92 protein-coding genes, 1 tRNA gene and 3 pseudogenes (1 of these 96 cut by a window edge) are annotated in these 100,473 nt (G+C 56.0%); 40 read left to right on the top strand and 56 right to left on the bottom strand.

The window, feature by feature from the left end; translation table 11 throughout:
* Nucleotides 1-324: pseudogene (locus INF58_RS15135) on the top strand (DGQHR domain-containing protein); the annotation flags it as partial.
* Nucleotides 325-412: 88 nt separating this feature from the next.
* Here the strand turns inward: INF58_RS15135 and dndE are convergent.
* The 8 genes from dndE to rraB all read right to left on the bottom strand — a co-directional run bounded on the left by dndE (nt 413) and on the right by rraB (nt 7,990).
* Nucleotides 413-766 (bottom strand): DNA sulfur modification protein DndE, encoded by a 354-nt coding sequence (gene dndE / locus INF58_RS15130; RefSeq protein ID WP_193528007.1) that lies wholly within the window; start codon nt 764-766, stop codon nt 413-415.
* A complete protein-coding gene (dndD, locus tag INF58_RS15125; RefSeq protein WP_193528006.1) occupies nt 766-2,766 on the bottom strand; it encodes a DNA sulfur modification protein DndD in 2,001 nt (666 codons plus the stop codon). The genes dndE and dndD overlap by 1 nt, the downstream gene beginning before the upstream one ends.
* 1 nt (nt 2,767) lies before the next feature.
* Nucleotides 2,768-4,390: a DNA phosphorothioation system sulfurtransferase DndC gene (gene dndC / locus INF58_RS15120; RefSeq protein WP_193528005.1), complete on the bottom strand. Its 1,623-nt coding sequence runs from the start codon at nt 4,388-4,390 to the stop codon at nt 2,768-2,770.
* A complete protein-coding gene (gene dndB, locus INF58_RS15115; RefSeq protein WP_193528004.1) occupies nt 4,387-5,472 on the bottom strand; it encodes a DNA sulfur modification protein DndB in 1,086 nt (361 codons plus the stop codon). The genes dndC and dndB overlap by 4 nt, the downstream gene beginning before the upstream one ends.
* A gap of 342 nt (nt 5,473-5,814) precedes the next feature.
* Nucleotides 5,815-5,899 (bottom strand) — tRNA-Leu (locus INF58_RS15110).
* A gap of 106 nt (nt 5,900-6,005) precedes the next feature.
* Complete coding sequence (locus tag INF58_RS15105) at nt 6,006-6,728, bottom strand: topoisomerase II (RefSeq protein ID WP_193528003.1); 723 nt, start codon at nt 6,726-6,728, stop codon at nt 6,006-6,008.
* A gap of 30 nt (nt 6,729-6,758) precedes the next feature.
* Nucleotides 6,759-7,517, bottom strand: coding sequence for a tRNA isopentenyl-2-thiomethyl-A-37 hydroxylase MiaE (gene miaE / locus INF58_RS15100; RefSeq protein ID WP_193528002.1), 759 nt, complete (start codon nt 7,515-7,517; stop codon nt 6,759-6,761).
* 47 nt (nt 7,518-7,564) lie between these two features.
* Nucleotides 7,565-7,990: a ribonuclease E inhibitor RraB gene (gene rraB / locus INF58_RS15095; RefSeq protein WP_017694625.1), complete on the bottom strand. Its 426-nt coding sequence runs from the start codon at nt 7,988-7,990 to the stop codon at nt 7,565-7,567.
* Nucleotides 7,991-8,089: 99 nt separating this feature from the next.
* Between rraB and INF58_RS20975 the strand changes: the two genes are divergently transcribed.
* From INF58_RS20975 to xynR, 5 genes and pseudogenes are all read left to right on the top strand, one after another.
* Nucleotides 8,090-8,185 (top strand): hypothetical protein, encoded by a 96-nt coding sequence (locus tag INF58_RS20975; RefSeq protein ID WP_226848185.1) that lies wholly within the window; start codon nt 8,090-8,092, stop codon nt 8,183-8,185.
* Entirely contained in the window at nt 8,155-9,159 is a 1,005-nt protein-coding gene (gene argF, locus INF58_RS15090) for an ornithine carbamoyltransferase (protein WP_193528001.1), read from the top strand. The genes INF58_RS20975 and argF (INF58_RS15090) overlap by 31 nt, the downstream gene beginning before the upstream one ends.
* Nucleotides 9,160-9,418: 259 nt before the next feature.
* Nucleotides 9,419-9,780, top strand: a pseudogene (locus tag INF58_RS20970) (CHAP domain-containing protein).
* On the top strand, nt 9,662-10,216 hold the full coding sequence (locus INF58_RS15085; protein ID WP_227415104.1) for a DUF3828 domain-containing protein: 555 nt from the start codon (nt 9,662-9,664) through the stop codon (nt 10,214-10,216). The pseudogene INF58_RS20970 and the gene INF58_RS15085 overlap by 119 nt, the downstream one beginning before the upstream one ends.
* 209 nt (nt 10,217-10,425) lie before the next feature.
* Nucleotides 10,426-11,187, top strand: coding sequence for a DNA-binding transcriptional repressor XynR (gene xynR / locus INF58_RS15080; protein ID WP_193528000.1), 762 nt, complete (start codon nt 10,426-10,428; stop codon nt 11,185-11,187).
* Here the strand turns inward: xynR and INF58_RS15075 are convergent.
* The 5 genes from INF58_RS15075 to INF58_RS15055 form a co-directional block, all read right to left on the bottom strand.
* A complete protein-coding gene (locus INF58_RS15075; RefSeq protein WP_193527999.1) occupies nt 11,172-12,782 on the bottom strand; it encodes a glycoside hydrolase family 43 protein in 1,611 nt (536 codons plus the stop codon). The two genes, xynR and INF58_RS15075, sit on opposite strands and share 16 nt — an antisense overlap.
* A gap of 11 nt (nt 12,783-12,793) precedes the next feature.
* Nucleotides 12,794-14,176, bottom strand: a complete 1,383-nt coding sequence (locus tag INF58_RS15070; protein WP_048960117.1) for an MFS transporter — start codon at nt 14,174-14,176, stop codon at nt 12,794-12,796.
* A 226-nt stretch (nt 14,177-14,402) separates the two neighbouring features.
* Nucleotides 14,403-16,370, bottom strand: a complete 1,968-nt coding sequence (gene yagF, locus INF58_RS15065; protein ID WP_193527998.1) for a xylonate dehydratase YagF — start codon at nt 16,368-16,370, stop codon at nt 14,403-14,405.
* 14 nt (nt 16,371-16,384) lie between these two features.
* Complete coding sequence (gene yagE, locus INF58_RS15060) at nt 16,385-17,293, bottom strand: 2-keto-3-deoxygluconate aldolase (protein ID WP_193527997.1); 909 nt, start codon at nt 17,291-17,293, stop codon at nt 16,385-16,387.
* A gap of 204 nt (nt 17,294-17,497) precedes the next feature.
* On the bottom strand, nt 17,498-17,950 hold the full coding sequence (locus tag INF58_RS15055; RefSeq protein WP_193527996.1) for a YhcH/YjgK/YiaL family protein: 453 nt from the start codon (nt 17,948-17,950) through the stop codon (nt 17,498-17,500).
* A gap of 675 nt (nt 17,951-18,625) precedes the next feature.
* Here INF58_RS15055 and arcA point away from each other — a divergent pair.
* The 5 genes from arcA to INF58_RS15030 all read left to right on the top strand — a co-directional run bounded on the left by arcA (nt 18,626) and on the right by INF58_RS15030 (nt 23,808).
* Nucleotides 18,626-19,846, top strand: coding sequence for an arginine deiminase (gene arcA, locus INF58_RS15050; protein ID WP_008501384.1), 1,221 nt, complete (start codon nt 18,626-18,628; stop codon nt 19,844-19,846).
* Nucleotides 19,847-19,855: 9 nt separating this feature from the next.
* A complete protein-coding gene (gene arcC, locus INF58_RS15045; protein WP_193527995.1) occupies nt 19,856-20,767 on the top strand; it encodes a carbamate kinase in 912 nt (303 codons plus the stop codon).
* Between the two features lie 25 nt (nt 20,768-20,792).
* Entirely contained in the window at nt 20,793-21,797 is a 1,005-nt protein-coding gene (gene argF / locus INF58_RS15040; RefSeq protein WP_193527994.1) for an ornithine carbamoyltransferase, read from the top strand.
* Nucleotides 21,798-21,844: 47 nt separating this feature from the next.
* On the top strand, nt 21,845-23,248 hold the full coding sequence (locus tag INF58_RS15035) for a YfcC family protein (protein WP_193527993.1): 1,404 nt from the start codon (nt 21,845-21,847) through the stop codon (nt 23,246-23,248).
* An 80-nt stretch (nt 23,249-23,328) separates the two neighbouring features.
* Nucleotides 23,329-23,808, top strand: a complete 480-nt coding sequence (locus INF58_RS15030; RefSeq protein ID WP_193528008.1) for an arginine repressor — start codon at nt 23,329-23,331, stop codon at nt 23,806-23,808.
* 3 nt (nt 23,809-23,811) lie between these two features.
* Here INF58_RS15030 and INF58_RS15025 read toward each other — a convergent pair.
* Nucleotides 23,812-23,929: pseudogene (locus tag INF58_RS15025) on the bottom strand (hypothetical protein).
* Here INF58_RS15025 and INF58_RS15020 point away from each other — a divergent pair.
* The 5 genes from INF58_RS15020 to gbpA all read left to right on the top strand — a co-directional run bounded on the left by INF58_RS15020 (nt 23,909) and on the right by gbpA (nt 27,505).
* The gene (locus INF58_RS15020; RefSeq protein WP_022646880.1) at nt 23,909-24,013 is read left to right on the top strand and encodes a pyrBI operon leader peptide; all 105 of its coding nucleotides are present in this window, start codon (nt 23,909-23,911) and stop codon (nt 24,011-24,013) included. The pseudogene INF58_RS15025 and the gene INF58_RS15020 sit on opposite strands and share 21 nt — an antisense overlap.
* Nucleotides 24,014-24,047: 34 nt before the next feature.
* Nucleotides 24,048-24,980 carry an aspartate carbamoyltransferase gene (gene pyrB, locus INF58_RS15015; protein ID WP_193527992.1) on the top strand — a complete coding sequence of 311 codons (933 nt, stop codon included), beginning with the start codon at nt 24,048-24,050 and terminating at the stop codon, nt 24,978-24,980.
* A gap of 12 nt (nt 24,981-24,992) precedes the next feature.
* A complete protein-coding gene (gene pyrI / locus INF58_RS15010; protein ID WP_010427352.1) occupies nt 24,993-25,454 on the top strand; it encodes an aspartate carbamoyltransferase regulatory subunit in 462 nt (153 codons plus the stop codon).
* 73 nt (nt 25,455-25,527) lie between these two features.
* The gene (gene ridA / locus INF58_RS15005) at nt 25,528-25,914 is read left to right on the top strand and encodes a 2-iminobutanoate/2-iminopropanoate deaminase (protein WP_058671165.1); all 387 of its coding nucleotides are present in this window, start codon (nt 25,528-25,530) and stop codon (nt 25,912-25,914) included.
* A 139-nt stretch (nt 25,915-26,053) separates the two neighbouring features.
* Nucleotides 26,054-27,505, top strand: coding sequence for an N-acetylglucosamine-binding protein GbpA (gene gbpA / locus INF58_RS15000; RefSeq protein ID WP_193527991.1), 1,452 nt, complete (start codon nt 26,054-26,056; stop codon nt 27,503-27,505).
* 60 nt (nt 27,506-27,565) lie between these two features.
* On the opposite strand, the gene INF58_RS14995 is transcribed toward gbpA, so the two are convergent.
* Both INF58_RS14995 and mgtA read right to left on the bottom strand, forming a co-directional pair.
* On the bottom strand, nt 27,566-29,950 hold the full coding sequence (locus INF58_RS14995; RefSeq protein ID WP_193527990.1) for a beta-N-acetylhexosaminidase: 2,385 nt from the start codon (nt 29,948-29,950) through the stop codon (nt 27,566-27,568).
* 178 nt (nt 29,951-30,128) lie between these two features.
* Nucleotides 30,129-32,837: a magnesium-translocating P-type ATPase gene (mgtA, locus tag INF58_RS14990; protein ID WP_193527989.1), complete on the bottom strand. Its 2,709-nt coding sequence runs from the start codon at nt 32,835-32,837 to the stop codon at nt 30,129-30,131.
* Between the two features lie 386 nt (nt 32,838-33,223).
* On the opposite strand from mgtA, the gene treR reads away from it, so the two are divergent.
* The 4 genes from treR to INF58_RS14970 all read left to right on the top strand — a co-directional run bounded on the left by treR (nt 33,224) and on the right by INF58_RS14970 (nt 38,303).
* Nucleotides 33,224-34,171, top strand: a complete 948-nt coding sequence (gene treR, locus INF58_RS14985; protein ID WP_193527988.1) for a trehalose operon repressor TreR — start codon at nt 33,224-33,226, stop codon at nt 34,169-34,171.
* Between the two features lie 125 nt (nt 34,172-34,296).
* On the top strand, nt 34,297-35,715 hold the full coding sequence (gene treB, locus INF58_RS14980) for a PTS trehalose transporter subunit IIBC (RefSeq protein WP_180979069.1): 1,419 nt from the start codon (nt 34,297-34,299) through the stop codon (nt 35,713-35,715).
* A gap of 51 nt (nt 35,716-35,766) precedes the next feature.
* Nucleotides 35,767-37,422, top strand: coding sequence for an alpha,alpha-phosphotrehalase (gene treC / locus INF58_RS14975; protein WP_063867222.1), 1,656 nt, complete (start codon nt 35,767-35,769; stop codon nt 37,420-37,422).
* Nucleotides 37,423-37,556: 134 nt separating this feature from the next.
* Nucleotides 37,557-38,303 (top strand): oligogalacturonate-specific porin KdgM family protein, encoded by a 747-nt coding sequence (locus INF58_RS14970; RefSeq protein ID WP_193527987.1) that lies wholly within the window; start codon nt 37,557-37,559, stop codon nt 38,301-38,303.
* Nucleotides 38,304-38,311: 8 nt separating this feature from the next.
* On the opposite strand, the gene INF58_RS14965 is transcribed toward INF58_RS14970, so the two are convergent.
* Nucleotides 38,312-38,971 (bottom strand): MurR/RpiR family transcriptional regulator, encoded by a 660-nt coding sequence (locus tag INF58_RS14965; protein WP_131638015.1) that lies wholly within the window; start codon nt 38,969-38,971, stop codon nt 38,312-38,314.
* 179 nt (nt 38,972-39,150) lie between these two features.
* Here INF58_RS14965 and INF58_RS14960 point away from each other — a divergent pair, with 179 nt between their 5' ends.
* From INF58_RS14960 to nrdG, 5 genes are all read left to right on the top strand, one after another.
* Nucleotides 39,151-40,554, top strand: a complete 1,404-nt coding sequence (locus INF58_RS14960; RefSeq protein ID WP_193527986.1) for a PTS fructose transporter subunit IIC — start codon at nt 39,151-39,153, stop codon at nt 40,552-40,554.
* Nucleotides 40,555-40,564: 10 nt separating this feature from the next.
* Nucleotides 40,565-43,162: a glycoside hydrolase family 38 C-terminal domain-containing protein gene (locus tag INF58_RS14955; RefSeq protein WP_193527985.1), complete on the top strand. Its 2,598-nt coding sequence runs from the start codon at nt 40,565-40,567 to the stop codon at nt 43,160-43,162.
* 1 nt (nt 43,163) lies between these two features.
* Nucleotides 43,164-43,736, top strand: a complete 573-nt coding sequence (locus INF58_RS14950) for a PTS sugar transporter subunit IIA (RefSeq protein ID WP_193527984.1) — start codon at nt 43,164-43,166, stop codon at nt 43,734-43,736.
* 368 nt (nt 43,737-44,104) lie between these two features.
* Nucleotides 44,105-46,243 carry an anaerobic ribonucleoside-triphosphate reductase gene (gene nrdD / locus INF58_RS14945; protein ID WP_063450878.1) on the top strand — a complete coding sequence of 713 codons (2,139 nt, stop codon included), beginning with the start codon at nt 44,105-44,107 and terminating at the stop codon, nt 46,241-46,243.
* A gap of 85 nt (nt 46,244-46,328) precedes the next feature.
* Nucleotides 46,329-46,793: an anaerobic ribonucleoside-triphosphate reductase-activating protein gene (nrdG, locus tag INF58_RS14940; protein ID WP_112792389.1), complete on the top strand. Its 465-nt coding sequence runs from the start codon at nt 46,329-46,331 to the stop codon at nt 46,791-46,793.
* Nucleotides 46,794-46,796: 3 nt separating this feature from the next.
* Here nrdG and INF58_RS14935 read toward each other — a convergent pair whose 3' ends face one another.
* The 14 genes from INF58_RS14935 to pmbA form a co-directional block, all read right to left on the bottom strand.
* Nucleotides 46,797-47,081, bottom strand: a complete 285-nt coding sequence (locus INF58_RS14935; protein WP_193527983.1) for a type II toxin-antitoxin system RelE/ParE family toxin — start codon at nt 47,079-47,081, stop codon at nt 46,797-46,799.
* Complete coding sequence (locus INF58_RS14930) at nt 47,071-47,313, bottom strand: type II toxin-antitoxin system RelB/DinJ family antitoxin (RefSeq protein ID WP_193527982.1); 243 nt, start codon at nt 47,311-47,313, stop codon at nt 47,071-47,073. The genes INF58_RS14935 and INF58_RS14930 overlap by 11 nt, the downstream gene beginning before the upstream one ends.
* 77 nt (nt 47,314-47,390) lie before the next feature.
* On the bottom strand, nt 47,391-49,301 hold the full coding sequence (locus tag INF58_RS14925) for a transcription antiterminator (protein WP_112792390.1): 1,911 nt from the start codon (nt 49,299-49,301) through the stop codon (nt 47,391-47,393).
* A 19-nt stretch (nt 49,302-49,320) separates the two neighbouring features.
* Nucleotides 49,321-50,457: a lactonase family protein gene (locus tag INF58_RS14920; protein ID WP_193527981.1), complete on the bottom strand. Its 1,137-nt coding sequence runs from the start codon at nt 50,455-50,457 to the stop codon at nt 49,321-49,323.
* Nucleotides 50,458-50,549: 92 nt separating this feature from the next.
* Entirely contained in the window at nt 50,550-51,290 is a 741-nt protein-coding gene (locus tag INF58_RS14915; RefSeq protein ID WP_193527980.1) for a KDGP aldolase family protein, read from the bottom strand.
* On the bottom strand, nt 51,287-52,405 hold the full coding sequence (locus tag INF58_RS14910) for a DgaE family pyridoxal phosphate-dependent ammonia lyase (RefSeq protein ID WP_193527979.1): 1,119 nt from the start codon (nt 52,403-52,405) through the stop codon (nt 51,287-51,289). The genes INF58_RS14915 and INF58_RS14910 overlap by 4 nt, the downstream gene beginning before the upstream one ends.
* Nucleotides 52,380-53,522: an amidohydrolase/deacetylase family metallohydrolase gene (locus INF58_RS14905; protein WP_193527978.1), complete on the bottom strand. Its 1,143-nt coding sequence runs from the start codon at nt 53,520-53,522 to the stop codon at nt 52,380-52,382. Before INF58_RS14905 ends, INF58_RS14910 begins: the two co-directional genes overlap by 26 nt.
* A 42-nt stretch (nt 53,523-53,564) precedes the next feature.
* Nucleotides 53,565-54,206 (bottom strand): DUF4310 family protein, encoded by a 642-nt coding sequence (locus tag INF58_RS14900; protein WP_003856081.1) that lies wholly within the window; start codon nt 54,204-54,206, stop codon nt 53,565-53,567.
* Between the two features lie 13 nt (nt 54,207-54,219).
* Nucleotides 54,220-54,996 (bottom strand): DUF4311 domain-containing protein, encoded by a 777-nt coding sequence (locus INF58_RS14895; protein ID WP_006810337.1) that lies wholly within the window; start codon nt 54,994-54,996, stop codon nt 54,220-54,222.
* Between the two features lie 22 nt (nt 54,997-55,018).
* Nucleotides 55,019-55,318 carry a DUF4312 family protein gene (locus INF58_RS14890; protein ID WP_006810338.1) on the bottom strand — a complete coding sequence of 100 codons (300 nt, stop codon included), beginning with the start codon at nt 55,316-55,318 and terminating at the stop codon, nt 55,019-55,021.
* Between the two features lie 2 nt (nt 55,319-55,320).
* Nucleotides 55,321-55,683: an SFCGS family glycine-rich protein gene (locus INF58_RS14885; RefSeq protein ID WP_193527977.1), complete on the bottom strand. Its 363-nt coding sequence runs from the start codon at nt 55,681-55,683 to the stop codon at nt 55,321-55,323.
* Nucleotides 55,684-55,693: 10 nt separating this feature from the next.
* Nucleotides 55,694-56,032, bottom strand: coding sequence for a PRD domain-containing protein (locus INF58_RS14880; RefSeq protein ID WP_102750472.1), 339 nt, complete (start codon nt 56,030-56,032; stop codon nt 55,694-55,696).
* A 385-nt stretch (nt 56,033-56,417) separates the two neighbouring features.
* Complete coding sequence (gene cybC, locus INF58_RS14875; RefSeq protein WP_063867201.1) at nt 56,418-56,804, bottom strand: cytochrome b562; 387 nt, start codon at nt 56,802-56,804, stop codon at nt 56,418-56,420.
* Nucleotides 56,805-56,846: 42 nt separating this feature from the next.
* On the bottom strand, nt 56,847-58,199 hold the full coding sequence (gene pmbA, locus INF58_RS14870; RefSeq protein WP_107534531.1) for a metalloprotease PmbA: 1,353 nt from the start codon (nt 58,197-58,199) through the stop codon (nt 56,847-56,849).
* Nucleotides 58,200-58,294: 95 nt separating this feature from the next.
* Between pmbA and yjgA the strand changes: the two genes are divergently transcribed.
* On the top strand, nt 58,295-58,846 hold the full coding sequence (gene yjgA, locus INF58_RS14865; protein ID WP_063450888.1) for a ribosome biogenesis factor YjgA: 552 nt from the start codon (nt 58,295-58,297) through the stop codon (nt 58,844-58,846).
* A 105-nt stretch (nt 58,847-58,951) separates the two neighbouring features.
* Here the strand turns inward: yjgA and mpl are convergent, their stop codons facing one another.
* Nucleotides 58,952-60,325, bottom strand: coding sequence for a UDP-N-acetylmuramate:L-alanyl-gamma-D-glutamyl-meso-diaminopimelate ligase (mpl, locus tag INF58_RS14860; protein WP_102750474.1), 1,374 nt, complete (start codon nt 60,323-60,325; stop codon nt 58,952-58,954).
* Nucleotides 60,326-60,504: 179 nt separating this feature from the next.
* Between mpl and fbp the strand changes: the two genes are divergently transcribed.
* A complete protein-coding gene (gene fbp / locus INF58_RS14855) occupies nt 60,505-61,503 on the top strand; it encodes a class 1 fructose-bisphosphatase (protein ID WP_063450890.1) in 999 nt (332 codons plus the stop codon).
* Between the two features lie 38 nt (nt 61,504-61,541).
* Here fbp and INF58_RS14850 read toward each other — a convergent pair whose 3' ends face one another.
* The 5 genes from INF58_RS14850 to ytfQ form a co-directional block, all read right to left on the bottom strand.
* The gene (locus tag INF58_RS14850) at nt 61,542-63,110 is read right to left on the bottom strand and encodes a methyl-accepting chemotaxis protein (protein ID WP_193527976.1); all 1,569 of its coding nucleotides are present in this window, start codon (nt 63,108-63,110) and stop codon (nt 61,542-61,544) included.
* Between the two features lie 93 nt (nt 63,111-63,203).
* Nucleotides 63,204-64,205: a galactofuranose ABC transporter, permease protein YjfF gene (gene yjfF / locus INF58_RS14845; protein WP_193036933.1), complete on the bottom strand. Its 1,002-nt coding sequence runs from the start codon at nt 64,203-64,205 to the stop codon at nt 63,204-63,206.
* Nucleotides 64,192-65,217: a galactofuranose ABC transporter, ATP-binding protein YtfT gene (gene ytfT, locus INF58_RS14840; RefSeq protein ID WP_193527975.1), complete on the bottom strand. Its 1,026-nt coding sequence runs from the start codon at nt 65,215-65,217 to the stop codon at nt 64,192-64,194. Before ytfT ends, yjfF begins: the two co-directional genes overlap by 14 nt.
* 10 nt (nt 65,218-65,227) lie before the next feature.
* Nucleotides 65,228-66,730, bottom strand: a complete 1,503-nt coding sequence (gene ytfR, locus INF58_RS14835; RefSeq protein WP_193527974.1) for a galactofuranose ABC transporter, ATP-binding protein YtfR — start codon at nt 66,728-66,730, stop codon at nt 65,228-65,230.
* A gap of 102 nt (nt 66,731-66,832) precedes the next feature.
* The gene (gene ytfQ / locus INF58_RS14830; protein WP_112792401.1) at nt 66,833-67,789 is read right to left on the bottom strand and encodes a galactofuranose ABC transporter substrate-binding protein YtfQ; all 957 of its coding nucleotides are present in this window, start codon (nt 67,787-67,789) and stop codon (nt 66,833-66,835) included.
* 309 nt (nt 67,790-68,098) lie between these two features.
* Between ytfQ and ppa the strand changes: the two genes are divergently transcribed.
* A complete protein-coding gene (gene ppa, locus INF58_RS14825) occupies nt 68,099-68,629 on the top strand; it encodes an inorganic diphosphatase (RefSeq protein WP_006810347.1) in 531 nt (176 codons plus the stop codon).
* A gap of 185 nt (nt 68,630-68,814) precedes the next feature.
* Here ppa and INF58_RS14820 read toward each other — a convergent pair whose 3' ends face one another.
* The 3 genes from INF58_RS14820 to tamA are packed head-to-tail and all read right to left on the bottom strand — an operon-like array spanning nt 68,815 to nt 74,668.
* Nucleotides 68,815-69,159 carry a gamma-glutamylcyclotransferase gene (locus INF58_RS14820; RefSeq protein WP_063867186.1) on the bottom strand — a complete coding sequence of 115 codons (345 nt, stop codon included), beginning with the start codon at nt 69,157-69,159 and terminating at the stop codon, nt 68,815-68,817.
* 2 nt (nt 69,160-69,161) lie between these two features.
* Entirely contained in the window at nt 69,162-72,938 is a 3,777-nt protein-coding gene (tamB, locus tag INF58_RS14815) for an autotransporter assembly complex protein TamB (protein ID WP_107534524.1), read from the bottom strand.
* Nucleotides 72,935-74,668: an autotransporter assembly complex protein TamA gene (tamA, locus tag INF58_RS14810; protein WP_064910242.1), complete on the bottom strand. Its 1,734-nt coding sequence runs from the start codon at nt 74,666-74,668 to the stop codon at nt 72,935-72,937. The genes tamB and tamA overlap by 4 nt, the downstream gene beginning before the upstream one ends.
* Nucleotides 74,669-74,892: 224 nt before the next feature.
* Between tamA and msrA the strand changes: the two genes are divergently transcribed.
* Nucleotides 74,893-75,534, top strand: coding sequence for a peptide-methionine (S)-S-oxide reductase MsrA (msrA, locus tag INF58_RS14805; RefSeq protein WP_006810351.1), 642 nt, complete (start codon nt 74,893-74,895; stop codon nt 75,532-75,534).
* A 225-nt stretch (nt 75,535-75,759) separates the two neighbouring features.
* Nucleotides 75,760-77,097, top strand: coding sequence for a hemolysin family protein (locus tag INF58_RS14800; protein ID WP_006810357.1), 1,338 nt, complete (start codon nt 75,760-75,762; stop codon nt 77,095-77,097).
* A gap of 76 nt (nt 77,098-77,173) precedes the next feature.
* Here the strand turns inward: INF58_RS14800 and INF58_RS14795 are convergent, their stop codons facing one another.
* Nucleotides 77,174-77,380, bottom strand: a complete 207-nt coding sequence (locus tag INF58_RS14795; protein ID WP_003856054.1) for a DUF1107 domain-containing protein — start codon at nt 77,378-77,380, stop codon at nt 77,174-77,176.
* A gap of 324 nt (nt 77,381-77,704) precedes the next feature.
* On the opposite strand from INF58_RS14795, the gene INF58_RS14790 reads away from it, so the two are divergent.
* Nucleotides 77,705-78,262 (top strand): YtfJ family protein, encoded by a 558-nt coding sequence (locus tag INF58_RS14790; protein ID WP_063867176.1) that lies wholly within the window; start codon nt 77,705-77,707, stop codon nt 78,260-78,262.
* On the opposite strand, the gene cysQ is transcribed toward INF58_RS14790, so the two are convergent.
* Nucleotides 78,256-78,996, bottom strand: coding sequence for a 3'(2'),5'-bisphosphate nucleotidase CysQ (cysQ, locus tag INF58_RS14785; RefSeq protein ID WP_015572488.1), 741 nt, complete (start codon nt 78,994-78,996; stop codon nt 78,256-78,258). The genes INF58_RS14790 and cysQ overlap by 7 nt on opposite strands.
* Nucleotides 78,997-79,186: 190 nt before the next feature.
* Here cysQ and INF58_RS14780 point away from each other — a divergent pair, with 190 nt between their 5' ends.
* A complete protein-coding gene (locus INF58_RS14780; protein ID WP_193527973.1) occupies nt 79,187-81,130 on the top strand; it encodes a bifunctional 2',3'-cyclic-nucleotide 2'-phosphodiesterase/3'-nucleotidase in 1,944 nt (647 codons plus the stop codon).
* Between the two features lie 40 nt (nt 81,131-81,170).
* Here the strand turns inward: INF58_RS14780 and INF58_RS14775 are convergent, their stop codons facing one another.
* Nucleotides 81,171-81,557, bottom strand: a complete 387-nt coding sequence (locus INF58_RS14775) for a helix-turn-helix domain-containing protein (RefSeq protein ID WP_063867172.1) — start codon at nt 81,555-81,557, stop codon at nt 81,171-81,173.
* 84 nt (nt 81,558-81,641) lie between these two features.
* On the opposite strand from INF58_RS14775, the gene INF58_RS14770 reads away from it, so the two are divergent.
* Both INF58_RS14770 and INF58_RS14765 read left to right on the top strand, forming a co-directional pair.
* The gene (locus INF58_RS14770) at nt 81,642-82,490 is read left to right on the top strand and encodes an SDR family oxidoreductase (protein WP_193034161.1); all 849 of its coding nucleotides are present in this window, start codon (nt 81,642-81,644) and stop codon (nt 82,488-82,490) included.
* 81 nt (nt 82,491-82,571) lie between these two features.
* On the top strand, nt 82,572-83,423 hold the full coding sequence (locus tag INF58_RS14765) for an AraC family transcriptional regulator (RefSeq protein ID WP_193527972.1): 852 nt from the start codon (nt 82,572-82,574) through the stop codon (nt 83,421-83,423).
* Nucleotides 83,424-83,441: 18 nt separating this feature from the next.
* Here the strand turns inward: INF58_RS14765 and INF58_RS14760 are convergent, their stop codons facing one another.
* The 3 genes from INF58_RS14760 to INF58_RS14750 all read right to left on the bottom strand — a co-directional run bounded on the left by INF58_RS14760 (nt 83,442) and on the right by INF58_RS14750 (nt 84,394).
* Nucleotides 83,442-83,804 (bottom strand): DUF4156 domain-containing protein, encoded by a 363-nt coding sequence (locus INF58_RS14760; protein WP_193527971.1) that lies wholly within the window; start codon nt 83,802-83,804, stop codon nt 83,442-83,444.
* Between the two features lie 123 nt (nt 83,805-83,927).
* Complete coding sequence (locus INF58_RS14755; RefSeq protein ID WP_193527970.1) at nt 83,928-84,134, bottom strand: hypothetical protein; 207 nt, start codon at nt 84,132-84,134, stop codon at nt 83,928-83,930.
* Nucleotides 84,135-84,217: 83 nt separating this feature from the next.
* Nucleotides 84,218-84,394, bottom strand: coding sequence for a hypothetical protein (locus tag INF58_RS14750; RefSeq protein ID WP_193527969.1), 177 nt, complete (start codon nt 84,392-84,394; stop codon nt 84,218-84,220).
* Nucleotides 84,395-84,827: 433 nt separating this feature from the next.
* Here INF58_RS14750 and INF58_RS14745 point away from each other — a divergent pair, with 433 nt between their 5' ends.
* Both INF58_RS14745 and INF58_RS14740 read left to right on the top strand, forming a co-directional pair.
* A complete protein-coding gene (locus INF58_RS14745) occupies nt 84,828-85,433 on the top strand; it encodes a response regulator transcription factor (protein ID WP_023305307.1) in 606 nt (201 codons plus the stop codon).
* Nucleotides 85,430-88,927, top strand: coding sequence for a transporter substrate-binding domain-containing protein (locus INF58_RS14740; RefSeq protein WP_193527968.1), 3,498 nt, complete (start codon nt 85,430-85,432; stop codon nt 88,925-88,927). Before INF58_RS14745 ends, INF58_RS14740 begins: the two co-directional genes overlap by 4 nt.
* Nucleotides 88,928-88,936: 9 nt before the next feature.
* Here the strand turns inward: INF58_RS14740 and INF58_RS14735 are convergent, their stop codons facing one another.
* Nucleotides 88,937-89,545: a hypothetical protein gene (locus INF58_RS14735; RefSeq protein ID WP_193527967.1), complete on the bottom strand. Its 609-nt coding sequence runs from the start codon at nt 89,543-89,545 to the stop codon at nt 88,937-88,939.
* A 297-nt stretch (nt 89,546-89,842) separates the two neighbouring features.
* Here INF58_RS14735 and INF58_RS14730 point away from each other — a divergent pair, with 297 nt between their 5' ends.
* Nucleotides 89,843-90,808 (top strand): DMT family transporter, encoded by a 966-nt coding sequence (locus INF58_RS14730; RefSeq protein WP_193527966.1) that lies wholly within the window; start codon nt 89,843-89,845, stop codon nt 90,806-90,808.
* Between the two features lie 87 nt (nt 90,809-90,895).
* Here INF58_RS14730 and INF58_RS14725 read toward each other — a convergent pair whose 3' ends face one another.
* Complete coding sequence (locus tag INF58_RS14725; RefSeq protein WP_063450907.1) at nt 90,896-92,545, bottom strand: methyl-accepting chemotaxis protein; 1,650 nt, start codon at nt 92,543-92,545, stop codon at nt 90,896-90,898.
* Nucleotides 92,546-92,790: 245 nt separating this feature from the next.
* Here INF58_RS14725 and ytfE point away from each other — a divergent pair, with 245 nt between their 5' ends.
* Nucleotides 92,791-93,453: an iron-sulfur cluster repair protein YtfE gene (gene ytfE, locus INF58_RS14720; protein WP_063867163.1), complete on the top strand. Its 663-nt coding sequence runs from the start codon at nt 92,791-92,793 to the stop codon at nt 93,451-93,453.
* Between the two features lie 85 nt (nt 93,454-93,538).
* Here ytfE and cycA read toward each other — a convergent pair whose 3' ends face one another.
* Complete coding sequence (gene cycA / locus INF58_RS14715) at nt 93,539-94,948, bottom strand: D-serine/D-alanine/glycine transporter (RefSeq protein WP_063450909.1); 1,410 nt, start codon at nt 94,946-94,948, stop codon at nt 93,539-93,541.
* A 314-nt stretch (nt 94,949-95,262) separates the two neighbouring features.
* The gene (fklB, locus tag INF58_RS14710; RefSeq protein ID WP_193527965.1) at nt 95,263-95,883 is read right to left on the bottom strand and encodes an FKBP-type peptidyl-prolyl cis-trans isomerase; all 621 of its coding nucleotides are present in this window, start codon (nt 95,881-95,883) and stop codon (nt 95,263-95,265) included.
* 231 nt (nt 95,884-96,114) lie between these two features.
* Here fklB and INF58_RS14705 point away from each other — a divergent pair, with 231 nt between their 5' ends.
* Nucleotides 96,115-96,753, top strand: coding sequence for a LysM-like peptidoglycan-binding domain-containing protein (locus tag INF58_RS14705; RefSeq protein ID WP_193527964.1), 639 nt, complete (start codon nt 96,115-96,117; stop codon nt 96,751-96,753).
* A gap of 47 nt (nt 96,754-96,800) precedes the next feature.
* On the opposite strand, the gene INF58_RS14700 is transcribed toward INF58_RS14705, so the two are convergent.
* From INF58_RS14700 to rpsF, 5 genes are all read right to left on the bottom strand, one after another.
* Nucleotides 96,801-97,730: a DMT family transporter gene (locus INF58_RS14700; RefSeq protein ID WP_193527963.1), complete on the bottom strand. Its 930-nt coding sequence runs from the start codon at nt 97,728-97,730 to the stop codon at nt 96,801-96,803.
* 152 nt (nt 97,731-97,882) lie between these two features.
* Nucleotides 97,883-98,332 (bottom strand): 50S ribosomal protein L9, encoded by a 450-nt coding sequence (rplI, locus tag INF58_RS14695; RefSeq protein ID WP_006810372.1) that lies wholly within the window; start codon nt 98,330-98,332, stop codon nt 97,883-97,885.
* A 41-nt stretch (nt 98,333-98,373) separates the two neighbouring features.
* Nucleotides 98,374-98,601: a 30S ribosomal protein S18 gene (rpsR, locus tag INF58_RS14690; RefSeq protein ID WP_000135199.1), complete on the bottom strand. Its 228-nt coding sequence runs from the start codon at nt 98,599-98,601 to the stop codon at nt 98,374-98,376.
* Between the two features lie 4 nt (nt 98,602-98,605).
* Complete coding sequence (priB, locus tag INF58_RS14685; protein ID WP_022646836.1) at nt 98,606-98,920, bottom strand: primosomal replication protein N; 315 nt, start codon at nt 98,918-98,920, stop codon at nt 98,606-98,608.
* 6 nt (nt 98,921-98,926) lie between these two features.
* On the bottom strand, nt 98,927-99,322 hold the full coding sequence (gene rpsF, locus INF58_RS14680) for a 30S ribosomal protein S6 (RefSeq protein ID WP_003856034.1): 396 nt from the start codon (nt 99,320-99,322) through the stop codon (nt 98,927-98,929).
* Between the two features lie 341 nt (nt 99,323-99,663).
* Between rpsF and yjfY the strand changes: the two genes are divergently transcribed.
* Nucleotides 99,664-99,939, top strand: coding sequence for a DUF1471 family protein YjfY (gene yjfY / locus INF58_RS14675; RefSeq protein ID WP_193527962.1), 276 nt, complete (start codon nt 99,664-99,666; stop codon nt 99,937-99,939).
* A 135-nt stretch (nt 99,940-100,074) separates the two neighbouring features.
* On the opposite strand, the gene INF58_RS14670 is transcribed toward yjfY, so the two are convergent.
* Nucleotides 100,075-100,473, bottom strand: partial view of an L-ribulose-5-phosphate 4-epimerase gene (locus tag INF58_RS14670; RefSeq protein ID WP_193527961.1) — the 3' portion only. Its footprint extends 288 nt past the window's final position; 399 of the gene's 687 nt are visible here — the last part of the coding sequence; its start codon lies off the right edge, out of view; the stop codon is at nt 100,075-100,077.

Raw genomic sequence — 100,473 nt, 5'->3', positions numbered from 1 at the left:
ATAATTAATAAATATTTTTCCAAATCTAAAGAATTATTATGGGACTATCAATCAGAAACAAGCTACTTACTTAAAACGATTGGTTTTCAAACACAATTTGAAATTCTTCGTCAATATTTGTTGGCTACATCTGATTATGAATTAAACAATATAGACGAAAAACTTACCTTGCTAAGGGAAATTGATTTTTCTGATATCTTTTTTACAGCTTCAGGTATTGGTGCCTCACGAATGAAAAATATAGCGTTGATTAAAATCGGTTTAAAGCCCCTTGCTGACTTGAAAGAACATAAAGACTATAACGATTATATGCGATTACTATAATAACATTTGAATTTAATAGAGTCTGAAAGTTATTGTCTTTTTCAGACTCTATTGCTATGAAATCAATTCATCTTTATTAACTCAGGAATTATAAAGCGTGGACTAAAGAATTTATACTCCGATAATTTCTCAAGGCCGCAATCCCATCCTCAACATGTGCAGCCCAGGCCTTAATCATCGCTTTCTGCTCTAATTGTGGATAAAGCATCTTCAAGACGAGTTCCGTAGCTTGCAGCGTTTCCCCTAACCACGTAATTTTATCCAACACCAGCGAGCCATCCAGCTTCTTAGTATCACGCTCAGGAGAATAACGAAACTCACTCTCTATCGAGCGAAAAAACGCCAGCCGGGCAGCAACATTCGGTGTAATTCCGGTATACCCTTTAAGCTTTTTAAGCTGATCTTCAGTCTGACGGCTAAGCGCCATTCGATTCGGGAGCATCAGATAGCCTCCTTAGTTAATTCCCAGAAATAACCAGGCTTCAGCGTTGACGATTTAGTATGGGCATTAAACACAATCTCATAAGCATGAGAGATATCATCACGCAACTGATCGACAAAATAACGCTCATCTACTTCAGTATCGGTAGATAGCAATACAACCTGATGACTGGCTTCCGGGAAGTAATGGTTAATCAATTTATCACGATGCTGAGAATCGAGACGTCCCAATGGCGTATCAATTATCACTGGTAAATCACGACCAGAGGTTTTCGCCAGCGCCTCAAGAATAGCAACTGCATAAATCTGCTTTTCACCAGCAGAAAGCAACTTACGGTTAATCACTGAGCCATTCTCATCAATTAATTCAACATCAAACGTTTGAGGGTTGATATGCGCACTAAGTTGTAAATCCTCTTTGCGAGCCAACTTACGGTAAGCAAGCTCGAAGTTTGTCGACAGCGTTTTTACCCGAGCCTGGGTTAATACATCGCTGTAGCGATCGAGTAAATTTATCGTTTCCTGAGCATTCTTAAACGCACTGCTATAACTGTGCTGATAACGAGCGGCGTCATGCGCTTTTTGAATCTGGCGAACACAATCCAGTTGCTGCTGTTTCGTGCGTTTAGCATCTTCCAGCAATGACCGATATTTCTGCAATTGGGCTTCGCGCTGCCTATCCAGGTCACGTAATTTCTCAAAGAGATCCATCAGCTGATCATCTTCAGGAGCACGGGCAATATTAGCAGCCGCTTGTTCTAACTGTTGTTCAATCTCAGATAACTGTGTGCGATAAAGCTCAAAACGCTGCCATGCTCTTTTACTATCTATCTCAATAGACTGTTGAAGCATACCAGCTTCACGCTCAGAGATGTCAAAGAGCAAATCACCTTTTGGTTTCGTTGCCATATAATCTTTTAGATTATCGGTAATCGCTTCAGCTGCTATTTTGCCAGTCCCCGCAGAACGAAATGCAATATCATTTCTGAGTTGCGTTAAAAACTGGCTCAGCTCTTTTTCAAAGCTTTTTGCCTGTTTAATCTGCGTTTCATCAGCAAGTTGTTGCAGCAAACGAGACAAAATAGTGGGCGCAAGCGCATAGGGTAGCGAGCCATCGCATTCTTGCCTCAATGCTTTTTCAAGGTGCTCTTTATCTTTTAGGAGTGTTTCAACTTTCTGCTTTTCCTGAGCTTTAGTCTGGGCAAAGGCGCCTCCCTGAGCATTTAGCAAGCCTTCAAAACGGGTTATATCTTTAGACAGAAACTCAATCCGCGATCTGGCAAAATCGGCGCTTTCCAGCAGTGCTTCTGTCTGGCAGGCTAATTCTTTACTCTGTTTTTCAAGCTCTGCAATCTGTTGTTGCTGAGAACTTGCTAGCTGGTTGGATTGCTGACGCTTAACAAAAATCATTAAATCGTTACGCAGTTTAGAGATGAGATCCAGCCCCAATAAGCGTCGTACGGCAGTACGTAAAATATTACCGGATTCGTCCTCAGCAAGTTCTGCTATTTTCTCGCCATCGAAAAAGAACAAATCAGCAATGCCATGCGGAATTAACTCATTTAGAAATCCCTGGCACTGATCGTAATCCAACTCACTGAGCAGTTCCCCATCCTGTTGCAGAGAAAGACGGTCTTTCTTCCCTTTTTCCCATGCTCGAGTAACTGTAAACTCCGCTTCATGACCTCCCTTATTGTAGGTAAAGGTTAGTTTAACAGAAGCTTCTTCCGGTTGCTCTATATAATAGGCTCCGTTGTGAATTAAGGAACTTAGTTGTTCAATATAGTCTTGTTGTTGCGTCGCAAGGCCAAATGCTAGTCGCCCATATAACGCTAAGCGGATCGCCGACAGGATAGACGTTTTACCTGCGCCGTTTAAACCGCCAAACAGCACAATAGGTCGTGGATTTAAATCGTGCGGACGCTTTCTGGGAGCCAGATCAATGGTATGAGTACCGTTAAATACCCGAAAATTATGTAATACCAACTGTTTAATGAGCACGTTATTTATCCTCCCCAATCAGTCCCGAGGATTCACTGGCATCAACAATTCGGTGCTGTAAAACCTTAAGTTCAGTTTCCAGTTTTGTGATTTCTTCCTGATGAATATCCCGTTCATTACGTTTTTGCAGTGTGACCTGTTGTTGCTCAATTTCTTCGAGAGTACCCCAGTCCTGCTTTAAAATCGTGCCGAGTTTGTCAAAAATACCCTGACGACGGCTTAATCCTTCCATTGAAACTTCCAGCTCAATGAGTTTCATCACCATTTCAGGCACAACGTCAAACCCCTGCGCTATCTGCACCAACAGATCTGCATCGCTTGCGTCAAAGCGCGACTGATCGTCCACTACCCAGTCTAAATCCTGCTGATACACTTCTCGGTAAATACCAGGCAGCGTGTCATACCAGTCTGGTTCATTAGGATCTTTCAACCACTCCTGACGAATCGCATGGAGTTCCGGTTTGGTAATTAACGTAATGGTATGGCCCTGAGCATTCAAATCGCGCTCAATCTCCAGCAATTCTTTGAGCCATTGCTGGCGATATTTTAGCCAGTAAGGACCCGGAACATGCTTACGCTCAGCGCCCGGCTCATCGCTTTCTTTAGCGTACTGATAGCTCACCTTACCAGTCCGGCGCTTATAGTTTCGAAACGTGTCTTTATTCACCGGATCGGTGGTAAACGCCAGCAGATCACGATATTTCAGCAGCGGAGACATCCATTCTTCACCGTTTTTGATCAGGCTTTCCATCGCCTTATCTTTTGTGACAACGGTACAGGTCCAACAGCCAAAACGCGAGTTGCCGCAGGAAGGGGTACTATCATCAATCACCAGCGGACATTCACCCTGTGCGGAAGAATCCATATACAACGTCCACAGTGGACGGTTGTTTCCACCCCACGGGCTTTCCCACTCGTCGATATCTTCAGGGGCATAGCGGAACGCGCCCCGCAGCAGCTTCCAGACATCTTCTACATCCCAGGTATCAATGGGGGTATAGATGAATGCATTTGCCAGCGTGGTATGCCGGGCAAGGCGTGATCCATCAATCTTGTGCTTTGCGATCACCTGCGCACGAGAAGCACTTTCACTACTGCGCGAACCAAGTACGACGATGACTTCATCAAACTGGCTGACCTTATCTTTAATAAAGTCACTCACCGGATTGATTTTCATGCGCTCAGTGCACCAACGGAAACTACGAGTTGGAGCCGGATAACCTTTCCCCAGCAAATTGACCCAGAAGGTTTCATTCGTTTTAGGCGTTACCGCGTGTTGAGTGATCGGCAAGCCGTTACGCTTCGCTCCCGCCTCAATCTGCAACATCGTTTTCTTAATCAGATCCACGACTACCGGCGTTTCGACCAGCGTATCGGACGACACCACAAAAACATCTTTGCTGCGCATTTCCGGGGGCAGGCCGAGCAAGGCCAGATACACCAGCGTGATCACAGCGGAAGAATCTTTCCCACCGCTGTAGCCAATCACCCACGGACGCTTATCCGCACAATAAATTCTTTGAACCTCAGCAACATATTCGGCCAGAGGAAGTCCGGCGAACTGTTCCTGATTAATAAAATCTTCGTATTCGGCCAAATCATAGGACTGAACTAATTTACTCATGAGACAACCATTTGAGCTTCAAGCTCCTGTTCTTCAGGAGTGAGGGGAATAGAGAGCGCGGTTTTTAGCGCATTGCAGGTGAGCTGGATTGCCGTACTGGTTTTACTCAGCTTACCGTGCTGCATCGCGCGCTTGATCAGATCAGGATTGTTTCTGCGCCAGTTAAAGGTCTTGAGTGCAGCGATTTTCTCAGGCCATTGCTCCGGGTAGTCTGTCAGCAGGGCATAACCCAATTGTCCGAGAGCCTGCAAACCAATACCGTGAGCATGAATATAATCCTGTCGTAGCTGAACTGGCGAAACCTCTTTTTTGGCCGCTAACTGCCAGTCCGGCATCACGTGAAAAATAGCCTGCCAGTAGCGGGTGGCTATTAACGTGCATTCTTCAAAATTGTTCTCTTTGGGATCTTTGCCCAACAACGCGCGGGTAGCCTGCTTGATACTACTTAAGGTAAACAGTTTATTCGATCGCTGGCTGATACCAGATTTTTCCAACTCCGTCATCCCAACAAATGGTTCTACGGACATAGCCAGATAACGTGCCAGATTTGAACAGGCATCACGATGGTCATATAAAGAGGCAAGCGATGGGCTGGGACGAATGGCGTATTTATTCAAATCTGCGAACATCTGCTGACTACGTTTTAGCCCCTCATCGACAAAAAATAGCACCGGTATATTATCCTGTCCCAGCTCGGGGCGTGCGTCTAAAGCGTCTTCAATCGCTTTACGGCGATGCTGACCGTCGTTGATGAGTATTTGAGCATCCATCGGCACGCATAACGTTCCAAGGTTATTAGAACCTTCAAATTCATCAAATTGGACATCAACGGCAATGGAGGCCGTTAGCGCTGAAAAAACATAATCTTTCGGATTTTCCAGTAGATATCGCACCATTTCGGGGATACGCGATTTGTTCAACGTGCGCTGCGCGCGTAACTCAGGCGGAACGTCATTTTCGTCAAAGCTGAATATTTTAGGGATGATGCGCATGGGGCACGTGGCGATGTAGAAAGGGCGACCAGCCTGTATGCCACGTATAGCTGGGAAAGAATAGCAGTAGTCTGCGTCAACATTAGCCATACCGTAATCCATCTCAATTCTTGTAAAGTGGTTACGCGATATTTTACGTAATGAGTGATAGGATTTATAGCTAAATTTACGTAATTTTTTGCGTAATCACTTCCAGAAAAAGCAATATGCTCATCACAGATTTGTTGTTTTTATTACTACAGCATCTAATAGCCGACCTGAATTCCAAACTGTCTAAATACCAATAGACAAAAACAACCAATGACAATAAAGCCCTTCATCTGCAAGAAAAAATCTCGCAAAACTGCTTCGTATTACAGTTAGATATCTAATGAATTCAGATAAAATGGACACAAAAAAAGCCGCCCTTAAGCGACTTTGATTTGCATCTTATGGTGCCGAAGGCCGGACTCGAACCGGCACGTATTTCTACGGTTGATTTTGAATCAACTGCGTCTACCGATTTCGCCACTTCGGCACTGAAGGGGATGCGGAAACGTTGTGGATTATACCTGTCGCGCGCCGCCATGCAAGCGACGACGCGCGAAACCCGCGCTAAGTGCCCAAAAAACCAGCTACCTACGTCACTCCAGCTCAGACACCGCCAGACGAATAACCCCTGCCGCCTTCTGCTCCGGCAGCGCCAGCACCTTCGCCCACATCGCCTGCACCATATCGCAGGAGAGCTTTTCCTTGCCTTCCGCCTTCTCCGGCATCTGCAACAGCTGGATGTCCTCGCCGTACTTATCGGCAAGCGCCTTCATAATCGGCCGCACGTCCTCGACAGCCGCCTCACGCTCGGCCTGGGTCACGGTGTGGCGGTTTTTGCCGTAGGCCGCGCGCATCATGTCGGCATCGGCCTGCATGCGCCGGGTCATCAGGTCTTTATCCAGCATGCGCATCGGGTTGATGCCGCCCTTCACCATCGGGTAGAGGAAGCGGAAGCAGGCGTCGTCGCTCACCTTCTGGATGGCGGCGGTCTGCTCCATGTTGATGGTCATGTAGTTCACCACGTTGGCGTCCGGGGCGTTTTGCAGGCGCGTCATCTGCAAATGGAGGATCTGCGGCTGGATGGTGTCGATAATGTGCTGCTCAGGCTCGCCGGCCTTTTGCAGGGCGGCCATCTGGTCGAGGATGCGCTGATGCAGCACAGGCTCTTGCTCCTTAATTACCTGCCAGGCGGGCATCGCGTTAAGGGCGGTATCAATTTGCGCGTCCGGAACGCGCTGCCTGTCGAAGAAGACCCAGAACGCCACGGCGGCAGCCGCGACAATAACAATGACCGTACTGATCCACGTTTTTTTCATCTCGCATCCTTATCCTTGCGTTATGCCGGTTTACACCGGCACGCCGCTGTGGAAGCGAAACTCGTGGTCCGGTGTCGAGATAAGTGTGGCTTCAATTTCGCCAAAATGCTGTATGCGCGGTGAGATATCGTCGTCGCTCACCTGCTGAGCCAGCGTCAGGTAATCCTGATAGTGTCGCGCTTCCGAGCGCAGCAGCGAGAGATAGAACTTCTGCAAATCCTCGTCGAGGAACGGGGCCAGCGCGGCGAAGCGTTCGCAGGAGCGGGCTTCGATGTAGGCGCCGCAGATGAGCTTGTCGATCAGCGTCAGCGGTTCGTGAGTGCGCACTTCCTTCAGCATCCCTTTGGCGTAGCGGCTGGCGGTGATTTTGACGTACGGAATGTCTCGCGCCAGCATCGCCTCGCGCACCTGCCAGAAGTGGTGCAGCTCCTCTTTAATCAGCAGCACCATGCTGTCGATGAGCGCCTGGCCCCACGGGTCGTCGGTTTTGGGCATTACGCTTTTGCCAATCTGCTTATGCAGGGCGATGAAGTCCGGCTCCGGGCCGTCGCGAAAGGTGAACTGTTCGTAGGGTTTGAGCCAGTCGAGCAGCGCGTCGGCACCGCTTTCGTCGGCGACGTATTTACGCACCAGCAGCAGCGCGGTCTGGGCGGCCTTGAGCTCGCACACCATGTGGTCGGTGAGCAGCAGCGGCAGGTTCGCCGGGTCGCGGGCTTTATCAATCCATGCTTGCGGGGTTGGGCACTGGAGGAAGTTGAGTACGGGGGCGAGTATCTGCGGGTAATCCATGGTTTTGCCTTGAAAAAAGCGGTGGCGCGCGCCACCGCCTGAAACGCTTAGTGACGCACGCCGTCGTCGTCTTCGTCGACGTAATCTTCGTCGTCGCCTTCCTCGCCGTCTTCACCGTTTGGATCTTCGAAGTAGGTTCCCCAGCCGTCGTATTCCACTTCAAACTTCTCAGCCAGGTTCATCAGCTGTTCTACCTGCGCGTCGATCAGCTCCGCCTTCAGCGCACCCTCGCTCAGGATGTCGCAGCAGATGACGGTGTCGCCCTCTTCCACTTCCAGCTCTTCCGGCTCGGTCACTTCGTAACCTAGCTTGAAGGCTTCCACGGCCATTTTTTCCAGCGCTTCAAAGTCGTCCGCAGAGAAATGGTGTTCGATGGTGTACAGCGCGTCCGGATCGCTACCGTCTTCCAGCAGTTCTTCAATAATCAGACGCGTCTCTTCGCGTTGCTCTTCCAGTAATTCCGGGTTTGCCATGGCTCAATCCTCTTTAAAGTGCGGCAGATACTTCTATTTTCACACACGGACGGGTTTGCCTCCACCTTTGTTGGAAAGATTTGTGAAACGGGGTTGCAAATGAATAATTACACATATAAAGTGAATTTTAATTCAATAAGCGGCGTTCGCCATGCGAGGATAAAATGGCCGATTTGTACAAGAAACACTTTCTGAAATTGCTCGACTTTACCCCTGCACAGTTCACTTCTCTGCTGACCCTTGCCGCACAGCTCAAGGCCGATAAAAAAAAGGGCAAGGAAGTACAGAAGCTTACCGGTAAAAACATCGCGCTCATCTTCGAAAAAGACTCGACCCGTACACGATGCTCTTTCGAAGTTGCCGCATTTGACCAGGGCGCACGCGTCACTTATTTAGGGCCGAGCGGCAGCCAGATTGGGCATAAAGAGTCAATTAAGGACACCGCGCGGGTGCTCGGGCGGATGTACGACGGCATTCAGTATCGCGGTCACGGCCAGGACGTGGTCGAAACGCTGGCGCAGTATGCGGGCGTGCCGGTGTGGAACGGGCTGACCAACGAATTCCACCCGACGCAGCTGCTGGCGGACCTGCTGACCATGCAGGAGCACCTGCCGGGCAAGGCGTTTAACGAGATGACGCTGGTCTACGCGGGCGACGCGCGCAACAACATGGGCAACTCGATGCTGGAAGCGGCGGCGCTGACCGGGCTGGACCTACGCCTGGTGGCCCCGAAAGCCTGCTGGCCGGAAGAGAGCCTGGTGGCGGAGTGCCGCGCGCTGGCGGAAAAGCACGGCGGCAAAATCACCCTGACGGAAGACGTGGCGGCGGGCGTGAAGGGCGCGGACTTTATCTATACCGACGTCTGGGTGTCGATGGGCGAAGCCAAAGAGAAGTGGGCGGAGCGGATTGCGCTGCTGCGGGGGTATCAGGTGAACGCGCAGATGATGGCGCTGACCGGCAACCCGAACGTGAAGTTCCTGCACTGTCTGCCGGCGTTCCACGACGACCAGACCACGCTGGGCAAGCAGATGGCGAAGGAGTTCGACCTGCACGGCGGGATGGAGGTAACGGACGAGGTGTTTGAGTCGGCGGCGAGCATCGTGTTTGACCAGGCGGAAAACCGGATGCATACGATTAAGGCGGTGATGGTGGCGACGCTTGGGGAGTGATCCTCTCTCCCATTTTGAGATGGTGATTATCTGCTGAATTATTTCTCAGCAGATAATCATTTCCAGTCTATTGGCATAAAAAATTCTTTTCCTGATACACCCCACAGATATCCATCAATCATAATATATATTTATAATTTTATTATCCATTATTTATTGAATAGATAATGGTTAATACTGGGACATTATCCATTACAAAACATTGTATATTTTCGGCGTAATATTCCTTATTGCTGCATTTCGTTAATAAGGATTTTTTATGTCATGGAATAAGCATGAAGCTGTGTCATACGCCCGTAGCCACGCACTAACCCATACAGGACACTATTGCGCTCGAGCAATCGCCGCCGCCATTCGAGCCGGAGGGCTTAAAATCGAAGGGGCAAACGCTAAGGATTTCTGGCGTTCTCTTGAAAAAGCAGGGTTCACAAAAGTCTATGGCCCCCCATAGAGGGGGATATCGCGGTGATTGATGCCTTGCCCGGCCCGAATCAGTACGGGCATGTCTGTATTTACGATGGCGCTGGAACCTGGTATTCAGATTTTAAACAGAGAACACTGTACCCGGGGCCAACCTATCGCCAACTCCAGCCAGCCGTCACCTTATACAGGCATTATTAATATGAATAAGCTCATCTTAATTGTATTATTCAGCACAGCAGCATTGGGGGCCGAAGATTTTCAGATACCAATGCAGCGCGCCCTTGAGTTCAATCGTTGGTACGTCAAACAAGTGAACAACGATCGTTATCCCATCCAACAGGGAAATGAAATCGATAAGTTCGTTACGGCCAGCACCATGAAAAAATTACGTCATGCAGCCGATCCCCGTTATGCCGACGCTGAATTTTACGAGGCCAATTTTTTTATGAAATCGCAGTATATCGGCGAGGACTGGGCTGAGAATGTGGCTATTGATTCTTATGATTCAGATCCAGTTTGTGTAAACGTGAATATCACCTTTGGCAAAAAGACTCAGCACACAGTCATTGATTGCATGGTTAAAGAAGATGGAATCTGGAAAATCCAGTCTGTGGCCGCACGGGACAACAATTGATGCCACCCATCAAAAATATAGCCGCCTTTCCCGCCGGGTGGCGCTGCGCTTACCCGGCCTACTTTGTGCTGCAATACCAATAAATTGCGCATTCCATTGTAGGCCCGTGCAAGCGAAGCGCCGCCGGGCAAACCGGCTCCCCTTCATTGATTTTTCACCCCGAAAAAGGTACGTTTTCGCCTTCATTCCAGCGTGGACATGCCAGCATTATGCCGATTATTCAGTCTGTTGAACGTGCGTTGCAGATCCTCGACCTGTTCAACGAGCAGGCCACCGAGCTTAAGATCACCGACATCAGCAAACTGATGGGGCTGAGCAAGAGTACCCTCCACTCGCTGCTGAAAACCCTCCAGCTTCACGGCTATATCGATCAGAATCCGGAGAATGGGAAATATCGCCTCGGCATGAAGCTGGTCGAGCGCGGTCATTTTGTCGTGGGCTCCATCGATATCCGCCAGAAGGCGAAAGGCTGGCTGACGGAGCTGTCACAGCGGACCGGACAGACCACCCATCTGGGGATCCTGGACGGGCATGAAGGGGTCTATATCGAGAAGATTGAAGGCAAGCTGGCCGCCATCGCCTATTCGCGCATCGGCCGCCGCCTGCCGGTTCACGCCACCGCCATCGGCAAGGTGTTGATTGCCTGGCTGGGTGAGGCCGAGCTGAACGCCCTGCTGGAGGGCTACCAGTACACCACCTTTACGCCTTCCACCCTCGCGTCTCGTGAAGCGTTAATGGCCGCCCTGGCGCAGACCCGCGAGCAGGGCTATGCCCTGGACAGCGAAGAGAACGAGCAGGGCGTGCGCTGCGTGGCTGTGCCGGTGTGGAACCACGAATCCCGCGTGATTGCCGCCCTGAGCCTGTCGACGCTCACCTCTCGCGTGGACGACGCCGAGCTGGCCCGCTTCCGCGAGCAGCTTCAGCAGGCCGGGCTCGAGCTGTCACGCGCGCTGGGCTATACCGGCTCGTAGGTGAAATAGTCGAAGTCCGCGTGACAGCCGTCGCCGCTGATGTCCTCGCAGTGCAGCCCCACAAACGCGCCGGTAAAGAAGCCGCGTCCGCCGATGTAGTCGTCCGACAGCTTCCACGCCTCATACGCCACCGGCACGGCGTGCCACGTCTCGCCGTCAAACGAGTAGCTGTAGCGGTAGACCAGCGTATCCACGTCCACCCGCAGCCAGACGCTCTCGGCATGTTCCGGCACCGGAATGGGCTGCTCGTGCAGCGGCCACGACGGCACGTTGTGGTCGAGCTGGATCACCTTGATGGTTCTCCCCTGCCCCTCCTCGTAGTCCACAAAGCAGTAGCTCCAGTTTTTGCTGTTGTAGTAGCAGGTCAGCCCCGCGCTCTGCTGGAAGTGAACCGGCGAGAACTGCATCCGCGTCTCGGCCCTGAAGGTGAAGTGCTGCCAGCGGCGCGCCACGGTCGACTGGGTAAAGGTCGAGTTGAGCGAGTCGTTGCCATAGAGCCGTAAGTGGCCCGGGCGGGCGGTGAGCGAGCCGAGGGTGTCGTCGAACGGAATGCGCAGGGTCTGTAGCTGCGGGTCAAGCGTACTGCCGTCGAAATCATCCCGCCAGTTACCCTGAGCGACTGCGGGCTGCTCCGCCACCTGCGGGCCGGGCACGGTCAACTGCGCGTGTTTGCCGCCTTCCACGTACGGCCAGCCGTCGCGCCACGCAATGCGTGCGATGCCGGTCTCGCGCCCCAGCGGGCAGTAGCCGCGCCCGCCAGAGGCCAGCAGCGGCACGCCGGGCAGGCGCAGCGGGCGGCTGGTGAGGTAGGCCATATACCATTCTCCCGTATGGGTTTGCAGCAGCGAGCCGTGGCCGCTCTTTTGCAGCGGGTTCTCCGGCAGGTGCCAGCTGGTCATCATCGTTACGTCCGGGTGCAGCTCGTACGGCCCGTCGATATTTTTGGAACGCAGTACCACGACCGCGTGCTCGTAGCTGGTGCCGCCTTCGGCAACCATCAGGTAGTACCAGCCCGCGTGGCGATAAAGATGTGCCCCTTCGGTGTAGCAGAGCGGCGTGCCGGTAAACAGGGTTTTGCGCTCGGGCGAGAGCGTTCCGGTCTGCGGATCAAACTCCTGCATCACAATGGTGTTGTGCGGGTTGCTGTGGTGACGCGGCCCCCACGGTCGGTAGAGGTAGTATTTACGCCCATCGTCGTCGTGGAACAGGGACGGATCGAACCCGCCGTTGCCCATCGGGATCGGCTCGCTCCACGGCCCCTCGATGGACGGCGCGGTGACGAGGAAGTTGCGGCCATTTTTCCACGGCGAGTCGACAATCTTCACGTCGGTATAGAGCAGCCAGAATTTGCCGTCGGCGTAGCTCAGGCACGGCGCCCAGATGCCGCCGGAGTCCGGGTTACCCTTCATGTCCAGCATCGACACGCGATCCAGCGGGGTGCTGACCAGCGACCAGTTTTTCAGGTCGCGGGAGTGGTAGATGCGCACGCCCGGGAACCACTCGAAGGTCGAGGTGGCGATGTAGTAGTCCTCGCCCTGACGGCACAGGGACGGGTCCGGGTTGAAGCCGGTCAGGATCGGGTTAGTAATTTCCATGTTGCCTCCGGTTAATGGGATGCGGCTGTCGCGGCGTCGGGAACGGCCTCGCCCTGCGCCGCGCGGTGTTTGATCAGCTGCTGGCTGATGGCCTCCACGCGGTCGTCGGTGAGCTTGTAGAACGACAGCATGATGAACATGCCCGCGTAGAGCACCACCGGCACCACGCAGAACAGAATTTTGATGGTGGTGAGCACCTCAACCGGCTGCACGCTGCTGCTGGCGGAGTAGTTCACCCAGGCCAGGATCCAGCCCACCACCGCCCCGCCAATCGCCAGGCCAATCTTCAGGCTGAACAGGTAGGTCGAGAACACCAGCCCGTCGAGGCGACGCCCGCTGCGGCTCTCCTCGTAATCCACCACGTCAGAGGCCATCAGCCACTGTAGCGGCGTGGTGGTGTTAAAGACGAACAGGAACAGGATGTTAAGGGCGAAAATCAGCGCGATGTGCTCGGCCGGGGTGAAGAAAATCAGCAGGCTGATGAGCGAGTAGGCGACGATGATCCACTTAAAGGCGGTGACCCGGTCGAAGCGGCCCAGCAGGCGTGAGGAGCAGAGCGAGCCGAACATGGTGGCGAGGCTGCCGTAGAGTAAAAACTGGGTCGCCATCTCCGGGTGATCCATCACGTATTTCACGAAGTAGAGCGTCGCCCCGCCGCGCACCACGTTGGAACAGGTCGCCATCATCTTGAACGCGCACATGATGCGCCACTGGCCGTTGCCCAGCAGCAGTTTGAGATCTTTCGCCACCGACGAGCCAGGCTGCACCTCAAAGGTGTAGCGCTCTTTGGTGGTGAAGAAGCAGACGTAGAGCAGCACCACGCCGGTCAGCCCCAGCACGCACATGGCGCCGAAATACCCCACCTGCTCGTCCCCCTTGCCGATGATGCTGACCAGCGGCAGCGCGATGCCGCTGATGGCAAGCGAGCCCGCCGCGGCGAGGAAGAAACGCCAGGACTGAAGAGCGTGACGCTCTTTCGGGTCGGCGGTGATCACCCCCGGCATGGCGCAGTACGGGACGTTAACGAAGGTGTAAACCAGGGTCAGGAGGATGTAGGTCGCGCAGGCGTAGATGATTTTGCCCTGCGCGGAGAAGTCCGGCGTGTAGAAGGTCAGCATGCAGACGATGCCAAACGGGATGGCGCCCCACAGCAGGAACGGGCGGAACTGGCCGTGCCGCGTGCGGGTGCGGTCTACCAGCAGCCCCATCAGCGGATCGGTCACGGCGTCGAGCACGCGGGAGACTAAAAACAGCGTGCCCATTATGCCCGCCGACAGGCCAAACACGTCGGTGTAGAAATAGGCCAGCAGGAACATCGTGGCCTGCCAGACGAAGCCGCAGGCGGTGTCACCCAGCCCGTAGCCAATTTTGTCTTTCATGGTTAATTGCGTCATCAGAATTACACCCTTTGGTAGTGTGCTGAATTACAACATCGTGTTAATGGAGTGTAATGAGCTGTTCAATTAACCAGCAATGGTCATATCTTATTTCTGAATTACGTTATTTTGCTTTTGTGACGCCAACGATATATCTCAAGCCGTTGTTTTAAATAATAAATTACAGACACGAAAAAGCCGTCCGCGGATTATTTTCCGCAGACGGTTTTATCTCACAAAATAATTAAAGTCCGAGCGCTTTTTTACCGGCGTTAATTACCTCGATGATTTTATCGGTGTCATAAATACAGCCTTTCCAGGTGCCGCCGCTCACTGACTGCAATGCCGCCCACAGCCGGGTATCGTCCGGCAAAAAGTCGTGGGCGTGCAGGTCCGGGTGCGTCTGCCGCAGCGCCAGCTCGCGTGCGCCCTCCTCAGGCGTCAGCGGGTTATCTGCGGTGCCGATAAAGTTCACGCTGCCTGTTAATGTCAGGCGGTCAACAGCAATCTCGATGATGTCGTTGTCGCGCAGCTTGCCAATCGGCCCGCCCGCCAGCGCCTCTGGCGACACGTGCCCGAAGCAGGCGCCCGTCGACACGCCCGAGAAGCGCGCATCGGTGATTAACGACACCGTCTTGCCCCACGAGATATGCTTCAGCGCGGAGGTGAGCTGGTAGGTCTCCTCCATGCCGGTGCCGGACGGCCCGCCGCCGATCACCACCATGATGTCGCCCTGCCGGATCTCTTCCCGCTTGATGGCCTTGATCGCCTGCGCTTCGGAAACAAACACCCGCACCCGGCCGGTGTGGCGGTAAACGCCATCGTCACCCACCACCGACGGGTCGATCGCCGTGGCCTTGATCACCGATCCTTCCGGCGCGATGTTGCCCGTCGGGAAGCAGACCGTCGAGGTCAGCCCTTTCGCTTTGGCCTTCTCCGGCGGCAGGATCACGTCATCCGGCTCCACGCCGTCCTGCTCGCGCAGGCACTGGCGGAAGCGCTTACGGCGCTTGGACGCCTGCCACCAGTCGAGGTTCTCGCCCACCGTCTGGCCGGTGACGGTCATGGCGTCCAGGTGCAGCAGGCCAAGATCGCGCAGGTGGAGCATCACTTCCGGCACGCCGCCCGCGAGGAACGCCCGTACGGTCGGGTGGTAGTCCGGGCCGTTGGGCAGCACGCTCACCAGGCGCGGCACCCTGCGGTTGACGCGCGTCCAGTGCTCTACGTCCGGGATCGTACAACCCGCCGCGTGGGCGATGGCCGGAATGTGCAGCAGTAAGTTCGTGGAACCGCCGAATGCCGCGTGGATCACCATGGCATTTTCGATGGCTTTATCGGTGAGGATATCGCGCGTGGTGATACCGCGGTTATCCAGCTCGCTCACCGCACGCGCCGACTGGCGGGCGATCTCCAGCCACACCGCCTGCCCGGACGGCGCCAGCGCGGAGTGCGGCAGCGCCAGCCCCAGCGCTTCCGCCACCACCTGCGAGGTGCCCGCTGTGCCGAGGAACTGACACCCGCCGCCCGGCGACGCGCAGGCGCGACAGCCCAGCTCGGCGGCCTCCTGCAAGGAGAGCTCGTGGTTGGCAAAACGCGCGCCGATGGTCTGCACCTTACCCGCATCTTCCCCCACGGTCGGCGGCAGCGTCGCCCCGCCCGGCACCAGAATAGTTGGCAGGTCGTGCATCGAAGCCAGGGCGATCATTGTAGCGGGCAGCCCTTTATCGCAGGTGGCTACGCCGATCACCGCCCGGCGCGTGGGCAGGGAGCGGATCAGACGACGAAACACGATCGCCGCGTCGTTGCGGTACGGCAGAGAGTCGAACATGCCGTGCGTGCCCTGCGAGCGCCCGTCGCACGGATCGCTGACGAAGGCCGCAAACGGGATCCCGCCGTTGCGGGTGATCTCTTTCGCCGCCGCCTGCATCTGCATGCCGATCTCCCAGTGCCCGGTGTGGTAGCCCAGCGCAACCGGGCGCCCGTCCCCGGCGCGAATACCGCCCTGGGTACCGATAATCAGCACCTCTTTGCCGGTCAGCTTATTGGCGTCCCAGCCCATCCCGGCGTTCTGCGTCATGCCGAACAGGTTGCCGCTGGGGGATTCCATCAGCATCTGCGGGGTCAGCGGCAGCGCGCCCTGCGGCCCCGCCGCGTGGGTGATCACTGCATAAAACGCATCGTCCTGTGGGGTGAAAATTTTCTCAATGGTCATCGATATCGTCCGGCTCAGCAGAGCTTGAGCTGTTGTAACAGGGTTTTCAGCTGCGCCTTACGCGGCTCGTCCAGCGCTGACGCGGGCGGTAGCACGTGCGTGGAAATCGGGCGGCCGCAGAGCACAATCGCCTCTTTAATGACGTTCACAAACGGCGTATCCAGCTGATACATCTGCGGTATTTGCAGCAGGGTCTGATGATACTCAGCCGCTTTCGCCACGTCTTTATCCCACCAGGCTTTCAGAAGATTCACCGACACCTGCGGGGCAAAGTTGCCGCTGGCCGAAATCGCCCCGTCGCCGCCGAGCAGCAGGGTATTAAACAGATGATCGTCGTAGCCGCACAGCACGGTGAAGTGCGGATGAGCGGCTTTAACGGTGAGGATCATGCTGCGCAGGTGGGCGACGGAGTCGATGGTGTCTTTAATGCCGATAATATTGCTGCGCGAGTCGGCGAGGGTTTTCACCAGCGCCGGAGTCAGATCCTGCCCGGTCAGCGCCGGGAAGTTATAGAGCATCACCGGCAGCGTGACGCTGTCCGCCACCTGCTCGAAATAGCGGATCAGGTTCGCTTCCGACACTTTCCAGTAGTAGGGGTTGATCACCACGATGCCGTCCGCGCCCGCCTGCTGCGCGTGCTGGCTCAGTTCAATGGTTTCCCGGGCGTTGGTGCCGCCGGTGCCGATCAGCACCGGCACCCGGCGATCGACGTGATCGATAGCAAAGCGGGCAATGGTTTTACGCTCTTCGGCGCCGAGCTGGGAGAACTCGCCGCCGCTGCCCAGGAAGAACAGGCCGTCAACGCCCGCTGCGATCAGATCGTCGATCAGCGCGGCGGTGCCCTGCTTATCGAGCTGGCCGTCGGCGGTAAAGATGGTGGAGACAGGGGGAATGATTCCCGTGAACAACGCGGACTGCGGCATGAGATCTCCTTGCTGAATCATTTTGTTCTACATTATAGAACAGCGTTCATTAATTTAACGATCATACTATGACGCAGGAAAAGGAGAGGTAAATGGGAGATAAGGAGGGAGTGTGGGAAGTTTAAGCTGGATCACATATTGCCCGCTCGCCCCTCACCCGGCCCTCTCCCCAAAGGGGCGAGGGTTAGGGTGAGGGGTAAAGAATTACTCCACCAGCATTTTAACAACCACTTTTCTGATCTTAGCAGGCTCCCCCACCGCGCACAGCGGCTTATGCACTTCACCCGGCCAGAACACCACGAAATCCCCTTCGCTCAGCACCACGGTTTTCTCCTGCTCGCCTTCCGGCAGGAACGCGATGTCTTTGTCCGCCAGCCAGTCGGTGTCCGGCGTACCGTGCGGCAGGGTGCTGAACGTCATCCCTTCCTGACCCTTCAGCACAATCTGGATATCCAGATAGCGCGCGTGGTACTCGGCGCGGCGCTCGGCGAAAGGCTGGGTCATGTCTTCTGACACCAGATAAAACAGGCGGTCGCCGTTGATGTCGTGCTTGCCGGTCGGCGTCGCGTCGGTAATGTGCGCCTTAACGTGCTCAATGGCCTGGCGCAGTTCTTCCGGTAGCCAGGACTGGAGATGATGAATGTTGCCCACGATCATGGTATAGCCCTCAAATTAAAACACCGTTTCATTTCCATCTTTTATACGAAAATTGTTCTCCCCCCGCCAGCCCTTTTTAGGCAACTTTTGCGCAAGCGCATGTTTATCGGGAAATGTGTTAATTTGCTGTTAATTGCAGTCAGGCATTTATGCAGTGGTTATGCATAACCTCACCCGGCTCGCGCCACTGAATCAATATAACCAATTGAAACAACAGCCTAAAACACAAAACCTGCGGCCACGTCACACTTTACCACTCTGGTTATTTCCTTTATAACGCCATAATTATTTATTGATTTTTCTTAAGTCCAAAATAGTTAATTGCATTAATTGCATAGCCATTCTCAACTTGATATTTTATCGTTTAAAATCAATAATATAACTAAATATGTCCAAATATGTAATTCTACAATATAATAACAACCTCAAATAATGCCACCCGTTTCCGCTTAGCTATTCATCCTTCAATAATAACAATTTAATCATTATCTGATGCGAATCATGCAAATGAAAACAAACGCCTTAATATCGTTTTTCGCGTGAGCAATGTCACAATAACCGTTATTTAAGCGCCTACTATGAATCACGAAATCAATTGAGCTTAGCCGCCATGTAATTAAACACCTCACATGGCGCATGCCCTTTTTATTCTGAAAAACAGTTAAAGGAATAATTATGGAAAAGCATTACGTCGGTTCTGAAATTGGTCAATTGCGTAGCGTTATGCTGCACCGCCCTAATTTAAGCCTGAAGCGGTTAACCCCCTCAAACTGTCAGGAGCTGTTATTTGATGATGTACTGTCGGTTGAACGGGCGGGTGAAGAGCATGACATCTTCGCAAACACGCTGCGCGAACAGGGTGTGGAAGTCCTGCTGTTGACCGACCTGCTCACGCAAACGCTTGATATTGCAGAAGCGAAGGCCTGGCTTCTTGAAACGCAAATTTCCGACTATCGCCTCGGGCCAACCTTTGCCGGCGACGTGCGCGGCTGGCTGGCGGATATGCCGCACCGCGAACTGGCGCGGCGATTAAGCGGGGGATTAACCTACGGCGAAATTCCGGCAGCCATTAAAAATATGGTAGTGGATACCCACACGGCGAATGATTTTATTATGAAGCCGCTGCCGAACCATTTATTTACCCGCGATACCTCCTGCTGGATTTATAACGGCGTGTCCATTAACCCGATGGCGAAACCCGCCCGCCAGCGTGAAACCAATAATCTGCGCGCGATATATCGCTGGCACCCGGCATTTGCCGACGGCGATTTTATTAAGTATTTCGGCGACGAGAATATTAATTACGACCACGCCACCTTAGAAGGCGGCGACGTACTGGTGATTGGCCGCGGGGCGGTATTGATCGGCATGTCCGAGCGCACGACGCCGCAGGGCGTGGAGTTCCTCGCCAACAGCCTGTTCAAACACCGCCAGGCCGAGCGCGTGATTGCCGTTGAGCTGCCAAAACACCGCTCCTGCATGCACCTCGACACGGTGATGACCCACATCGACGTGGACACCTTCTCCGTCTATCCGGAAGTGGTGCGCAAAGACGCCCAGTGCTGGACGCTCACCCCGGACGGACGCGGCGGCCTGCTGCGCACGCAGGAAACCGACCTGCTGCACGCCATTGAGAAAGCCCTCGGCATTAACCAGGTCCGCCTGATCACCACCGGCGGCGACGCCTTCGAAGCCGAACGCGAGCAGTGGAACGACGCCAACAACGTCCTGACCATCCGCCCGGGCGTGGTGATCGGCTACGAGCGTAACGTCTGGACCAACGAGAAGTACGACAAAGCGGGCATCACCGTGCTGCCGATCCCCGGCGACGAGCTGGGACGCGGTCGCGGCGGCGCACGCTGCATGAGCTGCCCACTGGAACGCGACGGAATTTAAGGAGCCATCATGGAACGAAAACCCACTCTGGTTGTGGCCCTGGGCGGCAACGCGCTGCTCAAGCGCGGCGAGCCGCTGGAAGCGGATATTCAGCGTCAGAACATCGAGCAGGCCGCCCGCACCATCGCCGGATTAACAGAACAGTGGCGCGTGGTGCTGGTGCACGGCAACGGGCCGCAGGTCGGGCTGCTGGCATTGCAGAACAGCGCCTACGACAAAGTGACGCCCTACCCGCTGGACGTTCTCGGGGCGGAAAGCCAGGGGATGATCGGCTACATGCTCCAGCAGGCGCTGAAAAACAATCTGCCGCAGCGTGAGGTGAGCGTCCTGCTCACCCAGGTGGAGGTGGACGCCGCCGACCCGGCCTTCAGCAACCCGACCAAATACATCGGCCCGGTGTACAGCGAAGCGCAGGCGAAAGCGCTGGCCGCAGAAAAAGGCTGGACGTTCAGGGCCGACGGCGCCTATTTCCGCCGCGTGGTGCCCTCTCCACAGCCGAAGCGCATCGTCGAGAGCGACGCCATTACGGCGCTGATCCAGCGTGACCACCTGGTCATCTGCAACGGCGGCGGTGGCGTGCCGGTAGTGGAGAACGCCAACGGCTATCGCGGCGTTGAGGCGGTGATCGACAAAGACCTCTCCGCCGCCCTGCTGGCGCGCCAGATCGAGGCCGATGCCCTGCTGATCCTCACCGATGCCGACGCGGTGTACCTCGACTGGGGCAAGCCGACCCAGCGCCCGCTGGCGCAGGTGACGCCGGAACTGCTTAAAGACATGACGTTCGACGCCGGATCGATGAGGCCGAAGGTCGCCGCCTGCCGCGAATTTGTTGAGGCCTGCAACGGCATTGCCGGAATCGGCGCGCTGGCCGACGGTGCGGAGATCCTGGCGGGCGAGAAAGGCACGCTGATTCGTAACTGAGCACTCATTTAAAAAGGATTTACCCATGACCATCAACCTGAAAAACCGCAACTTCCTTAAACTGCTGGACTACACCCCGGCGGAAATCCAGTACCTGATCGACCTCGCCATCGAGCTGAAGGCGGCCAAAAAAGCCGGACGCGAAAAGCAGACGCTGGTCGGGAAAAACATCGCCCTGATCTTTGAAAAAACCTCCACCCGCACCCGCTGCGCCTTCGAAGTGGGCGCGTTTGACCAGGGCGCGCAGGTTACCTACCTCGGCCCAAGCGGGTCGCAGATCGGTCACAAAGAGTCGATGAAAGACACCGCCCGCGTGCTGGGCCGCATGTATGACGGCATCGAGTACCGCGGCTACGGCCAGGCCATCGTCGAGGAGCTGGGCGAATACGCGGGCGTGCCGGTGTGGAACGGCCTGACCGACGAGTTCCACCCGACGCAAATTCTGGCGGATCTGATGACCATGCTGGAGCACTCCCCGGGCAAAACCCTGCCGGAGCTGAGCTTTGCCTACCTGGGCGACGCGCGGAACAACATGGGCAACTCCCTGATGGTCGGCGCGGCCAAGATGGGGATGGATATCCGTCTTGTGGCGCCCAAATCCTTCTGGCCGGAGACGGGCCTGGTTGAGCAGTGCCGCGCCATCGCCAAAGAGACGGGCGCACGCATCACCCTCACCGACGACGTGGAAGAAGGCGTGCACGGCGCCGATTTCCTCTACACCGACGTGTGGGTCTCCATGGGCGAGCCGAAGGAGGCGTGGGCCGAGCGCGTCAGCCTGATGAAGCCGTATCAAATCAACGCGGACGTGATGAAGGCCACCGGCAACCCGAACGTCAAGTTCATGCACTGCCTGCCCGCGTTCCACAACGAGCACACCAAAGTGGGGCGCGAGATCGAGATGGCGTACGGCCTGAAGGGGCTGGAGGTGACGGAAGAGGTCTTTGAATCACCGAACTCCATCGTCTTTGACGAAGCAGAAAACCGCATGCACACCATTAAGGCGGTCATGGTGGCGACACTCGGCGACTAATCACCGCCCGGCGCGCCGCGGGGTGCGCCGGGTTTCAGGAGAACATCATGGGCAAGTTCAAGTTTCCCTCCGCTTACACCATTCTCTTTTTTCTGATTGCCGTGGTTGCCGTGCTGACGTGGATTGTTCCGGCCGGGCAGTACCATATGGCAATGAACGAGGCGCTCGGCAAAGAGGTGCCGGTCGCCGGCACCTATGCGCACGTGGCATCGCATCCGCAGGGGCTGGTGTCGGTGCTGATGGCCCCGATAGCCGGGCTGTACGATCCGGAGTCCGGCCAGGCCGGGGCGATCGACGTCGCGCTGTTTATTCTGATCATCGGGGGATTTCTCGGGATCGTCACCAAAACCGGGGCAATTGACGCCGGGATCGAGCGCGTCACCACTAAGCTGCGCGGACACGAAGAGTGGATGATCCCGATCCTGATGGCGCTGTTTGCCGCAGGCGGCACGATTTACGGCATGGCCGAAGAGTCGCTGCCCTTCTATACCTTACTGGTGCCGGTGATGCTGGCGGCGCGGTTCGATCCGGTGGTTGCCGCGTCTACCGTGCTGCTCGGTGCCGGGATCGGCACGCTCGGATCTACTATAAACCCGTTCGCTACGGTGATCGCCGCCAACGCCGCCGGGATCCCCTTCACCAACGGGATCATGCTGCGCATCGCGCTGCTGGTCATCGGCTGGATCATCTGCGTGGCGTGGGTGATGCGTTATGCCCGCAAGGTGCGCAAAGATCCGTCGCTGTCGATCGTGGCGGATAAACAGGAAGAGAACCGCGCCCATTTTCTCGGCAACAAGGGCGAGCAGTCGCTGGAATTTACCCCGGTGCGCAAACTCATCCTGGCGATCTTCGCCCTCGCCTTCGCGGTGATGATCTACGGCGTGGCGGTGCGGGGCTGGTGGATGGCGGAGATTTCGGCGGTGTTCCTCGCCAGCGCCATTATCGTTGGGCTTATCGCCCGCATGAGCGAAGAGGAGTTGACCTCAACCTTTATCAACGGCGCACGAGATTTGCTGGGCGTCGCGCTGATTATCGGCATCGCGCGCGGTATCGTAGTGATTATGGATAAGGGCATGATTACCCACACCATTTTGCACAGCGCCGAGGGGATGGTTACCGGATTATCGACGGTGGCATTCATTAACGTGATGTACTGGCTGGAGGTGGTGCTGTCGTTTCTTGTGCCTTCTTCGTCCGGCCTGGCCGTTCTGACGATGCCGATCATGGCGCCCCTTGCCGATTTCGCTAACGTCAACCGCGACCTGGTGGTTACGGCTTACCAGTCGGCGTCCGGCCTCGTTAACCTTGTCACCCCCACCTCTGCCGTTGTGATGGGCGGGCTGGCTATCGCCCGCGTGCCCTACGTGCGCTATCTGAAATGGGTCGCGCCGCTGCTGGGGATTTTGACGGTGGTGATTATGGTGGCGTTAAGCCTGGGCGCCTTGTTGTGATTTGCCGGATGGCGCTGCGCTCATCCGGCCTACGGATCGGTGCGGTGCCACCGGTTATTTCGGGAACTGATATGGGAACTATGATGGATTACGAAGAGTACTCTCCCAAAGAGCAACTACAGCTAACGGTCTGCCAGCGTCTGATCGCGGAAAAGAGCTATCTCTCTCAGGAAGAGATCCGCCGCGACTTGCAGGAGCGGGGTTTTGAGACCATCAGCCAGTCCACCGTTTCACGTCTGCTCAAGCTGCTCGGCGTCATAAAAATTCGCAATGCCAAAGGGCTAAAGATTTATTCGTTGAATCCCCAGATGCGCCCTGCCCCCGACGCCGCGCGCACCGTCTCCGAAATGGTGGTCAGCGTGGAACACAATAGCGAATTTATCCTTATTCATACCGTCGCCGGATATGGCCGCGCGGTGGCGCGTATTCTGGATTATCACCAGTTACCGGAAATTTTAGGCGTGGTGGCGGGAAGCAGTATCGTCTGGGTCGCGCCCCGGGTGGTGAAGCGTACCGCGCTGGTGCATAAGCAAATTAATTATTTACTCAGAATGCATTAATATTCATAAAGAACCGTTTGCATTGAGTAAAGCGTGCATTAAATCGCTTGATCCCAAAAACGAGCTGCGTATAATGCCCGACAATTTGCCGGGAGGAAGCATGGTCAAGCGTGTACGACATAACGTCTTACCGCGTCTGAAATCAGACGCTGGCCTGCCGTTTTTCTTCCCGTTGCTAAACCTATTCCCAGAGCCCCTCATTTGAGGGGCTTTTTTTTGCCCGGCGTCAGGAGATAAACATGAATCCGCTTTATCAAAAACACATCATTTCCATAAACGACCTCAGCCGCGAAGAGCTGGAACTGGTTCTGGAAACCGCGGCAAAACTGAAGGCCAATCCGCAGCCGGAGCTGCTGAAGCACAAGGTGATCGCGAGCTGTTTCTTTGAAGCGTCGACGCGCACCCGCCTCTCCTTTGAAACCTCCATGCACCGCCTGGGCGCGAGCGTGGTGGGCTTCTCGGACAGCAGCAACACGTCGCTGGGCAAAAAAGGCGAAACCCTGGCGGATACCATTTCAGTGATCAGCACCTACGTGGACGCGATTGTGATGCGCCACCCGCAGGAGGGCGCGGCGCGCCTGGCAACCGAGTTTTCCGACGGCATTCCGGTGCTGAACGCCGGTGACGGCGCTAACCAGCATCCGACGCAGACCCTGCTGGATCTGTTCACCATTCAGGAGACCCAGGGCACGCTTGAGAACCTGAACATCGCCATGGTCGGCGACCTGAAGTACGGTCGCACCGTCCACTCCCTGACCCAGGCGCTGGCGAAATTTAGCGGCAACCGCTTCTTCTTCATCGCCCCGGACGCGCTGGCGATGCCGCAGTACATCCTCGACATGCTGGACGAGAAAGGCATTGCGTGGAGCCTGCACGCCAGCATCGAAGAGGTGGTGGGCAACGTGGATATTCTCTATATGACCCGCGTGCAGAAAGAGCGTCTGGATCCGTCCGAATACGCCAACGTGAAGGCGCAGTTCGTGCTGCGCGCCAGCGACCTCGACGGCGCGCGCGACAACATGAAGGTGCTGCACCCGCTGCCGCGCATCGATGAGATTGCCACCGACGTGGATAAAACGCCGCACGCCTGGTACTTCCAGCAGGCCGGGAACGGCATCTTCGCTCGCCAGGCGTTACTGGCACTGGTTCTGAATCGCGAATTAGCTCTGTAAGGGGAGACGACCATGACACACGATAACAAACTCCAGGTTGAAGCCATCAAGCGTGGCACCGTGATTGACCACATCCCTGCGCAGGTGGGCTTTAAGCTGCTGACGCTGTTCAAACTGACCGAAACCGACCAGCGCATCACCATCGGCCTGAACCTGCCGTCCGGCGAAATGGGCCGTAAAGATCTGATCAAAATCGAAAACACCTTCCTGACCGACGAGCAGGTCAACCAGCTGTCGCTGTATGCGCCGGACGCCACGGTTAACCGCATCGACGATTACGACGTGGTGGGCAAATCCCGCCCGAGCCTGCCGGAGCGCATCGAAAGCGTGCTGGTCTGCCCGAACAGCAACTGCATCAGCCACGCCGAGCCGGTCTCCTCCAGCTTTGCAGTGAAAAAGCGCGCCAATGACATCGCGCTCAAATGCAAATACTGCGAAAAAGAGTTTTCCCATTATGTGGTGCTGGCCAACTAATTGAGGTTGGTAATGAAATCCCGGCTGTTATAATGGCCGGGAACATTCTTAACGCTGTAATTCTGGAGAAAAAATGAGCAAAGTACTCGCGACGGAAAATGCACCAGCGGCCATTGGCCCATACGTTCAGGGCGTTGATCTGGGCAGCATGATCATCACCTCTGGCCAGATCCCGGTAAACCCGAAAACCGGTGAAGTGCCGGTCGACGTGGCGGCACAGGCGCGTCAGTCGCTGGAAAACGTGCAGGCTATCGTTGAATCTGCGGGCCTGAAGGTGGGTGATATCGTCAAAACGACGGTGTTCGTGAAAGATCTGAACGACTTCGCCACCGTTAACGCCACGTACGAAGCGTTCTTCACCGAGCACAACGCCACCTTCCCGGCGCGCTCCTGCGTGGAAGTAGCGCGTCTGCCAAAAGACGTGAAAATTGAAATTGAAGCGATCGCCGTACGTCGCTAATTTATTTCAATAAATAAAAGGCAGCGCTCGCTGCCTTTATTATTGCGACCATTTTTACTCTCTGTACGAAATGACATATTACTTGTCCGATTATTAGAATCCCCCCCGCCTAGTAATATTCTCTTTTTATGGATGAGTAATGAAACTTTCAAAAATCGCACTTGCGCTCGCAACATTGACCGTTGCGTCTTCCGCATTTGCCCACGGATATATTGAATCTCCTGCCAGCCGCGCCTATATGTGTAAGCTGGGTCAAAATATTGATTGCGGCTCCGTACAGTATGAACCGCAGAGCGTAGAGAAAACCTCCGGCTTCCCGACCGGGGCAGAGCCAGCAGACGGACACCTCGCCAGCGCGGGTATCTCACAATATTCTCAGCTGGATAAGCAGAGCCTGAATGCGTGGACTAAAAACCCAATGGCCGCGGGCCCGCATGAATTTGTCTGGCACCATACTGCGCCGCACAAAACCACCAACTGGCGTTATTACATTACCAAACAAAACTGGGACCCAAATAAGCCGCTAACGCGCGATCAGTTTGAATTAACCCCGTTCTGTACAATTAACGGAAATAGCCAGGCGCCAGCCGTAACAAAATCCATGACCTGTAATGTTCCTGAGCGCACGGGCTATCAGGTCATTTACGGCGTATGGGAAATTGCAGATACTTCAAACAGCTTCTATCAGGCTATCGACGTTGATTTCGGCAATGGCGGCAACGTGACCCCGGACGAAACACCTGCGATCGTATCCGAGTGGAGCAAAACCCTGAGCGGCCAGATTGCCGGTAATAACCTGAACGTGGGTGATAAGGTTATCGCACGCTTCTTTGACGCCCACGGCGAAGTGACCGCCATGCGCACCGAGATGACCATCGGCTCTGCTGAGCAGGGCGACGCTAACCAGTGGTCCTACGATCTGGCGCAGAAGATCAACACCGCGCAGCACGACGTGCGCGTCGGCGTGAAGGATGAAGCCGGTGACATCAGCCCGGTTCACGGCGCTAACAGCGTCTTCGTGAAAGACGGCAGCACCTTACAGTCCGTTGCTATCTCTTATGAAGAGCAGAAAGCGCAGGTGAGCGAGACCATCGCCGTTACCGATCTGCAATACAGCAAAATCGAACATGGCAACGCGACCGTGACCTTCCACGTGAATACGCAGGGCGACGTGAATTTTGAAGCACACGTGATGAACCACCACGGTGCGGAAAAAGGCTACCTGAAGCAGGACATGAACAACAGCAATCAGGACGTCACCATGACCCTGACCGACGTGACCGCCGGCCACCACATGCTGAAATACTACGCGACCAATAAAGACGGCACGATGTTCGCGCAGGACGTGCTGAACCTGATGCTGGAAAGCGATGCAGCCGCGGACAGCACCGGTCACCACGACTTTACCTTCCCGGACAATATCGCGTCTTACAAGGCAGGTACCGTGGTGCTTCTGCCTAAAGACGGTAAGACCTACGAATGTAAGCCTTTCCCGTACAGCGGCTACTGCGTACAGTACAGCCCAACCGCAAACCAGTATGAGCCAGGCGTTGGCGCACACTGGAAAGAGGCGTGGGTTCTGAAGAACTGAGTAGCCTTTACGCCCGGCGGCACTTCGTTTGCCGGGCCTACACGCCACCGGGCATGTGTGTTACTGATTCCGCGTGGCGCGTAGCAGCGTCTCCAGCGGATAGACCGCTGCAATCACCACTTCGTCCTGAATCTTCGCCGCGCTGTCCAGCTCGCTCTGGATCGAGGCTATCTCTTTGTCGTCCAGCGTCCCCTGACGCGCCACCAGATCCGTCAGCCTCAGGCCAATCGAGGCCAGCTTATCCACCTCCTGAATCACCGGCTTAATGGCCTTCAGCTGATAGCTGTTTTCGCTCAAGGCCAGCACGTCGCTGGTGTTGTTCTGCCAGCGGTTAAAGACGTGGCGCAGCGCCTCGGCGCTTTCCGTGTCTTCCGCGTCGCTGACCAGACGGTCGGCCCATTTATTCATCTGACGCACGGTAGCACTTTCAGCGTTTAGCGCGTCCGCGAGCCGGTTAAGCGGCTCGAACTGATGATAGTTTCCAGCCTGGAACTTGAGATGCTGGCGGGTGTAATACTGCGCCGGCTCGAGCGCCTGGGCGAGGATTTGCAGCGGCAGGGTATCCGCATTATTTGCCAGCCGCGTGAACTGTACCTGCTGCTGGGTATGCTGCTGTAGCCCAACCGACACCGTGGACCAGCTGTCCATCGCCTGTAGCCGGGTATACATGTTGTCGACGTCGTTCACGTCCTTCGCCGACCATAGCCGCTCCGCCACCGCAAAGGCGCGCGGCCACAGGCGGATATCCAGCACCGGCGCGACCACGTTTTCCGCCCACAGCGCGGCTTCGCCGCCGAGCAGGTTGGCCTCGTTCGCCGGGTCCGGCACCACGGGCGGTATGCCTTTTGGCACCTCGTCCAGACGCGTTCCGTCAATCGGGTAGCGGGCGTTGCCCACCAGGAAATAACCGTTGAGCTTATCGTTCGCAACTGAAACGACCGGGCGCGTTTCACCCATCCAGGTGTCAACGGTAAACGTCACCTGGTTGTCGCCTCGCCACTGAATGTTATTCACCGCCCGACGCGATTTCCCGGCAAAATCAATAAATCCGCGCCATCCGGCGTCGCCTTTCACCAGCGTAAAGCTGCCTTCCACCGGCTTGCCCTTCAGGCGCGGCATGGAGAAAGTCCAGCTCTGTGCGCTGTCGGTGTCCGCTATCACATCCACGCCGTTTAAGCCCTGCGGCACAATTTCGTTGCGGTAGTGATAGGCGGTGGACTGCGGCTGGTCGAGATAGAAGCCGGTTGAGAGAATGCCCTTATAGCCGTTCTGCGCCACCTGCCCCAGTGCGTCCTGCCCCTGCCAGGACTGGATCAGAATGCTTTTCGGCAGATCGGGATGGTAGATCTCATCCCAGCCGACCATCTGCCGATGGTGCTTCTCAAGGATCGTCTCCAGCTTGCGGTTGAAATACGCCTGCAACGCGTGGCTGTCCGCCAGTTTGTTGTCGCGCATAAATCTCTGAATCGCCGCGTTCGCTTTCCACTGGCTGTCGTCCACTTCATCGCCGCCGATATGCAGATACGGATCGGGGAAGATCGCCGCCAGTTCGCTGACCATCGCGTCGGCAAAGGTGTAAGTCGCCTCTTTGGTGGGATCCAGCACCGGCTTCAGCACGCCCCAGTGGCGCTCCATGGCGTACGGCCCCGGCGCGCTCATCAGTTCCGGATAGGCGACGGCAATCGCTGAGGCGTGGCCCGGCATATCGATCTCCGGCACCACGCGTATGCCGCGTTCGGCAGCGTAACGCACAATCTCGCGCATCTGCTCAGGGGTGTAGAACAGCCCGTCGCTGGCAAGCTGGGTTAATTTTGGATAACGCTTCGAGGTAAAGCGCCAGCCCTGATCGTCAGTCAGATGCCAGTGCAGAACGTTGAGCTTAGCCGCGGCCATACCGTCGATCTGGCGTTTGATATCGGGTAACGGGATGAAATGGCGCGCCGAATCGAGCAGCAGCCCGCGCCACGGAAAGCGCGGCGAATCTTCGATGGTAACCCACGGAATCGAAGTGTTTTCGGCACCGTTCTGCATCAGCTGGAGCAAGGTTTCCATCGCGCGCAATGCGCCAAAGCGGGTGTTGGCGGAGATGTTCACGCCGTTGGCATCGACCTTCAGGGTATAGCTTTCATCGCTGTCCGGCAGCGGCTGCGGCTTCACCTTTCTGGCGATGGCGATGCGGATGGTCGGCTTGTCAGGTTTTTCGGCCTGCGGCTGTAGCGTCCAGCCGGTTTGCAGCGCAATGCGCTGGCGCAGGCGGTTGACCGCATCCCCCAGATCGTCGCCGCTGACGCTCACGGAGAGTTGATTGTTAAGCACCAGCGCGCCCTGAGTCGTCGGGCGTTCAACCTTCGCAGGCCAGGGCATCAGGGGAAGGTCGCCTGCCGGCGCGGCAAAAGCGGAGGCGCCGAGCATAAGCCCGGCGGTTAAGAGACTGTACCGTAACATGAATGTTCCTTATCTGACGGGCCAAATACAGGCAAAACATTCTGTTAACATGCGTACAAATTGTCGTCAAGCGAATGCGCCGACGGAGATCACAGGTTGTTGAATTTGGGAGGAAAGCCAGATGCCGGGTGGCGGCTTCGCCTTACCCGGCCTACGTCTGGATTGTGGCAAAATGAGCTTACTGCCACCCATATCGACGCGCATAGAATCCTTTCACCATCTGCGTCAGCACCATATAGCCCGCGAGGATCGCCACCAGCCACGGGAAGTAGCTCAGCGGCAGCGCCTGAAGTTGCAGGTAACCTGCAAGAGGCGAGAACGGCAGCGCGATCCCGAGCGCCATCACAATGCCCGTCATCACAATCAGCGGCCACGCGGCGCGGCTCTGGATAAACGGAATGCGGCGGGTGCGGATCATGTGCACAATCAGCGTCTGGGACAGCAGCCCTACCACGAACCAGCCGGACTGGAACAGTGTCTGGTGTTCCGGCGTGTTGGCGTGGAACACAAACCACATCAGGCAGAAGGTCAGAATGTCGAAGATGGAGCTGATCGGCCCAAAGAACAGCATAAAGCGCCCCAGATCGGCGGGGTTCCAGCGCTGCGGCTTCTGGATCTGCTCGTCGTCCACGTTATCAAACGGGATCGCTACCTGAGAGACATCGTACATCAGGTTCTGGATCAGCAGGTGCAGCGGCAGCATCGGCAGGAACGGCAGAAACGCGCTCGCCACCAGCACGCTGAAGACGTTACCGAAGTTGGAGCTGGCGGTCATTTTGATGTACTTCAGCATGTTGGCGAAGGTGCGACGCCCTTCGATGACGCCCTCCTCCAGCACCATCAGGCTCTTTTCCAGCAGGATGATATCCGCCGCCTCGCGGGCAATATCCACCGCGCCGTCCACGGAGATGCCGATATCCGCCGCACGCAGCGCCGGCGCATCGTTGATGCCGTCGCCCATAAAGCCCACCACGTGCCCTTCACGACGCAGCAGCGTCACGATGCGCTCTTTGTGCATCGGCGTCAGGCGGGCAAACAGCGTCGTGCGCTGGGCAAGCTGCGCCAGTTCGTCGTCAGAAAGCGTTTCGATGTCGCTCCCCACCACCACGTCGCCCGCGTCCAGCCCCACTTCGGAGCACACTTTGGCCGCCACCAGCTCGCTGTCGCCGGTCAGGATTTTGACGGTAATACCGCTCGCCTTCAGCGCCTTCAGCGCGGGGGCGGTGGTCTCTTTCGGCGGATCGAGGAAGGCGATGTAACCTTCGAGGATCAGGTCGGATTCGTCGATACGCTGATAGTCACCCTCGCGCGCGGGCAGGAATTTGCTCGCCACCGCCACCACGCGCAGCCCCTGACGGTTCAGGCTATCGGTGACGCGCTTGATGCGGCGCAGCATGGTGTCGTCCAGCGGCACGATCTCCCCGTTGTGGCGCACCTGCGTTGAAACGTTCAGGATCTCCTGCAACGCCCCCTTGCAGATCAGCTGATGCACGTCCGGCTGCTCGCTCACCACCACCGACATGCGGCGGCGCTCAAAGTCGAACGGGATTTCGTCCACCTTCTGCCAGCGGCCAGAGAGCATGCGGGCAGACTCTTCATCCACGCCTTCCAGCACCGCCACGTCGAGCAGGTTTTTCAGCCCGGTCTGGTAATGGCTGTTCAGCCACGCGCTGTACAGCACGCGCTCGCTGGTCTTCCCGGCAATATCGGTGTGATTCTCCAGCACGATTTTGTCCTGGGTCAGGGTGCCGGTTTTATCGGTGCAGAGAATGTCCATCGCGCCAAAGTTCTGGATAGCGTCGAGGTGTTTGACGATCACCTTTTGTTTAGAGAGTTTGACCGCCCCGCGCGCCAGCGTGGAGGTCACGATCATCGGCAGCATTTCCGGCGTCAGGCCGACGGCCACGGAGAGCGCGAACAGCGCCGCTTCCCACCAGTCGCCTTTGGTGTAGCCGTTGATCAGCAGGACAATCGGCGTCATGACCATCATAAAGCGGATCAGCAGCATGCTGACGCGGCCAATGCCTTTCTGGAACGCATTCGGCTCGCTCTCCTGCTCGCTGACGCGCCCGGCCAGCTGCCCAAACCAGGTGTTGCCGCCGGTGGCGGTGACAATCGCCTGCGCCGTGCCGCTGACCACCGTGGTGCCCATAAAGCACAGGGTGTCGCACTCGAGCGGGTTCATCTGCTGCGGGTCGCGGGTCCGCGCGACCTTCTCCACGGGCAGGGATTCACCGGTCAGTGAGGCCTGAGCGACGAACAGATCCCGCGCCTGGATGACGCGTAAATCCGCCGGGATCATGTCTCCCGCCGCCAGCTTCACCAGGTCGCCCGGTACCAGCTGGTCAATGGGCAGCTCAACCCAGGCGCTTTCGCCGAGATCGTTAATCACGCGCGAGACGGTCGCGGTATTGCTGACCATCGCCTTCAGGGCGTCTGCCGCTTTGGTGGAGCGCGCTTCCTGAATAAAGTTAAGCAGCGTGGAGATGCCCACCATCAGGGCGATCACGCCTGCGGCAAACAGATCTTCAGTGGCGTAAGAGATAATCCCGAGCACCGTCAGCAGCAGGTTGAACGGGTTGCGATAGCAGAGCCACAGGTGGACCCACCAGGGAGAGGGTTTCTGCGCCGGGATTTGGTTGTCGCCATGTTCCGCGCGGCTTTTTAACACTTCTTGCGCGTTCAGCCCTTCCGGGTGGCCGCCAAAGGCGCGCCAGACTTCGTTTTCATCCATCGCCGCCACGTTCAGGCAGCGCTCGGTCAGGGAGGCGGGAATCACCGCTCCCGCCATGGTGTTGGCATTTGGCAGCGGATCGCGCGCAATCAGGCGGCGTGGCAGATGGCGGCTCAGCTGCGTAAACAGCTGCCGGGTGATATTTTTCAGCATAGTCATTCCCCCGCATCCGCAAAGGCGGACGCAGTCTTTCCCGCAGGCGTGGCAAAGCCTTACCTGTCAGGCACTTAATTTAACAAGCAGGAACGTATGAACGTTGCTGCCTCACGCCGGTGAGACAGCAAAAGGCTGCCTTACCGGAAAGAAGGTTTTCTCCTGGTCAGGAGAGGTACGGGATCGGGATCCATGTGGCCTCCGGTGAGTAAAAGTAGGGTGTCGGCACGCAGTATAGAGATTTATCCATACCGTTTGTGGCTAATCGGGCGGTATTATAACGCTCTGCAAATAAACCAAACGTAAACCAGACTTTGCCCATAGCGAATTCGCAGGATAGCATTAGGCTCAATTGACTATTTTATCGTTGTTACAGGGAATACAGCATGCAGAACCGCCTTACGATTAAAGATATCGCGCGTTTAAGCGGCGTGGGGAAATCGACCGTCTCACGCGTGCTGAACAACGAAAGCGGTGTCAGCGAGCGCACCCGCGAGCGCGTCGAGGCGGTGATGAATCAGCACGGTTTTTCCCCTTCCCGCTCCGCGCGCGCCATGCGCGGGCAGAGCGATAAAGTGGTCGCCATTATTGTCTCGCGTCTGGATTCCCTCTCCGAAAACCTCGCCGTGCAGACCATGCTTCCCGCCTTTTACGAGCAGGGCTACGATCCGATCATGATGGAGAGCCAGTTCTCCGCGCAAATGGTGGAGGAGCATCTGGGTATGCTTCAGCGCCGCAACATTGACGGCGTGGTGTTGTTCGGGTTTACCGGCCTGAAAGAGGACGTGCTGAAGCCCTGGCAGCCGTCGCTGGTGCTGCTGGCGCGCGACGCCAGCGGGTTTGCCTCCGTTTGTTATGATGACGAAGGAGCGATAGTGATCCTGATGCAGCGCCTGTATGAACAGGGCCATCGGCATATCAGCTATCTCGGCGTGCCGCATGCCGACGTCACCACCGGCAAGCGTCGCCATGAAGCGTATCTGGCGTTTTGTAAAATAAACAACCTCCCTGCCGTGGCCGCGCTGCCGGGGCTGGGCATGAAGCAGGGATATGAGCAGGTCGCCAGCGTGCTAACCCCGCACACCACCGCCCTGGTGTGCGCCACGGATACCCTTGCATTAGGCGCGAGCAAATATTTGCAGGAGCAGCGCATCGGGGAGCTGCAATTAGCGAGCGTGGGAAACACGCCGCTGATGAAGTTCTTACACCCGGAGATTATCAGCGTTGATCCCGGCTACGGCGAGTCTGGCCGTCAGGCTGCCGCGCAGCTGATCGAGCAGATCAATGGTCGTGCAGAGCCACGTCAGATCGTTATTCCTGCCCACCTCTCATAACCTTCTTGAATGGATTATTGTGATCTCCGCCCGATTTCGGGAACGTTCCCATTTTCGCCGTCACGCTGAAAGAGTAGGCTTGCGCTCAGGTCATTACCCCTATCAACCGGTCATGAGGTTTCATGATGAGTAAAGTCAAACAAGCAGATATCGATCGGCTTATCGTCCTGGTCGGCGGACGCGAAAACATCGCCACCGTCAGCCACTGCATTACCCGCCTGCGCTTCGTGCTGAACGATCCGGCTAAGGCCGATCCGAAGGCCATTGAAGAGCTCAAGATGGTTAAAGGCTGCTTCACCAACGCCGGGCAATTCCAGGTGGTGATTGGTACCGAAGTGGGCGATTACTATCAGGCTCTGCTGGCGACTACCGGGCACGCTTCCGCCGATAAGGAGCAGGCGAAGAAGGCGGCGCGCCAGAATATGAAATGGCACGAGCAGTTGATTTCCCACTTCGCGGAGATCTTTTTCCCACTGCTGCCGGCGCTGATCAGCGGGGGCTTAATTCTCGGCTTCCGTAATGTCATCGGCGACGTGCCGATGAGCGACGGCAAAACCCTGGCGCAGATGTACCCGGCGCTGCAAAGCATCTATGACTTCCTGTGGCTGATTGGCGAGGCGATCTTCTTCTATCTGCCGGTCGGGATTTGCTGGTCGGCGGTGCGCAAGATGGGCGGCACGCCGATTCTGGGCATCGTGCTGGGCGTTACGCTGGTCTCTCCGCAGTTAATGAACGCTTACTTACTTGGTCAGCAGGTGCCGGAGGTGTGGAACTTTGGCCTGTTTAGCATCGCCAAGGTGGGCTATCAGGCGCAGGTGATCCCGGCCCTGCTGGCGGGCCTGGCGCTGGGCTTTATTGAAACGCGCCTGAAGCGCATCGTGCCGGATTACCTCTATCTGGTGGTGGTCCCGGTCTGCTCGCTGATCCTGGCAGTGTTCCTGGCGCATGCCTTTATCGGTCCGTTTGGCCGCATGATTGGCGACGGCGTGGCCTTCGCGGTCCGTCACCTGATGACCGGCAGCTTCGCGCCAATCGGTGCCGCGCTGTTCGGCTTCCTGTACGCTCCGCTGGTGATCACCGGCGTACACCAGACCACGCTGGCCATCGATATGCAGATGATTCAAAGCCTCGGCGGTACGCCGGTCTGGCCGATTATCGCCCTGTCTAATATCGCGCAGGCGTCTGCGGTCACCGGCATCATCATCGTCAGCCGCAAGCACAACGAGCGTGAGATTTCCGTTCCGGCGGCTATTTCCGCCTACCTCGGCGTCACCGAACCGGCGATGTACGGCATCAACCTGAAGTACCGCTTCCCGATGCTCTGCGCGATGATCGGCTCTGGTCTGGCGGGCCTGCTGTGCGGTCTGAATAGCGTGATGGCGAACGGAATTGGCGTCGGCGGCCTGCCGGGTATCCTCTCCATTCAGCCCGCTTTCTGGCAGGTATTTGCGCTGGCCATGGCGGTGGCGATTATCATCCCAATGGTGCTGACCACCGTGGTTTACCAGCGTAAGTTCCGTCAGGGCACGTTGCAGATTGTTTAATTCCCTCTTTCGGGGCGCAGTTGCGTCCCTTCGCATTTGCAGGAAAGCACTATGAATACCCTTCCTCACTGGTGGCAGAACGGCGTTATCTATCAGATTTACCCAAAGAGTTTTCAGGACACGACCGGCAGCGGCACGGGCGATCTGCGCGGCGTGACGCAGCGCCTGGACTACCTGAAAACCCTCGGCATTGACGCCATCTGGCTGACGCCGTTCTACATCTCCCCGCAGGTGGATAACGGTTACGACGTGGCGAACTACACCGCCATCGACCCGACCTACGGCACGCTGGACGACTTTGACGAGCTGGTTGCCGAGGCGCACGATCGCGGCATCCGCATCGTGCTGGATATGGTCTTTAACCATACCTCCACGCAGCACGCCTGGTTCCGCGAATCGCTGAACAAAGAGAGTCCGTACCGCCAGTTTTACATCTGGCGCGACGGCACGCCGGACGTGCTTCCCAACAACTGGCGCTCGAAATTTGGCGGCAACGCCTGGCGCTGGCACGCCGAAAGCGAGCAGTATTATCTGCATCTCTTCGCGCCGGAGCAGGCGGATCTCAACTGGGAAAACCCGGCGGTGCGTGCCGAGCTGAAAAAAGTGTGCGAGTTCTGGGCCGATCGCGGCGTGGACGGTTTGCGTCTCGACGTCATCAACCTGATTTCGAAAGATCAGACCTTCCCGGACGATCCCTTCGGCGATGGTCGTCGCTTCTACACCGACGGGCCGCGCATTCACGAATATCTTCAGGAGATGAGCCGCGACGTCTTTACCCCGCGCAACCTGATGACGGTGGGCGAGATGTCTTCCACCTCGCTGGAGAACTGCCAGCAGTACGCGGCGCTCGACGGGCGCGAGCTGTCGATGACCTTTAACTTCCACCACCTGAAGGTGGACTATCCCGGCGGCGAAAAGTGGACGCTGGCGAAGCCGGACTTCGTGGCGCTGAAAACCCTCTTCCACCACTGGCAGCAGGGAATGCACAACAAAGCCTGGAACGCGCTATTCTGGTGTAACCACGATCAGCCGCGCATCGTGTCGCGTTTTGGCGACGAAGGTGAACACCGCGTGGCGGCGGCGAAAATGCTCGGCATGGTGCTGCACGGCATGCAGGGCACGCCGTACATCTATCAGGGTGAAGAGCTGGGTATGACCAACCCGCACTTCAGCCGCATCACCGACTACCGCGACGTGGAGAGCCTGAACATGTTCGCCGAACAGCGGGCTAACGGCCGCGATACCGATGAACTCCTGGCGATTCTGGCGAGTAAATCCCGGGATAATGGCCGTACGCCGATGCAGTGGGATGCCTCGCACGGCGCGGGCTTTACCGCAGGCGAACCGTGGATTGGCGTCTGTGATAATTACGAAACGGTGAACGCCCGCGCGGCGCTGGACGACCCCGGTTCGGTGTTCTACACCTATCAGTCGCTGATTCGCCTGCGCAAATCTCTGTCGGTGCTGACGTGGGGGGATTATGAGGATCTCCTGCCTGAGCACCCTTCCCTGTGGTGCTATCGCCGCCAGTGGCAGGGGCAAACGCTGATGGTGGTGGCGAACCTGAGCCGCGAGCGCCAGCAGTGGCAGCCGGCCCCGGTAGAGGGAGCATGGCGGGTGGCGCTCAGTAACTATGAAGAGGTTCCCTCCCGACCCGATACGCTGCAACTGCGCCCGTTTGAAGCCATCTGGTGGGTGCAGGAATAAATATCAGGAGGGACAGCATGCTGTCTCTCTTTTTTTATGTTTAGCGATACGCTAAATGTACGACGATAGCTTTTACATCATGGCGTGCCAAAAATAAAAATAGCCCTGCTAATTAATAACCTCGGCAGGACATGATGAAAAAGACAATTATTAAAGCAACGTGTATTAGCGCATTATTATTGAGCACACAGGGATGGTGCGGAAATACGTCCGTCGACCTTCGCTTTGGCCATAATACGCGCTCTGACGTAAATGATTCACGTATTAAGGTTATGCATCAGGCGGATAACGGTTTTTACTTTTCCGTTGAAGCTGCACAAAACCACAACGATACCTTTTTTGGTGATACCGACCGAAATAACCCTGATGACAAAGGATTAACGGAGGCGGCACAGGAGATTGAAACGCGCTGGCGCTTCAATCTGGGCAATGGCTTTGCCGTTGCGCCTGGCATGGTGACGGTTTTCACCCCCAGTAATACCCACTATCGTCCCTTCATTCAGGGCTGGAAAGCGTTCGATAACGGTCTGAACCTCTCTGCCCGCTATCGTTATAACACCATCAATGACGCGCACAGCGACAAAGAACTCGACGGCAGCGGCTATACCCGCCGTCAGTCACACCAGTTCGACATTTGGTTCGCCTATAACATTGGCAAATTCGGTATGTCCTATAACCCACGCTTCCGCTGGCAGGATAACGTCGATCAGGGAACCGGGGATGACACCTACTGGGAGCATACCGTCGCGTTCAACTACAGCCTTGACGACGGCTGGACGCCTTACGTTGAGCTGGTGTCACTGGATAAAACCTATATCAACAATGACGGCAACCATGAAAATGATTATGCCGTACGTCTGGGGATAGTGAAGCAACTCTGACGGCCCGACTACACCGTATCGTGCTGTAGCAACCTACAGCCGATACGGTCCACGGCGCTTAACAGTTCAAGCTGTCCTTCCCGCTGATACAGCGATACCGCGTTAATGTCGATAACTAGCGGCCAGCATAGCGATGAGATCGCCGCCAGCGTCGACCCCTCGCGGGTAATCGCAATAATCTTTAACCCTTTTCGCAGCGCGTTACGCGCCATTTCAATCAGCGACTGCGTCTCCCCGGATTTACTGATCAGTACCAGCGTCCCCTTCGATACCCGTGTCAGCTGGTGCATATCATTCAAAATGAGGTGCGGCAGACTCGCCAGGGATAAAAAACGCGACAGGTAGTTGAGGCTGGTGAGTGAAGCACCGCGCGCGTACAGATAAATATGGCTGGAATGGGTAAGCAGCCTTGACACCTCCGCCACAATATCGTCCGCGTGCGGCCCAGCGTCGGGGGCGGCAGGCGCTGGGGTAAAATGATCGCGTAAAAAACGATACCGAAGCTCGGTATAGCTTTTATAGCCCATTTTTTTACACACTCGATTAACGGATGTTGTCGTTGTAAAGGTATCCCGGGCAATCTCTTTTGCCGATATATTAGAAATATTAGACGCATGATACTGAATGTATTCAAATATCAAACGTTCACTTCCCTGAAATGAATTCATATATTACACCCTGTTTAATCCCGGCATGATATTAACATAACAGAAAAATAGCCTCTGGAAGACGCTTCACATAATGCAGCGTCGCGTATCACGATACGTAATTAGTATTAGCAAACATTAAAAACTGTTTTAGGTTCTCTTTATACTTTCCCGGTTTTCACATCCAGGGAATTATGACAATGACGAAACAAAAAGTTGTCGCGGTGACGGCCTGCCCGACAGGTATCGCACACACCTTCATGGCGGCGAATAAAATTATTGCATGGGCTAAAGAACACAATATTGAGGTTAAGGTCGAAACGCAGGGCAGCGACGGCGTAAAAAATCGCTTAACAAAACAGGATATCGCCTCCGCCACGGCCATTATTCTGGCCACCGACGTTCCCATTCAGGATGCCGAGCGTTTTGAAAACATTCCCCATCTTCAGACCCGCACGCAAGCGCTGATCAAGCATACCGATCGCTATCTGCGTCAGGCGCTGGCCATGGAAAAAAACGTCACCGCCTCCTCCGTAGCAGACGACGACGAGCGCCAGCAGTCGGCTTACCAGATTTTTATCGGCCATATTATGGCGGCCATCAGCTATATGCTGCCGGTCGTGGTCATGGGCGGGCTGATGATGGCAACGGCCAAAATCACCGGCCAGTTTATCAACATCGATCATTCGCCGTTCAGCGTGCTGGATAAAGTGGGCTTTATGACCATTAAGTTCATGTATCCGGTTTTCGCCATGTACCTGGCATTTTCCATTGCCGGCAAACCGGCGCTGATCCCCGGACTTATCGGCGGCATCATGTCAGACGAGGTCTACAAACGCTTCTTTGATATCGAAGGCTTTATGCCGTCCGGCTTTTTCGGCGCGATCGGCATTGGCTTTTTTGTGGGCTATCTGGTGCGCTGGCTGAATGATTCCATTCACGTCCGCCAGCAGCTCACCACCATCAAGACCATGCTGGTCGTCCCGCTCATCACCGGCATTACGCTGGTGATGGTCATGGAATATTTGATTAACCCGATTTTTGGCTCGCTTAACCAGCTGATGGTGGTCTTTTTTACCTCGGCAGGTGACACCGGGCGCGGATTCTATTCCGCGATGATCGCCGCAGGCACCGCGTTCGACCTGGGCGGCCCGGTCAATAAGGCGGCGGGTTCAGTCGCGCTCGGCCTGAATGGCATGAGCGAGACGTTTGATTTAACCGCCCGCGAACTCTCCATCGTGATCCCCTCCATTGGCGTCGGCTTTGCCGCTTTTCTTAACGGCCGCTTTGGGCTACCGGATGTCTTTAGCCAGGAAGAGAAAACCGTTGGCAGCACCTCGTTATTGCTGGGCGTGATTGGGATCTCGGAAGGCGCTATCCCGTTCATCCTGAAAAACCCACGCCTGATCCCGGTGTTCATGACCGGTGCCGTCGCCGGCGCGCTGGTCGCCATCACCCTTGGCGTGAAGCAGACGCTGCCGCTGCCGGCCATCTGGGGCTGGCCGCTGGCGACTAATGTGGCGGGCTACCTGGCGAGCGTCTTTACTGGCGCACTGATTTGCGCTCTGGGCGTGCTCTATGTCAGCCCAAAGAACGCCAGCTAAGGGGAAGGTCATGAATCAGATCCACGTCATTGCCCATACGCACTGGGATCAGGAGTGGTATTTCACCCGTCAGGACAGCATGGTGCTGGCGTCATATAACTTTGCGGACGTCATCGACACGCTGGAGCAGGACCCCGCTTACAGCTGCTACCACCTTGACGGGCAGATGGCGGTAGTGGAGGATTTTCTCGCCATCAATCCCGATTATCGCGCCAGGCTGGAAAAACTGGTCAAAGAAAAAAGGATCTTTGTAGGGCCGTGGTATACCCAGACGGACACCTACAACGTGCATGGCGAATCCATTATTCGCAATCTCAAGTACGGCATCTTCGCCGCCCGTAAGCTGGGGCATGCCATGCAGGTTGGGTATCTTCCGGACACCTTCGGCCACAATGCGCAAATGCCCACGATTTTGCAGGGCTGCAATATCGACAACATCGTCTTCTGGCGCGGCATCGATCACGACAGACAGGCGAAAAGCAGCCAGTTCCTGTGGCGGGCGCCGTCAGGTGCGACCGTTATCGCCTGCGCGATGGCATTCGGTTACGGCGCGGCTAAAAACATCTCTTCAGAAGCGGGTCATTTGCAGGGAAAAATCTTCCCGATGGTCAATCTCCTGCGCTCGCGGGCCGGAATAAATGACCTGCTGCTGCCCTGTGGCGGCGATCAGGTCAGTATCGACCCGGCGCTGCCGAAAATCCTACAGATCGCCAGCGCACGCTCCCCCAATGAAGACCGGTACGTTATCAGTTCGCTGGAGCGCTACGTCGACATTCTGCGCGCGCAGCGTGAACAGTTTGAACGCTGGGAAGGAGAGCTGAAATCGCCGCGCTATACCCGCATCCATAAAACGATCGGCTCCGTGCGCTACGACATCAAAAAGAAAAATGATGATGTTGAGCAGTTCATCCTGCGACAGCTGGAGCCGACAATCGCCATGGCGCGTCATCAGGGGCTTCCGGTGAACCTCTCGGTGATCGATACGCTCTGGAAGAAGCTGTTGCGAAGCCATGCCCACGACTCTATCGGCGGCTGTAATAGCGATACCACCAACCGCGACATTCTGCATCGGCTGGAGCAAACCGAACAGCTGTGCCACAGCCTGTGGAACCTGGTGGTAAAAACCCTGAGCGTCACCTGCGCTCGGGAAGGCGATCTGCTGATTTTCAACCCGCTGGGCACCCCAACGCGACGCGTGGTGATAACCACACTCTATAGCCGGGCTGAAAATATCGCCCTGAAATATCAGGGGCAGTCTATCCCCTTCGACGTCCTCAAAAGAGACATTCTGCCAGGCGGAACGGCAGTCTCTCTTAACGCCGAAGGCGAATGTGAAACGCCCCTTCCCCCTTATTATCGCTGGCACGTTGCTGTGAAAACACCGGTTCTGCCGCCGGTCGGCTATCTCAGCATTAACGTTGAAGATGACCCGGCGCCTTTCCGGCAGCCTGAACAGACAACGGGCAGCGAGATAGAGAATGCGCATTATCGATTAACGCTGGCCGACGGAACGCTCACTCTGCACGACAAACGCAGCGGCAGATGCATCCCCTCGTTCTTTACCCTTGAAGACTGTGCGGATGCGGGCGACAGCTACGATTTCTCACCGCTCGCGGGCGATACACCGACGCGATGCGACCATTTCACGCTTGTCGACTGCCTGAAAACGCCGCTTATCGAAAAGCTGATCGTTGAAGCCACCCTGTTTCTTCCGCCGGATCTCGCCGGACGCCAGGGTACTGTCCGAACGCCGTTATCCCTTCGTCTGGAGTGCACATTACGCGAAGACGATCCGAACCTGTATGTGGACAGCTCGCTGGAAAACAACCACTGCGATCACCGGCTACGTTTACTGATCGGCAGCGATATTCACACCCGGCACGCTATCGCCTCGCAGCCCTTCGCGTTAATCCAGCGCGAAACGGGGTATGACGAAGAAGACTGGCGAGAACACTATCGCGAAATGCCCGTGGATATCGAAACCACCGAAGGCATTATTGCTGTTGCGGAAGCGGGCAAAGCGCTGGTGGTGAATAGCCGCGGCATGAAGGAATTTCAGATAATCGGCAGCGCGCCGGCCGCTATTGCCCTGACGTTGTTTAAATCCACGGGCGTGCTCGGGCGCAACGATCTCGAATGGCGACCGGGCCGGGCGTCCGGCATCAATAATACGGTGGTCGAGACCCCCGATGCGCAGCTGCTGAAACCGTTGTGCTTCTCGTTCACCGTCGCGCTGGCCGTCAGCGCCGATCATCTCACGCTTCGCCAGCTGGAAAACCAGGCTGCGGGACAGCCTTTCACCTATCAGCGGCAAACGCTGCATACGCTCGATCACCGCCTTGAGCGCTTTTCGTTGCGTCTGCCCGACCGCAGGCTTCCGGCAGAATTCTCATTATTGAGCCTGCCGGAGCCGCTCATTCTCTCTGCCCTGCCCCATGCGCAGCAGGCCTCTGGCACGGTCGTCCGGGTGTTTAACGCTGGCACGCAGCCGGTTCCCGTCCCGACAAGTCTGGCGGGGCTTCGTCAGATCAACTATCTGGAAGAGCCCGTGCAACCGGTAACGGCGATTTCACCTTCCGCGACATGCGATTTTTTGATTGAGGCTTAATATGAACTTGCTTGCATTGACGCACCCCGATCTGGTTTTTATCAATCCGCCGCACCGTACGCCTGAAGCGCTGATCCGCTGGCTGACCGAGCCGCTCGCCAGGCAAAAAATCATTAACGATGAAGCGGCATTTATCCAGAGCGTTTTACAACGCGAAAGTGAAGGCCCTACCGCGCTGGGCGAGGCGCTCGCTGTCCCTCACGGAAAAGCCGAGACGGTGCAGCAGGCGGCGTTTTGTCTGGCGCTCTTTGACGACCCGATAAGCTGGCCGGGCCTGGAAGGTGATGAAGCGGTGAGAATGGTCTTTCTGCTCGCCATTCCGCCAGCGGAAGCAGGCAGTACCCATATGCAGCTGCTGACGTCGCTCACCAGCCTGCTGACGGAAGACCGGGTGCGGGAGCGGCTTCTGGCGGCACGCACCCGGGAAGAGGCATTGTCCGTCCTGAATGCTGAAGAACCGCCAGAACAGGACGATGGCCCCGATCGCTCCTTTCTCATCCCCGTGGTGCTGGGCAGTATCGCTACCGCAGCCTTTTTACAGGCAGGGTTGAGCTGGATCTGCGGGGCGAGTTAAACGTGAAGCGCTCAGCACACGCCGTGCTGAGCGCTTGTTTTTGTTGAATAATTAATCAGATTTTTCCTGCACGTATTTACAATTGCTCCAGCGCCCGCCGTTTGTACTCTCGTCTTTTTACTTTGTTCTGAATCAAAAAAATCGCAAACATGTTTGATGCAAATCACTATATGTAGCACTTAAAATGCCTCCCAACCCAACATATTGTATCTATCGTCTACAATTCCAACAACAAGACGGCGCTTACGCTGGCCGGAATTGTGGATAACACACGCTGGGAACGCGGGAAGCCTTCGGCGCGGCGGGAAATACGCCCGGTGAATACTTCCCCACCTTTGTGGATAACCTGTTTTTAAAATGGAGTGATCATGACACCGCATGTGATGAAACGTGATGGCTGTAAAGTGCCGTTTAAATCAGAGCGCATTCAGGAAGCCATCCTGCGTGCAGCTAAAGCAGCGGGAGTCGATGACGCAGATTACTGCGCCACCGTCGCAGAAGTCGTTAGCAGCCAGATGCATGAACGCAGCCAGGTCGATATCAACGAGATCCAGACCGCGGTGGAGAACCAGCTGATGGCGGGGCCATACAAGCAGCTGGCGCGTGCCTACATTGAGTACCGCCACGATCGTGACGTCCAGCGTGAGAAACGCGGTCGCCTGAACCAGGAGATCCGCGGTCTGGTGGAGCAGACCAACTCTTCGCTGCTCAATGAAAATGCCAATAAAGACAGTAAAGTGATCCCGACCCAGCGCGACCTGCTGGCCGGTATCGTCGCCAAGCACTATGCCCGTCAGCATCTGCTGCCGCGCGACGTGGTCTCGGCGCACGAGCGCGGTGAGATCCACTACCACGATCTCGACTATTCGCCGTTCTTCCCGATGTTCAACTGCATGCTGATTGACCTGAAAGGTATGCTGACCCACGGCTTTAAGATGGGTAATGCCGAGATTGAACCGCCGAAGTCCATCTCTACCGCGACGGCGGTTACGGCGCAGATCATCGCCCAGGTAGCCAGCCACATTTATGGCGGGACCACCATCAACCGCATCGATGAAGTGCTGGCTCCGTTCGTGACCGAGAGCTTCAACAAGCACCGTAAGACGGCGGAAGAGTGGCAGATCCCGGACGCGGACGGCTATGCGCGTTCCCGCACCGAGAAAGAGTGCTACGACGCGTTCCAGTCGCTGGAATATGAAGTGAATACGCTGCACACCGCCAACGGGCAGACGCCGTTTGTCACCTTCGGGTTTGGCCTGGGCACCAGCTGGGAATCGCGCCTGATTCAGCAGTCTATCCTGCGCAACCGCATCTCTGGCCTCGGCAAAAACCGTAAAACCGCGGTGTTCCCGAAGCTGGTGTTCGCCATCCGCGACGGCCTGAACCACAAGTTTGGCGATCCAAACTATGACATCAAACAGCTGGCGCTGGAGTGCGCGAGCAAGCGCATGTACCCGGACATCCTGAACTACGACCAGGTGGTAAAAGTCACCGGTTCGTTTAAAACGCCTATGGGCTGCCGCAGTTTCCTCGGCGTGTACGAGGATGAAAACGGCGAGCAGATCCACGACGGGCGTAACAACCTGGGCGTGATCAGCCTTAACCTGCCGCGCATCGCCCTGGAAGCCAAAGGTAATGAAGAGGCCTTCTGGACCCTGCTGGACGAGCGCTTGCAGCTGGCACGTAAGGCGCTGATGACGCGCATCGCCCGCCTTGAAGGGGTCAAAGCCCGCGTTGCGCCCATCCTCTATATGGAAGGTGCCTGCGGCGTGCGCCTGAAAGCGGACGATGACGTGTCTGAGATCTTCAAAAACGGACGTGCGTCGATCTCTCTCGGCTATATCGGCATTCACGAAACCATCAACGCGCTGTTCGGCGACAAGCACATCTATGACAGCGAGGCCCTGCGCGAGAAAGGCATCGCGATTGTGCAGCGCCTGCGCGATGCGGTAGACCAGTGGAAAGAGGAAACCGGCTACGGTTTCAGCCTGTACAGTACGCCGAGCGAAAACCTCTGCGACCGCTTCTGCCGCCTGGATACCGCCGAATTTGGCATTGTTGAAGGGGTAACAGATAAAGGTTACTACACCAACAGCTTCCACCTCGACGTGGAGAAGAAGGTGAACCCGTACGACAAGATTGACTTTGAAGCGGCCTATCCGCCTATCGCGAACGGCGGTTTTATCTGCTACGGCGAGTATCCAAACATTCAGCACAACCTGAAGGCGCTGGAAGACGTGTGGGACTATAGCTACCAGCACGTGCCGTATTACGGGACTAACACGCCAATCGACGAGTGCTATGAGTGCGGCTTTACCGGTGAGTTTGAATGCACCAGTAAGGGCTTCACCTGCCCGAAATGCGGTAACCACGATGCGGCCCGCGTCTCCGTGACTCGCCGCGTATGCGGCTACCTCGGCAGCCCGGATGCCCGTCCGTTTAACGCCGGCAAGCAGGAAGAGGTGAAGCGCCGGGTGAAACATCTAGGGAATGGGCAGATCGGTTGAGCCACTGCCGCATTTATGCCCGGTGGCGCTACGCTTACCGGGCCTACAATTCGCACTCACTCTGTACCCGGCTTGGTTAACCGCTATGAACTACCATCAGTACTACCCCGTCGATATCGTCAACGGCCCCGGCACCCGCTGCACCCTATTCGTTTCAGGCTGCGTTCACGAGTGCCCCGGCTGCTACAACAAAAGCACCTGGCGCCTGAACTCGGGTAGGCCGTTTACCGCTGAAATGGAAGACCGCATCATCGACGACCTGAACGACACGCGCATTAAACGTCAGGGGATCTCGCTCTCCGGTGGCGATCCGCTCCATCCGCAAAACGTGCCGGATATACTGAAGCTGGTGAAGCGCATCCGCCGCGAGTGCGCGGGAAAAGATATCTGGGTCTGGACGGGATATAAGCTGGATGAGCTGAATGCGCAGCAGAAGGAAGTGGTGGATCTGATTAACGTGCTGGTGGACGGCAAGTTCGTGCAGGATTTAAAAGACCCTATGCTTATCTGGCGCGGCAGCAGCAACCAGGTTGTGCATCATCTGCGTTAAACGCTAAAGCCGTTTATTTGCATCATGATATACGGCTGATTTCTCTCTCTTTCCGATAGCGATAACAAACACCGTTACAACGTTATCCTGCACCTGATAAACCAAACGATAACCGTAGGATCTGAGTTTTATTTTGTAGCAATCCGGCAGGCCGTGCAGGCGGGCCGATTCGATTCTGGGGTTCACTAAGACGTCGGCTAGCTTCTTTTTAAACTGGCCTTTCACCGTATTGCCCAGCTTATGCCACTCCTTTAAAGCTCTCGGGTCAAATACCAGTTCATAAGTCATCCAGACTAACCTTAACGCCCTTTTGCGGATCCGCCAGCCGCTCCCGTACGGTCTGTATCAGTGCATCTTCGCTATCGCTTATGGTGACGTTTTTCACCGGCATTCGCCCCGTTTCCGCTACGTACTGAAACAGCAATCGCACGGCTTCGGTTGGGGTAATATTGAGTTTTTCCAGCACGGCATACGCCTCATTTTTGAGTTTGTCATCCAGACGGACGTTCAGCGTGGCCATTATGCCTCCAGTAAAATCGAATGTGTAATGCAGTTTAGCATTACATTCGCATTACATCGAATTCTGGATAACGCCTCTCAAAACCGGCTCAAACTCTCCATCGCCTCAGCCTTAAACGCCGCAAAATCCTCGCACTGGCACAGGCGCGCCATCGCGCGCTCGCGCAGGAAGGTGACGAAGATGTCGTAAATCGCCATTGCCTCTTCGTATTCGCTTTTGCTGATGGCGAGCAGGAAAATGACGTGCGCCGTTTCATCTCCCCACTGAATGCCCTGCGGGGCGAGCACGGTGTAGACCACCGTTTTTTGCGCCAGCAGGCCGAGGGAGTGCGGCAGCGCGATGCCGTCCCCGAGCATGGTGCTGACAATCGCTTCACGCTCGATGACCGAATCCAGAAACTCCGCGCCGACAAAGCCTTCGCCTTCAAGCTGCCCGCACAGTTCGCGGAACAGCGTTTGCCGATCAACGGGCTTGTCGAGAATGCGGAAATGGGTCGCGTCGAAGTATTTCTCCAGCATCCACGGGCGGGTGCGGTCCACCAGCACCAGCTTGCCGATCTGCTCCAGCTGATAATCGGTCGGGAACGGGGCGATTATCACCACCGGCTTGGACTTTTCGCTCACGCGAGCGGTGGAGATCACAAAGTCTTCACCGATGGCATCCGCAAGCTCGTACTCGCGCAGAGTGAGCGTGCGCGTCACCTCAATCTGCGGGTATTTACGCTGAAGTACCGCCTCGATCATGCGCACCATCGCGTTACCGGCGTCGCACACCAGCAGCACGCGCGGCTGGCGCTGGTAGCCAATGTTGTAGTGGCGCTCCAGCCCCACGCCGATGTGCAGCACCAGAAAACCAATCTCGTTCTCGCTGATCGCATACGGCGTGTATTTCCCCCAGCTCGACACCGCCGCGAGGGTCATATCCCACGCCATCGGGTAGTGCTGCTTGATGTTGTCCAGCAGCGGATTGGGGATCATGATTTGATAGCGCACGCGGGTGATCATGGTTTTGATGTGCGTGAGCAGATCCGCGTGCAGCTGCGCGTCGCTGAGAAGGTTGTAGTTATAGTGGGTGTTGATGTAGCGCAGGATATAGTTGACCAGCGCTTCGTCGTCGTCGGCGTTAATCGCGCTCGGGGCAATCTCCTGGATCTGCCGCGCCGCGATGTGCACGCACAGCCAGCTCTCTTCCGATGGCGCAAGCGCCTTGCCCGCCAGCTCCTGGATGGCTACCGCGATATCCTTCGCCGCCTCGCGCACGTTCTCTTCCACGTCTTCCGCGTGGAATTCCGGCAGCGGATACCCCTCGCTGATGCGCCGCACCGACACCGCGCAGTACAGGCGCAGGAACAGCTCGCCTTCGTCGGTCAGACGAATGTGATGGCGCGTCAGCGCATCGTGCAGCACCGGCACCATCTTTTCCGCCACGCCCGCATTCAGCGCCACGTCGGTCACCAGCGGGTTCAGGCTGTCCTGCTGCGCCAGCTCCCACAGGAGGTCGGTCAGGCAGGCGCGGATCGCCATCTCGCTGCCAAACAGCTTCATGCCGTGGCGCGGGCGGGTTTCCAGCGTCAGGTTGTAGCGATGGAACCACTCGCGCACTTCCACCATGTCGCTCTGCAAGGTGGCGCGGCTGACGAACCACTCGTCGGCCAGATCCTCCAGCTTAAGGGAAAATGCCGAGGTGAGAAAACGCACCACCAGATAGTGCACGCGCTCCGGCCCGGTTCGCGGAATGCGCAGCGCGCGCGGGTGGGAGGCCTGCAATTGTTGATAGCGCTGGGCGTCATCAATTTTAAGCTGATAGCCGCTGCCGCGGCTCAGGATAAACTGCGCCCCGTGGCCTGCCAGCAGCGCGTTAAGGGCAGTGATGTCCGCCCGGACGGTTCGCGTGGAGACCGACAGCCGCTGCGCCAGCTCGTCCTGCGGCAGCGTCTCGTTTTGCAACAGATCGAAAAGTTGCGCTAAACGTTGGTTCGGAAATCGCACGTCGTTGTCCTCTTACTGCTCAGGGTGAAATGACCATCTGGGATGGGCTGCCGACCGGGGTATAGTCTGGCTCGGCGCTCAGCTTGCCGTCCGGTGCCACGCGGAAACGGGTAATATTGTCGCTGCGCTGGTTCATGACGTACAGCCAGCGCCCCTGCTTATCGAGCGTCAGGGTGCGCGGATAGTCACCCCGCGTCCAGACATCGTCCTGATGCGTCAGCGTCCCTTCTGCCGTTACGGTAAAGTGCCCGATGCTGTTATGCAAACGGTTAGCGACATACAGCTGTTTACCATCGGCGCTTAGCGCCAGCCCGGCAGCAAAACTGGTGCCTTTGTAACCGTCCGGCAGGGCTGAAACGGTTTTACCCTCTTTTAGCCTGCCGCTGCTGTCCAGCGCATAATGGGTGAGCGTAGAGGCCTCTTCGTTAATCAGCCACAGGGCATCGCCTTTCGGCGTAAAGACGAAGTGGCGCGGGCCGGCTCCTTTCGAAGAGGCGCTGATAAACGGCGGATCGTTCGGGATCAGCTTTCCTGCTCGATCGTCAAAACGGTACTGATAGATACGATCAAGACCAAGATCGGTGGAAAAAACGTATTTCCCGCTCGGATCGGCGGCGATCATGTGCGCATGCGGGCCGTTATGATCGCTGATCGCGAAACTGCCCTCAACGGCAGCTTCCGGCTTCGCCGCGCCCGGTTCGCCCTGGACCTGATGCGTGTCCGTGGCGTCGCCCAGGCTACCGTCCGCGTTAACGGGGAGCACCGCGACGGTTCCGCTGACGTAGTTCGCTACCAGCAGATGACTGCCGTTCGGCGTCAGGGAGAGATACACCGGCCCGGCGCCGCCGGAGGCCACCTGATTCAGTTCGCTCAGCGCGCCGTCATCGCCGATGCGCAGCGCCTGCACCACGCCCTGCTCCACTTCGCTTGCCAGATACAGCGTTTTACCGTCTTGCGAAAGGGTCAACTGCGCCGCATTCGGCAGTTTGCTCACCAGCGTTTTGTTATCGAGCGCGCCGGTTTGCGGGTCAACGGTAAAACGGTACAGCCCTTCACCATTCGGATTATAGGTACCCACCCAGGCGTATTGCGTCTGGGCGACAGCGGCGGTGGCGAGCATTGAGAGTGAAGCGACGAGCAGGTTACGGGTGTGCATGGTGGCTCCTTTAGGTGTGTGCGGTGTTTCACCCCTCACCCCGGCCCTCTCCCCGAAGGGGAAAGGGTTAGGGTGAGGGGTAAGGTTTTATTCTACTTCACCAGCTTCTTCGTCATTTCCAGCAGCGTACGCACATCTTCCGGACGCGTATCACCGCTGGCTTTGTCGATAATTGAACTGTAGATGTGCGGGATGATTTTGCTCACGCCCGCGTCGAGGGCAATCTGCAAGATCGCCTCAAAGTTCTCCAGATCGATCCCCCCGGTCGGCTCCAGCCAGAAGTCGTGGCGGGCACAGGCTTCCGCCACCGCCTGGTATTCGTCACGGCACTTGAGGCCGCCCATCGGGAAGTACTTGATCGAGCTGCCGCCGAAGTCTTTCAGCAGGGCAATCGCCGTTTCAACCGGCACGATGCCGTCCGGCGCTTTGCTGCTCAGCGGGCCGGTGGAGATTTTCACCATGCCTACGGTCCCGGTCGGGGAGACCAGGCCGTTGACCACCGATTCATTCTGCCCCAGCAGCGCGCGGCTGGCGGCCACACCGGTAAAGACCTGGTTGACGTGCTGCGGCTGCACCTGGCGGGAGATTTCACTCACCATCGCCGACTGGTTCGGATCGCCCGCGCCCAGCCCCACGGAGAGCGCGTTATCAATCAGCGCCGCGTATTCACGCATATCCGCGACCGCGCTCGCCACGTCCGGGTAATTTTTGGAGAGCACGCCCACCAGCACATGACCCTCCGCCGCCTCGTAAATGGCGCTGGCGTTGGCTTTCGAGCCGCCGAGTACGTTCAGGCAGACGCGGTCACGGTAAAAATTGGGGGTCAGTTTCATGCGTTTTTCTCCTGTCCTAACACTTCGCTAATGCGGCGGTACACGATGTTCAGCTGGTCAGCGCTCACGCTGCGCACGTCCGCTTCGATAATCCCTTCGTTGGCCTTGTAGCCACGGAAGTAAATGGCGTATTCCCCCTGCTTCAGCTGGGCGACAAGGTCGCCGGTGCCAACGCCGGTGGTGGCTTCGTCAAACTTAATCTCGGTGCGGGCGATGTCGCGACCGGCGCTGTCCCAGACCACGCGCGCGGTGACGCCGTTCAGGGTGTTGAGCGCGTCGATAAACGGCGTCATCTTCGCCACCATCTCAGCACCGCTCTCTTTGGTGGCCGTCAGGTAGTGTTCGATGGCGCAGGTCAGGCCGAGGATCCCCTCTTTACCCACCTTCATGGCGCGGCCAATGCCCGCCGTCTGGCGCTTCACCCACTCAACGTACTGGGTTTTGCCGATCACTAGGCCGCTGGTTGGCCCCTCGATCGCCTTCGCGCCGCTGTAAATCACCAGATCCGCGCCGGATCGGTAGTACGCGTGCAGATCTTCTTCCGCCGCGGCATCAACGATCAGCGGCAGATCGTGTTTACGCGCCACGACCGCGGCCTGCTCGACGCTGAGCATGCTTTTCTGCACGCAGTGGTGGGACTTGATGTAGAGGATCGCCGCGGTGCGCGGGGTGATGGCCGCCGCCAGCTGGTCGGCGGAGCATTCGTTGGCGTAGCCCGCTTCCACCAGCTTGCCGCCGCCCAGCGCCACCATGGTGCCGACCGGCGCGCCAAAGTTAACGTTATGGCCTTTCGGCAGGACGATCTCGTTATTTTCAATCGGCGTTACGTGCAGGTTTTCCAGCAGCCAGTCGCTGTCTTTCACCAGCACCGCCGCCACGGACTGGGCTATGCCTGCCGACGCGCAGGAGACCACCGTCGCGCCTTCCACATCCAGCAGCTTCGCGATGTATTCCCCGGTTTTGTTAACCAGATCCTTCATCTCGAAATAGTGATTCATGCCGTCCATTGCCGCCTGCACCACCTCCGGGCGCGGCGTGGAAACGCCCAGCGCCGTCATGCGGCCAGAGGTGTTGATAACCTGCTTTAAATTATACTTCTGATAAATCGAAGGCATGTTCCGTGCTCCCTTGTTCGGTCATGTAGCCCTTGCCCGCGCGGATCGCGGCAAGCGGCACCAGAATGTGTTCAGCTTGCAGACTGTCGTTTTCAGCGTCCGTCAGCACCGTTGGCTGGCGTTTAATCGTGAATAGCGTCAGGTCGGCGTCGAGGCCAGGCTGAATGCGGCCCTTGCGCGTCAGGCGCAGGCCGTCCGCGGCGTTCGCGGTGACGCAGTCAATCACCTGCGGCAATGACATGCCGATGGCGAGGAATTTCGACATCACGCTTGCCAGCGAGCCGACCGGGCCGTTGATGCGGTTGCGGCAGTAGATATCCGAGCTGATGGTGTGCGGCAGAATGCCCATCGCGATGGCGCGTTTCGCCACCTCAAAGCTAAAGCTCGCCGTGCCGTGGCCGACGTCCAGACGCACGCCGCGCTTCAGGGCGGAGGTGATGGAGGCGCGCAGCTCGCCGGACGGCGTCAGAATGCGGTTAGGCTTGCCGTTGTAGCAGTGGGTAATGATGTCGCCCGAACTCAAAAGTTCAGCGATTTCATCGAGGTTCGGCGGGTTATTGCCGATGTGCACCATCAGCGGCAGGTCGCCATTCTCTTTCTGGATCGCTTTGGCGCGCTCCAGCGGCGTGATGCCATTCTCGCCGACCACGCTGCTGCTCATGCGCGCCTTCAGGCCGACGATAAAATTCGGGTGACGCCTCACCGCCTGCTTCACCGCATCGGCGTCAATGTTCGCCATGTTGGCCAGCTCGTTCTGGGCAATCAGCCCCACGCGGGAGATGTTCAGCAGGGCAAAGACGTCGGTGGAGGCTTTGCGGGTAATTTCGTAAAAATCGTCCACGTCGTCGGCACCGGTACTGCCCGCGTCCACCACGGTGGTGACGCCGGTGGCAATGCCCACGCTGTCCGGCTCGTCGTGATAAATCGGGGAGTTCGGGTAGCAATGAACGTGGGAGTCAATCCAGCCCGCGCTGACGTACACGTCACCGTTAAGCTCAACCGTTTTACGGGCGGGAGCGTCAATTTCGCCCGTCGCGGCGATCTTCCCGTCCTGAATGGCGATATCGGTCAGGGTATCGTCGGCGAGGCGCGCACGGCGCAGGAGTAAATCAAACATGGGGTTCTCCTGATAGGGCGGGCGCGGATGCGCCCGCGGGTATTAAAGGGCGACCGGGAACAGCCAGCCCAAAATCATTGCGCCGAGGATGGCGCCACCGGTAATCGGCTTCTGCCAGATGTAGAACAGCAGCGCGCCCACCAGCGAACCGACGCCGATTGGAATGGAGGCGGTCATCGCGCTGAGGATAATCAGCGGCCCGAGGAAGCGGCCGGAAGCGTTACCCGCGCCCATCATCACGTCTGCCCCGTAGGTGGAGTTACTCTGGTTGATGGTGAACTTACGCGCCAGGATGATGACGTAGCCAATCGCCAGACCAATCACCAGGCCGGTAATCAGCGAGGCAATGAAGTTGGTCACCGGGAACATGATCCCCGCGCCCAGCAGCAGCGCCGGCACGCCGAGGCCCACGCCGGTCTGGATCGCCCCACCGATATCAAGAATACCGACCAGCGATCCTTCGATAATACGGGCGAACAGGAAGCTCGCGCCGAACGCCGCCACCGCGCCGTAGACGCCGGTATCGATTCCCGCTTTCAGCATCGCCACGAAGGCCACTTCGTTAAACGCGCCGATGCCGTAGAGGTAGTACATGTGCGTCCCGGCGAAGACGCCGGAGGAGAGCAGGCCAACGAAGATCGGGAACGACCAGTCGGCATACCAAAAACCTTTATTCTGTTCCATGTCGAGGCTCCTGTTATTTACCGCTGAGCGAGTTGTGGATCATGTCGAGCCAGTTCGGCACGGTCAGATGGAAGGATTCGATCATCTTCATGTCGAAGCCGCGGAAGAAGCCGCTCAGCACGAACAGCAGCACGATCGCCGCCATCATCACTTTGGTGACGTGGTTCCAGCCGCTCTCCTCAACGCCTTTACCGATCAGGATGCCGAGAACCAGACCCGGTACGGCGTTCCCCATGATCAGCTGCGCCGCGCCGCCAAAGATGGTGGCCCAGAAGCCCGATTTTTTACCCGCGTCGATAGCCGCCAGCCAGAAGATCACCGGCATTACGGTGTTGACCAGCAGGTTCGCGGCAGGCACCAGCACCTTCACGGCGGTGACCTGAAGTGCGGCTGGCACGGAGGAAGCGGTCAGGTTAAGGAAGGTCACGACGATCATGCCGATGATGCCGCAGGCAATCGCCATTTTGCGGGGATCGTGCAGCGTTTCGCCGACGTTACGGTTTTTGATCATCAGCGCGGCAGCACCCCAGTTCGGGATGATGCGGTGGTCAACGTCCTGTGTGAAGGCACCTGCGGCCACGGAAGAGGCCCAGGCGTTAAAGAAGAAGCCTAATCCAAAGGAGAAGTGGGAGGCCGGATCCCCTTCGCAGGAGTTCAGTTCCCCCAACGTACGAAACGCGCCCATACCCTGAGTGGTAGGCGCATGAAACATGCGTGCAGCCCCGGCTCCCACACCGACGCCAACCAGGCCGCCAATGATGAGCGATTTTATTAATATAATTAAGAACATCAGTCTGCCCTTTTATGAATAATCAGCGTTGCGTGACGAAATCCACCTGGTCGAGATTGATGGCAGTCACGTTGACGGTCACATCCAGCTCCACGCTGTAGGTGCGTCTTTCCCGGCGCAGAAAGAAGAACAGAAACGCTTCTTTTCGCACCGCTTCTTGCGCCTGAACAACCTGCACATCCTGTGGCTCAATACGCAGTAAGATATGCGGTGAGGCTTTCATCACCGCGGCCTGAACGTGGTTGAGCGCGTCGGCAAAGGCGCGCGCTTTGGCATCGCCCTTCCCCTTCACTCTCACCGTGGTTGTGAACTGTTCTTTCATGCTTATGCGCCGTGCTTCTTCTGCCACGCCTGTACCAGACGCTCGCCCAGCTCTTCTTTATCCATAAAGCCAAAGCCCAGCACGTTGCAGCCTTCGTTGATGGCGGTCACGCCCTCATCCACGGAGCGCATGCCGTATTTGGCCTTGTAGCCATATTTGGTTTGTGCGGTGATGGCGCCCGCGCCGCCGCTGCCGCAGAAGGAGATGCCGAAGGTGGCGTTTTCCGCTTTCATCGCGTCACCGAGCTTCATGTCTGCCGCCATGCCCGGCACGACAACCGCGCGTCCACCGGCTTTTTCCACACCCGCAGCCACTTTCTGACCTTTACCCAGGCGATCGCCAATCACGACTGTAATCTGTTCCATGTGTTGCTCCTTAAAGGTTGTCTTTCGCGACTTCGAAGTGAACAGAGAGCAGCCAGGCCTCTTCATCAGGAAGGTTGCCAAACTGCGCTACCACTTCACGGGCAAGTTGCATTGAATCTGGTGAAATTTCGTCGAAAAGCTCTGCTTCAACCTCCGGCAGCGGCTCGCCGGTCACGGACCGGTGCGCCATTGCGCGAACGTGGGAGGTCAGCATCTGCTCCTGTACCGCGTTGGGGATGATGTTGTGCCGGGCCAGCAGAGCATAAACCTGCTGAAGCATGGTGTTCGCGAGCTGCTCAGTCTGCACCGCCTGTTCCCCAACGTCGTTCATTACCGCTCCGTTACTCACTCGTCTTACCCCGTTAATGGCTCTGGAATAAAACTAACGTTGCAGGTGCAGGGTTTGTAGCGAGTTGTTTTCCACTTCGAAGTGGAAAGGCGAGCCGCGGCAGTGATCTGTGCCACATAAATGCGGTGAATCTGGATAAATCGCTGTATTTGCGTGATGAATATCACGCTATCTGGCGGCAAATAATGGGTATGCAAAGTGGAAAAGATTACGAACGGGCTCGTAGAAATGTGACGTGGATAAGGTTTTCTTATGGGGGTTGGGTAGAGTGGCTGCGGGTGCTTGAGACTGACCGTCTCAGGCATGGGACGGAAAGGAGCAAGGATGCGGGGGCGCGTAATGCGCCTCCGCATACGGAGAAAGGACGTACAGCTCAGGCACCCAATTAACGATACTTTTTGTGATACGCGTTGCGGGTCGCCGCAAACTGGTCGGCCGCCGCCTGGGCTTCTTTGACTTTGCCTTCGTTAGCCAGCTTCAGCGCGCCGTCGATCTGGCTGACCAGCACGTCAAAGCCGTGACGATAGTCTTTCATCTCGGCGCTGTCCGCCGCTTTGCTTTCCAGCTTTGGCGGCGTCGCTTTTTGCGCGTCCAGCGCCGCTTCACGCATTTTGGTCAGCGCGTCCTTCATCTCGGCAGCATTGTCGGTTTTCTGCACCACCTTCAGATTTTCACTGAGGATGTCCATGTTGTCTTCGAGATCGGCAGCAAACGCGGACGAGCCAAGAACCAGCGTTGAAGCCGCGACGATCGCTAACAGGTGTTTACGCATTGCTCACTTCCTTTTTTATTATTAAACACGCTTTTACGGGTATTACTGACCGGCGATCTTCATCTCCGGCAGCAATACAGAACCACACTGAATATTGCTGCGTGTTTCAATATCGTTACCGACCGTAACAATATTGCGCCACATGTCCTTGAGGTTGCCGGCGATGGTGATTTCGCTCACCGGATACTGAATTTCACCGTTTTCAACCCAGAAGCCTGCCGCACCGCGAGAATAGTCTCCGGTGATGCCGCTCACGCCCTGCCCCATCAGCTCGGTCACCACCAGGCCGGTGCCCATCTCTTTCAGCATCTGCTCAAAGTTCAGGCCCTGTCCGGCAATGCGCCAGTTGTGGATCCCACCCGCGTGCCCGGTGCTTTTCAGCCCCAGCTTGCGCGCGGAGTAGTTGGTCAGCAGCCACTGGGTCAACACGCCGTCTTTAACGATATCCCGGCGTTCCGTGCGCACGCCTTCGCTGTCGAACGGCGTAGACGCCAGCCCTTTCAGCAGGTGCGGATGCTCTTCGATGGTCAGCCATTCCGGCAGGATCTGCTTGCCCAGCGAGTCGAGCAGGAAGGTCGATTTACGGTACACCGAACCGCCCGCAATCGCCCCCACCAGATGACCAAACAGGCCGGTCGCCACTTCATTGGCAAAAATGACCGGGGCTTTCATGGTGGAGAGCTTACGCGGTGAGAGGCGTGACAGCGTGCGTTCGGCACACTCTTTACCTACCCACTCCGGAGACTGTAAATCCCCCAGCGCGCGGCCAATGGTGTAGGCGTAGTCACGCTCCATGTCGCCGTTCTCTTCGGCGATCACGCAGCTGGACAGCGAGTGACGAGTTGAGCAGTACCCCTGCAACATGCCGTGCGAGTTACCGAACACTTTGATGCCGTAGTGGCTGTTAAAGCTGCCGCCTTCGGTGTTGGTGATGCGTTTGTCGGCCTGCAAAGACGCCTGCTCGGCGCGCGAGGCCAGCTCAATGGCTTCGTCCGGGGTCACTTCCGCCGGATGGAACAGATCGAGATCCGGCGCGTCAAACGCCAGCAGCTCTTTATCGGCCACACCAGCGTAAGGATCCGGCGAGGTGTAGCGGGCGATATCCAGCGCCGCCTGCACCGTACGGGCGATGGCATCCGGGCTGAGATCGGTAGACGACGCGCTGCCTTTGCGATTCTGGTGATACACGGTGATCCCCAGCGCGCCATCGCTGTTAAATTCTACGTTCTCCACTTCGCCATAGCGGGTGCTCACGCTAATGCCGGTGGTTTTGCTGACCGCCACTTCGGCGCCATCTGATTTGCCTGAAGCGAGCGTCAGCGCGGTGGAGACGGCTTCTTCCAGGATCTTACGCTGCGCTTCAACTTGTGAGGTTACTTTCATCGCAAATGCCATACTGTAAGAGAGAGTTAAGTGAAGTCTAACAGAGAACCGTTTTTCAGTGCGCGTCTTAACTGGTAACATTAGCCTCTTTTTTTAAGGAGCCTGACATGACTAAGCAGCCCGAAGACTGGCTCGACGACGTTCCCGGTGATGACATCGAAGACGAAGATGATGAGATCATCTGGGTCAGTAAAAGTGAAATTAAACGTGACGCCGAAGAGTTAAAACAGCTTGGCGCAGAAATGGTAGAACTGGGTAAAAACGCGCTGGATAAGCTCCCGCTCGACCAGGATCTGCGTGATGCCATTGAACTGGCACAGAAAATCAAGAAAGAAGGGCGTCGCCGCCAGCTTCAGCTTATCGGTAAACTGCTGCGTCAGCGTGACGTGGAGCCGATCCGTCAGGCGCTGGATAAGCTGAAAAACCGCCATAACCAGCAGGTTGCGCTGTTCCATAAGCTGGAACAGATCCGCGATCGTTTGATCGAGCAAGGTGATGACGCGGTACCCGAAGTGCTGAACCTGTGGCCGAATGCCGACCGCCAGCAGCTGCGATCGCTTATCCGCAATGCGAAGAAAGAGAAAGAAGGGAATAAGCCGCCGAAGTCAGCGCGCCTGATTTTCCAGTATCTGCGCGAGCTGTCTGAGAACGAAGAGTAATCTGTGCGGGTTTGCGCCGGATGGCGGCGTAAATGCCTTATCCGGCCTACAAGGTCGTGCGAAAAAATGTAGGCCCGGTAAGCGCTAGCGCCACCGGGCTTTTTTTTACGCTGCGGCTGCGGCTTTCTTCGCCAGACCGTCCAGCAGCTTCTGATGGATCCCACCAAACCCGCCGTTGCTCATCACCAGAATGTGGTCGCCAGGCTGAGCGGCTTTCACCACCATATCCGCTAAGACATCCACGTCCGCACTCCAGTGCGCCGGCTGAATGCAGGCGTCGGCCACTTCGGCCACCTGCCACGGAATATGCTGCGGTTGCAGCAGGAAGACTTCATCGGCACGCCCTAAGGACGGCGCGAGATCGTCTTTGCAGATCCCCATTTTCATGGTGTTTGAACGCGGTTCCAGTACGGCCAGAATGCGTGCGGTGCCGCCGACTTTGCCACGCAATGCGGCAAGCGTCGCCAGAATGGCGGTTGGGTGGTGCGCGAAATCGTCGTACACCGTCACGCCGTGGGCTTCACCGCGCAGTTCCAGACGTCGACGGGCATTGATAAACGTGCCCAGCGCACTGGCGGCATCCGCAGGCAGAACCCCCACATGACGCGCCGCCGCTATCGCCATCAGGCCGTTGTGCATGTTGTGTTCGCCCACCAGGCCCCACTTCACTTCACCGACTTTCTCACCGTCGAGCAGCACTTCCCACTCGGAAGCATCGGCGTTCAGTTTTTTCGCCTGCCAGTGGCCCTGCTCGCCCACCAGCTCCTGCTCGCTCCAGCAGCCCATCGCCAGGGTCTGCTTCAGGTTGATGTCGTTCTCCGGCAGGATGATACGGCCCTGGCCCGGCACGATGCGCACCAGATGGTGGAACTGTTTCTGGATCGCCTTCAGGTCGTCAAAGATATCCGCGTGATCGAACTCAAGGTTATTGAGGATCAGCGTGCGCGGGCAGTAGTGCACGAATTTGGATCGCTTGTCGAAGAATGCGCAGTCGTATTCATCCGCTTCAATCACAAAGAACGGGCTGTCGCCCAGACGCGCGGAAACGTCGAAATTCCCCGGCACGCCGCCGATGACGAAGCCCGGCTTGTAACCACAGGCTTCGAGGATCCAGGTCGCCATGCCGGCGGTGGTGGTTTTGCCGTGCGTCCCGGCAACGGCGACCACCCAGCGGTCGCGCAGGACAAAATCATGCAGCCACTGCGGGCCAGACATGTACGGGATATTGCGTTCCAGCACTGCTTCAACGCATGGATTCCCACGGGTCATGGCGTTGCCAACGATCACCAGATCCGGCTGCGGCTCCAGCTGGCTGGCGTCGTATCCCTGAATCAGAGAAATTCCCTGCTTCTCCAGCAGCGTGCTCATCGGCGGATACACATTGGCGTCCGAACCTGTCACTTCATGGCCCAGCGAGCGCGCCAGCATTGCCAGTCCGCCCATGAAAGTGCCACAAATCCCCAATATATGAATGCGCATACGTCACTATCCTTCTTCAATGTGGCGCACATTTTACCCGCATGTCAGCGGCTGTGAAACGCATTTCAGGTAAATCCGTATTTTGCTGGCGCGATTCACCTCTGCGCTAATATTTGAATGTTTGTTAAGATTGTTGGACATCAACCGCTTTACTCAACATAAGATGCAGGGAAAGTGTTATGAAAACGTTAGGTGAATTTATTGTCGAAAAGCAGCACGAGTTCTCTCATGCTACGGGTGAGCTCACTGCTTTGCTGTCGGCAATAAAGCTGGGCGCTAAGATCATCCACCGCGATATCAACAAGGCCGGTCTGGTCGATATCCTGGGTGCCAGCGGTGCCGAGAACGTTCAGGGTGAGGTTCAGCAAAAACTCGACCTGTTCGCCAATGAAAAACTGAAAGCAGCACTGCGCGCGCGCGACATCGTTGCGGGTATCGCCTCTGAAGAAGAAGATGAGATCGTCGTCTTCGAAGGGTGCGAACACGCGAAATACGTTGTTCTGATGGATCCGCTCGACGGCTCCTCCAACATCGACGTTAACGTTTCTGTTGGTACCATTTTCTCCATCTACCGTCGCGTTACGCCGGTTGGCACCCCGGTGACGGAAGAAGACTTCCTGCAACCGGGCAGCAATCAGGTTGCTGCCGGCTACGTGGTGTATGGCTCGTCCACCATGCTGGTGTACACCACCGGCTGCGGCGTGCACGCCTTTACCTACGATCCGTCACTGGGCGTGTTCTGCCTGTGCCAGGAGCGTATGCGCTTCCCGGAGAAGGGCAATACCTACTCCATCAACGAAGGCAACTACATCAAATTCCCGAACGGCGTGAAGAAGTACATCAAGTTCTGCCAGGAAGAGGATAAAGCCACGCAGCGCCCGTACACCTCGCGCTATATCGGCTCGCTGGTGGCGGATTTCCACCGCAACCTGCTGAAGGGCGGGATTTACCTTTATCCAAGCACGGCAAGCCACCCAGACGGGAAGCTGCGTCTGCTGTACGAGTGCAACCCGATGGCGTTCCTGGCCGAGCAGGCGGGCGGCAAGGCGAGCGACGGTAAAGAGCGTATCCTGGATATCGTGCCGGAAAGCCTGCACCAGCGCCGTTCGTTCTTCGTCGGCAACAACCATATGGTGGAAGACGTTGAACGCATGATCCGCGAATTCCCGGACGCGTAAGGCGTAAAAAGGGGAGCCTGACAGGCTCCCCTTTTTTATCATGCCGTTTGCGCCGTCAGCCTGAAGGAGGCCATCGCCTCCATCAGCTCGCGCGACTGCGCCTCCAGGGAACGTGTTGCCGCAGAGGATTGTTGAACCAGCGCCGCGTTTTGCTGTGCCGTTTCATCCATCTGATTAACGGCGATATTCACCTGCTCAATGCCGCGGCTCTGCTCCTGAGACGCCGTTGCAATTTCTCGCATCAGTTTGGTCATACGCAGCACTTCGGTGGCGATCTCGTCCATCGTCTCACCGGCCTGTTGCGCCAGCTCGCTGCCCTCGTTCACGTGGGTTTGCGAATCGCTGATAAGCGAGCGGATCTCCTTCGCGGCATCGGCACTGCGGCTGGCGAGATTGCGCACCTCACCCGCCACGACCGCAAAACCCCGTCCCTGCTCGCCCGCACGCGCCGCTTCTACGGACGCGTTCAGCGCCAGAATATTGGTCTGGAAGGCGATCCCATCGATAACGCTCAGGATATCGGCGATGCGCGCCGCGCTGCCGGAGATATCGCGCATCTTTTCGATGACGTAGCACACCATTTCGCTGCCGCGATCGGCGGTGTCGGAGACCGACTGCGCCAGCTGGTGCGCCTGCCCGGCGTTTTCGGCGTTACGTTTCACCGTGGCGGTGATCTCTTCCATGCTGGCGGCCGTCTGCTCCAGCGACGTGGCGGTGGATTCCGTGCGCTGGGCAAGGTTCAGGTTCCCGGCCGTCAGCTCGCGGCTGCCGGTATCAATCTGCGAGCTGGCGTCGCGCACGCGCAGGACGGAGCCCATCAGCGACTGACGCATCTCTTCGATGGCCGCGTTGAGACGATTAAATTCCTGGCTCGCAGGCGCGTTCAGGGCGTAGGTCAAATCCCCTGCCGCCACGTGTTCCAGCTGGGCAATTGAGGCTGAAAGCGGCTTGAGCAGCATATGGCGCAGCACCATCCAGGCCAGCACGATAATGCCTGCCGTCAGCAGCGCCGCGACGATAATCAGGATCAGCACGCGGGTTTTACTCGCCTGCACGGCGCTCACTTCAGCTTTGCCGCGCGCCTCGCTCCACGCCTGGAACGCCTGCATATCGTTATCAAACTGCTTCGCCACCGGCACCAGCTTGCTTTCCAGCAGATCGTAATAGCCGTCCGCGCTTTGCTCGTTCAGGGCGTTCAGCATCGGGGTGATGCCCTGCTGGTTGTACACCGCCAGGCTCGCGGCGACCTTATCCAGCAGCTTTTGTCCCTGTTCATCCGCCACGCCACCGCCGATCACGCCCTTCAGCGTTTTCTGTGCCAGCGTCACTTCCTGGTTAATGGTTTTGACCGCCTTGGCCGCATCGTCCAGCAGGCCGACCTCCATCATGCGGACGGCCTGACCCGCCTCGTTACGCGCACGCAGGATCAGCGTATAGCCGGCATTCAGCTGCACCATCTGTTCACCCTGAAGGTGATTGATGCGCTGGAGAGAAGCGGAGCTTTGTGTAAGGGCATAAATGCCGATGCCGCTGACAATCAGCAGCAGAAGGGTCATAACGGCCAGTAAAGAGAGCAAGCCGGTACGAATCGATAGCGTTTTAAGCATGATGTTATTTCCGGTAGCGAGATATTTCTGGGCATAAAAAAAGAGTATCGGCCGCTACCGGAAAATGTTTAGACTTTAAGCAATATCAGCACGTTATCGCCCTGTTACAGAGGTATTTACACGGGTAACAGGCGAGCTTTGGCGGTTCTCCCACAGCACCGTCAGGCCGCGCTGGAGCGCGATAAAAATAAACAGCAGAATGCCAATGGCGATTTTAGTCCACCAGGAGCTGAGCGTGCCGTCGAAGTTGATGTAGGTCTGAATCAGCCCCTGGATCGCCACGCCAAATAGCGTGCCGAGCACCGTCCCTACACCGCCGCTGAGCAGCGTGCCGCCGATGACCACCGAGGCAATGGCGTCCAGCTCAACCCCCACCCCCGCCAGCGCATAACCTGCCTGGGTGTACACCGAAAACACAATCCCCGCGAGCGTGGCAAGGCCGGTCGAAAGCATGTAGATGCGGATGGTGGTGCTGCGCGTGGAAATCCCCATCAGGTTCGCGGACGTGGCGCTGCCGCCAATGGCATACACCTGATTACCAAACCGGGTACGGTGGGCGAGGAAGATCCCGATCACCACCACGCCCAGCATCAGCAGCCCCATCGCGCTCAGGCGCCCTCCGCCGGGAATTTTCCACGCCAGGCTCGAGAGCGTATCGTAGATCGGGTGGTTAATCGGAATCGACTCCTCCGACACCAGATAGCTCACGCCGCGCAGGAAGAACATCCCGGCAAGGGTGATGATAAACGCCGGGATTTTCAGCGCGTCGATTAAAAGCCCCATAAAGGCGCCGAACGCGCAGCCCATGGCCAGCACCAGCGGGAACGCCAGCAGCGGCGAAATGCCCCAGAAACCAATGGCCTTGGCAAGGAACACGCCGGTAAAGGCGATCACCGACCCAACGGAGAGATCGATCCCGCCGGAGAGGATCACAAAGGTCATGCCGACGGCAATAATCCCGAGAAACGCGTTATCGGTCAGAATGTTGCAAATCACCCGCGTGGAGGCGAACCCCGGGAACTGGGTCAGACAGTAGAGGTAGCCCAGCACGAACACGCCCAGCGTGATCGTTAACGGCAAATTACGTTTTATCATGACCGCGGATCCCCTTAATGAGAGTGATAAAGCGCGGCGACTGCACGATAAGCACGATAAGCACCACGACCGCTTTGACGACCTGATTGAGCTCCGGCTGGAAGCCGGAGAGCAAAATACCGGTATTCATACCCTGAATAATCAGCGCCCCCACCACCGAGAGCAGCAGGTTAAACCGTCCGCCCATCAGCGATCCGCCGCCGATCACCACCGCGAGGATCGCGTCCAGCTCCAGCCAGAGCCCGGCGTTGTTGGCATCCGCCCCGCGAATATCGGCGGCCACGATCACCCCGGCAATCGCGGCGCAGACGCCGCTCAGGACGTAGGTCAGCATCACCATCAGCCGGGTATTCACGCCGGCGTTTTTCGCGGCCCGAATGTTAATCCCCACCGCTTCAATGAACATCCCGAGCGCCGTTTTGCGGGTGAAAAGCCAAAAGATAACCAGCGTCACGAGGGCAACGATCACCGGCGTCGGGAAGTACAGGATGTTACCGCTGCCGATCCACGCCAGGCTCGGGGAGCTAAAGGTGACGATTTGACCGGAGGTTATAAGCTGCGCCACGCCGCGCCCGGCCACCATCAAAATCAACGTAGCGACAAACGGCTGGATCTTGAGCACCGCGACCAGAATGCCGTTCCACAGCCCGGCTAATACGCCGGACCCCAGCGCGGCGAGCAGAACCACCGGCAGGCTGTGCCCGGCAACGGTCATCGAGGCGGCGGTGGCGCCCGCAATCGCCATTACCGCACCGACGGAGAGGTCGATCCCGCCGGTGGCAATCACCAGCGTCATGCCAATCGCCAGCAGCGCCACGGGCGCGGCACGGTTTAAGATGTCGATCGGGCTACCAAACAGGCGGCCATCCTGCACGACGATCTGGAAAAAATGCGGGGCTACCAGGCTATCCACCAGCAGCACCAGCAGCAGCGCCACGATTTGCGGCGTGCCGGTCGGCCAGCTGAAGCGGCGCTTCGCTTCGCCAGTTTGCGAAAGAGAACGGGACATCACATTTGACTCCTTACGCCGCGATGGCATTCATGATCGCCGGAACGGACAGCTTATCCAGCGGGATCTCAGCCACCTGCCTGCGATCGCGCATGATGATGACGCGATCGGCATAGCCAACCAGCTCCTCCAGCTCAGACGAGATCACCAGCAGCGCCAGACCGTCGGCACACAGCGTTTCGATAAGCCGGATGATTTCGGCGTGCGCGCCCACGTCGATGCCGCGCGTGGGCTCGTCGAGGATCAGGAACTGCGGTTTGGTCAGCAGCCAGCGAGAGAGCAGCACCTTCTGCTGGTTGCCGCCGGAGAGAAACTCAATGGGCTGTTCGGCGCTCGGGGTACGTATACCGAGCTGGCGGATAAAGCGCTCGGCAATGACGTTTTGCTCTTTACGCGGGATCGGACGCAGCCAGCCGCGCTGGGCCTGTAGCGCCAGAATGATGTTTTCCCGCACCGAGGCGGCGGCAATAATTCCGTCCGTTTTCCTGTCTTCCGGGCAGAAACCCACCCCGAGGCACGACGCCTGATGCGGCGAGCGTAGCGTTTGCGGTTTGCCTTTGATCAGCGCCGTTCCGCTGTCGGCGGGCCTGATCCCGAAGATCACTTCGGCGGTTTCGGTGCGTCCGGAGCCTAACAGACCCGCCAGACCCACAATTTCGCCGGGGCGCACCTCCAGGTTAAACGGCGCGATGGTCCCTTTTTTGCCGTAGTCGTGAAAGGCGGCGATCGGTTTTTCGCTCAGCAGCGTGCGGCCCGCGCGCTGGAGTGCGTTGGTCTCCAGCTCGCGGCCCAGCATCATTTTGACCAGCTCAATCTGCGGCAGCTCGCGGGTTTCCCGGCAGCCGACAAAGCCGCCGTTGCGCAGCACAGTGATGCGGTCGCTTACTTCGTAAACCTGATCGAGAAAGTGCGTAACAAAGATCAGGCTCACGCCCTGATCGCGCAGCTGGCGCATCAGGGTAAAAAGCATCTCCACTTCCTGGGTATCGAGGCTGGCGGTGGGTTCATCGAGGATCAGCACTTTCGCCGAGAGATCGATAGCGCGACAGATCGCGACGATCTGCTGCATCGCCACGGAAAAGCGGTTCAGCGGTTCGCGCACGTCGAGAGAGAAACCATAAGACTCCATCAGCTTCGTGGCGCGCGCTTCCATCTCTTTGCGGCGCAGCAGGCCAAAACGTCTGGGCTCGCGGCCTATAAACAGGTTGTCCGCAACCGACATGTTCGGCAGCAGGTTCACTTCCTGGTAGACCGTGCCGATCCCCAACTGCTGTGCATGCGCGGTATTCTTTGGCGAAATCGCATTACCTTCCAGCCAGATAGCGCCGCGATCGGCGTGATATACACCCGTCAGGGTTTTAATCAGCGTCGACTTCCCCGCGCCGTTTTCGCCGAGCAACGCCATGATCTCCCCACGCCGCAGGCTGAAATCAACGTTATCCAGCGCCTTAACGCCTGGGAAAAATTTACTCAGGCCCTCGGTGCGGAGGATTTCCTGGTGTTGTTCGGTGGTCATGATTTCCCCCTGCATTAAGCCGGATGACGCTACGCTTACCCGGCCTACAAATGAGCGTATCGTAGGCCGGGTAAGCGCAGCGCCACCCGGCAATGTCACTGATCAGTAGCCCATATTTTTCTTCTTCTCTAACTCTTCTTTCGCCGTGTCCGGCAGGTAGAGCGTGGATTTGGTGACCGTCACTTTTTCAGGCACCGTGCCGTCTTTCTTGAATTTCTCCAGCGCGTCGAATGCCGGGCCCGCCATATTTGGCGTCAGCTCAACGCTGGCGTTCGCTTCGCCGTCAATCATCGCTTTGTAGATGTCCGGCACGCCGTCGATCGAGCCGGTAAGGATATCTTTGCCCGGCTTCAGGCCCGCTTCTTTGATGGCCTGAATGGCGCCGATCGCCATGTCGTCGTTATGGGCGTAAACCATGCAGATATTTTTGCCGTTATTTTCTGCCTTGATGAAGCTTTCCATGACCTCTTTACCCTTGCTGCGGGTGAAGTCGCCGGACTGAGAACGGACGATCTTAATGTTTGGCGCGCTGGCGATGGCCTGCGCGAACCCTTTCTTGCGGTCGATCGCGACGCTCGCACCAACCGTTCCCTGCAACTCAACCACGTTACACGGCTTGCCATCCACCTGCTTCACCAGCCAGTCACCAATCAGTTTGCCTTCCAGCACGTTATCGGCGGTGACGGTGGTCATATAGAGAGATTTGTCTTTTACGTCGATGGAACGGTCGAGCAGGAAGACAGGAATTTCAGCATCTTTGGCTTCCTTCAGCACCGGCTCCCAGCCCGTCGCGACAACCGGGGCAATAAAGATGGCATCCACGCCCTGGGCGATAAATGAGCGCACCGCTTTGATCTGGTTCTCTTGCTTTTGCTGACCATCGGCGATTTTCAGCGTAATACCGCGCTTTTCAGCCTCACTTTTCGCCACGTTCGTTTCAGCGGCGCGCCAGCCGGATTCAGATCCGACCTGCGAAAATCCAACGGTTAACGGTGCGGCCATCGCCATAGACGACATGGCTGCCGAAACTGCTGTAACAAGAAGTAAGCGCTTCCACATATGAACGTCCTCGTAGGGTAGGTTATTGTTGGTTAAAAGATGTTCTGCGGATGAACTATAGCCAATGGAATATGTTACGGATTGCGTTACGTCACACTTCAGAAAAGTGAATAAAACGTTAATCACAAGTTTGTAATCGCTTTCATTTCCACATTTAAAATGCGGCTGAGTTTATGGATTATCCTGTCATGGAAACGGTCTGAAAAGTGAAGGCGCGGGGGAGATAAGACGAAAACAGGCGAAGACTTTCAGCGCCAATTGGCTATAATACTTGCCACTTGTTTACCATCCATTTTGAAGGACACCGACATGAGCTTACTCAACGTCCCTGCGGGTAAAGAACTGCCAGAAGACATCTACGTGGTTATCGAAATCCCGGCCAACGCAGATCCAATCAAATACGAAATCGACAAAGACACCGGCGCGCTGTTCGTTGACCGTTTCATGTCTACCGCCATGTTCTATCCGTGCAACTACGGCTACATCAACCACACCCTGTCTCTGGACGGTGACCCGGTTGACGTACTGGTCCCAACACCATACCCATTGCAGCCAGGCTCCGTCATTCGCTGCCGTCCTGTTGGCGTGCTGAAAATGACCGACGAAGCGGGTGAAGATGCGAAACTGGTTGCCGTACCGCACACCAAGCTGAGCAAAGAATACGATCACATTAAAGATGTGAACGACCTGCCAGAGCTGCTGAAAGCGCAGATCGCCCACTTCTTCGAGCACTACAAAGATCTCGAAAAAGGCAAATGGGTTAAAGTTGAAGGCTGGGATAACGCAGAAGCGGCGAAAGCAGAAATCATCGCCTCTTTCGAACGTGCAGCTAAGAAGTAATTCTTACTGCTGATACTAAGCCCCGCGCCTCGGGGCTTTTTTGTGCCTTTCGATCCCGGCAACCCGTGCGATTGAGAAGTATCGCCCGGAGGCGCTACGCTTGCACGGGCCTACGCTGTACAGTGCAAATCATTGATATTACAGCCACAAAAAACAACGCCACCTTACGGTGGCGTTGTCGTTTTTCATAACTGGTCTCTGTCTAACCAGTTACCGCTTTCAATCAGCGTTAACCCGTCGACCGAACGTTGGTACACATACATCCATGCACTGCCGTAAGGCGTCTGGATCAACTGGCGAGCGTATTCACCGCCCCTGGTGCGCAAGGCATCAAGTTCGGCCAGCGTAGCATTATCAATGCGATAAACTTCACCCTGTACCGTTCCGTTCCCCGGAACCGCGCCTGGATAGTGGCCCAGACTGTACAGCTGATAGTTTTCGATTGTGTAATTTCCCAGCAACTGGGCGTTGGTCATCCAGTGGCTGTTGCCTTGCTTGGTTCGTAAACTGCCGTAAACAAATATTCGCATTGCTAAAACTCAAACTGATAGAGCAGATCAAGTGCCTGGTCTACGCCGGACACTGCTTCCAGATATAGCTTAGGCATCAGGCGGTAACGTAACGTGAGTGTAGCCAGTGAGTCAAAGATCCCCACGCCATATTTTACCTGTAGACCCGGCAGTACATAGCCGCTGACCACTACCTGCGAAGAGTCACCCACGCCCTGAGTGTCCAGCGCCAGATTGCTTACGCCAAACGTCTCGCCGATTTTACCCACAACCTGACCACTTTGTGCAACCCCCAGACCGACTAACATTGACGTCATTGCCGCACCATCGCCCTGCTGGCTATCCAGACCCTGTCCGCGCAGCAGGTAAGAGAGCGCTTCCTGTTGCGACATGGCCGGGTCAGAGAAGATCTCTGCCTTAGGTTCGTCGGCAGAGCCCGTCACGCGCACACCCGCAATCACATCATCTTCGGTGGCTTCAGGGTTACGGATCGCTTCGATATTCAGGACCGGCTGATCCGGTGGACCGGAGAACAGCAGCTCACCTTTACGCACAATCAAATCCTGACCGTAGGCATGGAAGCGCCCTTCAGGAATATTGATTTGTCCATTCAGGCCCAGCCCCTGCTGATCCTGCGCCACTTTCAGGTCACCCGTGAGTCTCGCCTTCAGCCCAAACGCGTCCAAACGCACGTTATTCCCCACGTGCACGATAAGATTACTATTGATCGGTATGCCAGCGCTCTTCTGTTCAACAGGTTTCAGATTTTCATTGAGCATAACTTCATCACTGGAGACGCCAACCGCGCTTTCCGGCACCTCGTGAACCACGATGCGCGCCCACGGGACGTCGACGCGGCCGTCCAGCGTGAAGAGGCTTGGCGTTGCCTCAAAGACCACGTCTGGCGATACGTCCAGCCGCACCATCGGCGGTACCGTGATACGCACCCTGCTGCCTTTGGCCGCAATACGGGCGCGCCAGTTATCAAGCTGGCTCCAGTCTGCGTCACCGCTCAGGTTGATTTGTCCCTGCTGCGTCAGCACTGAACCACTGAGGGTTGAGCTTTGGCCGTTAAAGTTCATCGCAAGCTGGCTTGGCTGCATATCGAACGGCATAAAGTTACCGTCGATGTCCACGCCGCTTAGCCGCATCTGGCCAAACAGCTGCGGGCTTTGCGCATCTCCCGCCAGGCGCAGGTTGGCGCTGAGCATACCCGCCGCTTTTTCACCCCGCGAGAAAATCGGATTCACCATCGCCAGGTTGAAGTTGCGAATATTGACGTTGCCGCCGAGGTTGCGCCGCCCTTGCGGATCGGTAATTTGCACCTGGCCGTCAAGCTGACCGTTGTTGGTCAGACGAATAAGCCACCCCAGCTCCGCGCGGTTGTTACGCAGGTCGGCATTCAGATTCAGGGTGTCGAACGCCACCGGCAGCGGCGCGTCATTGACCTCCTGCGTGACCTTCACGTTACGCCCGGAGAGACTCACGCTGCCCTGCGGCAGCCCCTCTTTGGTGGTGTCCCACGCGACGTCCGCTTTACCGCTAAAGACCCCGCTCGCCTGGGTGGTTTCCGGCATAAACGGTTTCAGCATGGCCAGGTCAAAACGGTTGAGGTTGATCTGCGCGCGTCCTTCCGCGCCCGCATCAATGGTCTGCGGCACGCACAGCTCGGCATTCGGGTTGGTCCAGCAGTGCGGCCCAATGCTGATTTTCTGCTCTGCGTTGCGGTAGTCCAGTGCGATGGATCGGGACAGCACCAGCGGGCCAACCGGCGTGCTGAAGCGGGTGTTGTCCAGCTGCCCTTTCCAGCGCGTCGCGTTGCGGTCAAAGCTGCCGGTCAGGTGCAGCTGCCCGGAGACCGGCTCGCCCTGCACGCGCAGCTGGAGATCGTGCTGCTTCTCGTTACCTTTCGCCGCCAGCGTCACCAGGCTGATGTTCACGTCCGGCTGAGAAATACGCTCCACGCGCAGGTCGAGGCTACCGCCGATCTGATCGGTGGATTTCACGTCCCCTTCGACGCGCACGCGGGCAATGGAGAGTTCCTGCCAGCGCAGGTTGTTAGCGGTAATGTCTGCCAGCAGCTGCGGCGCTTCCACCGTACCGCGAACCTTCACTAACCCTTTCGCCGTACCGCCAAGGCCCGGCAGGGCGTTATCAAGGTTTGGCGCGTCGATGGTGGCATCCAGATCGAGGTCTTTCACCCCCAGCTCGCCTTTAATATCCGCCGTGTTGCGGCCCAGCGCCACGTGCAGGCCCGGGATCACCCACTGGAGATAGCTGTTGCCCTTAACCGAGCCCTCTACGTTGACTTTGTTCTGCTTCACGTTGCCGGTCAGCTTGATTTCCGGCACGTCCATCTGCCAGGTTCCGCCGTACAGGCTGCCGCGGGTTTTGATCAGGCCGTCGAGTTTTGACGGCCAGTCCGGTACCTCTTTGGCGGTGTTGATCCCGGTCAGCTTCAGCTCGCCGCGCCAGCTGATCGCCTGCTGCCAGTCGAGCAGCGCGGTCAGCTCGGTTTTTCCTTCCAGGGCTGCCACGGTCAGCTTGTCGAGGTTTACCTGCAACTCGTTACCCTTCGCATCCAGGGTGATATCGGCGGGCGGTACCCCCTGCCCCTTCACTGCCGTGCGGAACGACAGCGTGTAGTCGGTCATTTTGCCACTCAGCTTCAGCTTCAGATCGTCGGCCTGGAACTGCTTTTCGCCGGTGAATGGCCAGTAAAGCTGCTTGCTGACAATCTCAAGATTGAGCGGTAAACCGGCCTCTGCCAGCTGGGTTTGCCCACGCAGCACCATATCCACCGGGCCGGACAGGTTCACGCCGAACTCAAGCTTCTCGCGCAGCGCACCGCCGACCTTCACCTTCACCTTTTCGCCCTTCAGCGGATCGATGTTCAGGGCGCTGTTCAGCGTAATATCTACCGGCCAGTTGTCGCGCAGCTGCGCGTTGCCTGAGGCGTTCACCGAGCCCTGACTGGAATCGATATCCAGCGCGTCGAGCTTCATGTTGCCGTCGATGCTGCTGACTTTAAGCAGCATGTTGTAGACCGTCAGATCGGTATCACCCGTCAGACGCAGCTGCTCGCCCTTAAACTCTTCGATATTGAGGTTCAGCGGCAGATGCACGTCGGTCATCTCCGGCAGCACCGGTTTCGAGAAGAGATCTTTCAGCGTTTCACCCAGCGGTTTTTCTTCCGGCTGCGGGTTCTGGATCTTCGGCTCGACGATCTCTTCCTGCGCCACGTCGGCCACCTTCGGCAGCGCAATCAGCAGCCCTTGCAGGGAGGTTGGGGTCAGGGTGAGGTTTTTCTCCTGCCAGCGCAGACCGGAGGTGAAATCCATCACCGATACCGTCGTATCGTCGATTTTGACGTTGACGTTATCCAGCGCAACCCGATAGAGCGCAATCGGGTACGGCGTGGAGAGGTTAAGCGGGCCGCTATCCTCTTCCTCGACGGGCTCAGACTTCGGCATTTTTTTGGAATCTATCGCCACGTTTACGTCTTTTAACGACAGATCGTTTACGCACAGCCTGCTGTCCCGCAGGCAGCCCAGCTTCACCGCCAGATGAAACTCGCCCGCGTTCACCGCCACGCCGGGCTGTTCATAACGGATATTTTTCAGGCGCAGATCGCGCCAGCCGCCCGTCACCTGGCCGATTTCCAGCCCCGGCACCCAGCGGTTCGCGGCGTTAAACAGCAGATGCAGGCCCGTGGTGGTGCCCACCAGAAACGCCACCGTGCCAAGCAGCAATACGATAAAAATCAGCACTCCGAGGCTTATCTTCTTCCATAAACTCATAATTCAGGCCCCAGACCGATGTAAAACTGTAAACCGTGTTCTTCTTTGTCACCCACCGGAACGGCGAAATCGAGCTTGATCGGCCCGACCGGTGACTGCCAGCGCACGCCTACGCCCGCGCCGGTTTTGAAATCGCTGCGGCGGATGTCGTTTACCGCTTCACCGCTGTCGACAAACATGGCGCCCCACCATTTGCCGCTGACGTTGTACTGGTACTCCAGCGAGCCGGTCGCCAGCTTAGAGGCCCCGGTCAGCTGGCCTTTTTCGTTTTCAGGTGAGATCGATTTGTACTTATACCCGCGAATACTGCGGTCGCCCCCGGCGAAGAAGCGCAGGTCCGGCGGAACGCGCTCGAAATCACCCGTCTCAATCCAGCCGAGATTGCCGCGCATCACAAAGCGGTGTTTGTCATACAGCGTGCGGATCCAGACGTTTTGCGCCTGAAAGACGGAGAAGTCCACGTCGGATCCCCAGGCGGTGTTGGAATAATCGATGGAGTAGCGCTGGGAATCGCCCCAGGTTGGCATCAGGCCTCCACGCGAGCGGGTGCGGCTGATCATCACCCCCGGATAAAGCAGCATCGTGGTGTTGGTGACGTTGGCCTGGGTAAAGTGATCGAGGCTCCAGCGCAGGTTAATGGCGCGCTGCCAGCCGCTGGAGAGATCCCAGAAGCGTGAGACCGCAAGCGTTGTCGAGTCCTGCTCGGTATCGTTCAAATCGGTACGCTTAAAACCGCCCTGCACCAGGTAATATTGCTCAAGCGGGTTTTTCAGCAGCGGCATTTTGTAGCTGAAGTCCAGCTGCTGTTCAGGCGCAGAGAGGCTGACGCTGGTGGTCAGGCTGTGGCCGTAGGAGTTCATCCACGGTTTTCTCCACGAGGCCTTCACGCGCGGGCCGACGTCCGTGGAGTAGCCGACACCGGTCTCAATGGTGTTCTCGGTGCGCGGAGAGACTACGCCATGCAGCGGTAATACCTTCGTTTTACGGGATTTTTCAAATTCAGGCGCCACCACCACGGAGTTAAACCAGCCGGTAGCGGACAAACGACGGTTCAGCTCGCCGAGGTCGCTGGACTGGTAGTAGTCGCCCTTTTTGAACGGCACCAGGTTTTGCAGATACTCGTCACGGATCTGCGATCCTTCGAAGGTTACATCGCCAAACCGATAGCGTTCGCCGCTGTCGTAGTCGATATCCCAGAATGCCTGACGTCGCTCAAGCGCAACGCCCAGCTGGCTTTTGTTAAACTTGCTGTCGAAATAGCCTTTACGCAGGGAAACGTTGGTCAACGACTTTTTAAAGCGATCGTAATCCCCGTGATTGAGCACGGTGCCCACTTTCGGGCGGTTGCTGAGCAGATCCAGGTAGTCCCGATCCGTGCGCGCACCGCCGCGCAGCACCACGTTCGTGCCGCCAATCAAAACGGGTTCGCCCGGCGAAACGCGGGCAATCAATACCTGACGCCCCTTCGCCGGCGGCGGGCGTAAGTCGAAATCGATGGTGGGTTCGTAGTACCCCAACGCCTTTAAGCCTTCGCGAATGGCGTCATCCACGCGCGCGCGAAAACGCCGATCCGGCGTCACTTCATCGCTCTGGATGGTAGAAAGCTGCGCACGCACGTTTTTTTCCAGCGCCCCGGATAACCCCTCAACCTGCAAACGGACATTCGCCGCGCTGGCAATCCCGCTTGTCAGCATTAAACTGACTAAACATAACTGGCGGATCTTTGTCACGTTTTCTCCTGAATATCCCTGTTTCCACCCTGGAAGCAAATGCAGTGCCGCTCCGCGGCAAAATACGGCCTGCTGGTCAAAAACCCAAATTACGGGTTGAAAAAGGGTGCAACACCCAAATATTTCTTATGATTAAATCTAGACTCATTCATCGCATTTATTGTGTTCAATTAAACGCTTCGTGACAACCTTAACCGAAACAACGCTACCCGGGAGGCCCCACCGTGAGTTTATTCGATAAAAAGCATCTGGTATCACAAGCCGATGCGTTACCGGGACGCAACACCCCTATGCCAGTGGCGACATTACACGCCGTAAACAACCATTCAATGACAAATGTTCCTGATGGAATGGAGATCGCCCTGTTTGCCATGGGCTGCTTCTGGGGCGTAGAGCGCCTGTTCTGGCAGCTGCCGGGCGTTTACAGTACCGCTGCGGGCTACACCGGAGGGTATACGCCTAACCCAACCTACCGCGAAGTCTGTTCCGGCGAAACCGGGCATGCCGAGGCGGTCCGTGTGGTGTATGACCCGAGCGTTATCAGCTATGAACAGCTGCTCCAGGTGTTCTGGGAAAACCATGACCCGGCGCAGGGCATGCGTCAGGGTAACGATCACGGCACCCAATACCGTTCGGCTATTTATCCGCTCACCCCAGAGCAGGAGGCCGCAGCCCACGCCAGCCTGACGCGTTTCCAGGAAGCAATGCAGGCCGCCGGTGATAAACGCCAGGTGACGACCGAAATCGCTACCGCGAAACCGTTCTACTATGCCGAAGACGATCACCAGCAGTATCTGCATAAAAATCCGTACGGCTACTGCGGGATTGGCGGCATCGGCGTTTGCCTGCCTCCACAGCAGGCCTGATTACTGCATCAGCGCCACGCGAGCCGCGTGGCGCATAACTCAACCACACTCCCCGCCGCAGGCCCACCTTATTTGTCGAAAACGTGACCTCTGGCAGATTTACACGCCTTTACGCTATACTACCGCTGAAATAATCGGCTCAACGCTACGAGCTGACTTCAATATGTCTTCACACGAATGGTATCAACTCCCCTTCTGAGGATCTGGCGAGAAGCCGGATAAACTATGTTAAACAGTATTTTAGTAATACTTTGTCTTATTGCCGTCAGTGCATTTTTCTCGATATCGGAGATCTCGCTGGCTGCCTCCCGTAAAATCAAACTGAAGCTGCTTGCCGACGAGGGCAACATCAACGCATCACGCATTTTGAAAATGCAGGAAAATCCCGGCATGTTCTTTACCGTGGTGCAGATTGGTCTTAACGCGGTCGCCATTCTTGGCGGTATCGTGGGCGATGCAGCGTTTTCTCCGGCGTTTTATAGCCTCTTTGTAAAGTACATGTCCGTAGAGCTGGCCGAGCAGTTGAGCTTCATCCTCTCCTTCTCGCTGGTCACCGGTTTGTTCATTCTATTCGCGGACCTGACCCCGAAACGCATCGGTATGATTGCGCCAGAAGCTGTGGCTTTGCGTATCATCAACCCGATGCGCTTCTGTCTGTACGTCTTCCGCCCGCTGGTGTGGTTCTTTAACGGCCTGGCGAACGTCATTTTCCGCATCTTCAAGCTGCCGATGGTGCGTAAAGACGACATCACATCCGATGATATTTACGCCGTGGTGGAAGCCGGGGCGCTGGCAGGCGTGCTGCGCAAGCAGGAACACGAGCTGATTGAGAACGTTTTCGAACTGGAATCCCGTACCGTTCCCTCTTCCATGACCGGCCGTGAGAACATCATCTGGTTCGATCTGCATGAAGATGAGCAGAGCCTGAAGACCAAAGTGGCGCAGCATCCGCACTCCAAATTCCTGGTCTGTAACGAAGATATCGACCATATCATCGGCTATGTGGACTCCAAAGACCTGCTGAACCGCGTGCTGGCAAACCAGAGCCTGGCGCTGAACAGCGGCGTGCAGATCCGCAATACCCTGATTGTGCCGGACACCCTGACGCTCTCCGAAGCGCTGGAAAGCTTCAAAACTGCGGGTGAAGATTTCGCGGTGATCATGAACGAATATGCGCTGGTGGTGGGGATTATCACCCTCAACGACGTCATGACGACGCTGATGGGCGACCTGGTCGGCCAGGGGCTGGAAGAGCAAATTGTGCAGCGTGACGAGAACTCATGGCTGATTGACGGCGGTACGCCGATTGAGGACGTGATGCGCGTGCTGGATATCGACGAGTTCCCGCAGTCCGGAAACTACGAGACCATCGGCGGCTTTATGATGTTTATGCTGCGTAAGATCCCGAAACGTACCGACTCGGTGAAGTTCTCCGGCTTCAAGTTTGAAGTCGTGGATATTGATAACTACCGCATCGACCAGCTGCTGGTAACGCGCATTGATAGTAAACCGACCGTGCTGGTGCCGAAACTGCCAGATGCGGAAGAGAAGGTGTCGGCGTAATCCTTCGCCTGCCCCACAAACATCAACGGCTCCCATCGGGAGCCGTCTTTTTAACGACTACTGCATAGCACGTTGGTTAAGCCATCTCAGTTTGCAGACGCATAACCTGACGGTTGACTTCGGACATCACAGACAAGTGCTGTTTGTCCTTCACTTTTGGGATAAGGATTTTGCCCTTATCGAACTCAAAAGCGCCAACATCCTTGATATACAACCGTCCACGGAACAGGATCTTCACGTACTTCGCCACCTGAAGCGGGTTGTAGCGTTGGAAAATTTTCATTCTTGTATCTCCTGCGAATCATACGCCCTTGCGGTGCCACAATCGGCCCGACTGTCCTGAGCGCAAATTTTGATGCCCAATGACTATAGACCAGAACCTCGTACTTACCCAGTGTGCATAAGTTTATTTACCGTTTGATTACAATTATTCAGAATAATCTTTGCAAAGCGTGATGCAGAGCAGTATATGCCGTCGTTTTTGCGTGGATATGTGCGTTCGCCCGCAAACTGGCATCGGGATTGCGGGAAAAGCCCATTGCTCGCACTTATGATTAAAAGCGCATGACCAAGTGGTCGGATCACCTGCTCACAATAAGGAAACACCATGACCCTACGTAACCTCCTGGCAGCAGCTTGCCTGTTGCTGCCGCTGATGGCTTCCGCACACAACATTGAAAAAGGAGAACGTGTTCCGCCGGTCGGTATTGCTGACCGGGGAGAATTGATTCTCGACAATGATAAGTTTAGCTATAAAGCCTGGAATAGCGCGCAGCTCGCGGGCAAAGTGAGAGTTGTACAACATATTGCCGGACGTACATCCGCAAAAGAGAAAAACGCGACCCTTGTGGAGGCGATCAAGACCGCAAAACTCCCGCACGATCGCTACCAGACCACCACCATCGTGAATACCGACGATGCGATTCCCGGCTCCGGGATGTTTGTGCGCTCAAGCCTCGAGAGCAATAAGAAGCTCTATCCGTGGTCGCAGTTTATTGTCGACAGCAACGGCGTGACGCGTAAGGCGTGGCAGCTGGAAGAGGAGAGCTCAGCGATTATCGTGCTGGATAAAGCGGGCCGCGTGCAGTGGGTTAAAGACGGGGCGCTGACGCAGGATGAGGTGCAGCAGGTGGTTGCCCTGCTGCACAAGCTGCTGGATCAGTAGAGTGACACCCGGAAGCCCGGGTTCAGGAATGACTCGCGCGGGGTATAGTCCAGCGGCTTACCCTGCCAGTCATGCACATGCGCGCCCGCCGCTGCGGCAACGGCGTGGCCTGCGGCGGTATCCCAGACGTTCGTCGGCCCAAAACGGGGATACAGCTGCGCCTGCCCTTCTGCCACCAGGCAGAACTTCAGCGACGATCCGATCGACGTCGTCTGGTGTTCGCCCAGCTGTTGCAGGTACTCTTCCAGCTCGCTGTCGCTATGCGAGCGGCTGATCACCACCAGCGGAGGACGGGCATCGCGCACCTGGATCTGCTTACGTACGCCGCACTCTTCCTTCCAGGCTTTGCCTTCCGCCGCGCTGTACATCACCTTCATCACCGGGGCGTAGACCACGCCGAGCACCGCCTTTCCTTTTTCAATCAGGGCGATGTTGACGGTGAACTCACCGTTACGCTTGATGAACTCTTTCGTGCCGTCCAGCGGATCGACCAGCCAGTAACGCTGCCAGTGCTGACGTTCGTCCCAGCTCTGGGGCGCTTCTTCAGAAAGGACCGGAATATCCGGCGTCAGGGCCTGCAAGCCTTTCAGGATCACCGCATGCGCCGCGATATCCGCCGCCGTCACCGGGGAGTCGTCCGCTTTGCTGACAACGTCCATCGGTTTTGCACCGTCGTACACCTGCATAATGGCATCACCCGCATCCCGTGCGAGCTGACAAATTTTATCTAACATTCTCCACCTCTTCGTTAACGCAGTGGGCATAACTTATTGTTTTAGTTATATCGTAATGTGAACAATTCCGCTATCTGTGAAGCAATTCTGGTTTCAGCGCTCTTTTTTCTGGCAGCATTCACACTTCTGTAAGCAACAAATACTACATACATATTCTTTTGTGGCTTGGATCGAAAAAAGGACTCCTCAGATGATTAAGTTTAGCGCAACGCTCCTGGCAACGCTGATTGCGGCCAGCGTTCAGGCAGCGACGGTGGATCTCCGTATTCTGGAAACGACCGATCTGCACGGCAACATGATGGACTTCGATTACTACAAAGATACGCCTGTCGAAAAATTCGGACTGGTACGTACGGCAAGTTTAATCAACGCCGCCCGCGGTGAAGTAAAAAATAGCGTGCTGGTGGACAACGGCGATCTCATTCAGGGCAGCCCGCTCGGCGACTACATGGCGGCGAAGGGGCTGAAGAAAGGCGAGATCCATCCTGTTTATAAGGCAATGAATACGCTGGACTATGCCGTCGGCAACCTCGGCAATCACGAATTTAACTACGGTCTGAAATACCTGCACGACGCGCTGGCAGGCGCAACGTTCCCGTACGTTAACGCCAATATCATCGACGTTAAGACGGAGAAGCCGCTTTTTACCCCTTACCTGATTAAAGAGACCGAGGTGGTCGATAAGGACGGTAAAAAACAGACGCTGAAAATCGGCTATATCGGCTTTGTACCGCCGCAAATCATGACGTGGGATAAAGCCAACCTCGACGGGAAAGTGACCGTCAACGACATTACCGAAACGGCGCGCAAATACGTGCCGGAAATGCGTGCCAAAGGCGCGGACGTGGTGGTGGTGGTGGCCCACTCAGGCCTGTCGGCAGATCCGTATCGGGCGATGGCTGAGAACTCGGTGTATTACCTCAGCCAGGTACCGGGCGTCGATGCGATCCTGTTCGGCCACGCCCACGCCGTCTTCCCGGGTAAAGACTTCGCCAGCATCAAAGGCGCAGATATTGAAAAAGGCACGCTCAACGGCGTGCCAGCAGTGATGCCGGGGATGTGGGGCGATCACCTCGGGGTGGTGGATCTGGTGTTGAACAACGACAGCGGAAGCTGGAAAGTCACCCAGTCGAAGGCGGAAGCGCGCCCGATCTACGACGCGGTGGCCAAAAAATCACTCGCGAATGAAGACAAAGCGCTGGTCGACGTCCTGAAGCACGATCACGACGCCACGCGTGAATTTGTCAGCAAGCCGATCGGTAAATCCGCCGACAACATGTATAGCTTCCTGGCGCTGGTACAGGACGATCCGACCGTGCAGGTAGTCAACATGGCGCAGAAAGCCTACGTCGAGGACTATATTCAGGGCGATCCGGACCTGGCCAATCTGCCGGTACTGTCTGCCGCGGCGCCATTCAAAGTGGGCGGACGTAAGAACGATCCGGCCAGCTACGTTGAGGTGGAAAAAGGCCAGCTGACCTTCCGTAATGCCGCGGATCTCTACCTCTATCCCAACACCCTCGTGGTGGTGAAAGCCACGGGGAAAGAGGTGAAGGAGTGGCTGGAGTGCTCTGCCGGGCAGTTCAATCAGATCGATCCGCACAGCAGCAAGCCGCAGTCGCTGATTAACTGGGACGGTTTTCGCACCTACAACTTCGACGTGATCGACGGCGTGAAGTATCAGATTGATGTTACCCAGCCCGCGAAATATGACGGCGAGTGCCAGGCCATTAATCCGCAGGCGGAGCGCATTAAAAACCTGACCTTCAACGGCAAGGCCATTGGCCCGAATGCCACCTTCCTGGTGGTGACCAACAACTACCGCGCCTACGGCGGTAAGTTTGCCGGTACGGGTGACAGCCACATCGCCTTTGCCTCGCCGGACGAGAACCGCTCGGTGCTGGCGGCGTGGATTAGCGCAGAGTCGAAAAAGGCGGGTGAAATTCATCCGGCGGTGGACAGCAACTGGCGTCTGGCGCCTATCCACAGCGACACGACGCTGGATATTCGCTTTGAGACATCATCGTCCGATAAAGCAGCCGCGTTTATCAGGGATAACGCGCAGTATCCGATGAAAAAGGTCGCGACGGATGATATCGGGTTCGCGATTTATCAGGTGGATTTAAGCAGGTAGCGGTGATTGTGCCGGGTAAGGCGAAACCGCCACCCGGCTTTTACGCCGCACGCTCATCCCGATTCGCCATCACCTGCGGCGTATTCACCTCAATCCAGTCCGCCAGCGCGGCGACTTTCTCGCTGACCTCGATACCCATCGGGGTCAGACTATACTCCACGTGCGGCGGCACAACCGGATAAGAAACGCGGTTAACAAACCCGTCCTGCTCTAGTGCCTGAAGCGACTGGGCCAGCATTTTCTCGCTGACGCCGCCCATCTTGCGGCGCAGGTCGCTGAAGCGATGCGTGCCCTGACGCAATGCCACCAGGATCAGCACGCCCCAGCGGCTGGTAACGTGTTTGAGCACCTCCCTTGATGGACACTGTTCCGCAAAGAGGTTGCCATCGCGCATTTGCTCGCTGAGCGTCGGTACCGTTGTTTTCATACTTACCTTTTTGTGCGTACTTACTAAAAGTTAGTGATGGTGATAGTGTGCCACAACACCAGACAAACACGAAGGAGATTCATCATGATCGCGATTACCGGCGCAACCGGCCAGCTTGGCCAACTCGTTATTGAAGAACTGCTGAAAACCGTTCCGGCCAGCCAGATCGTGGCTATTGTGCGTAACCCGGCAAAAGCCGACGCCTTTAGCCAGCGGGGAATAGTGGTACGTCAGGCGGACTATACCGACCAGGCCGCGTTCACCACCGCCCTGAACGGCGTGGATAAGCTGCTGCTTATCTCCTCCAGCGAAGTGGGCCAGCGCGCCGCACAGCATCAGAACGTGATTAACGCCGCCAAAGCCGCCGGGGTGAAACTTATCGCCTACACCAGCCTGCTGCATGCGGATACCTCCCCGCTGGGTCTGCACGTTGAACACGTAGAAACCGAGAAAGCGCTGGCTGAATCCGGCGTACCTTACACCCTGCTGCGCAACGGCTGGTATACCGAAAACTATCTTGCGAGCGTGCCGCCTGCCCTGGAACACGGCGTATTTATTGGTGCCGCAGGTGAAGGCAAAATTGCCTCGGCGACCCGGGCGGATTACGCGGCGGCGGCAGCAAAAGTGGTTTCTGAAGAGGGTCATGCCGGCAAGGTGTATGAACTGGCGGGCGACAGTGCCTGGACGCTGAGCGAACTGACGGCGGAGCTGAGCAGGCTGAGCGGCAAGCCGGTGGCGTATCAGAACCTGAGCGAAGCGGACTTCGCCGCCGCGCTGAAGGGCGCAGGCCTGCCTGCCGGGCTGGCGGATATGCTGGCGGATTCCGATACCGGCGCGTCCAAAGGCGGCCTGTTTGACGACAGCCGTACCCTGAGCAAACTGATCGGCCGCCCGACCACGCCGCTGGCGGAGAGCATCAAAGCAATTCTGTAATTGTTAAGAATTAGTTATTTTTGGTGGCATCCCTTCGGGTCATCTCTGATAATGAGGCGATGACCCACGAGGAGGCTCACTGTGCAAGGCGTACCGGAACAGTTTACTGATGAGAGAGACAGCGCGCGCTTTCGCCATCTGGCGCAGCTGCCGGGTCTGGAGCTTTATCACGCCCATATCTCTGACTACGCCTTCGAGCCGCACACTCACGAAGCGTTTGGCATCGGCACCATTGAAACCGGCGCCGAACGCTTCCGCTATCGCGGTACCCAGCATCTTGCCGCGGAAAAATCCGTCGTGACCATGAACCCGGACGAGATCCACACCGGCGAATCCGCCACCGAAGGCGGCTGGCGTTACCGGATGGTCTATATCGAACCCGACCTGCTGGAAGAAGTCACCGGCCTGCGCCACTGGTGGTTTAGCGACGTCACGCGTCACGATCCGCTGCGTTCGCAACAGATAGGCCAGTTGATTTATGGCCTGTGGCACACGGACGATCCGCTGGCGCAGAAAGGATTGCTGCTGGATCTGATTGAGACGTTCCAGCCGCTGGCCCGTCATGCGCCGGTAGCCCGGGAGGGCGCGCACCGCTTCGAGCGCGTTCGCGACTATCTGCACGACAACTATATGCGCGCGCTCACCCTGGACGAGCTGGCGAGCGTCGTTTCGCTCAGTCCGTACCATTTCCAGCGCCAGTTTAAGGCCCATTTTCACGTCACCCCACATCAGATGCTGATGGCCATCCGACTGTGGCGCGCCAAGGCGTTTCTCACTCACGGCATGCCTGCCGCCGAAGTCGCCGCCGCAACGGGGCTGACCGATCAGTCTCACCTGACCCGCGCCTTTACCCGCCGCTACGGCATTACGCCCGTGCGTTACCAGAAGCAGGTTTCGCCGCGCTTAACGGCTCAGGGCTTTATTGCACGTTAAATACTGTGCTTAGATTATTTATGAGTTATTGCAGCGATACACTGTCCCGCTTAGCGTGACGTTAGTTTGTTGGCTGGAACCTGAGCCGAAGTAGGCGCTCCCGGTCTGCCCTGCTCGCTGCGTAAGAATAACGACAACGTTACCCCCCATATTGTAAGCCTGGTTTTTTAAATCATTACGTGCGCCAGTCTCAAGATTAGAGTTTGACGTCCATCCCCCCGTGAAGAAGTTTCCCTGGCTGCCCGTCACTTCACCCAGGAATGTACAATTGCCGGTTGGTTCAGTATTAGTAATACGTACCCGTTCAGCGCCCTGGTTCAAGTTATTTGCTGAGCATGCGGTTAACGCCATACTGAATAATACTATCGCTCTTTTTTTCATGTCTTTATTTTATCCCTTTGAAATAAAATGAGTTATCAGGCATGTATGTTATACACGCGCGATCACTCAAATAGCGCATCAATAATAGAGTAATGTTACATTCAACTCAAGAATTATAATTCCTCATCTAAAGCCGGTCACAAATAAAACTGGTTTTTGCCGGGCTAAATCGTGAGCACGATAATGGTCTTCGCTTTCATTGATTTCTTCATTACTCCCGTTGCCAAAGCTCGCGCTTGGGTTTACAACCATTAGTGCAAACGCCGCCATTAAGCAGACTAAAAATAGTTTTATCACAATTACATCAACGTTCGATCGTAAGACAAACATAATCGCCACCTCGCTGTGGCTATTAAGACGGTGCAGATAAAAAATGAAAAACTATCAAAAACGCTTACCGCGCCTGAAATAATCTAGTAGCCTGCTGCCTTATTGGCAGCCTTAATTCTTTTGGATCGCGAGTCTTTCTCATATTTGTCTTTCTCCTCTAACACACTTCCAACCGCATCAATCCATGAATTAGCCATACAGCCGGTAAAAAGCGTTATTGAAAGCAGCAGTAGCGCATTTTTTAAAAAATGTAATTTCATTTGTTTTCCTGTCAACATCGAACTGACTGTATTTTATTTTACCAGGCGAATGGATAACATCAGCGTTGGCGACAATGTACGTAGGAAAAGTCCCACAATCCTGCGTGGAGAGTTGCGTGTTACGGAAATCAGTCAGTGACGATAAAAAGAGGAAAAACCTTACACGTGAAAGCGAAAAGGGACACCTCGTTCTGTAGTAAAAATGGCTATACTGAGCGTTAAGTAGCAAGTAAACAGAACGATTTAACAACCTATTATTCAACACGTTATATACATTTACGTATTCAGGTTGTTTTGGTGAAGCCTGATTTGAAATGAACTGACTGCACGGGTTCAACCTACAGCCAGTTTGTCGCCGCACCAGTGGAATGAACCAGGCTAATGCGTTAACATCAGAATAATGCATCGCTTGCCGATTATATTAAGGGTTAGTATGAAAACCGCACTTGTTGTAGACGATCATCCTTCAGTCCGCATGGCATTGAAAATGACATTAGAAAAGATAGGCTTCACTCATGTGGATGAATGTGATAACGGTGCGCAGGCTATAAACCAGATAAAAAAAGGGAAATACAATATCGTCATACTGGATATTGGTATTCCTAACATGGATGGGATGTCGGTTATCGCGGCGGTGCGAAAAGCAGAGATTAATACAAAAATCCTGGTGTTCACCTCACAGTCAGCGGAACTCTATGCCAGCAGATGCATGATGTCCGGCGTGTCTGGATTTTTGACAAAGAATGAGGGTATGGAAGATGTTTCAGCGGCGATCAAAGCCATCAATTCTGGTTTTACATTTTTTCCAAATATAAGCTATGCCAACAATTTTACATCAAGAAAATCATCCTCACTGACAAACCGCGAACTAGAGGTACTGCGTAAAATCATTGCTGGAATGAAAAATATTGAAATAGCAGACAGCATGTGCCTGAGCAGCAAAACAATCAGTACCTATAAAACCCGGATAATGACAAAAATGGGCGTTACGACACTGGTTGATTTGATCGAGATTGCTAAAAGAGAAAAGATTGAATGAAGCGATGGGTTCACTTTAAGCTGCTGCTTATTTTATTGCCATTGTACGCCTGTGCGGAACCACTGAGCGATAAATCTCTGTCTCTGGAACTTTACCCCGATACAACCATGCAGCGTTTTTATAAGCAATCTCTGAAGGTGGGTGTTTACAGACCCGATTATCCGCCTTTCGATATCGTTATTAATGGCGAATACCTTGATGGGATCAATGCCGACATACTGCGGACAATCCGTAATAATTCGGATATCCATTTCTCTGTCACCCTTTTCGATAACGCTGTCGCTGCTTTTGACGCGCTGACAGAAGGTTCTATTGATGCGATCACGACCACTGGCCCGGTAACTGAAACGAAAAAATCCAGGTATTCTTATCTCCCGGTTATTTCAACGAATAAAATAGTTGAAATCACACCCGCGGAAAATAAACCCGATACAAAAGATTACGAGACGATTGCCACCGTTGATCGGTTTATTTCTGATGAGTTTATAAAAGAGCGCTATCCTGAAGCAAAAATAAACCGCTACGATTCCGTACTGAATGCGCTTGCCTCTGTCGCCCTCCATAAAAACGATATCTATGTGGGTGATGCAATAAGTGCTGGTTATTTTTATAACAATAGCGTTTTCAACACCCTTCACGTCAGTCGCCAGCTTAATACCATTAACCAGGCAGAAGGAAAAGTATACTTCGCAATACGTAACTCTGATATAAAAACCAGACAAATCATAGAATCCGGGCTACAAAAGATATCCCAGTCAGATCTGTCAGAATTCATAAGGGGCTGGGATAAATCCAGTGATTTTATCACGCCGGGTTCACCACAATATCTCACCGAAAAGGAAGCCCGGTGGTTACAAGGTAAGAAGCAGTTTTATGTTCAGCTGCCAACAACCGCGCCACCTTTTTCAGAATATGCTAACGGGACGTTTACTGGCATCATCCCTGATGTCTTTAGTCTGATTGGCAAAATGCTTAACGTTACGTTTGCATTTTTGCCAGAAAACCCGTCATCAAAGAACATTAATCCTGATGAGATCGTTGGCTTTGCCAGCTCCGTATACAACACCGATACGCGATATCGGTTTACCCGAAGCTTCATTCAGTTTCCTCTTGTTTTCGTTACTCGTCACGGTGAGAGCCTAAAAAAATTGCCTACGCGCGCTCGCCGGATCGCGACTTTTATGGATGTTAATCATCTCGAGGGTTATGATCTCACTTCGTATACCGTTGTGCCTGTATCTTCGACGGCAGCTGCCTATGATTTATTAAGCAGTAACAAAGTCGATGCCGTACTTGATAATTTTGTCTCCGCTAATTATTACACACACACGCATCAATATTCCCTGGCCATAGACGATATAGTTGATGGAAATTTTGCCAAACTTTCCCTGGGCATTTCCGCGCACAATGAAATTTTGTATGAAATAATCAATAAATCATTAAAGAACCTCGCCGGATCTGAACTCGACGATATCACCACGAAATGGACCGCCGCGCCCTCAAAAACAAGTTTCATCGAAGCAAACAAAACCGCCATCCTCTACACGGTAATAGTCCTTCTCCTGCTGGGCATGATTTCCACCGGCTGGGCGCTTGTCCTTCGAAAGCACGTTCGACATGCACAGCGGACCCAGAGAAAACTGGACGATCAGCTGGCTTTGACAAACGCGCTTATCAACGGCACGCCGAATCCCCTGTATGTTCGTAATAAAGATGCAGAGCTCATATCGTTTAATGAGGCCTATACGGAAGCTTTAAAAGATTTCCATATCGAACAGGAATACGCCTTTAGTCAGGCTGAGTTTGAAAATACAACGGCCTCTCATCTTTCGTCTCTTGAAGCATACCGCCAGGATTTCTTCAGCGTGTTACGGGACAAGGTATCAATATCGAAAGACCGGGCAATTACATTCAGCGATGGGCGCCCTGATGCCGTGATATATCACTGGATGGTGCCATTCCTGGATGCCGAAGGCCGCGTAAATGGCGTTATTGGCGGCTGGATTGACATCACGTCGAGAATCGAAATGGAAGAGAGCCTTAGAGCAGCCAGGAAGGAATCTGAAAGGGCGAACGTAGCAAAATCCACTTTTCTTGCCACCATGAGCCATGAAATTAGAACGCCTCTGAATGCCATTATCGGTATGCTGGAGCTTGGAACAAAAAAACTCCACGATGGAATCATAGACAGTACCGCATTCGACGTCGCCTATTCTTCGTCAAACGTACTACAGGAACTTATTGGTAATATCCTTGATATTTCCATGATTGAATCTGACAAACTGGTTATTCATTATGCAGAAATGGAGCTCAGAAAAACCATTGAACAGATTATCTCCTTATTCAGGCCTGGCGCGTTCAACAAAGGTATCGAGCTTGTGCTCCTATATCCAGCGGAGCTCGACGACATCATTGTGACAACAGATGAGCTTCGGTTCAGACAGGTTGTCAGCAATATCATCAGTAATGCCATCAAATTCACGAATGAAGGCGAAGTGCGTGTCGCAGTAGAATGCGTTAATTCTCAAGTCACAGACGTCGCCCTGCTGCAAATTGCCATAACGGATACGGGCTGCGGTATATCGCCTGAAGGGCAACAGACATTATTCCGACCTTTTTCCCAGGCTGATATTAACGGCTATTCTCATCAGTCAGGCTCCGGGCTTGGACTCCTCATCTCTCGCCGGCTTTGTGAAGCTTTGGGTGGCGGCATACAACTTCATAGTCAACCGGGCGTGGGAACCAGAGTCGACCTTACGTTAAAAGTGGGCGTTAGCCAACAGAAGAGCAAGCGTGCTGCGGCAGAGGTTATAGATATCCAGCCTCAAAACAGCTCAGCCACCGTTCTTGTCGTTGATGATTTTTACCCAAATCTCATGCTATTAAATAAGCAGCTGTCATACCTTGGCTACGTCGTGATCGAATGTAGCGATCCTCGTGACGCATATGCTCAGTGGAGAAGCACCGGTGCCGAGATTATTATCACTGACTGTAATATGCCGTATATCTCAGGAATTGAGCTGACAAAATTAATCCGTAAGGAAAACAGCGATACTGTAATTATCGGCCTGACGGCTGATGCCCGCGATGAACAAAGAGGAGCCTGTCTTCAGGCCGGGATGACGGAATGCCTCTTTAAACCCGTTTCGCTCAAAACCCTATCTCTCGCATTGAGCAAATTTGCCAGCGCTATCCAGCCCGCCACAAACGCATGCGCAAAAGCGGAAGATCGGGTCGACCAGCATGTATTTAACTCCTGCTTAGCGCATCTCGACATCACCATCAGCGATTTGCACGACGCTATCAGCGCGGAAGATTTCTTGCAGATCGCCGAACTTGCTCACCTGATGAAAGGCGGTTTTTATCTTCTGAAGAACGATGCGCTGGCTGACTTATGTACTGAACTGGAAGAAGCCGCAGACAGGAAAACCATCAGCCTCTGCCTTCAGCTTGCGCTACGTCTTGAAGATGCGGTAAGCGATCTCTCGTCATGAACCTTGAGCCTAACCAGGCGCTAATGTCTGGCTTTGACTGAGTATCAGACGCGCTTTTAGATATAATTCCTGACGGCTGTGCGTCCCGATCCGGTCCGACAGTAAAGCGCGCTGACAATAAAGCGTTTTTACCGAGCGAAAGAGCCGTCTGGCCTCAAGAGGAAGGGGGATATCTTTTTCCAGCATTTGCATGGTTCGGTTATCACATCGCGTGAGCAGAGGCAGAACGTTGTCCGAAGCGTGCGAGGCGTAACCGGCAATCCAGCGTTTGATTATTTCAGCCACCGCATAAATGCGGGTATCTGGAGTAATGAACAGCGTTCGTTCATATCCGCTGGTCCCTGACAGCATTCGGAAGCAAGAGTCAGTACAGAAAACAATACGAGGGCTCTTCCCTTCCATTGCCGCATCCTCCTTCATCCGCCATACGAACACCTGTGGCAGCGTCATTCCGACAAAGACCTGCACCTGGATCTCTGGCATGGTAATAATGTCTGGCGAAATAATATTCCTGAACAGCACCACCAGCGCGGAACAAAATACATTATTGGCTCCGCTGATAGAAATACGGGAACGCCCTGCCAGCATCACCTGTTCGGACCATATGACTTCCTGCATCTTCTTTCCTGTAAAATAGGCCGATCGTTCTCATCGTCCCACGTCGTTGATGGCAGGATATGAAAACCGACGTTATGCCGTGGTCGTAAAAATCCGTCGACTATAGTAATCACACCGTCTCTCGAAGCCTGTAGGTCTTATAGGTATGTCTTGTAGGATTAAACTGAAACCACGGAAAAAGTATCCTGGCGGCTGACGCTTTGGCCCCATGTCTTTCGCTAATGCGCAACCTCATACAATACGCACGCATCTGTGCCTCCTACACTGGCTACAACATGTATTACTGTGGACGGAAAGATGATTAGCGGCGTGTTGTATGCCCTGCTTGCAGGGTTGATGTGGGGACTGATTTTCGTCGGCCCGCTGATAGTGCCGGAGTACCCGGCGATATTGCAGTCGACCGGACGCTATCTGGCGCTGGGGCTGATTGCCGTGCCGCTGGCGTGGCTGGGGCGTGCGCGTCTGCGCCAGCTGAGTCGCCAGGACTGGCTCACCGCGCTGGCGCTGACCGTGATGGGCAACCTGATCTACTACGTCTGCCTGGCCAGCGCCATTCAGCGCACCGGCGCGCCGGTTTCCACCATGATTATCGGCACGCTGCCGGTCGTCATTCCTGTGTTCGCGAACCTGCTGTACAGCCAGCGTGACGGCAAACTGGCGTGGTCAAAAATGGTGCCCGCGCTGGTATGCATCGCCGTGGGGCTGGCTTGCGTGAATATTGCCGAACTTCGCCATGGCCTGGAAAATTTCAGCATGTGGCGTTACGGTTCAGGGATCTTTCTGGCGGTTATTTCAGTTGTGTGCTGGGCCTGGTATGCCCTGCGCAACGCACGCTGGCTGCGGGAAAACCCGGATAAGCATCCAATGATGTGGGCCACGGCGCAGGCGCTGGTCACGCTTCCCGTCTCGCTGCTGGGCTATGCGGGTGCGTGTGTCTGGCTGGGTAGCCAGCATCCGGATTTTGCCCTGCCCTTCGGACCGCGCCCGTGGGTATTCGTCGGGTTAATGGTTGCCATTGCCGTGCTGTGTTCGTGGGTGGGCGCGCTGTGCTGGAACATTGCCAGCCAGAAGCTGCCGACGGTGATATTAGGGCCGCTGATTGTCTTTGAGACGCTGGCCGGGCTGCTCTATACCTTCCTGATGCGCCAGAGCATGCCGCCGCTGTTAACGGCCTGCGGGATCGCGCTGCTGGTCGTTGGGGTGGTGATTGCGGTAAGAGCGAAGCCGGAAAAACCGAGGGTTGTTCCGGCGTCGGAGGGGTGATGATTGCCGGGTGGCGGCTGCGCCTTACCCGCCCTGCACTGTCCTCGAACGTAGGCCGGGTAAGCGTCAGCGCCACCCGGCACAATGTCAGAACGTTTCCCAGTTCGCTTCAGACGCCGTTGCTACGGGCTGCGCCTTAGGCGCGTAAGCCTTCACGGGCGCGGCTTTTACCGCCTGGTTGCGGGTGATCTTAAACACCGCCACCGCTTCGTTCAGGCGCGCGGCCTGATCTTCCAGCGCCGCTGCCGCTGCCGCAGACTCTTCCACCAGCGAGGCGTTCTGCTGGGTAACGCGATCCATCTCCGCTACCGCCTGGCCCACCTGATCGATACCGCGGCTCTGCTCGTCGGAGGCTGAGGCAATCTCACCCATGATGTCCGTCACGCGCGTAACCGCATTGACGATTTCCGCCATCGTCGCCCCCGCTTCATTCACCAGCTGAGAGCCCGCGTTAACGCGCTCGCCGGAATCATCGATCAGCGCTTTGATCTCTTTCGCCGCCTGCGCGCTGCGCTGAGCAAGGGTACGCACCTCGCCCGCGACAACCGCGAAGCCCCGCCCCTGCTCGCCCGCACGCGCCGCTTCGACCGCCGCGTTCAGCGCCAGAATGTTGGTCTGGAAGGCGATACCGTCGATCACGTTGGTGATCTGCGCAATCTTGCTGGAGCTGGTGGCGATTTCATCCATCGTACGCACCACGCCCTCGACCACGTTTCCGCCCTTCTTCGCGGTGGAAGAAGCATCCAGCGCCAGACGCGACGCCTGACGCGCGTTATCGGCGTTTTGCTTCACGGTAGCGGTTAGCTGCTCCATGCTGGCTGCCGTCTCTTCCAGGGAGGCGGCCTGCTGCTCGGTACGGGACGAGAGATCGTTACTGCCCGCCGAGATTTCACCCGCGCCGGTGTAGATTGTATCTGCGCCTTCGCGCACCACGCCCACCGTATTCGCCAGCGCGGTCTGCATCTCCTGAACGTTACGCGCCAGGATCGCCATTTCGTTTTTACCCTCAGCGTGAATCGGCTGGGTTAAATCGCCTGCCGCAATGGCGCGGATGTGGTTGATCACCTCTTCTAGCGGCAGCAACAGCACGCGGCGCATGGCAATCCAGCTGGAGATAATGACGGCTACCACCAGCAGCATGACCGCAGAAAGGATCCACAGAATTCGCTTGTAGTCACTTTCATTGTCCTTGATGCCTTTGTCGGTGAGCGCGGCCTGCGCCTCGCGCCATTCGCGGTAGACCTTTTGCATCGCGGTCTGCTTGTGTTCGGCATTTTGTTTGAACATCTCTTCCAGGTTGCCCTGACCCAGCAGAACGTTCATCTGCGTCAGCGTGGCGGAGTAGATGCGATACTGCTCTTCAAGCCTGTCGGCCAGGTGCTCGTCCATGCCCGGCGTTTCCGGCAGCGCGTAGTATTTATCGTAATGGGTCTGGGCATCGGCCAGCAGGTTTTTCGCGGTATTGACCAGCTCGTTCAGCTGCCCGCCGTTAATCTGAGATGCCATGCTGCTTTGCAGACGCAGCATGCCGCGGTTGAGGGTAACGCGCGCCTGGTTAAGGCTGATCCAGGCGTCGGTCAACTCCGCGACGTTCTGGCTGGAAAGCTGAGAAACGGTGAAGTTCTCTTTATCGTTATTGAGCGCATTAATGAAAATGCCGGCTGAGATCAGCTGCATGATGCCGAGCACGAGCAGCACCGAGATGAGAAGAGTAATGACTTTTATACGTTTAAACATGCGTTGCCTTTTGATATGCAGGTATTGTCTGACCTGTATCTATCGGCACGTGCGGCAGGTTGTTTACTGTTTCTCCACCTTTAAAAACTTTCGAAAGCTTTTTTCTGCATTCAATCAGCAGGTTAAAAGCACGCTTTTTTTTGTGATCGCCCTCTCACTTTTACCCTTGCCTCTAAAGGGTTATAGTATCGCTTTAAAGATGCATTTAAAATGCACCTTATATTTTTGATGATGAGGTAACTGCTATGGCCTTCCGCGACCAACCCCTGGGCGAGCTGGCGCTCTCCATCCCTCGCGCTTCTGCGCTGTTCCGTAAATACGATATGGATTACTGCTGCGGCGGTAAGCAAACGCTGGCGCGCGCAGCGTCGCGTAAAGAGCTGGATGTAGAAGCTATCGAAGCGGAGCTGGCTAAGCTGGCAGAACAGCCTGTCGACAAAGACTGGCGCACCGCGCCGCTGGCTGAAATCATCGACCACATTATCGTGCGTTACCATGACCGTCACCGTGAACAGCTGCCGGAGCTGATTTTACAGGCCACCAAAGTAGAGCGCGTTCACGCCGATAAACCTTCCGTACCGCGCGGCCTGGCGAAATACCTGACCATGCTGCACGAAGAACTCTCCAGCCACATGATGAAAGAAGAGCAGATCCTCTTCCCGATGATTAAACAGGGCATGGGGAGTCAGGCGATGGGGCCCATCAGCGTGATGGAAAGCGAACATGATGACGCCGGCGAACTGCTGGAGGTGATCAAACACACCACCAACAACGTCACGCCGCCGCCTGAGGCGTGCACTACCTGGAAAGCCATGTACAACGGCATTAATGAGATGATTGACGACCTGATGGAGCACATCAGTCTTGAGAATAACGTGCTGTTCCCGCGGGCATTGGCTGATAAATAAAAAAGCCCGGTAGCGCTAGCGCTTACCGGGCCTACAACGTCCTCGAACGTAGGCCGGGTAAGCGTCAGCGCCACCCGGCACATGCTTAACGCATGCCTGCCATACGTTTCTTACCGATAAACAGCCAGCCCAGCCCCAGCGCGATAAACCACAGTGGCGTGACGATCAGCGCCTGACGGGTATCGTCTTCCAGCGTCAGCAGCACCAGCACAAAGACGAAGAACGCCATGCACACCCAGCACATCAGCTTGCCCAGCGGCATCTTGTAGATCGACTTCTCGTGCAGGTGTGGACGCTGCTTGCGGTACACCAGGTACGAGCAGAGGATGATGGTCCAGACGAACATGAACAGGATCGCCGACACCGTGGTGATCATGGTGAACGCGCCGATTACGCTCGGGTTGACGTAAAGCATCACCACGCCGCCCAGCAGGCAGATACAGGAGAAGGTCAGCCCTTTCGCCGGCACCGCGCGTTTTGAGAGTTTGGCAAACGCGCTCGGGGCAACGCCCTCCTGCGCCAGTCCGAACAGCATACGGCTGGTGGAGAACACGCCGCTGTTCGCAGACGACGCCGCAGAGGTAAGCACCACGAAGTTAATCAGGCTTGCCGCCGCCGGCAGACCGACCAGCACAAACAGCTCAACGAACGGGCTCTTGGTTGGCACCACCGAACTCCACGGCGTCACGGACATAATGATAATCAGCGCGAATACGTAGAACATGATGATACGCAACGGGATGGAGTTAATCGCGCGCGGCAGGGATTTCTCCGGATCTTTGGTTTCCGCCGCCGTGGTGCCGACCAGCTCAATCCCCACGAACGCGAATACCGCAATCTGGAAGCCGGCAAAGAAGCCGCTGATGCCTTTCGGGAACCAGCCGCCGTCGTTCCACAGATGGGCAAACGACGCCTGAACGCCGGTTGGCGACTGGAAGTGCGTCAGCACCATCACCAGCCCGACGACAATCAGCGCGATGATGGCAACGATTTTGATCATCGCGAACCAGAACTCCATCTCACCGAACATTTTTACGGTGGCGAGGTTAAGGCTCAGCAGCAGGATAATCACCGCCAGCGAGGCCACCCAGTCCGACAGGCCGGGGAACCAGAACTGTGCGTAGGCCGTGATGGCGACAACGTCCGCCATACCGGTGACCACCCAGCAGAACCAGTAGGTCCAGCCGGTGAAATAGCCTGCCCAAGGACCGAGCAGGTCGGACGCGAAATCGCTGAAGGATTTATATTCGAGGTTCGAGAGCAGCAGTTCACCCATTGCACGCATCACGAAGAAGAGCATAAAACCGATGATCATATAAACGAAGATGATCGACGGGCCGGCAAGACTGATGGTTTTGCCCGATCCCATAAACAGCCCGGTGCCGATGGCGCCCCCAATGGCAATGAGCTGAATGTGACGGTTAGTGAGATTTCGCCGTAGCGACTGTTCAGACGTCGCCTCTTCCGCGGCGGCGACTTTGACCTGATCTACCATGTGATATTTTCCTGTTTATGCCTGTCTGTGTTGTTACGGCTCTTCTGGCCTTTAAATACGCCAAATAAATGACGGTCCCTTTGTAAGGACTAATCGATAGTAGGTAAGAATCGGCGGGATGAATACTATGATTTGGATATTATGTTAATAATATGTTGAAAGTGAGTGTCATATCACTCATACAGCGCGAAACAGCTCACAAAAATACACGTAACAGTTTCGTTTGCAATACAAAATGTTGATTCCGTCGTAACTCCAGGTTTTATCGCTATTTTCCTCTCCCCGACTGGAGAGAGGAAAATAAGAAAAACCGATTACAGGATTTCCAGCAGCTCGACTTCAAACACCAAGGTGCTGAATGGCGGAATGGACGCGCCAGCGCCGCGCTCGCCGTAAGCCAGGTTGTGCGGGATGGTCAGTTCCCACTTTGAGCCTACCGGCATCAGGGTCAAGGCTTCGATCCAGCCTGGAATAACGCCGTTAACCGGGAACTCAGCCGGTTCGCCACGCGCAACGGAGCTGTCGAACACGGTACCGTTGATCAGCTTACCGGTGTAGTGTACGCGAACGTGGTCGGTACGCGCCGGGATAGCGCCATCACCCTGATTGATTACGCGGAACTGCAAGCCGGACTCGGTGCTGTTCACGCCTTCACGCTCGCGGTTCTCTTCCAGATATTTAACGCCTTCTGCCGCCATCTCTTCGAAACGCGCGCGACGCACGGCGTCAGCACGTTCGTGAATTTCACGCAGCGCACGGTGCACAACGTCAACCGGCACGGCGGGTTGCTTGCCTTCCAGCGCATCAGCGATACCCGCCACCAGCGCTTCCGGTAACAGACCTTCCAGGCCGGATTCGCTCAGCTGCTGTCCTACCTGCAAGCCGATGCCGTAGCTTGCCTGCGCTTCGATAGTGTCAAAAGTCGGGGTGGTCATGGGTTTTCCTTCCATCACATTTAAAGTAGCGGGCAGCATATCAGCCATGCCCTTATGGGTAAAACTTTGTCTTAAGTAAAGGTGACAAACAGCGGCGAAACGGAAACAATAGTAGCCGTCAGGATTTTCCCAAATATATGTCACGAAAGCTGGCTTTGTTACGCCCATCAGGCAGTTAGCAAACTACACTTCTCAGGACAGGATAAAAAGACGCGGAGCAGGAGGAGAGCCATGCCCGGGCGATTTGAACTGAAACCTACCCTGGCGAAAATCTGGTATGCGCCGGATAACTTTCGCATCATGGACCCGCTGCCGCCTTTGCACCGCAGAGGCATTATCATTGGCGTGCTGCTGATCGTCATCGGCTTCCTGCTTCCTTCCGGCAGTGACAACGTTGATACCGCGCCGGTCAGCCGGAATGCGGAGCTGGATATCCAGTCGCAAAGCCAGCCGCAGCCGGATTCACAGCCGATGCAGACGCAGCTGGTCACGCCCTCTAACGATCCGGGCCAGGTTGCGCCGGTTGAACCTGAACCCGTTCAGGAAGATCAGGAGCAGGCCGCCGTTCCTTCAGAGCCGCAGGCGCAACAGCCGACCGGCATTGAGCAGCAGTGGCGTTCGTATCGCGTAGAATCAGGGAAAACACTTGCCCAGCTGTTCCGCGACCATAATCTGCCGGCAACGGATGTGTATGCCATGGCGCAGGTTGAAGGGGCAGGCAAACCGCTCAGCAACCTGCAAAATGGTCAGATGGTGCAGATCCGCCAGAATGCCAGCGGCGTAGTGACGGGGCTGACCATTGATACGGGGAATGGTCAGCAGGTGCTGTTTACCCGTCAGCCGGACGGCAGTTTTATCCGGGCACGCTAGTTCCCGTAGGCCGGGTCAGGCGAAGCCGCCTCCCGGCACGTCATTTCTCAGGCGCTCCGCTTGTTCACCCACCAGATCCCCGAACAGACCAGCACCAGGGCAATCGCGTATTTGAGGTCCAGAATGTTTTCGCCGAGGAAGATGGCGGAAAGCACCGTCCCTGCAACAGGAATGACAAAGTTGAACGGAGCAATCATGCTCACGCGGTTCACCTTCAGCAGCGCGCTCCACAGGGCGAACGCCACGGATGAGAGCAGGGTCAGGTAACCCAGCACGGCGACGGCCTTCATGCTGTGCACCTCCAGCGTCCCGCCCGTGATATAGCCTCCCGCAACCAGTGCCGCCCCGCCTATCGCCAGCTGCCAGCCCGTCATCACCGTCGGGTCAACGGTCTGGGAAATACGTTTCCCGTAAAGCGTGGCGGCAGAGAGAATAAAGGCCGCCAGCACGACAAATCCGTCACCTTGCCAGACAAACTGGAAATCACGTAACCCGCCGTGGAAGTTCACCAGCATTACCCCGGCGAAGCCCAGAACGCAGCCCAGCGTTTTGTTGTAGCTGAGTTTGTCATTGTGGTAGATAAAGTGCGCCAGCAGCACGCTGAAGAAGGTGCCGGTGGCATTCATGATCGAGCCGTTCACTCCGGTAGTGTAGGCCAGGCCGATATAAAAGAAGGTGTACTGGATGGTAGTCTGGGTAAGCCCAAGGATCGTGAGCTGGCCAAACTGCGTGGGCGTGAGCCTGCCAATCGGTTTTCGCTGGGCCAGGGCAAAGAGCAGCAGCAGCGCACCGGCAAACAGAAAACGGTATCCGGCAAAGACGACTTTGGACGGGATATCATCGGTCGCGATCTGAAAAAGTTCGTAGCCGCTTTTAATGGCCGGGTAAGAGCTTCCCCAAAGCAGACAGCAGAGCGTGGCGCAGGCATAGGCCACATTTCGACGGGCAAAGACGGGCGTGGGCAGAGCGGTATCCATGACAAATCTCATAAATAAAATTGCGTTTCAATTTATTATCAGAGAATGCGTCAGGAATAGCGACCTTACAATAGCAAAACATGACGTAGGGTCACGCTAAAAAGCAAAACGCCGGCACAAGGCCGGCGCTTCGACGTGAGCAGAGTAAAAAATTACTCAGCTACTACGTTAACAACCAGTTTAGCGAACACTTCGCTGTGAACCTGGAAGTCAACTTCGTGCTCACCAGTGGTACGCAGAACGCCGTTCGGCATGCGAACTTCGCTCTTAGCCACTTTAACGCCTGCCGCAGTGACTGCATCAGCGATATCGCGGGTACCGATGGAACCGAACAGTTTACCTTCGTCGCCAGCTTTAGACGCGATGGTAACGGTGCCCAGTGCGTTGATTGCTTCAGCGCGAGCGTTAGCAGCCGCCAGAACGTCAGCCAGTTTGGCTTCCAGTTCAGCACGACGTGCTTCGAAAAACTCTACGTTTTTCTTAGTAGCTGGAACAGCTTTACCCTGTGGTACCAGGAAGTTACGAGCGTAACCCGCTTTAACGTTTACCTGATCACCCAGGCTGCCCAGGTTTGCTACTTTATCAAGCAGAATAACTTGCATTACCTTATCCTCTTAAAGTCGTATTAATGGACCGTGCCCGATTACTGATGACGATCAGTGTACGGCAGCAGAGACAGGTAGCGAGCGCGTTTGATAGCGCGAGCCAGCTGACGCTGATATTTTGCACGAGTACCGGTGATACGGCTTGGGACAATCTTACCGCTTTCGGTGATGTAGTTTTTCAGCGTTGCGATATCTTTATAGTCGATCTCTTGAACGCCTTCCGCGGTGAAACGGCAGAACTTGCGACGACGGAAATAACGTGCCATTTGGCTAGTCTCCAGTATCTATCAAATCAATCTGCTCGGCATGCAGAACCATTTTGCTCAGGCCGTTCTTTGCCTTGTGGCAAGAGATGAACCCCTGAACGATTACTGCGCTACCGACCGTTAAACTGTGAGTAATGGCCTGGTTTTCGTGTCCGCTAATGATAACGGGCATTTGACACCACGCCTGCCGGTGAAACCCGGCTTCCTCTTGCACAGAACGATGCTCAAGCACGAACTGGCAATGCGGAATTCCTGATGGGCTGACCTTTCGAAGGGGGGTCCTGCACACGGTGCCGGACAACACCAGACGGTTGGTCATCAGAAATTACTCTTCAGAATCCCCAGCATCAGAATCATCTGCGGTTTCGTTTGCGAAATCATCGCGACGCTCACGGCGCTCGTCTTTCGCTTTAACCATCGGAGATGCTTCGGTCACTGCGTGTTTGGTACGCATAACCATGCTGCGGATAACGGCATCGTTGAAGCGGAAGGTAGTTTCCAGCTCATCAATCACTTCCTGCGGCGCTTCAACGTTCATCAGAACGTAGTGAGCTTTGTGCAGTTTGTTGATTGGGTAAGCCAGCTGACGGCGGCCCCAGTCTTCCAGACGGTGGATCGTGCCTTCTGCACCAGTGATGGCAGCAGAGTAACGCTCGATCATACCCGGAACCTGTTCGCTCTGGTCAGGATGGACCATAAAAACGATTTCGTAATGACGCATCGAATTGCTCCTTACGGATTATTCAGCCTCCTGTCTGGGTCAGCCGAGGCCCGGGGAGGCAAGGAACGTGTTAAAGGTCGGCTGAAAAATTGACGCGTCATAATACTTGCGCCCCCCGCTAAACACAAGGTGATTGCGCAAATAATTCGCACAAAGCGTAAAGCTGATCTAAGTGGGTGATTTAAAATCACTCGCATCAGAAGCGCTGTTTTTTTGAACAACACCATCAGAAATGGTCACCCATCGCAACCAGTGGAGCGATTACACTTTAATCAGAATCCCTTAAACAGAGAAGGAGCGCATTACCCCGTATCACCGCACGCAGTCGTGGAGCGCATATCATGAAAAGAATCGCAATCGCCATTTTGGCTGCGCTTTTGCTCAGTGCAAACGCAACGGCAGCCATCAGGATAGACAGCCGACAGGCCAGAAACATGGATGATGTGCAGAGCTTAGGCGTAATTTACATCAATCATAACTTCGCCATTGAAAGTGAAGCAGATTGGGCGCTGAATGAAGAAACCGACGCGCGGGGCGCAAAATACTATCACGTCATCCTGACACGTGAGCCCGGCAGCAACGGCAATATGCACGCCAGTGCAGATATCTACCAGTAACGTTTTATCGCCAGCACCAGGAAAGCCAACGAAAATCAAAGCAATATATGACTTGCCCCCTGCGCGGGGGCTTTTTTTATGAATGGCCCCGGAATACCACCGGTTACAGCTGTTTCGGTATTCCAGAGCACATATTCACTTCTGCCCGTAATAAGCATTGGGTCCGTGCTTACGCATGAAATGCTTGTTCATCAGGTAATCATCAATGCCCTGAAGCTGCGGGTTAATGCCGCGCGCAATCCACGCCATTCGAGCCACTTCTTCCATGACCACCGCGTTATGCACGGCGTCATGCGCATCTTTACCCCACGAGAACGGTCCATGCTGGTACACCACAATCCCCGGCGTGTGCAGTGGTTCCGTCTCACCCAGCGTGTCGATAATGACCCTGCCGGTGTTGCGTTCGTACTCACCTTCGACTTCAGCCTGCGTTAACGCGCGCGTGCAGGGAATATCACCGAAGAAGTAGTCCGCATGGGTTGTGCCCAGCGCCGGAATTGCCAGCCCAGCCTGCGCCCAGGCGGTCGCGTGCGT

The sequence above is a fragment of the Enterobacter cloacae complex sp. P24RS genome (assembly GCF_014982165.1).
Taxonomy (GTDB): domain Bacteria; phylum Pseudomonadota; class Gammaproteobacteria; order Enterobacterales; family Enterobacteriaceae; genus Enterobacter; species Enterobacter quasihormaechei.
The sequence above is the reverse complement of the archived record's forward strand: the minus strand, read 5'-3'. Positions and strand labels throughout refer to the sequence as shown.

Excerpts from the sequence above, each read along its gene's own strand:
- INF58_RS14970 (WP_193527987.1), top strand. The coding sequence starts at position 37,557 with ATGAAAAAGACAATTATTAAAGCAACGTGTATTAGCGCATTATTATTG.
- INF58_RS14760 (WP_193527971.1), bottom strand. The coding sequence starts at position 83,804 with ATGAAAAAAAGAGCGATAGTATTATTCAGTATGGCGTTAACCGCATGC.
- cycA (WP_063450909.1), bottom strand. The coding sequence starts at position 94,948 with ATGGTAGATCAGGTCAAAGTCGCCGCCGCGGAAGAGGCGACGTCTGAA.
- INF58_RS14755 (WP_193527970.1), bottom strand. The coding sequence starts at position 84,134 with ATGTTTGTCTTACGATCGAACGTTGATGTAATTGTGATAAAACTATTT.
- INF58_RS14780 (WP_193527973.1), top strand. The coding sequence starts at position 79,187 with ATGATTAAGTTTAGCGCAACGCTCCTGGCAACGCTGATTGCGGCCAGC.
- INF58_RS14725 (WP_063450907.1), bottom strand. The coding sequence starts at position 92,545 with ATGTTTAAACGTATAAAAGTCATTACTCTTCTCATCTCGGTGCTGCTC.
- INF58_RS14890 (WP_006810338.1), bottom strand. The coding sequence starts at position 55,318 with ATGAAAGAACAGTTCACAACCACGGTGAGAGTGAAGGGGAAGGGCGAT.
- INF58_RS14905 (WP_193527978.1), bottom strand. The coding sequence starts at position 53,522 with ATGTTTGATTTACTCCTGCGCCGTGCGCGCCTCGCCGACGATACCCTG.
- INF58_RS14700 (WP_193527963.1), bottom strand. The coding sequence starts at position 97,730 with ATGGATACCGCTCTGCCCACGCCCGTCTTTGCCCGTCGAAATGTGGCC.
- ppa (WP_006810347.1), top strand. The coding sequence starts at position 68,099 with ATGAGCTTACTCAACGTCCCTGCGGGTAAAGAACTGCCAGAAGACATC.
- mpl (WP_102750474.1), bottom strand. The coding sequence starts at position 60,325 with ATGCGCATTCATATATTGGGGATTTGTGGCACTTTCATGGGCGGACTG.
- INF58_RS14705 (WP_193527964.1), top strand. The coding sequence starts at position 96,115 with ATGCCCGGGCGATTTGAACTGAAACCTACCCTGGCGAAAATCTGGTAT.
- INF58_RS14950 (WP_193527984.1), top strand. The coding sequence starts at position 43,164 with ATGAACTTGCTTGCATTGACGCACCCCGATCTGGTTTTTATCAATCCG.
- arcC (WP_193527995.1), top strand. The coding sequence starts at position 19,856 with ATGGAACGAAAACCCACTCTGGTTGTGGCCCTGGGCGGCAACGCGCTG.
- INF58_RS15035 (WP_193527993.1), top strand. The coding sequence starts at position 21,845 with ATGGGCAAGTTCAAGTTTCCCTCCGCTTACACCATTCTCTTTTTTCTG.
- INF58_RS14795 (WP_003856054.1), bottom strand. The coding sequence starts at position 77,380 with ATGAAAATTTTCCAACGCTACAACCCGCTTCAGGTGGCGAAGTACGTG.
- INF58_RS14735 (WP_193527967.1), bottom strand. The coding sequence starts at position 89,545 with ATGCAGGAAGTCATATGGTCCGAACAGGTGATGCTGGCAGGGCGTTCC.
- INF58_RS14730 (WP_193527966.1), top strand. The coding sequence starts at position 89,843 with ATGATTAGCGGCGTGTTGTATGCCCTGCTTGCAGGGTTGATGTGGGGA.
- INF58_RS14775 (WP_063867172.1), bottom strand. The coding sequence starts at position 81,557 with ATGAAAACAACGGTACCGACGCTCAGCGAGCAAATGCGCGATGGCAAC.
- INF58_RS14895 (WP_006810337.1), bottom strand. The coding sequence starts at position 54,996 with ATGTTCTTAATTATATTAATAAAATCGCTCATCATTGGCGGCCTGGTT.
- treB (WP_180979069.1), top strand. The coding sequence starts at position 34,297 with ATGAGTAAAGTCAAACAAGCAGATATCGATCGGCTTATCGTCCTGGTC.
- cysQ (WP_015572488.1), bottom strand. The coding sequence starts at position 78,996 with ATGTTAGATAAAATTTGTCAGCTCGCACGGGATGCGGGTGATGCCATT.
- yjfY (WP_193527962.1), top strand. The coding sequence starts at position 99,664 with ATGAAAAGAATCGCAATCGCCATTTTGGCTGCGCTTTTGCTCAGTGCA.
- gbpA (WP_193527991.1), top strand. The coding sequence starts at position 26,054 with ATGAAACTTTCAAAAATCGCACTTGCGCTCGCAACATTGACCGTTGCG.
- ytfE (WP_063867163.1), top strand. The coding sequence starts at position 92,791 with ATGGCCTTCCGCGACCAACCCCTGGGCGAGCTGGCGCTCTCCATCCCT.
- INF58_RS14960 (WP_193527986.1), top strand. The coding sequence starts at position 39,151 with ATGACGAAACAAAAAGTTGTCGCGGTGACGGCCTGCCCGACAGGTATC.
- INF58_RS15070 (WP_048960117.1), bottom strand. The coding sequence starts at position 14,176 with ATGACGCAATTAACCATGAAAGACAAAATTGGCTACGGGCTGGGTGAC.
- INF58_RS14885 (WP_193527977.1), bottom strand. The coding sequence starts at position 55,683 with ATGGAACAGATTACAGTCGTGATTGGCGATCGCCTGGGTAAAGGTCAG.
- dndC (WP_193528005.1), bottom strand. The coding sequence starts at position 4,390 with ATGAGTAAATTAGTTCAGTCCTATGATTTGGCCGAATACGAAGATTTT.
- pmbA (WP_107534531.1), bottom strand. The coding sequence starts at position 58,199 with ATGGCATTTGCGATGAAAGTAACCTCACAAGTTGAAGCGCAGCGTAAG.
- priB (WP_022646836.1), bottom strand. The coding sequence starts at position 98,920 with ATGACCAACCGTCTGGTGTTGTCCGGCACCGTGTGCAGGACCCCCCTT.
- ytfR (WP_193527974.1), bottom strand. The coding sequence starts at position 66,730 with ATGACCACCGAACAACACCAGGAAATCCTCCGCACCGAGGGCCTGAGT.
- INF58_RS14850 (WP_193527976.1), bottom strand. The coding sequence starts at position 63,110 with ATGCTTAAAACGCTATCGATTCGTACCGGCTTGCTCTCTTTACTGGCC.
- INF58_RS15075 (WP_193527999.1), bottom strand. The coding sequence starts at position 12,782 with ATGGAAATTACTAACCCGATCCTGACCGGCTTCAACCCGGACCCGTCC.
- INF58_RS14900 (WP_003856081.1), bottom strand. The coding sequence starts at position 54,206 with ATGGAACAGAATAAAGGTTTTTGGTATGCCGACTGGTCGTTCCCGATC.
- INF58_RS15030 (WP_193528008.1), top strand. The coding sequence starts at position 23,329 with ATGATGGATTACGAAGAGTACTCTCCCAAAGAGCAACTACAGCTAACG.
- INF58_RS14920 (WP_193527981.1), bottom strand. The coding sequence starts at position 50,457 with ATGCACACCCGTAACCTGCTCGTCGCTTCACTCTCAATGCTCGCCACC.
- INF58_RS20975 (WP_226848185.1), top strand. The coding sequence starts at position 8,090 with ATGAATAATTACACATATAAAGTGAATTTTAATTCAATAAGCGGCGTT.
- INF58_RS15055 (WP_193527996.1), bottom strand. The coding sequence starts at position 17,950 with ATGATCGTGGGCAACATTCATCATCTCCAGTCCTGGCTACCGGAAGAA.
- fklB (WP_193527965.1), bottom strand. The coding sequence starts at position 95,883 with ATGACCACCCCGACTTTTGACACTATCGAAGCGCAGGCAAGCTACGGC.
- INF58_RS14770 (WP_193034161.1), top strand. The coding sequence starts at position 81,642 with ATGATCGCGATTACCGGCGCAACCGGCCAGCTTGGCCAACTCGTTATT.
- INF58_RS14750 (WP_193527969.1), bottom strand. The coding sequence starts at position 84,394 with ATGAAATTACATTTTTTAAAAAATGCGCTACTGCTGCTTTCAATAACG.
- fbp (WP_063450890.1), top strand. The coding sequence starts at position 60,505 with ATGAAAACGTTAGGTGAATTTATTGTCGAAAAGCAGCACGAGTTCTCT.
- INF58_RS14820 (WP_063867186.1), bottom strand. The coding sequence starts at position 69,159 with ATGCGAATATTTGTTTACGGCAGTTTACGAACCAAGCAAGGCAACAGC.
- INF58_RS14800 (WP_006810357.1), top strand. The coding sequence starts at position 75,760 with ATGTTAAACAGTATTTTAGTAATACTTTGTCTTATTGCCGTCAGTGCA.
- INF58_RS14740 (WP_193527968.1), top strand. The coding sequence starts at position 85,430 with ATGAAGCGATGGGTTCACTTTAAGCTGCTGCTTATTTTATTGCCATTG.
- xynR (WP_193528000.1), top strand. The coding sequence starts at position 10,426 with ATGCCGATTATTCAGTCTGTTGAACGTGCGTTGCAGATCCTCGACCTG.
- dndB (WP_193528004.1), bottom strand. The coding sequence starts at position 5,472 with ATGGCTAATGTTGACGCAGACTACTGCTATTCTTTCCCAGCTATACGT.
- rpsF (WP_003856034.1), bottom strand. The coding sequence starts at position 99,322 with ATGCGTCATTACGAAATCGTTTTTATGGTCCATCCTGACCAGAGCGAA.
- tamB (WP_107534524.1), bottom strand. The coding sequence starts at position 72,938 with ATGAGTTTATGGAAGAAGATAAGCCTCGGAGTGCTGATTTTTATCGTA.
- INF58_RS14790 (WP_063867176.1), top strand. The coding sequence starts at position 77,705 with ATGACCCTACGTAACCTCCTGGCAGCAGCTTGCCTGTTGCTGCCGCTG.
- INF58_RS14910 (WP_193527979.1), bottom strand. The coding sequence starts at position 52,405 with ATGCCTTCGATTTATCAGAAGTATAATTTAAAGCAGGTTATCAACACC.
- cybC (WP_063867201.1), bottom strand. The coding sequence starts at position 56,804 with ATGCGTAAACACCTGTTAGCGATCGTCGCGGCTTCAACGCTGGTTCTT.
- ytfQ (WP_112792401.1), bottom strand. The coding sequence starts at position 67,789 with ATGTGGAAGCGCTTACTTCTTGTTACAGCAGTTTCGGCAGCCATGTCG.
- rpsR (WP_000135199.1), bottom strand. The coding sequence starts at position 98,601 with ATGGCACGTTATTTCCGTCGTCGCAAGTTCTGCCGTTTCACCGCGGAA.
- INF58_RS14965 (WP_131638015.1), bottom strand. The coding sequence starts at position 38,971 with ATGAATTCATTTCAGGGAAGTGAACGTTTGATATTTGAATACATTCAG.
- yjfF (WP_193036933.1), bottom strand. The coding sequence starts at position 64,205 with ATGATAAAACGTAATTTGCCGTTAACGATCACGCTGGGCGTGTTCGTG.
- yjgA (WP_063450888.1), top strand. The coding sequence starts at position 58,295 with ATGACTAAGCAGCCCGAAGACTGGCTCGACGACGTTCCCGGTGATGAC.
- INF58_RS15105 (WP_193528003.1), bottom strand. The coding sequence starts at position 6,728 with ATGAAAAAAACGTGGATCAGTACGGTCATTGTTATTGTCGCGGCTGCC.
- rraB (WP_017694625.1), bottom strand. The coding sequence starts at position 7,990 with ATGGCAAACCCGGAATTACTGGAAGAGCAACGCGAAGAGACGCGTCTG.
- ridA (WP_058671165.1), top strand. The coding sequence starts at position 25,528 with ATGAGCAAAGTACTCGCGACGGAAAATGCACCAGCGGCCATTGGCCCA.
- INF58_RS14935 (WP_193527983.1), bottom strand. The coding sequence starts at position 47,081 with ATGACTTATGAACTGGTATTTGACCCGAGAGCTTTAAAGGAGTGGCAT.
- INF58_RS15020 (WP_022646880.1), top strand. The coding sequence starts at position 23,909 with ATGGTCAAGCGTGTACGACATAACGTCTTACCGCGTCTGAAATCAGAC.
- nrdD (WP_063450878.1), top strand. The coding sequence starts at position 44,105 with ATGACACCGCATGTGATGAAACGTGATGGCTGTAAAGTGCCGTTTAAA.
- INF58_RS14930 (WP_193527982.1), bottom strand. The coding sequence starts at position 47,313 with ATGGCCACGCTGAACGTCCGTCTGGATGACAAACTCAAAAATGAGGCG.
- argF (WP_193527994.1), top strand. The coding sequence starts at position 20,793 with ATGACCATCAACCTGAAAAACCGCAACTTCCTTAAACTGCTGGACTAC.
- argF (WP_193528001.1), top strand. The coding sequence starts at position 8,155 with ATGGCCGATTTGTACAAGAAACACTTTCTGAAATTGCTCGACTTTACC.
- INF58_RS15085 (WP_227415104.1), top strand. The coding sequence starts at position 9,662 with ATGTCTGTATTTACGATGGCGCTGGAACCTGGTATTCAGATTTTAAAC.
- nrdG (WP_112792389.1), top strand. The coding sequence starts at position 46,329 with ATGAACTACCATCAGTACTACCCCGTCGATATCGTCAACGGCCCCGGC.
- INF58_RS14745 (WP_023305307.1), top strand. The coding sequence starts at position 84,828 with ATGAAAACCGCACTTGTTGTAGACGATCATCCTTCAGTCCGCATGGCA.
- arcA (WP_008501384.1), top strand. The coding sequence starts at position 18,626 with ATGGAAAAGCATTACGTCGGTTCTGAAATTGGTCAATTGCGTAGCGTT.
- treR (WP_193527988.1), top strand. The coding sequence starts at position 33,224 with ATGCAGAACCGCCTTACGATTAAAGATATCGCGCGTTTAAGCGGCGTG.
- INF58_RS14955 (WP_193527985.1), top strand. The coding sequence starts at position 40,565 with ATGAATCAGATCCACGTCATTGCCCATACGCACTGGGATCAGGAGTGG.
- miaE (WP_193528002.1), bottom strand. The coding sequence starts at position 7,517 with ATGGATTACCCGCAGATACTCGCCCCCGTACTCAACTTCCTCCAGTGC.
- yagF (WP_193527998.1), bottom strand. The coding sequence starts at position 16,370 with ATGACCATTGAGAAAATTTTCACCCCACAGGACGATGCGTTTTATGCA.
- pyrI (WP_010427352.1), top strand. The coding sequence starts at position 24,993 with ATGACACACGATAACAAACTCCAGGTTGAAGCCATCAAGCGTGGCACC.
- yagE (WP_193527997.1), bottom strand. The coding sequence starts at position 17,293 with ATGCCGCAGTCCGCGTTGTTCACGGGAATCATTCCCCCTGTCTCCACC.
- dndE (WP_193528007.1), bottom strand. The coding sequence starts at position 766 with ATGCTCCCGAATCGAATGGCGCTTAGCCGTCAGACTGAAGATCAGCTT.
- mgtA (WP_193527989.1), bottom strand. The coding sequence starts at position 32,837 with ATGCTGAAAAATATCACCCGGCAGCTGTTTACGCAGCTGAGCCGCCAT.
- rplI (WP_006810372.1), bottom strand. The coding sequence starts at position 98,332 with ATGCAAGTTATTCTGCTTGATAAAGTAGCAAACCTGGGCAGCCTGGGT.
- INF58_RS14915 (WP_193527980.1), bottom strand. The coding sequence starts at position 51,290 with ATGAAACTGACCCCCAATTTTTACCGTGACCGCGTCTGCCTGAACGTA.
- treC (WP_063867222.1), top strand. The coding sequence starts at position 35,767 with ATGAATACCCTTCCTCACTGGTGGCAGAACGGCGTTATCTATCAGATT.
- INF58_RS14995 (WP_193527990.1), bottom strand. The coding sequence starts at position 29,950 with ATGTTACGGTACAGTCTCTTAACCGCCGGGCTTATGCTCGGCGCCTCC.
- pyrB (WP_193527992.1), top strand. The coding sequence starts at position 24,048 with ATGAATCCGCTTTATCAAAAACACATCATTTCCATAAACGACCTCAGC.